Annotated in this window: 67 protein-coding genes and 11 pseudogenes; 43 read left to right on the forward strand and 35 right to left on the reverse strand. The window is 67.7% G+C overall.

Translation table 11 applies throughout. The annotated features are described in order from the left end of the window. A partial coding sequence (locus tag ACFYYJ_RS37525) for a transposase (RefSeq protein WP_389138930.1) occupies positions 1-546 on the forward strand: 546 nt, incomplete at its 5' end. 162 nt (positions 547-708) lie between these two features. Here ACFYYJ_RS37525 and ACFYYJ_RS37530 read toward each other — a convergent pair. After that, positions 709-1,443 (reverse strand): annotated as a pseudogene (locus ACFYYJ_RS37530) (transposase). A gap of 77 nt (positions 1,444-1,520) precedes the next feature. On the opposite strand from ACFYYJ_RS37530, the gene ACFYYJ_RS37535 reads away from it, so the two are divergent. Further along, positions 1,521-2,093: a hypothetical protein gene (locus ACFYYJ_RS37535; RefSeq protein WP_389138933.1), complete on the forward strand. Its 573-nt coding sequence runs from the start codon at positions 1,521-1,523 to the stop codon at positions 2,091-2,093. A 27-nt stretch (positions 2,094-2,120) separates the two neighbouring features. On the opposite strand, the gene ACFYYJ_RS37540 is transcribed toward ACFYYJ_RS37535, so the two are convergent. Next, positions 2,121-3,362, reverse strand: coding sequence for an IS110 family transposase (locus tag ACFYYJ_RS37540; protein ID WP_389138935.1), 1,242 nt, complete (start codon positions 3,360-3,362; stop codon positions 2,121-2,123). A gap of 1,523 nt (positions 3,363-4,885) precedes the next feature. On the opposite strand from ACFYYJ_RS37540, the gene ACFYYJ_RS37545 reads away from it, so the two are divergent. Further along, positions 4,886-5,305, forward strand: a complete 420-nt coding sequence (locus tag ACFYYJ_RS37545; protein WP_389138937.1) for a hypothetical protein — start codon at positions 4,886-4,888, stop codon at positions 5,303-5,305. Positions 5,306-6,797: 1,492 nt separating this feature from the next. Here the strand turns inward: ACFYYJ_RS37545 and ACFYYJ_RS37550 are convergent. Next, positions 6,798-7,268 carry a Clp protease N-terminal domain-containing protein gene (locus tag ACFYYJ_RS37550; protein WP_389138939.1) on the reverse strand — a complete coding sequence of 157 codons (471 nt, stop codon included), beginning with the start codon at positions 7,266-7,268 and terminating at the stop codon, positions 6,798-6,800. 354 nt (positions 7,269-7,622) lie between these two features. Between ACFYYJ_RS37550 and ACFYYJ_RS37555 the strand changes: the two genes are divergently transcribed. The 5 genes and pseudogenes from ACFYYJ_RS37555 to ACFYYJ_RS37575 all read left to right on the forward strand — a co-directional run. Continuing rightward, positions 7,623-9,188 (forward strand): FAD-dependent monooxygenase, encoded by a 1,566-nt coding sequence (locus tag ACFYYJ_RS37555; protein ID WP_389138941.1) that lies wholly within the window; start codon positions 7,623-7,625, stop codon positions 9,186-9,188. 431 nt (positions 9,189-9,619) lie between these two features. Continuing rightward, positions 9,620-9,997, forward strand: a pseudogene (locus ACFYYJ_RS37560) (transposase); the annotation flags it as partial. Positions 9,998-10,090: 93 nt separating this feature from the next. Next, on the forward strand, positions 10,091-10,516 hold the full coding sequence (locus tag ACFYYJ_RS37565) for a TfuA-like protein (protein ID WP_389138943.1): 426 nt from the start codon (positions 10,091-10,093) through the stop codon (positions 10,514-10,516). 382 nt (positions 10,517-10,898) lie between these two features. Continuing rightward, positions 10,899-11,021 (forward strand): annotated as a pseudogene (locus ACFYYJ_RS37570) (plasmid stabilization protein); the annotation flags it as partial. A gap of 13 nt (positions 11,022-11,034) precedes the next feature. Beyond that, positions 11,035-11,214 (forward strand): annotated as a pseudogene (locus ACFYYJ_RS37575) (SAM-dependent methyltransferase); the annotation flags it as partial. A gap of 351 nt (positions 11,215-11,565) precedes the next feature. On the opposite strand, the gene ACFYYJ_RS37580 reads toward ACFYYJ_RS37575, so the two are convergent. Further along, complete coding sequence (locus ACFYYJ_RS37580; RefSeq protein WP_389138945.1) at positions 11,566-11,952, reverse strand: hypothetical protein; 387 nt, start codon at positions 11,950-11,952, stop codon at positions 11,566-11,568. A gap of 397 nt (positions 11,953-12,349) precedes the next feature. On the opposite strand from ACFYYJ_RS37580, the gene ACFYYJ_RS37585 reads away from it, so the two are divergent. Next, on the forward strand, positions 12,350-12,940 hold the full coding sequence (locus ACFYYJ_RS37585; protein WP_389138947.1) for a hypothetical protein: 591 nt from the start codon (positions 12,350-12,352) through the stop codon (positions 12,938-12,940). A gap of 73 nt (positions 12,941-13,013) precedes the next feature. On the opposite strand, the pseudogene ACFYYJ_RS37590 reads toward ACFYYJ_RS37585, so the two are convergent. Together ACFYYJ_RS37590 and ACFYYJ_RS37595 are read right to left on the reverse strand one after the other, a co-directional pair. Then, a pseudogene (locus tag ACFYYJ_RS37590) lies at positions 13,014-13,178 on the reverse strand (transposase); the annotation flags it as partial. Positions 13,179-13,425: 247 nt separating this feature from the next. Next, on the reverse strand, positions 13,426-13,824 hold the full coding sequence (locus ACFYYJ_RS37595; RefSeq protein ID WP_389138949.1) for a hypothetical protein: 399 nt from the start codon (positions 13,822-13,824) through the stop codon (positions 13,426-13,428). A gap of 248 nt (positions 13,825-14,072) precedes the next feature. Here ACFYYJ_RS37595 and ACFYYJ_RS37600 point away from each other — a divergent pair, with 248 nt between their 5' ends. The 4 genes from ACFYYJ_RS37600 to ACFYYJ_RS37615 all read left to right on the forward strand — a co-directional run bounded on the left by ACFYYJ_RS37600 (position 14,073) and on the right by ACFYYJ_RS37615 (position 18,265). Continuing rightward, positions 14,073-15,578 (forward strand): S1 RNA-binding domain-containing protein, encoded by a 1,506-nt coding sequence (locus tag ACFYYJ_RS37600; RefSeq protein ID WP_389138951.1) that lies wholly within the window; start codon positions 14,073-14,075, stop codon positions 15,576-15,578. 347 nt (positions 15,579-15,925) lie between these two features. Beyond that, the gene (locus tag ACFYYJ_RS37605; protein ID WP_389138953.1) at positions 15,926-16,438 is read left to right on the forward strand and encodes a hypothetical protein; all 513 of its coding nucleotides are present in this window, start codon (positions 15,926-15,928) and stop codon (positions 16,436-16,438) included. Positions 16,439-16,440: 2 nt separating this feature from the next. After that, a complete protein-coding gene (locus tag ACFYYJ_RS37610; protein WP_389138955.1) occupies positions 16,441-16,791 on the forward strand; it encodes a hypothetical protein in 351 nt (116 codons plus the stop codon). Positions 16,792-17,254: 463 nt separating this feature from the next. After that, a complete protein-coding gene (locus ACFYYJ_RS37615; protein ID WP_389138957.1) occupies positions 17,255-18,265 on the forward strand; it encodes a hypothetical protein in 1,011 nt (336 codons plus the stop codon). Between the two features lie 223 nt (positions 18,266-18,488). Here ACFYYJ_RS37615 and ACFYYJ_RS37620 read toward each other — a convergent pair whose 3' ends face one another. From ACFYYJ_RS37620 to ACFYYJ_RS37635, 4 genes and pseudogenes are all read right to left on the reverse strand, one after another. Beyond that, positions 18,489-19,379: a serine/threonine-protein kinase gene (locus ACFYYJ_RS37620; protein ID WP_389139062.1), complete on the reverse strand. Its 891-nt coding sequence runs from the start codon at positions 19,377-19,379 to the stop codon at positions 18,489-18,491. A gap of 36 nt (positions 19,380-19,415) precedes the next feature. Further along, a pseudogene (locus tag ACFYYJ_RS37625) lies at positions 19,416-20,117 on the reverse strand (SPFH domain-containing protein); the annotation flags it as partial. 368 nt (positions 20,118-20,485) lie between these two features. After that, positions 20,486-21,244: a hypothetical protein gene (locus ACFYYJ_RS37630; RefSeq protein ID WP_389138959.1), complete on the reverse strand. Its 759-nt coding sequence runs from the start codon at positions 21,242-21,244 to the stop codon at positions 20,486-20,488. 13 nt (positions 21,245-21,257) lie between these two features. After that, positions 21,258-24,332: pseudogene (locus ACFYYJ_RS37635) on the reverse strand (RHS repeat-associated core domain-containing protein); the annotation flags it as partial. Between the two features lie 204 nt (positions 24,333-24,536). On the opposite strand from ACFYYJ_RS37635, the gene ACFYYJ_RS37640 reads away from it, so the two are divergent. The 4 genes from ACFYYJ_RS37640 to ACFYYJ_RS37655 all read left to right on the forward strand — a co-directional run bounded on the left by ACFYYJ_RS37640 (position 24,537) and on the right by ACFYYJ_RS37655 (position 27,512). Beyond that, positions 24,537-24,923, forward strand: a complete 387-nt coding sequence (locus ACFYYJ_RS37640; RefSeq protein ID WP_389138961.1) for a hypothetical protein — start codon at positions 24,537-24,539, stop codon at positions 24,921-24,923. A 39-nt stretch (positions 24,924-24,962) separates the two neighbouring features. Then, positions 24,963-26,105 (forward strand): hypothetical protein, encoded by a 1,143-nt coding sequence (locus ACFYYJ_RS37645; protein ID WP_389138963.1) that lies wholly within the window; start codon positions 24,963-24,965, stop codon positions 26,103-26,105. A 684-nt stretch (positions 26,106-26,789) separates the two neighbouring features. After that, complete coding sequence (locus ACFYYJ_RS37650; RefSeq protein ID WP_389138966.1) at positions 26,790-27,221, forward strand: hypothetical protein; 432 nt, start codon at positions 26,790-26,792, stop codon at positions 27,219-27,221. Positions 27,222-27,314: 93 nt separating this feature from the next. Beyond that, complete coding sequence (locus tag ACFYYJ_RS37655; RefSeq protein WP_389138968.1) at positions 27,315-27,512, forward strand: transposase; 198 nt, start codon at positions 27,315-27,317, stop codon at positions 27,510-27,512. A gap of 61 nt (positions 27,513-27,573) precedes the next feature. On the opposite strand, the gene ACFYYJ_RS37660 is transcribed toward ACFYYJ_RS37655, so the two are convergent. Next, complete coding sequence (locus ACFYYJ_RS37660) at positions 27,574-27,777, reverse strand: hypothetical protein (protein WP_389138970.1); 204 nt, start codon at positions 27,775-27,777, stop codon at positions 27,574-27,576. 708 nt (positions 27,778-28,485) lie between these two features. On the opposite strand from ACFYYJ_RS37660, the gene ACFYYJ_RS37665 reads away from it, so the two are divergent. From ACFYYJ_RS37665 to ACFYYJ_RS37675, 3 genes are all read left to right on the forward strand, one after another. Then, on the forward strand, positions 28,486-29,001 hold the full coding sequence (locus ACFYYJ_RS37665; protein ID WP_389138972.1) for a hypothetical protein: 516 nt from the start codon (positions 28,486-28,488) through the stop codon (positions 28,999-29,001). 203 nt (positions 29,002-29,204) lie between these two features. After that, positions 29,205-29,507, forward strand: a complete 303-nt coding sequence (locus ACFYYJ_RS37670) for a hypothetical protein (protein WP_389138974.1) — start codon at positions 29,205-29,207, stop codon at positions 29,505-29,507. A 626-nt stretch (positions 29,508-30,133) separates the two neighbouring features. Beyond that, entirely contained in the window at positions 30,134-31,423 is a 1,290-nt protein-coding gene (locus ACFYYJ_RS37675) for a hypothetical protein (RefSeq protein WP_389138976.1), read from the forward strand. Positions 31,424-31,714: 291 nt separating this feature from the next. Here the strand turns inward: ACFYYJ_RS37675 and ACFYYJ_RS37680 are convergent. Continuing rightward, positions 31,715-31,925, reverse strand: a pseudogene (locus ACFYYJ_RS37680) (XRE family transcriptional regulator); the annotation flags it as partial. A 219-nt stretch (positions 31,926-32,144) separates the two neighbouring features. Further along, the gene (locus ACFYYJ_RS37685) at positions 32,145-32,939 is read right to left on the reverse strand and encodes a hypothetical protein (protein WP_389138978.1); all 795 of its coding nucleotides are present in this window, start codon (positions 32,937-32,939) and stop codon (positions 32,145-32,147) included. 220 nt (positions 32,940-33,159) lie between these two features. Here ACFYYJ_RS37685 and ACFYYJ_RS37690 point away from each other — a divergent pair, with 220 nt between their 5' ends. Beyond that, entirely contained in the window at positions 33,160-33,684 is a 525-nt protein-coding gene (locus ACFYYJ_RS37690; protein ID WP_389138980.1) for a MepB family protein, read from the forward strand. Between the two features lie 1,498 nt (positions 33,685-35,182). On the opposite strand, the gene ACFYYJ_RS37695 is transcribed toward ACFYYJ_RS37690, so the two are convergent. Beyond that, positions 35,183-35,989, reverse strand: coding sequence for a beta-propeller fold lactonase family protein (locus tag ACFYYJ_RS37695; RefSeq protein WP_389139064.1), 807 nt, complete (start codon positions 35,987-35,989; stop codon positions 35,183-35,185). Between the two features lie 51 nt (positions 35,990-36,040). Here ACFYYJ_RS37695 and ACFYYJ_RS37700 point away from each other — a divergent pair, with 51 nt between their 5' ends. From ACFYYJ_RS37700 to ACFYYJ_RS37725, 6 genes are all read left to right on the forward strand, one after another. Continuing rightward, entirely contained in the window at positions 36,041-36,442 is a 402-nt protein-coding gene (locus ACFYYJ_RS37700; RefSeq protein WP_389138982.1) for a hypothetical protein, read from the forward strand. Positions 36,443-36,449: 7 nt separating this feature from the next. Beyond that, positions 36,450-36,935 carry a hypothetical protein gene (locus ACFYYJ_RS37705; RefSeq protein ID WP_389138984.1) on the forward strand — a complete coding sequence of 162 codons (486 nt, stop codon included), beginning with the start codon at positions 36,450-36,452 and terminating at the stop codon, positions 36,933-36,935. Positions 36,936-37,273: 338 nt separating this feature from the next. Further along, the gene (locus ACFYYJ_RS37710) at positions 37,274-37,483 is read left to right on the forward strand and encodes a hypothetical protein (RefSeq protein WP_364860615.1); all 210 of its coding nucleotides are present in this window, start codon (positions 37,274-37,276) and stop codon (positions 37,481-37,483) included. Positions 37,484-37,559: 76 nt separating this feature from the next. Further along, entirely contained in the window at positions 37,560-38,237 is a 678-nt protein-coding gene (locus tag ACFYYJ_RS37715; protein WP_389138986.1) for a restriction endonuclease, read from the forward strand. A gap of 877 nt (positions 38,238-39,114) precedes the next feature. Then, entirely contained in the window at positions 39,115-39,858 is a 744-nt protein-coding gene (locus ACFYYJ_RS37720; protein ID WP_389138988.1) for a hypothetical protein, read from the forward strand. A gap of 411 nt (positions 39,859-40,269) precedes the next feature. Beyond that, positions 40,270-40,842: a hypothetical protein gene (locus ACFYYJ_RS37725; protein ID WP_389138990.1), complete on the forward strand. Its 573-nt coding sequence runs from the start codon at positions 40,270-40,272 to the stop codon at positions 40,840-40,842. Positions 40,843-40,881: 39 nt separating this feature from the next. Here the strand turns inward: ACFYYJ_RS37725 and ACFYYJ_RS37730 are convergent, their stop codons facing one another. The 7 genes from ACFYYJ_RS37730 to ACFYYJ_RS37760 form a co-directional block, all read right to left on the reverse strand. Further along, entirely contained in the window at positions 40,882-41,289 is a 408-nt protein-coding gene (locus ACFYYJ_RS37730) for a DUF6262 family protein (protein ID WP_389138992.1), read from the reverse strand. Next, the gene (locus ACFYYJ_RS37735; protein WP_389138994.1) at positions 41,286-43,436 is read right to left on the reverse strand and encodes a tyrosine-type recombinase/integrase; all 2,151 of its coding nucleotides are present in this window, start codon (positions 43,434-43,436) and stop codon (positions 41,286-41,288) included. The genes ACFYYJ_RS37730 and ACFYYJ_RS37735 overlap by 4 nt, the downstream gene beginning before the upstream one ends. A 244-nt stretch (positions 43,437-43,680) precedes the next feature. Beyond that, positions 43,681-44,205 carry a hypothetical protein gene (locus ACFYYJ_RS37740; RefSeq protein ID WP_389138996.1) on the reverse strand — a complete coding sequence of 175 codons (525 nt, stop codon included), beginning with the start codon at positions 44,203-44,205 and terminating at the stop codon, positions 43,681-43,683. Positions 44,206-44,214: 9 nt separating this feature from the next. Continuing rightward, positions 44,215-46,653 (reverse strand): site-specific integrase, encoded by a 2,439-nt coding sequence (locus ACFYYJ_RS37745; protein WP_389138998.1) that lies wholly within the window; start codon positions 46,651-46,653, stop codon positions 44,215-44,217. Then, entirely contained in the window at positions 46,650-46,991 is a 342-nt protein-coding gene (locus ACFYYJ_RS37750; RefSeq protein ID WP_389139000.1) for a helix-turn-helix domain-containing protein, read from the reverse strand. Before ACFYYJ_RS37750 ends, ACFYYJ_RS37745 begins: the two co-directional genes overlap by 4 nt. Then, positions 46,991-48,112 (reverse strand): tyrosine-type recombinase/integrase, encoded by a 1,122-nt coding sequence (locus tag ACFYYJ_RS37755; RefSeq protein ID WP_389139002.1) that lies wholly within the window; start codon positions 48,110-48,112, stop codon positions 46,991-46,993. Before ACFYYJ_RS37755 ends, ACFYYJ_RS37750 begins: the two co-directional genes overlap by 1 nt. Positions 48,113-48,176: 64 nt before the next feature. After that, on the reverse strand, positions 48,177-49,364 hold the full coding sequence (locus tag ACFYYJ_RS37760; protein WP_389139004.1) for a tyrosine-type recombinase/integrase: 1,188 nt from the start codon (positions 49,362-49,364) through the stop codon (positions 48,177-48,179). Positions 49,365-49,498: 134 nt separating this feature from the next. Between ACFYYJ_RS37760 and ACFYYJ_RS37765 the strand changes: the two are divergent. Continuing rightward, positions 49,499-49,816, forward strand: a pseudogene (locus tag ACFYYJ_RS37765) (HNH endonuclease family protein); the annotation flags it as partial. Between the two features lie 273 nt (positions 49,817-50,089). Here ACFYYJ_RS37765 and ACFYYJ_RS37770 read toward each other — a convergent pair. After that, positions 50,090-51,451: a phospholipase A2 gene (locus ACFYYJ_RS37770; RefSeq protein ID WP_389139007.1), complete on the reverse strand. Its 1,362-nt coding sequence runs from the start codon at positions 51,449-51,451 to the stop codon at positions 50,090-50,092. A 69-nt stretch (positions 51,452-51,520) separates the two neighbouring features. Then, positions 51,521-52,429 carry a hypothetical protein gene (locus ACFYYJ_RS37775; protein ID WP_389139009.1) on the reverse strand — a complete coding sequence of 303 codons (909 nt, stop codon included), beginning with the start codon at positions 52,427-52,429 and terminating at the stop codon, positions 51,521-51,523. Between the two features lie 190 nt (positions 52,430-52,619). Between ACFYYJ_RS37775 and ACFYYJ_RS37780 the strand changes: the two genes are divergently transcribed. Beyond that, a complete protein-coding gene (locus ACFYYJ_RS37780; RefSeq protein ID WP_389139011.1) occupies positions 52,620-53,843 on the forward strand; it encodes a hypothetical protein in 1,224 nt (407 codons plus the stop codon). A 133-nt stretch (positions 53,844-53,976) separates the two neighbouring features. Next, complete coding sequence (locus ACFYYJ_RS37785; protein WP_389139013.1) at positions 53,977-54,561, forward strand: hypothetical protein; 585 nt, start codon at positions 53,977-53,979, stop codon at positions 54,559-54,561. 798 nt (positions 54,562-55,359) lie between these two features. Here the strand turns inward: ACFYYJ_RS37785 and ACFYYJ_RS37790 are convergent. The 4 genes from ACFYYJ_RS37790 to ACFYYJ_RS37805 form a co-directional block, all read right to left on the reverse strand. Then, a complete protein-coding gene (locus tag ACFYYJ_RS37790) occupies positions 55,360-55,899 on the reverse strand; it encodes a hypothetical protein (protein ID WP_389139015.1) in 540 nt (179 codons plus the stop codon). Continuing rightward, positions 55,892-56,572, reverse strand: a complete 681-nt coding sequence (locus tag ACFYYJ_RS37795) for a DNA/RNA non-specific endonuclease (protein ID WP_389139017.1) — start codon at positions 56,570-56,572, stop codon at positions 55,892-55,894. Before ACFYYJ_RS37795 ends, ACFYYJ_RS37790 begins: the two co-directional genes overlap by 8 nt. Positions 56,573-56,693: 121 nt before the next feature. Next, positions 56,694-66,335: a LamG-like jellyroll fold domain-containing protein gene (locus tag ACFYYJ_RS37800; protein WP_389139019.1), complete on the reverse strand. Its 9,642-nt coding sequence runs from the start codon at positions 66,333-66,335 to the stop codon at positions 56,694-56,696. A 500-nt stretch (positions 66,336-66,835) separates the two neighbouring features. Further along, complete coding sequence (locus tag ACFYYJ_RS37805) at positions 66,836-66,997, reverse strand: hypothetical protein (protein WP_389139021.1); 162 nt, start codon at positions 66,995-66,997, stop codon at positions 66,836-66,838. A 103-nt stretch (positions 66,998-67,100) separates the two neighbouring features. Between ACFYYJ_RS37805 and mobF the strand changes: the two genes are divergently transcribed. From mobF to ACFYYJ_RS37825, 4 genes are all read left to right on the forward strand, one after another. Beyond that, complete coding sequence (gene mobF, locus ACFYYJ_RS37810) at positions 67,101-69,062, forward strand: MobF family relaxase (RefSeq protein WP_389139023.1); 1,962 nt, start codon at positions 67,101-67,103, stop codon at positions 69,060-69,062. A gap of 776 nt (positions 69,063-69,838) precedes the next feature. Then, on the forward strand, positions 69,839-70,276 hold the full coding sequence (locus tag ACFYYJ_RS37815) for a hypothetical protein (RefSeq protein WP_389139025.1): 438 nt from the start codon (positions 69,839-69,841) through the stop codon (positions 70,274-70,276). 93 nt (positions 70,277-70,369) lie between these two features. Further along, positions 70,370-70,519 (forward strand): hypothetical protein, encoded by a 150-nt coding sequence (locus ACFYYJ_RS37820; protein WP_389139027.1) that lies wholly within the window; start codon positions 70,370-70,372, stop codon positions 70,517-70,519. Positions 70,520-70,588: 69 nt separating this feature from the next. Continuing rightward, entirely contained in the window at positions 70,589-70,999 is a 411-nt protein-coding gene (locus ACFYYJ_RS37825) for a hypothetical protein (protein ID WP_389139029.1), read from the forward strand. A gap of 13 nt (positions 71,000-71,012) precedes the next feature. On the opposite strand, the gene ACFYYJ_RS37830 is transcribed toward ACFYYJ_RS37825, so the two are convergent. Then, positions 71,013-72,119 carry an IS630 family transposase gene (locus ACFYYJ_RS37830; RefSeq protein WP_389139031.1) on the reverse strand — a complete coding sequence of 369 codons (1,107 nt, stop codon included), beginning with the start codon at positions 72,117-72,119 and terminating at the stop codon, positions 71,013-71,015. 107 nt (positions 72,120-72,226) lie between these two features. Here ACFYYJ_RS37830 and ACFYYJ_RS37835 point away from each other — a divergent pair, with 107 nt between their 5' ends. Next, a complete protein-coding gene (locus tag ACFYYJ_RS37835; RefSeq protein ID WP_389139033.1) occupies positions 72,227-73,168 on the forward strand; it encodes a hypothetical protein in 942 nt (313 codons plus the stop codon). A gap of 99 nt (positions 73,169-73,267) precedes the next feature. Here the strand turns inward: ACFYYJ_RS37835 and ACFYYJ_RS37840 are convergent, their stop codons facing one another. The 3 genes from ACFYYJ_RS37840 to ACFYYJ_RS37850 all read right to left on the reverse strand — a co-directional run bounded on the left by ACFYYJ_RS37840 (position 73,268) and on the right by ACFYYJ_RS37850 (position 75,365). Continuing rightward, on the reverse strand, positions 73,268-73,414 hold the full coding sequence (locus ACFYYJ_RS37840; RefSeq protein ID WP_389139035.1) for a hypothetical protein: 147 nt from the start codon (positions 73,412-73,414) through the stop codon (positions 73,268-73,270). A 224-nt stretch (positions 73,415-73,638) separates the two neighbouring features. Beyond that, positions 73,639-74,460, reverse strand: coding sequence for a DEAD/DEAH box helicase family protein (locus tag ACFYYJ_RS37845; RefSeq protein WP_389139037.1), 822 nt, complete (start codon positions 74,458-74,460; stop codon positions 73,639-73,641). Then, positions 74,457-75,365 carry a hypothetical protein gene (locus tag ACFYYJ_RS37850; protein WP_389139040.1) on the reverse strand — a complete coding sequence of 303 codons (909 nt, stop codon included), beginning with the start codon at positions 75,363-75,365 and terminating at the stop codon, positions 74,457-74,459. Before ACFYYJ_RS37850 ends, ACFYYJ_RS37845 begins: the two co-directional genes overlap by 4 nt. Before the next feature lie 86 nt (positions 75,366-75,451). On the opposite strand from ACFYYJ_RS37850, the gene ACFYYJ_RS37855 reads away from it, so the two are divergent. Both ACFYYJ_RS37855 and ACFYYJ_RS37860 read left to right on the forward strand, forming a co-directional pair. Beyond that, positions 75,452-75,928 carry a hypothetical protein gene (locus tag ACFYYJ_RS37855; protein ID WP_389139042.1) on the forward strand — a complete coding sequence of 159 codons (477 nt, stop codon included), beginning with the start codon at positions 75,452-75,454 and terminating at the stop codon, positions 75,926-75,928. Then, positions 75,888-76,214 (forward strand): hypothetical protein, encoded by a 327-nt coding sequence (locus ACFYYJ_RS37860; RefSeq protein ID WP_389139044.1) that lies wholly within the window; start codon positions 75,888-75,890, stop codon positions 76,212-76,214. Before ACFYYJ_RS37855 ends, ACFYYJ_RS37860 begins: the two co-directional genes overlap by 41 nt. 78 nt (positions 76,215-76,292) lie before the next feature. Here the strand turns inward: ACFYYJ_RS37860 and ACFYYJ_RS37865 are convergent, their stop codons facing one another. After that, positions 76,293-76,796 carry a hypothetical protein gene (locus tag ACFYYJ_RS37865; RefSeq protein WP_389139046.1) on the reverse strand — a complete coding sequence of 168 codons (504 nt, stop codon included), beginning with the start codon at positions 76,794-76,796 and terminating at the stop codon, positions 76,293-76,295. A 198-nt stretch (positions 76,797-76,994) separates the two neighbouring features. On the opposite strand from ACFYYJ_RS37865, the gene ACFYYJ_RS37870 reads away from it, so the two are divergent. Further along, on the forward strand, positions 76,995-77,465 hold the full coding sequence (locus tag ACFYYJ_RS37870) for a hypothetical protein (protein WP_389139048.1): 471 nt from the start codon (positions 76,995-76,997) through the stop codon (positions 77,463-77,465). Between the two features lie 40 nt (positions 77,466-77,505). Here ACFYYJ_RS37870 and ACFYYJ_RS37875 read toward each other — a convergent pair whose 3' ends face one another. Then, positions 77,506-77,679: a hypothetical protein gene (locus ACFYYJ_RS37875; RefSeq protein ID WP_389139050.1), complete on the reverse strand. Its 174-nt coding sequence runs from the start codon at positions 77,677-77,679 to the stop codon at positions 77,506-77,508. A gap of 272 nt (positions 77,680-77,951) precedes the next feature. On the opposite strand from ACFYYJ_RS37875, the gene ACFYYJ_RS37880 reads away from it, so the two are divergent. Continuing rightward, positions 77,952-79,136, forward strand: a complete 1,185-nt coding sequence (locus ACFYYJ_RS37880; protein ID WP_389139052.1) for a hypothetical protein — start codon at positions 77,952-77,954, stop codon at positions 79,134-79,136. A gap of 89 nt (positions 79,137-79,225) precedes the next feature. On the opposite strand, the gene ACFYYJ_RS37885 is transcribed toward ACFYYJ_RS37880, so the two are convergent. Continuing rightward, positions 79,226-80,149, reverse strand: a complete 924-nt coding sequence (locus ACFYYJ_RS37885) for a GntR family transcriptional regulator (RefSeq protein WP_389139054.1) — start codon at positions 80,147-80,149, stop codon at positions 79,226-79,228. 128 nt (positions 80,150-80,277) lie between these two features. Here ACFYYJ_RS37885 and ACFYYJ_RS37890 point away from each other — a divergent pair, with 128 nt between their 5' ends. The 4 genes and pseudogenes from ACFYYJ_RS37890 to ACFYYJ_RS37905 all read left to right on the forward strand — a co-directional run bounded on the left by ACFYYJ_RS37890 (position 80,278) and on the right by ACFYYJ_RS37905 (position 84,659). Continuing rightward, on the forward strand, positions 80,278-81,456 hold the full coding sequence (locus ACFYYJ_RS37890; RefSeq protein WP_389139056.1) for an FAD-dependent monooxygenase: 1,179 nt from the start codon (positions 80,278-80,280) through the stop codon (positions 81,454-81,456). A 573-nt stretch (positions 81,457-82,029) separates the two neighbouring features. Then, on the forward strand, positions 82,030-83,148 hold the full coding sequence (locus ACFYYJ_RS37895) for a DUF6192 family protein (RefSeq protein WP_389139058.1): 1,119 nt from the start codon (positions 82,030-82,032) through the stop codon (positions 83,146-83,148). A 4-nt stretch (positions 83,149-83,152) separates the two neighbouring features. Further along, a pseudogene (locus ACFYYJ_RS37900) lies at positions 83,153-83,583 on the forward strand (RacP protein). A 58-nt stretch (positions 83,584-83,641) separates the two neighbouring features. After that, positions 83,642-84,659: pseudogene (locus tag ACFYYJ_RS37905) on the forward strand (IS5 family transposase). On the opposite strand, the gene ACFYYJ_RS37910 reads toward ACFYYJ_RS37905, so the two are convergent. After that, positions 84,581-84,892, reverse strand: coding sequence for a hypothetical protein (locus ACFYYJ_RS37910; protein ID WP_389139060.1), 312 nt, complete (start codon positions 84,890-84,892; stop codon positions 84,581-84,583). The pseudogene ACFYYJ_RS37905 and the gene ACFYYJ_RS37910 overlap by 79 nt on opposite strands. Between the last annotated feature and the right edge of the window lie 285 nt (positions 84,893-85,177).

Genomic DNA, 85,177 nt, shown 5'->3' on the forward strand with positions numbered 1-85,177 from the left:
GCTCCAACCCAGTCCTCCAACTCTCTGCTACCCCTGAACCGTAGACGGGGACGTTCATCCGTACACACCTGGGGAGCCGAGGTTGTACGCCGACAGCAGGGCACCCGCGGCCAGCTGAAATCCCGCTTCGCCTCTGTCCGCGTCCGGCCCGCAGGCAAGGCCGTCGAACGTCCGATCAAAGCTGCAGCCTCGTCCGAACAGGGCTGGTGGGACGGGGTCCTGCCCGATTGCTGGCTGCTGATTGAGTGGCCGGACGGCGCTGAAGCCCCCACCGACTACTGGCTCTCCAGCCTCCCGGCCGACACCCCGATCACCGAACTGGTCCGTCTGGCCAAGGTCCGCTGGCGCATCGAGCACGACTACCGAGAACTCAAGCACGGCCTCGGCCTGGACCACTTCGAGGGACGGTCCTGGCCGGGCTGGCACCACCACGTCACCCTCGTGACCGCAGCCCAGGCCTTCCTCACCGAACAGCGACTGATCCCAAGAGTCCCAGAACTGGCCTCGCTCTCTACCAGACCCTCGACGCCCTCCAGGACATCCTGAGGTGCTGGACCGGCGTCTGCACGACCTGCCGGCAGCCCCTCTCCAGCAAGCCCCACTCCATCCCAAGATCAAGAACAACCTAACGGAGTCCTAGTAAGGGTTGTCCCGTAAATGATCTTCTCGTCGCCTCGGGCATGGCGAACCGTCGTGCGGGCCGCTTGCCTATCCGGCGAGGGCGAGGTTGTGCATCCGGGTGATGCCGAGCATGGCGTGGTGGACGTCGTCGCCCTTGAGGCGGCAGTCGCGGAGGATCTTCCAGGTCTTCATGCGGGCAAAGACGTGCTCGACGCGTGCCCGGACCTGCTTGTGGCACCGGTTGTGTTCCTCCTTCCAGTCCGGGAGTTGGGCCTGCCCTTTCGCCTTTCGGTGCGGGATGACCAGTCCGGTGCCCTGGTAGCCGCCGTCGGCGATCGCGGTGGTGTTGCCGACGGCGGCCTTGGCGCCGGACTCCTCCCAGCCGCGGGAGTCGTGCCGGTTGCCCGGCAGATGCCGGCCGACCAGGACGACGAGACGGGTGTCCGCGTCGATGACGACCTGGTGGGCGGTGGAGTACCGATAGTTCTTTGACTGCTCCGCCACGGAGTGGTCGCGGGTGGGAACCAGCGTGCCGTCCACGATGAGCACGGTGCCCTTGGCGAACCGCTTGCGTGGCTGGAGCGCGAGCATCGGCCCGAGATGGTCGATGATCCGGTCCGCCGCCGACTTCGAGACCCCGAACAGCGGGGCGAGCTGCCGCATCGTGAGGTTCGTGCGCCAGTACGCCGCCACCAGCAGTGCCCGGTCCTCCAGGGGAAGACATCACGGCCGGCCCTTGCGGACCCCGTCCGCACCCTCGCGCCGCAGAATCGTCACGAGGTCGCCGAAGGCATGTGGGCTCAGCCCGGTGAACGGCGCTATCCAGACACCTCAGGGTCCTAACTCGTCAAACCGCGCTCCTCAGCCCGCTGTGTAGCCTGTCGATCTGTTCGAACGGGATGAGGGTGGACGTGGGGACACTGGTGGAGGGAACCGTCGCGGAGGCGCTTCGTGACGGGCACGACGAAGTGGTCCGCCTGTATGTCGCTGCCTGTGCCGAACGCATGGTGCCGCTGTTCGTGGGCCTGCGGGCGGGTGTACCAGGGCGGGAAGCTGACCTGGACCTCTGTGCGGAGTCCGTTCGCGAACTTTGGCATGCCGACCGTCCACTCGCCGACGTTGCCGAGCGCGTGTGCCAGCTGGAGCGGTTCCCGGAGCTTCAGCCGAACGAGGAGGGGATCACCGATGTCGCCGACACCTACGCCTTCTTCGCTGCGCTCTGCTTGAGGTATGCTATGTTGGCCCACAGCTCGGGAAACGCTGACACCGCGGTGTCCTGCGGCCATGCGGCGCTTACCGCCATGGGCATGCTCGACCAGAACGTTCCAGGGGCGCGCTTCCTGGCCGAGGAACAACGGCTCCAGTCTCTCTCGATATGCGGTGACCGCTCAGGTCTGTGGGACGCGAGCGTCGTTGCAGGGCGGGAGAGGTTCCGTGCCGTGTCGGGACGTCTGACCCGCGAGGCATGCTGATCGCTGCCGGTGAGATCCGGCCTCTGCTTAGGCGGCCAGGGTGCCCGCTTCATCGGGCGGAGCTGGGAAAGCAAGTGCCTCGTCAAAGCGCTCGTCCTGCTGGAGGCAGTGGTAGAGCTGGCCGATCATGCGATTTAAGAGGTTGCGCTGGGCGGAGGCGTGCCAGTCTGCGTGGTTGTCGCGACGTCGCCGGTAGTGGGCCTTGGCACCCGGCGAGGCTGTGATCGCGGAGAACGCCCAGAGGTATCCGGCATGGTTGAGGCGGTTGTTTTTCACCCAGCGTCGGGTGACGCTGGACTTCTTGCCAGACGCCCGGGTGATAGGCGATGCGCCGGCGTAGGCCTTCAAGCCGCGGGCGTCGGCGAACCGCTGTCGGTCGTCCCCAATCTCGGCAAGTACCCGGGCGCCGAGCTGGGTGCCGAGGCCGGGGAAGCTGAGGATGATCTCAGCGTCCGGGTGCTGCGGGAATGCCTCTTCGACCGCCTCAGCGAGGCTGTCAGCGGCGGTGCAGGCGGCCTCCAGCTGAATCAGGAGAGCAAGCATCTGCTTACCGAGTGCGTCCTCGACCAGCTGCGGCTGGCGGGCCCATGCGGCTCGGAAGACCTTGCGGAACCGCTCGGTGTCGGCGGCGATGCCTCGCTGACGACCGGCCCGTTTGAGCGCCGTCTGTAACTGTGTGCGCGTGAGACGAGCGGCCATGGCCGGCGTCGGGGCCAGCTTGAGGAGCTGGTGGGCCTCGGGTCGGCAGAGCCCGTTCTTCCAGGATTCGACGGCCGTGAGAGCGGCCGGGTAGTACTCGCGCAGCAGGGAGCGGAACTGGTTGGCGATCTGCTGGCGGTTCCAGGTCGCGTCCTGCTGAGCGCGGGCGAGGACGGCGACGGCGCGGGCCAGATCGCTGTCCTGCGGAAGCGGCCGGTGAGCGTGCATGTCGGTCCGCAGCACGTTGGCCAGGACCAGAGCGTCGCCCGGGTCGGACTTCTTGCGCGAGACGGAATGCCGGTCTCGGTAGCGCGCCGCGGCCATCGGGTTGATCGCGAACACCGGTCGTTTGCCGGTCCGCGGAACCGAGACCAGCAGGCCTCGGGATGTCTCGATCGCGACCGGGATCGGGGCCTCCTCCGTGTCGCCGTACTCAGCGAGCAGATCCAGCAAGATCTTGTAGCCAGCGGCGTCATCGGTGATATGGAGCTTGGCCACCAACTGCCCGCTGTCGTCGACCAGGGCGACGTCGTGCGTCTTCTCCGCCCAGTCGATGCCGCAGTAGATCAAGATCTTCCCCTCTCCTGTGCTCGGGTGTTCGTACTGGTCACGAGCTCATGCGGAACCACGCAGCGACCTAATCCAAGGACTCGACACGATGGTCGGTCCGCCACCTCAGCAGCTGTTCGTGGCACCAGCTCACTGCATGGGCCCCGGTCTGCGTTGGAGCTGAAGCGGCTCGGGCATCACGAGGGGTCACCATGCAGCGGGCTCGCACCACAGACGCTAACGAGTGGTCAAGCGGGCAGTGACGATGGTGGCAGTCACGAGAGCGTCGGACGTCACCGCTCTGGATATAGGGATCAAGTCCCAGGACGATTCAAGGCCTCAGCCCGACACTCACGTGACCGCCACCGTGACCGCCCTGGTTGGTCGAACAGCCAGGACGGACGCCTCTCGGGGCTGTCGCTAACACCGGATTAGGACGGCTCCGACGCCGTGATCACACCAGCCACACCAAGGTCATGTCAGCGCGCAGTGGCTGTTCGTTGAGTCGGCCGTTTCACTGCACCCCTCACCGCATGGCCCTGCTGGCGAGCGGAGTTGGGGGGTGGGGTCACGGATACTAAATCCAGTCCCGGGCGGGATGCCGGGGACCTTCCCACCCACCCCCCATGGTCGCGAGTCCCCTACGATCTCCGTCCGACCCATCACGCCGCACCGTATCCCGAGCCACTGACAACACGGCCGTCCAGGGTGAGAGCCATGAGGGGCCCTACGGTTCAGCCGACCCAGCAACATAGCCGCATACCCCATGACCAGCACTTACGGGACAACACTTAGGCATCATCCGAGGTGAAGCCCTTCGTAGCCGCCGGTCGGACGCCGGACTTTTTGCATCGAAGTTGCCCATCCAGGCCGCATGGCGGGGCTCAGCCACATTTCCGGCGGTGGCCCAGTGCACAGGCGTGGTCCTGCGGCTGGGCAGGTGGAGCAGTGCGGCTGCGTGTGGCGGGCGGGGGTGGTGGGATCGGCGGGCGAGGGATCCCTTTGGCTGTGACGAGTCGGCGCTTCTGGCGTGTTCCGGAGCGGCTGCCGACCGGGTGGCGGCGGCCCGTGCTGTTGCGGCGCGAGCCGCCGATGCGGGGGATCTGGTGGCGGGTCGGCGCGGGTTCGTCGGGGCAGCGTGTCACGTCCTTGCCGACACGTCCGGCAGTTCGTTCTCTCTTGCCCCGACCACATGGGCTCGGCACCCTGGCAGGCCGGGAGTTCGTCAAAGAAGGCGCCCGTGAAGTCAGCCGCCACCAGGACCATGGGCCGTTCCCGTCTCGCGTCGGGCACGCCGTTCCGGCACATCCGCAGGCCCCTTCCCGTCGGCGCCTGCCCGGCCGCCCGCCGGTCATGCCCTGAGCAGCGGCATCAGGGCCCGGCAGAAGTACGCCGAGCCGTAGTTCTGCGGGTGGAATTGCCTGGGACCGCGCACTGACACCGTGATCGACTGTCGCCTGCCGCAGGGGCGCCCTACCGCCCCGGCGGCCGGAAGGAAGCGCGTCCGTGCCCGAACGGGACGGTCGCACGCACGAAGGAGAGACATGCTGGTCCGCAAGTTCAAGGCGGCCGCGGTCGCGGCCACTGCGGTCGCGAGCGTCGCGGTGATGGCCACACCGGCCCAGGCGGGGGCGGCCTACTGCTCGTACGGAGGCGGCGTCTACCTCTGCGAATACTCGCCGACCACCCGCGTACTGCCCAACGGCACGAAGCAGGACTTCGTCGTCGGCACCGACCGCGCGGTGTGGACCCGCTGGACGGACTCCGACGGGGACTGGTCGCGGTGGATGTCCATGGGCGGCAAGGCGTACAGCAAGGTGTACACCTACGACTACGACACCAGCGACCCCTGGTCCTTCCGAATGTTCTACTACGACCAGCAGACGGAGTACTGGGGCCGCAACCGCGACCACGACGGCAACTGGTCCGGGTGGATCCACTACGACACCCCGCTCAACGGCTGACCACCACGAGCCGGCCGCATGACCCCAGGGGCCCGGCCGGAGCTTCCCCGTCCCCGCCCGGCTCAACGACGGGCGAGGGGGCGTGTCATGCCCAGTCGACGCCATGTTGGCATTGAGGGTAACCCGGTGCGGTTGCTATGGGCCGGGCGAGTGCGCATCAACGCGGGGGAAATCCTCCCCGCACTCTGGGACGACGCCACATCCGGCGCCTCGACGGTCCGGCCGTACATCGCGATGACGGGGCGCCGCCATGGCAACGCCCCGTCAGTTCTTGCGGATCTCTCCGGCGTCATTCGCCAGCTGACGACCTCTGGCTGATCGCTCGGCGGCGACCTTGTTCTACTTCAACCCTGAGGTCGTAGTAGGCGCGCACAGACCTGCGCGCTTCGCGCAAGATGCTTGGCGCCTTCTTGAAGATCAAGAAGAGGATTCCGAGAGCAGTAGCGGCGACAGCCGCCCAACCCGAGACGTTCATGTTGGCCCGAGAACCTTCCTGCTTCGGTCGGGCCAGATGCGGGGCGCGCTCGGCCCGACCACACGTGTGGTCGAAACCAGAGCCGCCCGACGGCAACCAACTAAAGGTCGCGCGAATCTGAGAGGTGAAGAGAACTTTCCGATTCGTCTGCCAATTTCCCGGCCCGCGGATTGGACGTCGGATCCTGCCCCGCGGGTGCAAGGGGCGTTGCCGCCCTCGCCAAGAAGGGCCGACGTTGGCCCTTCCCGGACGCAAGCTAGCACCATGCTTCGATCGAACGCCAACGACTCAGGTCAGCGGCCTGCAACTGCACCTGAAAAGGAGGTGACATGGCCGGACGAGGCCCCGCCCCGAAGGACCCAGCCAAGCGGCGCCGGTGCAACACGGGAAGCCTGAGACGGTCGGCTGAAAGTAGCCATCCAGAGGGTTCCTGGATGAGCGATTGGGCGCATTACGAAGGCAGCTGGGGCCGAGGCCGATTCGTAGACGGCCCGGTAGGAGCCGGGCACGGGGTCTGTCAGCCCTCGTTCTCGCGCGGCCGCGGTGTCTGGGCAGGCCAAGCGGCGATGCAGACCAGAAGCCGTTACATGCAGGTTGCTACGGCTTGCGAACGGCCACCGAAACGGCACTGACGTTGCGCACGCACCCCAGGAAGCTCCGTGAGGTCAGACACCGGAGCGGACGGGTTTCTGCTGCGACTCCAGGAGTCGAGCGCGGCACTCCTGGCAGAGGGGTTTCTCTGGGGGTGCAGCCGTTGTGTACGTAGAGCCGGCGGTCGTCGCAGCTCAGCGCCGGTAGGAGCGAGGCTAGGCGGTACGACAGGTGTGGCGGTATCGCCAGTTGGAGTGTTGACGATGGAGTGTGGGCGTTGACTGGGCGATGAGAGCACTGACGTGCGCGGGTCGCGTAGATCGCACCGGGCGCGAGGGGGCTCGTCGGCCGCTGAGGCCGATGCCTGAGGCGAACCCCGATGCTTCGCCCCCGGTCTCCGACGCGCTCTCAGTGGCAGGCGGGGTCTCAGGCGCTCGTCTGCGTGATGCGTTCACGGACGGCCGCACGGTCGATGCCGAGCTGCTCGATCAGCTCTGCCGCGGGATCCGGCCGCTCGCAGTCAAGGATCGCGAGCAGTAGGTGTTCCGGGGTGATGCGCCGGCTGCCGGCCTTCTTCACCTCGGCGAGGGCTCGCGGGAGGACCGAGCGGGCACCGGAGGTGAAGGGGGTGCGCTTGCGTGAGGCGGGGATCGGCGGGCGGTCGACGCCCTGGATGTCGATGCCGATTGAGGCCAGTGCGGCCTGGTCCAGGGCGTCGAGGGCCATATGTGCGGCTTCGAGGTCGGTGCCGAGGGATCGGACGGCGACCGAGCCGGGCTCGTGGAGGATCCCCAGGAGGAGGTGCTCGGTGCCGATGCGGCGATCGCCGCGCAGCCGGGCTTCTTCCAGAGCGCGGGTGACCACCGTGCGGGCGCCTGCTGCGAATTGTTCGAACACTGTCGTCTCACTTCCCGTGTTTGGCGTGTGCGGATTGTCGTGACACGCCGAGGGCGTCCCCGATCTGTTCCCAGGACCATCCCTGCTGCCTGGCGCGGGCCACCGCTGCCGTTTCGACCTGCTCGGCAAGTCGGTGCAGGGCGCCCACCGCCCGTAGCCCAACGGCGGGGTCGTGTGACCTGAGGCGCTCTGCGAGATCTCCCGTTTCCATGCCTGTCAGTTTGGGTTGACACCCACACGCCTGTCAATCCAGACTGACAGGCATCCGCTTGTCAGTCCAGGCTGACAGGACTGCGGACGAGACGTGGTGCTGCCGTGCGCCGCTCCCCGTGAACTCACCAGAGGAGATCTGTGATGACTGCTGACGTCGTGATCGTCGGCGGGGGCCCGAACGGGCTTCTGCTGGCCTGCGAGCTGCGCCTGGCGGGTGTGCGTCCGATGGTGTTGGAGCGGCTGCCCGAGCGCAGTGCGCTTTCCAAGGCCAACGGTCTCGTCGGACGGGTCGTCCAAGCGCTGGATCTCCGCGGCCTGTACACGCGGCTCGCCGATCGTGTGGGCCCTCCGGAGCCGTCGCCCTTCTACCAGTTCAGCGGCATTCCGCTGGACCTGCGCGGGCTTCACGGCAACCCGATGCACGTTCTGCAGGTGCCGCAGGCGCGCATCGAGCAGGTACTCGACGAGCGGGCCCGAGAGCTCGGCGTCGAGATCCGTCGCGGTCATGAGGTGACCGCGCTGGACCAGGACGACGATGCCGTGACCCTTGACGTCCATGGCCCCGAAGGCGCCTACCGGATGCGCACCCGCTACCTGGTCGGAGCCGACGGCGGGCACAGTCTGGTGCGCAAGCAGGCCGGCATCGCCTTCCCCGGCACCACTGACGAGACCTTCGTCTCCCGCGCGGGACATGCCGTCATCCCAGACGCACTGCTGGCTCCCGGGACGGGCGAACTCGATCTGCCCGGCCTGGGCATGCGCCTTCGGCCGTACGCCCACAACCGCCTGCCCGCTGGCGTGTTCTCGTTCGCGATGATGCCCCCAGGCTCGGGCGTCCACCTCGTCGCGGTCTTCGAGTGGGACCGGCCGCCCGTCGACGAGAACACCCCGATGACCTTCGACGAACTCCAGGACAGCGTGCGCCGTGTCCTCGGCACAGACCTCCCGATGCACCTGCCCGCCGCCCCAGGACCTCACCTCCTCCGCCGGGTCACCGGTATCAACTCACGGCAGGCCGAGACCTACCGTGCCGGCCGCGTCCTCCTGCTGGGCGACGCCGCGCACGTGCACTCCGCGGTCGGCGGGCCTGGACTGAACCTGGGCATGCAGGACGCGATGAATCTCGGCTGGAAGCTCGCTGCCGAGGTCCAAGGCTGGGCACCACCGGGCCTGCTGGACACCTACGAGACCGAGCGGGCACCCGCCAGCCGGCGAGTCCTCATGCAGACCCGCACACAGATGGCCCTGATGCGTCCGGGCGACGACATCACCGCCACGCGTGACCTGATCGCTGAACTGCTCGACGACGAGAGCAACCGCCGCCGCGTCGCAGCGCTCCTGGCCGGAACCGACATCGGGTACGACATGGGCCACGACGCCTCGCACCCGCTGCTCGGGCAATGGCTTCCCGACCTTCAGACGCTCATCGCCGCCGATCGGACACCGATCACCGAACGGCTACAGGCTGCCCGCCCAGTGCTTGTGGACTACAGCGAGGACTCCGCAATAGCCGCCACCGCTGCGGGATGGAAAGACCGGGTCGACGTCGTCGCCGTCCGGCCCGGCGACGCGTCTCTCCCGACCTCTGCCGTCCTCATCCGCCCTGACGGATACATCGCCTGGGCCGCAGCCACCGACTCGCAAGAACAGCCAGCACACCATGGCTTGCGCGAGGCGCTGACCACCTGGTTCGGCGCGGCACGCTGAACCAGGACCGACAAACAGATCCGCCGAGTTCGACCTACTCGGCCTGCGCAGGTCACCGAGCGGAAGCCACTGCTGCGCATCGGAGTCGGCCCATCCGAAGCTGGGGCTAGCCGGAGGAAGAAGGGCAACACGGAACGCCATCATGGGCTGCCAAAAATCCTGACAGCAACACCGATTTTCCGTCCCGCTCCGGTCTCGAAGCCAGTGACCAGGTCACCGCCCGGGCGAAGTCCACGAACGTGTTCGTTGACGTCGTCTGCCCCTCAGCCCTGCTGGTTGAGGGCGCGTGTCAAGTCTCGGTTGGCGGCTCGAGCTGCGTCGAGTTCGGCCTGTCGTTTCTCCAGAGCGTGGGCCAGCTCGATGTTGCTTTGTTCGAGCCGGGTGATGCGGTTGTTGAGCTCGGCGACACCAGAAGGCGGTCGCTGGGCGCTTTGAGGGTGCCCCGGACCGGCGCCGGGCGCCCCCGCCGCAAGCCCGACGCGGTCATCGCGGACAAGGCGTACTCGTCCCGGGCGATCCGCCAGGTCCTGCGCAGGAGGGGCATCCGGGCGGTGATCCCGGAGCGGGTGGACCAGAAGGCCAACCGGCTGCGGCGCGGACAGGCCGGCGGCAGACCGCCGGCCTTCGACCGTGAGCTCTACAAGGCCCGCAACGTGGTCGAACGCTGCTTCGGCCGCCTGAAGCAGTTCCGTGCGATCGCCACCCGCTTCGACAAACTCGCCGCCCGCTACAAGGCCGGAGTCCACCTCGCCGCACTCATCCTCTGGCTCCGCGAACCTCTCCAAGATCCTTTGTCAGACAGAACCTAGCCCCCGCCCGAGGCGGCGACCACCAAGGGGCTCGGGGCGAGCATTCGCCCCGAGCCCCTCATTCATTCAACTCCGACTCCCTTGGAGGCAGTCGTGATCCATGTCTTCACCGGTCCCACGCTGGCACCCTCGGAGGTCGCCCTCGGCACCCCACAGCTGCGGGTTCTGCCACCTGCGCGGCACGGAGATCTTGACGACCCCGCGATCGAGACCGGTCACACGGTCGTCCTCATCGATGGGGTGTACCACCAGGCCCCCGCACTGCGACACAAGGAGATCCGTGCCGCGATCGCGCAGGGTGTGCGGGTCATCGGCGCCCTGCGGGCAGCGGAATTACACGGCCACGGGATGATCGGGCCGGGCCGGATCTATGGTGCCTACCGGCGTGGTGCGCTGACCGGGGACGACGAGGTCGCCGTGGGACAGGCCCCTGACGGCGACCTGCACGCGCACACCTGGCCACTGGTGAACATCCGCCACATCCTCCAATCCGCCGAGCGTGAGTCGCAGCGATCTTGATCTGGACGCGCCTTCGGGAAACCGAAGACGCTCGCTCGCCAGAGGAGTCCTGACTCAGGACCCGGACGAGGCGTCGACTGCCCTCACCCGGCAGTCCGAGCACCTTCCGGACCTCTTCGCGACGAACAGATGCCGATAGACCGTCACCTGGCTCCGAGGGATGCCACAGAGCGTCGCCTCATCCGTCAGGGCGTGCTCCAGGGCCGAGCCACCTGTCTCCAGGCATGCCGCGAAGCTCGTCGGCGCGAGCCCGAACGTGAACCTGAAGGACCGGAGGCGGTGACCAAGCTGCGGCATGGCCACCACCCTCGCACGTGGCCCGGTCAGCGTGAAGTCAAAGAGACAGGCCCTAGCTAGGTGCGGGCTCCGGAAGACGTCCGATATGGGTCGGGGCATGTCGGAGGGGCGTGCGAAGGAGATGACTTCCCGGACGGTGAACAAGGAGCGTGCGCGTTCGGGGGAGAGTAAGACGGCGAGCCGCAGTTCCACGCAGGGTAAGTCGGCCTAGCAGCGGGGCGGTGGACGCCTACGAGGCGGCCTGCTGGGGATCGCTGGCCTCATGGGCCCTGGACCACCCGCAGGACCCTGCCTCCGCGCAGGTGCTGGAGGCTGCCACCGACGCACGTTCGCAGTGGCTGCACGGGCACCGGGACAGCTTCGGCTTCGTCTGCCTGGTGCTGCGCCGCGCCTCGGAGTGATCGCGTAGGCCACGGACAAGCCCCGGCAACCAAGACGTCCCCCGGACCCACCGCCCCGCGATGTCCGGCCACCGCCCCGCGGCGGCCGGAAGGCGAAGAACAGATGCAACCGCCGTTCGTACCCGTGTGGTGTCGACGACCCGGACAGGCGCCGCGCCGCTACCCCGAAGCCGTCGGCAGCCGACCGCCTCGCGCTCGCTGGGCAAGCCCAAAGAGAGCTTGGGCACGGCGCGCCAGGTGTCGCCAGCGATCGCCTGGCCGGAGCCAGTCCCCGAGACTCTGGGCTTCGCAGGTTCCGGCGGTCCGCCGGAAGCGACGAGTCCATGCCGGCCGTCTTCCTCGGAGGGGTGATCAACCGCTCGTCCAGCCATGCTCCCTGTGCGCAGCGTGGGCCTCTTCCTCGCCAAGCCAATCGAGTCTGAACTGCCGGCCTCGCAGACGGAAGGTCCCTGCTGCCCAATCAGCGAGCTCCTCGTCGAGGTCCTCCGTCAAGACGATCCCGTCGTCGAATTCGGCCAACTGCTGTGCTGGGCCAACGTGAGCCAGCGCCCACTCGGGAAGCTCCTTGGGATTCACCCACCGCCTTCGCCAGAAGGGCCCTTCCCTCCACCACCAGGTGGTGACCCGGATGACGAGCAGGCCGATCTGTTCGTCGCCATCCATGAGACGAGCAGCCGCATGGCGATACGGGTCAAGTCGGGCGTCGGTCGGCGGCTCCGGCCGCTCACGTCTGAGCACACCCCTCATTTTCGTTGCCCCGCCACCACGGGTTCAAGAATCCCAGCGCCGGCGCCGCGCGGCATGCCCTTGCACCTTGCGGCGGTTGTGGGCAGTGCAGCAGCCCGGAAATCGACGAACCCCCGGGGGCCTCCGCCCGGGGGTCGTCTTGCCATGTCTCTCCGGAGCTGGGAACGCGCAGGCACGGGCAGGATGACAGTCATTCAGGCCCCGCCGAATGCGCCACGCGGGGCCGTGGTCGACGGCAACCGCGGTCATCCCAGGTGGGGGTGGCTGAGCACGCAGCTGGCCGGGATGGACGATCCGATGCTCAAAAGTGGGGCACTGGACGTCGCAGCGTCTGCGGGGCGCAGGGCCGGGCTCAGGATCGCTGGGACTGGTGACTACGCTCTGCGGCATGACGGGATCAACAACGGTGATTGCCCAGTGCAGGGCCTCGCTCGGGGAGGCGCCGCGCCGCTTCTCCTGGTTCGACAAGTTCAGATACCTGCGCATACCCAGGTCCGACTGGGTAGAGCGTGAGGATCCGCTGGCGGAGATCTTGAAGGCCCAGGACGTGCTGCTGGCCGAGGGCCGCCTGGTCTGGGGCGCCATCGTGCAAGCGAACACCGATCTGTTCGTACGCGGCTGGCACGACCTCCCGGCTGCCGTGATCTACAGCCCCGACACCGCAGTGTTCGACGACAGCCCTGACCTGCTTCTCGACATCGCGCGGAAGCTGTACCGATTGAAGGGGACCCGGCAGCAAGATCCGGAACTCGCCGCGTTCTCGCGCATGCTCGCCAGCGAGATGGACCGGGAGATGCGGTTGGAAGTCCCCCGGCGGCTCACCGGCAGTGCCGCCGTCTACTGCACCGACATCATCGTTGCCCGCAGGCATCTCCCAGGCCGGGCACTGAGCGAGTCGATCTTCCCTCTGCTCATCGCTCCGGAACACACCTCGATGACGATGATGCTGCCGAGCCGCTTCTGGCCGACGTCCACCTGACGACACAATCAAGATCGGGGTGTGGCCGCTCCTGAGCATCGAAGCCGTCCATCGGGGCCACCCATCGCGCTCCCCAGGTCACCTCGTCGCCCAGAGCCAGAACGTCGGTGAGGAGTTCGAGGAGTTTGGGCTCGTCGTTGGCGACGCGCCGTGACAGCAGCCGGCGGCCGCTCTCGTCGATCGCGACGCAGTGGTGGTGGGTCTTGCCTGCGTCGATGCCGGCCCAGATCGCGGCCATGTGGTGCCTCCGTGCGGTGGGGTTTGCTGGTGCCTCCCGACGGACGACCTCGCTGTCGATTCCCTACAGAGCGATCATTCGCAATTCCTAATTGGCAGCCGAGTCGTCGTGGGGCGTCGGGCGGCCAATCAATGGAAGCCACAATCGGCAGAACCTTGAAAACCACACCCGACGCCCCTGGGTGGGCCAACCATACGAAGGGCTCGCCCGGTCCCGCAGACAACGTAGGGAACCTTGACCGCCCAGGTCAGCCCGTATGCGGACCATTGGAGGGGTCCTCACCGCCCGGCCGCTCCGGGCTTTCAGGGTCGTTCGGGGCGAACTGCTCGGAGATGTTGTTCCACATGAAGTTGTCCTGCCAGTCCGGCGCCGCACCGGCCCAGCCGAGCAGAGCCCCGAGGACCTTCTCCTGGGAGATCGTCTGCGTCTGGAAGTGCAGCTCGGGCACGCCGTCCCGGTATTCGAGCTGGAAGGTGTTGTTCTCGCGGAGCAAGACCTGGATGTACCAGCTTCCGGGCCGTTCCGCGTCCAGCCGCTCCAAGACCAGGTGAGAGTTCCCGCGTTGCAGGTCGGCCAGCATCTTCCCGATGGCCGGCTTGGAGGACCCCTTCACTGCGTGGCCGCGTTCGTTGGTCGCAATCAGCATGACCCGATCATTCGGTAAGGTTCTGACACCGCTCAGCGGGGCCCTGACCTCGTCAGTCAAGGTTTGAGAGCACGGACACCGTGCACTCGACCTGTCCAGTGACCACTGGACTTGTCGTGGGTGTGTATGCCACTTGGCGAGCAGAGCGTGCCCGGCAGGGGCGACCTGGGCTGTTCCTCCGAAAACCTGACCTTGGACTCGGCAGCGGAACCTACGCTGGGACCCCCTTCAGACCACCCAGGAGCAGCGTGCCGCCGTTCGTCTACCAGATCACCAAGTACGACCCCGCCCACCGTGACGCCCGTGGTTACTACACCGGTGCCGAGGACACGGTCAGTGACCACGGGCCGGTCGAGGAGGCTTACTTGGTGGCGATCGCCGCCTTCGCGGAGGCGGCGGGCATTGACCAGCTGGAGATTCGCGAGCCACAGCTCGGAGGCTTCGTCCACTTCGGCCTGGAGCCACCGGTAGACGGCTACGGCCTGGTCGGCCTGTTCCCGGCCGGCCAGGCCGGGTTCCACGACGGCGCTCTGGTGCCGATTGCCGTCGGCCTGGAACTCGTCCGGGCCATGCTCCGCGACAACGGCGCCTGGTGCCGACTGGAGGCAGGGGAAGCGTTCGCTGTACACGTCGGCTGGGACCAGTACCTCTACATCGGCAGCGACCAGCCCTGCGAAACCGCACTGGCCCGCACTCGCGCGCTCGGCCTGTTCCCGGAACGCCTGGACGCATCGCCGTACGACTTCGCCCCCGACGACCCCGCGTACGTGCAGCGGCCCGCCGACGCCGACTTCTGGGCCCGCGCGCGCTGGACCGTCAGTAACCACCGCGCGGTGTTCCTGGAGGAGGTCTTCGCCGACAACGCCTCCCGGTGGCACCGCCTGACCCGAGACAACATCGAGACGGTTCGCTCCCAGCTGGCCCCACGCGCGCGGCTGGCGATCCGGCCGGACCTGCTCACCGACGTCGACACGGCCGTGGCCGCTCTGCCCGACGAAGGCCTCGTGGAGATCGTCCGGGAGGACGAGGACGGGAAGATCACGAGCGCGGTCGTCGATGAGACCCAGTTCGAGGCACTGACCTCCCAGCTAGCCGGCGCGCGTGCCGCCGGCGTCGTGTCCATGTACGCCGGTGAAGATCTCCCGCTGTTCACCGCCGTGCTGCCCGACAGCGACGGCGTGCTGCGCGCTCGCTGGCAGACCGAGCCGACGCCCAGCGACCGGGACTGGGCGTTCCTGAAGTCCCTTCGGCGCGGCCAGATCGTCACGGGCACAGTGACGGTCATCGCCGGCTTTGGCGTCACCTTCGTGGACATCGGCGGCTTCACCGCGATGATCAACATCCCGGAGTTGTCCTGGCGCCCGTTCGATTACCCGTCCGAGGTCGTCAGCGTCGGCCAGGAGGTCACAGCCGAGGTCCTCGACGTCGACATGGTCCGGGAACGGGTACCACTGTCGCTCCGAGCAGTGCAGGAAGACCCCTGGCCGCAGGTAGCGCAGAGGATCGGCGAGGTGGTCACCGGGCCGGTCACCAAGATCGTGCCGTTCGGCGTCTTCGTCCGCATAGAGGACCGAAACGACGGCTTCCAGGGGCTCGTACGCACCCACGAGCTGGATGAATCGTGCGGAGACGTCGTTGAGGTCGGCGACATCCTCACTGTGAAGATCATCGACGTCGACGTTACGCGCCGTCGTATCGTCCTGTCACATGTCCGGGCTCTTACCTCGGCTGCAGAAGGTCAGCCGCGTGACTGACGACGCTCAGAATCCGGTGCAGGCCGAGTTGAGCCTGATCACGTAGAGCTACTTGTCACTTCGCGGCAGCCTCGGGAGTAGTACAGGGCCGTGTCGGCTGCTTCCCGGAACGACCGCCACCAGGCGTCGAGCGCCTCATGGATCTCCTCCTCCCACTCGGCGGGCAGTTCGGGCGGTCGCGCGGAAAGGGTTTGCCACTGGGGCGCACGGCGACGATGATCCCCTCGTGACGACCAGAAAGGGCCATGCCTTCTAGCCCCGCATCCCTCTCCACCGCTCGTGCACCGCCGACCGCCGCTCACCGCAGCGCCCTAACGCCGTGACCGCCCGCCCAGGAGAGCCCGCCCGTGCGCAAGACTGCCCTTGTTCCCTACGCTCACCTACCCCGAGCTCACCACGACCACCACGTCCTGACCAGTACCGTCGACGTATTCGGTGTCGCCCACTGGCTGCTCGCCGAACACGTTCCGCAGCCCGGCAGGGATGCCCGGGTCTTCGACGCCCCGGTCGTGTCCGTCCATCCGGACGGCGCCGTCGAACTCACCGAGCTGCGCGCCGTCCGGGCCCGCTGGCCGCATCTGGACCGCCTGCCCGACGGCGGATTCGTCGTCGCTGCGTCTCGCGCCCGTCGGTACGAGGACGGGAACCAGGTCCAGCTCTTCGACGGACTCGGCCAGGAGACCTCGTCCTTCTCCGTCGGAGACGCCATTGAGCACCTGCTCGTGGACGAGGCCGGCCACATCTGGGTGGGGCACTTCGACGAGAACCCGTCCGGAATCCGCCGCTGGAGCACCACAGGCCACCCCATGTGGACGTCGGACAGTGCCGACATCCCGGTCTCTTCGACTGCTACGCCCTGAACGTGTCGGGCACCACCGCCTGGGCCTGCACCTACACCGACTTCCCGCTCGCTGAGATACGCCCCAACCGACGCGAACAGCCCGTGAGGGTCTGGACGAACCAGATACGGGGCGCCAAGGCAGTGGCTGTCCACGGAGATCAGGTGGCCTTCTACGGCGGCTACAGCGAAGAGCAGGACCGACTCGCTCACGGCAAGCTCACCGAATCGTCGGTCGAGCCAACGGACGTCGGCCTGCTCACCCTCCCTCATGGCACCGCCCAGGGCCGCCGACGGGTCATCGGCCGCGGAAGCAGGATCTACGTCCAGGCCGAGCCGTTCACATCGTGGGGCATGCTCGACCTCAGCAGCTGATACCCGACGCTGGCGGGGCACATCAGCGAGGGGCAGATGGTCTTCGACCGGTTAATCGAAATCTCCGATGCGCAGGTGCCCGGCGCTCCTGTGCTGCGCTGAGTCCTCGACGCCGCAGCGGGGCCACGTCCGAGGCACCGTTCCGCTGGTCGACACGAGCAGGCGGGCCAGCTTGCGCCCGGCGTCACCGTCGGGCCGAATCTGTGCATCGGAGTTGTCCATCCGGGCCAGGTACAGCGCTCAGTCACAGTTGTGACTGTGCGCGATAGTTGGCGCTTGAGCACGCTAGGTGGCGGCTATGCGCGATATATGGCCCGCGCGTAAGCGGCACAGGCGCGCTGAGCGGGGGGTTTCTGGGTTTGCGATGGTCTGCGGCATGCGGCGCCCTCACTGCCAGGTGGTTTCACGTCGTCCGAATCGCGCATGATCGAGCCTCTGTGGATTGACGGTGGGATGGTGTGGTGTGGGGGACTGGCGGACCGATCCGACGTTCGCGATGTGTCGGGCGCTGACGGAAGGGGCGGATCTGGCCTCGTTCGCGGGAGGCCCGTTCGACATCCGGGCTGTCGTGGCGACCATCCGGCCCGGGACCTTCGACGGAGCCGTCCTCGACGACCTTCCCTGGGGAAACTTCCCTCACGGGGAGAACGCCCGGGAGGCCGTTCGCCTGCTGCGCACCGGAGACGGGTCGGCACGTAACGCGATGGATGTGCTGATCGGCATGTGCGCCGACGACAGCCGGGCCGCCGCCGTTCTCGCCGTCCCATTCCTGATCCGGATCGCCAACGACCCCCACCATCGAAACCGCGCCGACGCCCTCGGCGGTCTCGCCGCCCCGGCCCGCGCCCGTTACCTCGGTGTCGCCTCCCGCGACGAACTCCTCCTTCACCGCTCCGGCCACCAGCGCGACGGATACGACGACTACGGCGTCGAGGTGACCGGCTACCCTGCGGGCTGGTCGGTGGCCGCCGCCCGAGCTGCGATCACCGCCGGAGCCCCCTTGCTCCTGCCTCTCCTCGACGACTCCGACCCGGCCATGCGCATCGACGCCTCCTACGCTCTCGCCACCGCGGCCGACCCCGGGCATACGGTCCGAAGCGCCTTCGCCACCCGGTTCGCTAAGGAGCAGGACCTCATGGTCCGGGCCGCCTTGGTTCTCGCCACCGCAGAGACCACACGTGCCCACCCGCACCAGCCGGACACCGCGTGGATCCGCGAGCTGTGGCAAGACCGGACCATGGCCCCCGAAGTCCGCTTGACTGCCGCGATCGGCTGGCTCTGCCTCACCGACGAACCCGCTCCCGATGCCCTGCACACCACCGTCGACGCCCTGGCCACCGAAGAACGCGCCCGTGCCATGGACGTCCTGCCCTGGATGGCCGCCGCCGGACGCGGTGAGCCGGGGCTCCTGCGCTGCGTCCGCCGCATGCTCCACCCGGAAGAGCCCGAACCGTCCGACGACCCCTGGACCTGACAGCCCTGAGCGACGAGCGGCCGGCCCTCGACCACGCCGCCCGCGCACCTGCCCGCGTTCTGTGCATCGCAGTTGTCCGTCGGAGCCAACTAACACGCACGGTCACAGCGCGATTGTGACTGAGCGCTTCAGGTGGCGAGCTACGCCAACCGAAGCGCTCAGCGTGGAGGCACTGCTTCAACACCCTGGTGAGGGGGCGCCAACATCGAGTTCTCCATGCCGACTAGCTAGTCCGGGGGGCGGCCGTGACGGTGGAGGCCCGGTGTAGGCCGACCAGCGTGCGTACGGCAGGGGGAAGCCAGTCCGCCGGATCCAGTTCGTCGGCAGCGTCGATCCTGCGCAGGATCTCCGTCGGGGACGGCCTGCGCGCCGGGTCCTGACTGAGGCAGGCGATCGCCACGGCCGCGAGGTCGGCGGGCAGCAGCCGCGCCGCGCCTTCGGGCACCGTGCCGTGGGAGCCTCCGGCCGCGCCCCCCGCGTGGCACAGCACCATGCCGAACGCGTAGGTGTCGACGGCGGTGGTCAGGGGCCCGCCCGTCAGTTGCTCAGGCGCCAGGAAGCCCCGGGTGCCGATGACGAAGTCGGTACGCGTGAGTGCGGTCGCGTCCGTGCCCCGCGCGATACCGAAGTCGATCACGCGGGGGCCCTCGGCTGCGATGAGGATATTGCCCGGCTTGAGGTCCCGGTGGACGATGCCGCAAGCGTGGATGGCCTCCAGGGCCTCGGCGACGCCGAGGGCCAGCGCCCGCAGCGTGGGCGCTGGCAGCGGGCCGTGGAGCTCAAGCACCTGCTGGAGGGAGGGGCCCGGGACGTACTCCGTGACGAGCCATGGCCGCGCGTCGTCGGGGCCCGCGTCGACCACCGGTGCGGTGTGGAACCCGCTGACCCGCCGCGCTGCGTCGACCTCCCGGGCGAAACGGCGGCGGAACGTTGGATCACCGACGAGTTCCTCCCGTACGACCTTCACGGCGACCTGTCGGGCCCCGGGGGATCGGCCGAGATAGACGGTGCCCATGCCGCCCTGGCCGAGGCGGGCCGTCAGCCGGTAGCGGCCCACCTGGCGCGGGTCGTCCGCGCGCAGCGGCTCGTGGGTGAGCGGCACCGGCTCACGCATCGGCCTCGGAGTCGCCGGGACGGGTGTGAGGGCCGCGATCTGCCGGGCGTCGTCCGCCTCGGCGAGCCGGTGGATGCTCGCTGCCTTTGCCTCGGCCTCCGCCCGGATGATCGCGGCTTGCTTCTCGCCCTCGGCGCGCAGGATTTCGGACTGGCGGACACCTTCGGCCTGGAGGATCGCGGCGCGCTTGTCGCGGTCGGCGCGCATCTGCTTCTCCATCGAGTCCTGGATGGAGGTGGGCGGCTCGATGGCCTTGAGCTCGACGCGGTTGACGCGGATGCCCCACTTGCCGGTGGCCTCGTCGAGAACTCCGCGCAGGGCGGCGTTGATCTCCTCGCGGGAGGTGAGGGTCCGTTCCAGGTCCATGCCGCCGATGATGTTGCGGAGCGTGGTGACGGTGAGCTGCTCGATGGCCTGGATGTAGCTGGCCACTTCGTACGTGGCGGCCCGGGCGTCGGTCACCTGGTAATAGACGACCGTGTCGATGTTGACGACCAGGTTGTCCTGGGTGATCACCGGCTGCGGCGCGAACGGCACGACCTGCTCGCGGAGGTCGATCCGGTTCCGGACCCGGTCGAAGGGCGGGAACACCAGACTGACTCCGGGCACTAGCACGCGGGCGAACCGCCCGTAGCGCTCCACGACGACGGCCGACCCCTCGCGGACGGTCCGCACGCAGAGGGCGCCTAGGCCCACCAGCAAGAACAGGCCCACCAACGACAGTTGCACGACGCCCACAGCCCAAGCCCCCTCGGCCTCAGCACCCCCGAACGCTCAGTCTTTCAGAACTGCCCCGTGTGGCACAGACGTTGGGGACTCAAGAGGGCAGCGAGCCCCCGATCCCAAGCGCGGCGCGGCCACGCCGGAGGACATCGACCGGGCCCGCGACCTGTTTACGGAACACCTGCACCGCATCTGAGGACGGCGCGCCCGTACGGCAAGCAGCGGAAGGCCTGCCGCTCCTTGCCACGCCTCGGGGAACGGTGGCGTGCGGCGGGGGCAGCCCGGACAGCGTTCGTCACTATTGCGCAACCAACCCCTGTCGAACGTCGGCTGCATAGCCGCTCCTGCCTCGTCACCCCGCGCTCCAGGAAGCTACCGGGCCGTCATCCACCCACGTAGTCCTCGATCAGTCTGCCGATGAGCGAGAGCAGGGCGTCGGCACGGTGTCGGTCCTCACGCTGATCGCACAGGGCCTCGTAGACGGAACGCAGCCGGGCCAGGGCAGACGGGACCCCGTTTCTCACCTCATCGAGCAACTGAGTGGTGACCAAGTCCATGCACTCGGTGAACAGGCGCTGAGTGGCCGAGGCAGGAGGAGCCGGGTCCGTGGGGGCGAAACCTGAGGTCAGGTACCTCGCGGGATCCGTGAGGCTCCAACCGACCACAGCGCCATGCTGGACCAAGAGCGCAAAGTCGGGGGCAATGCCGACGCGGGCCTCCAGCGACTCGTCGAGGACATCAAGGTCTTGCAGGCAGGTCAGCACGGCGTCGCCGGGGCCGCGGCAGAGCTCCGTGGTCACGCCCAGGCGGAAGTCCCGGGTCTCGTCCGCGCGGAGACCACCCGGACGGACAAGAGGTGCGCTGGGAACGCGTGCAGCATCCTCGGCGTCGGCTGCCTCGTAAGGCAATCGGAACGCGGCGCCGAGCAGATTTCGATCGGCCGGATTGAACCTCAGCTCGTCGGGAGCGTCCCACAGCCATTCCTGGCTACCGAACGTCTCCACGAGGAAGCGCTGCCATTCGGGCACGTTTGCGTACTCCGCAATGCGCACACACTGATCCGTGAAGTCGAAGCGCGGGGTGCTGCCCAGTGGGTCGCCCGTCACCGTCGCGGTCCAGTCGCCGTCGAAGGTGAGTCTCATAGTGAATGCCGCCTCATCGAATCCGCACTGCGGGAGCCAAGTAGCCGTTCTTCGCCGGAATCCTGCCGTTCACCACGTCTGTATGGGTAACCGGCCCACCGGGGTCGGCAGGTGAGCCGCCGAGCGCCGTCGCGCCGGACTCTCCCCTTACACCGGATGGGCCGTATGCTGTGATCGCGTTGCCTGTACCGACGCCGCCACCCTCCGCCACCACGATGTCCTCGCCCTGGCGGAAGATCAGCCTTCCACTGCCCGCTGTTGAGTGGTATACAGCGTCCGGGCTCTTAAGGATCTCCAGGCCCCGCTCGTTGCTGAAGCCGTGCGTCGAATCCGCGCGGTAGTTGGCCGCCTTGTTCATCCGGTCGCCCTGGGCTCTCTTGACCACTGCGTCCGCAGTCTCGATGGCCCTTTCTCTGGCCTGCTGGGCCTTCTGCTCCTTCGTGTACTTGGGCATCAGGCCCAGCGGGTCGCACCCGCCGTGCGGGTTGTCCACGTATGAGAGGGGGTTGGGAGCGGGAGCCAGGCCGAGAGGGTCTGGGGAAGTGTAGCGGCCGGTCTCCGGGTCGTAGTGGCGGAAGTAGTTGTAGTGAAGGCCGGTCTCGGGGTCGTAGTACTGGCCGGGGAAACGAAGCGGGGTGTAGGTGCTGCTGTCGCGGGCCCAGGCGGTGGTGCCCCACAGCGTGGCCCGGGCGCGCCAGGCGATGTCGCCGGACTCGTCGATCAGTTCTGTTGGAGTGCCGACGAGGTCGGTGGCGATGGCGAAGAATCGGCGGTCGATCTCCTCCTGGCCTGGGCCGGGCGTGAGGATGCGCTCAATCTGGGCCAAGGGAACGTCGGAACGATGGTCCCAGGTGAGTGCGACCGTGTGCGGGAGATCCGGCTGGTGGCTGGTTTGTTCGCAGAGGGTCAGGCCGTCCCAGGTGAAGCGGCCCTCCTCCACCACGGTCTCGCCGTCGGCCGCCATGCGTTGCTTCGCGGTACGGCGGCCGAGGGGATCGTAGCGGTACCTCCACCGCGTTCCGTCGGGGGTGGTGACTGAGGTAAGGCGATTCTCCGTGTCCCACCCGTAGTGCCAGGTATCCGGCTTGCGGGAGAGCCAGGCCTTCTGCCTCAAGACGATCCGGCCGAGGGCGTCGTGCTCGAATCGAACACCACCTTCGCGGGTGAGGGCAGTGCCGGTATAGGTACGCGGTCCGATGGCCTCGCCGCCAGGGTGGCCGGATGGCCAGGACGCCGATGTCTGATTGCCCGCGGTGTCGTAGGCGTAGCGCTCCGTCCAGCCGTGGGCATGTACGGCGGTGACCCGGCCAGCCGGGTCAAGGTCGAAGGCGCGGGTGCCTGAGAGTCGGTCCGCAACGGATGTGAGATGGCCGTCGGCGCGGTAGGTGTAGGCGCGGCTGTTGACAGCGCTCCCACCGGCGGTGATCTGCTGCTCGGAGAGCCGTCCTGCCTCGTCCCAGGCGGAGGCCACGGTGACCATGCCGTCGAAAATGCGTGCAAGCTCCCTGCCGGCAGCATCGTGGGTGAAGTCGACACGGTGGTGGCCGGTGGTCAGACGGTTCGCCGCTCCGTCTGCGCCGTAGTCGTAGGTAGTGACGTGGCCGGTGGGGTGGTGCGGCGCGTGCGGCGGCCGAGAGGGTCATAGGCGTAGGTGAGGGGACGGCCATCCACCAACTCGGCCATCACCTTTCCCCGGCGGTCGTACTGGTAACGGAGTTGGCCATCCGGCCCGATTGCCGCCAGCAGGCGTCCGGCTGCGTCGTACGCATACGTGGTCACCCGACCGTCGACGTCCTTGGCAATCGCCTGGCCCAGCATGTCGCGCTCGAACGAGATGGTTCCACCGAGCGCGTCCACGCGGGCGGCCAGCCGCCCTGCAACGTCAAGCCGATAGGTGAGGGTGCAGCCGTCGAAGTTGGTCTCGGAGACAATGTTGTCGGCGGCGTCGTACTCGTAAGACCAATTCAGGCCTTCCGGATTGGTGACGCGGGTAAGGCGCAGGTTGGTGTCATGCTCGAACTCGTGGCGCGCGCCGTCGGGGCCGGTGCGGGACACTGGCAGGTCGAAGCGGGTGTACTCGAAGCGGGTGACCCCACCGGAGGCGTCTGTACAGGTGAGAAGGTTGCCCTCGCCGTCGTAGGTCCACGACTCCATGGCGCCGTCGGGACCGGTGCGCCGGGCGAGTTGCCCGTCGGCGTGCCACACCAGGCGCGTGACGGCGCCCGTTGGGTCCGTGATGCGGACCGGCCTGCCGAGGGCGTCCCGCTCCGTGCGGGTGATGGCTCCGGCCGGGTCGACAACCTCCGGGCAATCCCGCTGCGTTGCACACCACGCTGGTCGTGGCCCCTGCCGCGTCGGTGAGCGAGGTGAGCCGGCCAGCGTCGTCGTACGTGTAGCGGGTGGTGAAGCCGGCCGCGTCGGTGACGGCAGTGCGGTTGCCGTGCTCGTCGTACTCGTGGAGCATCAGCGAGCCGTCCGCCCCGAAGGCCTCTACTGGCAGGCCGAATCGGCCGCGCACAGTTCGCAGTTCGCTGCCGTCGGGGCGGACGGCACGAATCACCCGGCCTTCCTCGTCGTAGCAGAAGGAGGTGGTGAGACCCAGCGCGTCATTGCGCCTCAGAAGGTTGCCTCGCGCGTCGTGGGTGAAGCGGGTGGTATTGCCGAGGGGGTCGGTGACGGCCAAGAGGCGGCAGCGGTGGTCGAACAGGTGGTGGGTCGCGTGTCCGTCTTCGGTGGTGAGCGTGGTGGTGTGGAGTCCCGTTTCCGGGTGCGGCTCGGAGTACGTCAGGGCGATTTGAATGTGGCCGGCCTCGCCGCCCTCTGCCACGACGCGGTCGCGTTCGTCGTAGGTGTAGTCGTAGCGGCTTCCGTTGGAGTCGATCCAGGCGGTGACGCGGCGGCGCTCGCCGTAGACAAAGGAAGTGATGGCGCCTGACGGCTTGGTGACCGTGGTGAGGTTGTCAGCCTCATATCCGTAGCTCATCAAGGGCAGGTCAGCGCCGCCGTTGGGAGCACCGGACAAGGACAGGCCAGTGACCAGACCGTTGACCACGGACAGTTTTAGGTAGTGGCCCGCCGAGTGCACCAGACCCGAAGAGCGCATGTGCGACATCGAGGGAGATGCAGCCACCGCCATCACTTCCCTTGTCGCAGGCCGAGGCGCGCACGTACCCCACCCCATAAGGGAATCGCTGGCCTGGCTCCTCGCCCCCAGTTCGCCAGAAGCCGCTTCCTCTTGCATTCCATCAGGCAGGAACTCCCCGCCAGCGAGCGCCCCGAAGAAGACCAGAAAATGGACCAGTCCGCATTCCTAAACCACGTCTACCTATCTGTCGTCAACCGGTGGCTTGTGCGCCACGACGAGAACGGCCGGCAGAAGGAACGCTTCAACCCCATCCTCGCCATCATCAACAACTCCTCCACGCACTGGAGGTACTACCGGCCACGTGACAAGGGGCTGATCATCTCCGACAATCTGCTGTGCTTCTCCGGCGTAGCCCCTGGCTACACCCCCGAAGTGCCCCCCGCGCTCCTCGATCACGGAGTGGGAGCCCCGATGTACAAGATGCGCCGCGCCACGGTGCCCCTCGATCCCGGCCTCGGCCTAGTCATCTCCCTCGGGCGGCGGGATCTCGGTGTTTTGGGAAGCATGGCGGCCGTGGCCGACATGCGCCTCTAAGATGATCAACTGATCATCGCTCGACGGGGGAGAAGAATTGTGAGATTTGCCTGGCAGGACACACCGGGGCAGGTTCGGGACGCGGCCACCTTCATAGGTCTGCCGAACCCCGTGCTGTGGTCCGGGCCCCCGGTCCGGGAGGGTGACCTCGCCGGCTGGATGGGCGAGGTCAAGTACTTCACCCGGATCGAGATCGACTCCGTCATCACCCTGCACAGCCGCTCCGGCACCCCCTTCGAGCTGTACGGGCGGGGCGGCGACTTCCTCAATCCGGTGCGGATGGCGCGCTACGTGCCCTGCGTGATCGAGGCGGAGAACGCCGAGGAGAACCCGAAGGTCCTCGCTCTCGCGCGCACCGCGTGGCGGGAGCACGTTGACGCCGTCGTGCAGCGCTTCGGCGCTCCCGTCCGCGTCGCGGAGGACGACGACGAGGTCCTGGAGGCGATTTGGCGCCTGGCCGGCGACGAAGGCCCGGACCTGCGCCTGTGGTTGAACGCCACGCAGGTCCTGGTCCCCGACAGCCCGCTGTACACCCGCCTGCCCGGCCGCGCGCTGATTCGCCTCGACGCGCACGCCCCGCAGGACATGGCCGGCGTGACGCCCCGCCCGGTCGACGAGGCCAACGACGTGCCGGAATGGATCCCGGACTGGTATCAGAAGCACGCGGTCGATCTGGCGCGGGCCGAGTACGAGGCGTTCGAGGACGAGGACCGGGTCGTTGACCGGGTTCGGCACGCGCTCGGCGGCGCCGTCGCCGGCGGCGGATCCGTCCTCGACCTCCTCGGGACCCTCGTCGACACGCCCTTCGAGGTCCGGCCGGAGACCGACTCGTATAGCTCGCAGCACGTGTTCCGGCACCCCGACGCCCCCCAAGGCCGACTGCCCGCCCTCCACGTGGCGCACGTGATCAGCGTCCTGGCCAACCACGAGCAGGCGGGATCCGCCCGCACCGCGCAGTCGGTGGAGCCGGGCCTGACCCTCCACCACCTCGACCTGTTCGATCCCCGGGTGCAGAACTCCCTCGGCGTCACCGGCCGGGAGGCCTGCGGGGTGTGGCGACTTACCCGCGCCGGGTTCGAGAAGTCGATCGCCGGTAAGGCGTACATGATCACCCCGGCGGACGTGCTGGAACGCCTGCGCGCCGGAGCGCTCGCCGCCGGGACCCCCGAGGAGGGTGACTAGCCGTCAGAATGACGGTATGACGAGTCATGGCGGTAGGACGGTCCAGGCGTGGCGGGCGCTGGGCGGCGGAAACGGTCGGGCATTGCGCTACCGGGGGGCGGGCGGTCTGGAGGCCCGCTGAGGATCAGGTAGGTGTACCCATCGCAATCGAGAAGCACGTTCTGGCCAGCCTCGTCTGCCTCTCCGCCAGGGATGAACCCTATCTGATGCAGGGGCGTGTGGTCACCGGCCGCGGGCGGTGACCCGCCGGGTGCGGGGGAAGCGTCCGTTCTCGCCGTCCAGCGCACCGCTGCCGACTACGCCAGACGTCCTCCCAACCGGCGCCGAGGTCATTGTCCGACGCGGCGCGGGACGAGCCGTTTGCGGCGATGGGAAGCGATCGCGACAGGACTCTGCTCTCGTCCCATATCAGCTCAGGGGCGCGCGCCACCGAGCTGCTGGGCGTCCGAAGGACCGACATTTGACTGGCCCGGTCAGCGCCTGTGGGTCGCGTCGAAGGGCACGGGCGTGAAGCGGGTGGCGCCGCTGTCGCCGGACGCCTTGCTGTGGCCGGCCCGCTACGTAGCCGGCCAACGACCTGGGGAGCGGCTGGTCTCAGGCGAACTCCGCGTGACGAGGGAGGCTTGACGGCTCCCGGTCCCAAACCGTTTGCCTTCGGTGCCCGGCGCGGTGTGCCATGTGGGCATGAGCAGAATGGCGCAGGTCATCGTGTTGGCGCGGCACGAGGACGAGGTGATGGAGCCGCTGACGCGGCCGGACGAGGCTCGCACCTGGCAGGGCTGCTTCGTACAGATCCCCTGGTTCGTAGGAGGCTGGCACATCGAGTTCGAGAAGGCGCATCGGCGCCGCGGGGTGCTCAAGGACCTGGAGTCCCTGCCCTGGAACGAGCCCGACTGCGTGCAGGTCATGCTGCACGACCAGGACGACGACCTGTTCGGTCTGTGGATGTTCCGCGACGGAGTCCTCGTCGAGGTGGGCATCCCCGGCACCCAGCGAGTTCACACCGCTGCGCCGCTGTGGGACGTGGACCCTGGCTTCCTGGTCCGGACGGGTCTCGGCAGGGGAGAGGACCGGCACTCACCGGAGCGCGTACAAGACCCGCGGTTGTGCTGGTGACCCGGCGGGGCCGGACAAATACTGAAGTCGCCGCTTGCCGGTCCTGCCCGGCACCGGACCGGTTTCGTCCGGCGCCGGGCAGGACCGGCTGGGATGGGACCACAGCCGGACCAGGGCTTCACCGCCTTCCTCCAGAACGACTGGGACGCCGTCGTCAACGGCCTCACACTGAACTGGAGCTCCGGCGCCGTCGAAGGCCAGGTCACACGGATCAAGCTGATCAAACGCCGGTCCTACGGCCGAGCTTCCTTCGCTCTCCTGCGGACCCTCGTCCTTGCTGAGCCACCGTGACCGTCGGATCGGGCATGTTCATCGACTCTGTTGATGCTCATTCGGGTGCAGGGGCGGTGAGTCACTTCGCTGCCCGTCCCGCCGACGCTTGGTCAAGACGCAGCAGTTCTTCGGCGGAACAACCGGAATCGAGGTCCTCTACGAGGCAGAGATTGATTCCTTGCCCATCCCGTCGGACCTGTGCCGACAAAAGACACGAGTCTTTCGGATCGTCGATGCGCAGGGAGACGGTGTCGCCGCTGTTGAACGCGTCGTCCGCGAACATGGAACCAGCGTCGTTCGGAAGGCTGTAGAAGTTCCAGTGCCCGGCTACCGTGTCGGGGCACGATGTGCCCCCCAGCATCGCGCTGTTCAGGCTTTCCCCCGTCATGCTGCGGTCTGCCCGTAGACGAAGACGAGCGCCACCCGGACTACTCCACTCGCCCCTAAGCGCCGACTGATCAACGGGGGTCGCCTCTCCACCCGCATCGGCGCAAGCAACGCAGGCCCAGGCCAACGCGGCGACCAGTGCCGACCACCGTCTCGCTGCAGTGCTCATCTACATCCCCACATCATGCCCCGACTGAACGCGTTCAGAATAGAAGGCGGGTTCGGACGCCCTCACGGCGGGAGGTGGCCAGCACAGGATCAGCGACAGAGTCCGTCCATCCGTACTTGTCTGGGTACGCCGACCCGCATGCCGACACCGTCACGAAATATCCGCCACAGCCCATTTCAAAGAGCGTCATCATCGTCCGCCTCGGGTGCGTCGCCCCCGTGGCCTCGGCCGAGGTCGACTACGGCCGCGCCCACGGCGGCGTGACCACCGTCCCCCTCTACGGCGCCCGGGATATCGCCCTGTTGGACGTCACCCGCCCCTCGGTGGACTGGCGGGCGGTGCGAGACCCGGCCGGGCCGCCGTTCCCCGGTCGCGTGGCTGCTCGCGAACGACAAGATCGTCATTCCCGCCGGGGCAGGGGCGGGCTCGCTGCTGGTGCGCGGCACCGGTGGCGCCACGGGCCGGTTCCGGCTGGCTGCCCCGTGGCTGGGCCTCGCCGACGACATCGAGGGCACCGACCAGCTGTCGGGCTGGGTCGCCGACGACATGGAAGCCGACGCCCTGGCCGCCCTGGCCGCCCTGGCCGCGGGTCCGGTCGGGGCCACGCTGACCCGGCTCACCGCGCCCGGCGCGGGCCCCCTCGCGGTGCTCGGCGACGTCCGGGTGACCGACCGGTTCCGGTCCGGATCCGGGGCCTTGCGCATCACGCTGGAATGGCCGGCCCGCCTGCGCGGCACCACCTCGCCAAGTGGCGGCGGGGTGGTCCGCCACGGCGTCCCACAGGCGAGGACCGGCGAGGACTGCGTGTGCGAGCGGCACGACTGCGGCGGCCTGGATCCGGTCCTGTGGTGCGCCGAGCACGGGGACGAGATCGCCCCGGTGCTGGACTGGCACGCGGGCGGCGGCCTGCGCTGCGCGCAGCTCGCGCGCGGCAGGGCGGCGAGCGCGTAGGGGCTCGGTCGGGTGCGAGCGGTCCCGGCGCACCCTCGGGTGCGCCGGGGGTGGGCGTGGTGCTGTCTGGCTCCCAACTGCCTGGGATGGCATGGCGGGCCGGGCGAACATCCCCGGTCTACCAAGAGTGACAGAGTAGTGACGTTCAGTTCGTGCAAGGATCGGCGCTGGTTGGCAGGGTGCCGACCAGTGAGGAGACAGACGTGGCCAACAAGCAGGAACCCACCGAGGTCCCCGGCCTGACCGTGATCCCGGCAGAAGACCTCAAGCCCGCAGACATCGGCGTGCTGAGCGTGCGCTACGTGGACGGCGCCGCTCAGCTCGTCGTCAGCGGCGGGATTGCGCTTCCGGCTCATCTTCCGGTGGTCGACGCCGGGGGCGCCGTCGTGGCGGCCTACCTTCCGGTCGGCCCTGCGGCGGCCGCCCGGATCGGCGGCGGTCAGGGGGCCGAGACCAAGGGTCTGATCATGCAGGGGGACGGGAACTGCGTCCTCTACGCCAAATGATGGCGTGGCGGTCTGGCACAACAACCCTGGTGGCCCCCACAGGTGATGAGGATCTTTGAAGTTCCCCACCCGCGCTCAACTCGTTCCCCAGACCTGCTCTTGTTCACCAGGCCGCGCCAGCTGCTTGGGTCGAAGCCGGTGAGGGGGCCGAACGAGTGCTCCCACGCATCCGTATGAGTGGGGAGGGCGGCGGGGTGGTGGGCGCGCGGTTCAGATATGACTGACGCTGCGTCAGGGTGGGCAAGGGCTGGCGCGTCCGCGTCGCGGGCCGCCCGTCGTGCGCCTGCGCCGTGACACTCCTCGTTCCCTAAAGGTGCCCATTGAAGAGATCCCTGGTGGGGGCGCTTACTCTCGCCGCATCCGTGACCGCTCTCGCTGTTCAGGCCCCCTCGCATGCGGACGACTTCCCCTCCGCCTCGTCCGCCCACAAGACATCCCAGGCCGCTCACCACCGCGAACGGCTCGGAAACAGCCACACGACCTCATCCCCGAACGCCCCGACCCCGTCTCCTTGCAGAGCCGAAGAGAGCCCGACAGGGAATCAGCAGGTCAACTGCAGACGCGCCGATTCAGGTACGCCGTTCGACCAGAGCGAGCCCACAGTTGTTGCCCATCGAAACAAGGTGGTGGCGGCGTTCAACGAGAACGCCGGTGGAATCAACATCGGATACTCGGTGTCCCACGACGGCGGCCGGACGTGGGTCGACATGGGCAATCTTCCGCGATCCCCGGATGTGCAGCCTGACGCCGACCCACGCCTCGCCATCGATCCGGCGGGCAACATCTGGCTCACCGCCCTCGCGGATTCGGACTCGGGGATCGTCAAGCTCGCCCTGTACGAGATGCCGGCGGGCAGCGACACGTTCCGCCTCGTCTCGTTGCCGGCGGTCGGGTCGGCACCGGGCTATCAATTCGAACCCGACAGGGAACGGCTCGCCATCGCCCGCGACGGCGACGGCCGCACGCACTTCTACGTCACTTACACGCAGTACCAGGGCTCTCCCGGAGCGATTCGGGGGCCGGTCGTCCTGGCCGACTCCACCGATGCGAAGCACTGGCGCCACACGACGCTGACCGAGCCGGACCTGTGTGAACCACACTCCCCTGCCGCGGCGCCGATCGCCAAGGGGAACAGGCTCTACGTGTTCTTCCACGACCTCGACAAGGCCGCCTGCGCGCACGACCCCGATGTGGATCCCACGGTGACCGGCGGCCGGGAGGAAGTCGTCACGGTCGACGTCGAGACGGCCCGCATCCTGCGCCGGACCGTGATCGCCCCGATCCACGGAGTCGGTGAGCGCGTGGACTTGGACTGCTTCGGCCAGCAGGTGATCTCGACCGCGTCAGGCCTCGCGGGGCGCACCTCCTCCGGCTCCGATCCCACACTCGGGCCCGACGGCGTGCTCTACGTCGTATGGCCCGACCGGCCGGGCGGCTTGGGAGGCGGCTTCGACAACGCCACCAGGATCTACCTCAGCCACTCCAGGGACGGCGCGTCGTGGTCGGCGCCGAAGGTGATCAGTGGCCCGCTGTCGACGACCCACATGGCCGACCGCTTCCATCCCGCCCTGACGTCCGACGCCCACGGGTTGCACGCGATCTGGTACGAGCGGGTTCCCGACCCGGCCGGCGGACCCGACCTGATCCGCACCGACAAGGCCGATCTCACCCTCGCAGGCCGGAAGACCGGGCCCACGATCCGCAACCGCGAGCGACCGCTGTCGACCGTCCCCTGGCAGTTCCTGCCCAAGGCCCAGAGCCATTGCTACGCCGGCGACTACATCCAGGTGACCAGCAACGGCCACAGGGCCATCGCGGTCTGGGGCGACCTGCGAAACACCGTCCGACTGCCAGACGGAACGGTTGCCCACGACCCCGACGTCTTCTCGGACAGCTGGGTGACCAGGGAGCACTAGAGGAGATCCGCTATCCGAGACGGTGCCCTTGAAGGCGAGGTCCGGCGTCAGAAGGGCTCGCGATTGTTGTGGGGCCGACACCTTGGTCGGCCCCACAACGGCAGGCAGCGGACCCATGGTCGAACCCGCAACCAACTGGCGACGAAAGGCAGCCCCGGGGTTTTTCAACGAGTCTCATCACAGGTACGGCACCTGAGTCGCGACTATTCGGAACGACGGGAGATAGGGCCTGCAAGGGCCCCGCGTTCTTCAGCAGGCCGACCGACCAGGGGCTCACTCGACGCTGGCTGGTCAGGCGCGGATCTCCTCTAGGAGCATGCGCAGGGTCAGGCTGTGCTTCCCGGGCGGGAGGGGCGTCTATCGCGGCGGTGGCGTGCGCGACGCCGCCGGCCTTGTCGCCGGAGCGGGCGAGCATGAGCCCGCGGTGGAGTTCGAGGTGGGTGGCGAAGCGGGGCAGGCTCGGAGGGAGTTCGGCGAGGGCCTGGTCCTGTGCGTCGGTGGCGGCTGCCCCTGCCCGGGGGTCTCGGACTCCTCACCAGCAGCGGGGGCCTGGGAGGCGAGGGTGGCCGTCACGAAGGTGCGTGCCAGGTCTTGGACCTCCACAGGCGGCGGCCGGACATGAGGCCACGGTCAGGTGCCCGCGGCTCGGACCGTGGCGGCCGTCGAGCGCGCGTGAGTCGGCGCTGTGGATGCCGTTGACGGCAGGGCTCGGTCAGTCGCTTCACCCGTAGTTCATGAACCAGTGAGTGTCGAAAAATCGGGCCATCGTGAACGGGTGATGCGGATCTATGAGGATGCGGCAGACGAACTCGGCGGCTTGGCAGTCGAAGGCGACGTCCTCACCGTCGAAGGAGCGGACCACGACAGGCCAATGGTCGGGGTCGCCGCCGTCGGCCCTCCAGCAATACAGGTTCTCGTGCTCCGTGCCGGCCCAGATGAGCAGGTCGTCCTCCCTGAGACTCGTCCACGGCTCCTGGTTCAGGTCCAGGAATCCGTCGAAGGCGCCCTTGCCGAACGTCTCGACCATGCGCTTGTAGTCGCTCGGCAGCGCGGTGCCCAGGCGAGATTCCATCTCCGTCCAGTCCATGTCCGGTCGCTGGTCGGACTGTGTCCAGCCGGTGATCAGTCTGAGCCGCTCCATCCAGTCGATGTCCTCGTCCTCGTCCGGAGCGACCCCCAGGAGTTTGGGCACCTTTCTGGGAGCGGATACCAGCACCGACCGCTCGGTCCCCTCGGCGTCCCACGCCGTCCCCGTGCCAACCCACTGATCCCCGTACGCCCACGCCCGTAGCATCACGGCTCGGTCCTCGAAGGGGAGGATGAGAGCCGCGCCCCTGGAATCGTCGACCGTCGGATCGGTGAAACCATCGAGGACAAGGGTGCGCGGGGCGCCATACCTGTCTTCGAGTAGGTCGGTCAGGTACTGCAGGTCCAGATCGCCGGGCAGGTACATGTAGCTGTTCCCGGGGCCGAGTCGGGCCAGTAGATCGTTGACGTCCGCTTGCGTGAGCTCCATGGCGGACAGTGAAGCGCACCGCACTGACAATGCGGCCCATCAAGCTTTCGAATGTTTCCTGCCAGCGGGCAGGGTCCGGGTCCACGCCGTGACCTGCGGCCATCACCTGATTTTCTGTTTTCACGCAACGATGATCAACGGTGGCCGTACCCGTTCCCACAGCGACCCTGCCAGCAAGATCACGATCTACAGATGGAGTACTAGATGGCAAGATGACGACATGGTGACGAATCAGCTGTGGACCGGGCTTCACGGTGACCTGCTGGCGGCGAAGGCGCTGGTATACGACCCGAGCGGTTTCACCTGCTCTGTGCCGGTGCCCGAACCGGAGAGTGCCGAGTACGGGGCTTGCGCGTACACGCTCGATGGCCGCACGGTTCGGTTCCGCGTGGCCAAGACCACCCCGACGAAGGTGGGCCAGTTCGTCACCGTGTGGCAGCGGTCCGAGCAGGGGCCGATCCGGCCCTTCGACGCGGACGACGGGGTGGACCTCTTCGTCGTCAGCAGCCGCGATGACGACGGCTTCGGACAGTTCGTGTTCCCGCGCGAGGTGTTGTGCGAGCGCGACATCGTCTCCCGCAACGGCTCCGGAGGCAAGCGCGGATTCCGTGTTTATCCGCCGTGGGTGACCACGACCAGCCGGCAGGCACACGGCACCCAGGCATGGCAGGTGAACTACTTCTTCGCCCTCGGCCAGGAGGGGCCTGCCGACCTGGCGTCCGCCCACGCCCTCTACCACCCATAGGCGCCGCCGCGCCATGTCGTCCGGCTATCAGACGAACGGGGCGAAGAGGGAGATGAGATGTCGGGAAGGGGAGCGGCCGCAGGCTGGTAGGTGAGGCAGGTGGGTGGCCAGGGCGCGCGGGAGCAGTCGCGGGGCGTGCATCCGGGAGATGCCCAGACGGTCGGCGAGAGCCGACTGGATCAGCTCCTCGGCTCCTCGGTGAACCGTAGATGGAGGATCCCCTCGTCGGCGCGGAAAGGTCATGGCGTTCTCCTCAGGTGTCGGGCTCGGGTCGGCGGAGCCGCAGAAGCTGGTCGTCGTGGGCGACGGACGGCAGGGGGCATTGGTCGGGCGGTAGCTGGGCCCGCACGGCAGCGGACAGCGGCGCGCTGTCGGACTCTCAGCGGTACTTGTCACCAGATTCGCGAGCTTGTTGTCACCAACGCCGATTTCGCAGCCCAGTTGTCACCAGGCCCGGCGGAGGCACAAGCCGGTGGCCTGGAGTATCGGCCTTGCTCTTGTTTAGGCTCCGGCGAAGCCCTCCGGCCGGAGGCCAGAGCAGGCGCCAGGCATATTCGGAGAAGTAGGAGAGAGCGGCAGGGAGCAGTGTCCTGCTTCGGGGCCGGCAGTGAAGAGGCGCGGCTCCTGCTGTGCCCGGTGAGGGCCAGGCAGTGTTGGCGCCGGGTTCGAGCATGCCTCGTAGTCGCGGATTACCTCGGCTTCGGCCTCGTGAACATGACGGATCCGTACCCCGGCATCGGATGGAGCCGGGACTGTGGCGCCGCGCTGGGGGCCGGCCCAGCGGTGTAGAGGGCGACCGGTTCACCACTTTCATCGACCACTACGATCCCAGCAGGAATCGCCGTCCCGCCTGCCACCGTCAGCTTCGGGATGTCCTTCTCGTAGGACAACGACAACAGCGCGAGCTCAGGCTCTGGCCCGGGCCCGTCGGCCGATGCCTGGGCCCTGCTCTCGTGCAGTTCGCCGGCCATCTCCATGCTCCGCTCCGCAGGCAACAACTGATCTCCTCCAGAGGAACTCATCTGCCGCTATCCCGTCAGCCCCCAATGGGGTGAAGCCCGCAAGACCAACGGGCTACAGACGCGGTAATCCCCCTGACTTGCCGCTGGTTAGTGCAGCTCGGCGAGGCACTGCGTGCTGTGCACCGGCTCGCTGGACGCGTAGCAGTTGCGGAAGCTGTCGCATGATCAGCATGTGGTGGAGGCACGCCCTTGGCCGCTGCTGGCCGCCGGCATGCAGCAGTTCGGGGAGAGCGACGGCCCGGCAGCGGTCGCCGATCGTCCGGCCCGCCTGAAGAACGGCGACTCCTGGCGAGCGGGCCCGCCCGGCGAGTTTGCCCGCCGCCTGCTGCCGGCCAGCCACAAAGCCACCACACCCCCAGACGAACTCCTGACGGCCGCGCCCCGGGTCTTGGGCGGCGCGACCCGCTCCACCGCCCAGGGCGCGGCCCCCCGGCGCTGGTCGTCCGGTGACCGGCCTCCGGTTGGTGCGGGGCGGGTCAGGTGCAGTTGATGAGGAGTGCGGTGGTGGCGGTGCAGGTGCGTGATGCGCCGTCGTTGGCGGGGTTGGGGTCGGTGGGGGTGCTGGTGATACGGGTGGCGGTGACGGTGTAGGGGGTGTTGAGGCTGAGGCTGGCGATGGGCAGGGAGAGGTGGTGGGTGGTGGCACCTGGGGCGAGGCCGGTGGTGGTGCAGGTGGCCTTGCTGCTCGTGAGGGTGCAGTCGGGGCTGGTGGCCCCCGTGGGGATGGGCAGGTCCACGCCGGTGGTGGCGGAGGCGAGGGTGCCAGGTCCGTGGTTGGTGAGGGTCACGGCGTAGTCGATGCGGCCGTTGAGCAGATCGGGGTGGGGCGTGGCGGTCAGTTCCACGCCGAGGTCGGCGGTGGGGCGCTGGGCGATCGCGATGTCGACGGGGGTCTTGCCCACGGGGATGCCGCTGGTGGTGCGGGTGGTGGTGTCGATCACGGAGACGGTGGCGGAGTTGCCGTTGGCCGTGTAGACGTGGCCGCCGTCCGGGGTGACGGCCACGCCGCGGGGGGTGTTTCCGGAGGAGGTGGTCGCGGTCACGGTGTTCGTCGCGGTGTCGATCGCGGCGACGGTGGCGCCCTGGCCTCGGGAGACGTAGACACGCTTACCGTCGGGGGACGCGGCGACGTCGTACGGGCCGTCGGTGAGGGGGATGCCGGCGGACACGGTGCTGGTGGCCGCGTTGATCACGGCGACGGAGTTGGAGTAGGGGCGGGTGACGTAGGCGCGGCTGCCGTCGGGGGTGAAGGCGACGCTCTGGGGGAATCCGCTGACGTTGATGGTGGCGGAGACCCGGACAGTCTGACCTTCGGGGACGGGAGCAGGCTGGCTATGCTACTGGCTGCCACCGATACCGCCGCAGAGGCAAGGGCCGAAGTGCTGGGCCTGTGGAATTCCACAAGGACCCAGTTCGACGATCTGGCGTCATATTCCATTGGGCCACTAAAGGGAATGGAATTCGCGAAGAAATTGCTGCGAGACTTGAAAAGTTTGGTGACCGAACTCAAGGACCTGAATTCGATGAAGGTCATCCTTGGGTCGTTCAAGATCACCGGTAGAGTCACGGCCGCATCGGACGAGGGGATCCAGGTGACCTTCACGGTGAGGGAGGGCATGAACTTCTCGTCCTTCATGCACCTTTTCACGGCCTATGGGGCGACCGCCGAGAAGGTTGCTGAAACGTACGACAAGGGCGGCATGGGGGGGTACGGCACGATGGCCGAGAAAAAATAATCGTCTCATGGCGAGAGACACTGAGGTTCTGATGGACGTACGAAGAAATCACCATGGGCGGATCGGCGTCGCAACTGTTGTCCTCTGGCTCATGGCCCTCGTGGCGGCAGTATCGGGCTGCGGGCTGACCGATGGCCCTCCTCAGCTTGCAGATGTCACCGAGGTTCAGCGCCCGGAGTTGATCGGCGCGTGGAGCGACGCTCAGGATGGCGGCGTCACGCTGAACGATGACGGGACGTTCAGTGCAACAAAGTTGAAGGGGAAGCCTGTCGAGGGCGCCGGTGTCAAGATGCTGGGCGAAGACCTCATGGAGGGCTCCGGTAAGTGGGAGTCCAGCGACGCTGGTTCTGGTCCTCGAGTCGACCTCATGTTCAGTGGAGGAGGAGCGCTTGCCTTTCGGGTGAAGGCACAAGATGGTGCGAAGGTCCTGACCAACCGGATCGGTGACGGCGGGACTTCTGTACTCAAAAAGAAGTCCGCTCCAAAATCGTAGAGGGGCGGCAGCGTGAGGCCCGGAAGGCTTGGCGGTCTCCCGGGCCTCACGCCACGAATCCGGCGTCGCGGCAGCCAGCCCGGGAGTCGGTGGAACGCGCCATGTTCATACCCGAGGACCGGCGCCCGGCGAGCGGGGCGCGGCAGCGGGCAGTGCGCGCGCCGATCCCGAACGCGTGCACGAGACCGGCCGCGCCGTATCCAGCCAAGCCCGATGGCTTTGTGCCATTCGTCGGCAACCCACCTCCGAAATCACCAACGCGCCGCTACACAAGAAGGCTGGGGTGGCGTGATGCCGTTCCCCGGTGATGGCCGATCGTTGGGGGAGGGCTGAACGGGTTGCTGACCATCAACGTGGCCGTGCTGCTCGCAGTCATCGTCTTCTTCCGGTTGCGGCGCCGCACGCAGGCCCGCAGCCGGAACGAGGAGAGGAACACTGCCGTCATCATCCTGGCGCTGGGCGTTCTTCTTGCTCCTACCCCGGTCGGCCAGGGAATCCTGGACATCCTGGGGCAGCTGGCGAGCGGCGTCACGCAGGCCAGCCGATGAGCCCCCGCACACGCACGGGCCGGACGGCGCCCGCCGGCTCACACAGCAGACCACCGATCCGGGACGCGGGGGAGTGATGGCGGCACGTCGACGGCGCCTGACGAAGAAGACCCGCAAGAAACTGCAGGTCTGGGGTGCGGTGGCGGCGGCCGTCGCAGTGGCGTGGGTCGCGGCGAACTGGTCGACGGTGTGGCCCGTCCTGGTCGCCGTACTCGCCGCGGCCGTACTCGGCTCAGTTGGCTGGGTGCTCCTGCGGGCGCACCGCCGCGCGGTCGGCCAGGACCGCGCGTGGCGGGCACAGGAGGAGGCCCGGGCGCGCGAGTTGTCCATAGCCCAGGTCGACGGCTTGACCTGGCAGGAATTCGAGACCTACATCGCCGAGCTGTGCCGGCGTGACGGCTGCACAAAGGTCGTCGTCAGCGGCAAGAGCGGCGACCTGGGGGCGGACGTCGTCGGCTACCTGGCCGACGGCCGCAAGCTGGTTATCCAGTGCAAGAAGTACGCGCCGCACCGGAGCGTGCCCTCGCAGGACATGCAGAAGTTCGTCGGTACCGCCCGCCCCGAGCACGGCGCGGACGTCGCCCTGTTCGTCACCACCTGCCACGCGTTCACGAAGGACGCGCTGGGCTTGGCGCTGCGCCAGGACATCGTGGCCCTGCACCGCGACCTGCTGGGCTCCTGGGTCAAGGGCGCTCATCTAGAGAGCCTGATCCCGCTCAACGGCAGTGGCGGCGGCGCCAGGCGGCGCTCCTGACGGGCCGCTGCTGACCCGGGAGACTGCCTTGGACAGCTACCGCCGCGCGCTCGCTGCGCACCGCCAAGCTGCGGCGACCAAGGCCGCTGAGCTGCGCCGGGCCGTGCGCATCTAACACGGGGAGAGGTCCGTTGCGGCTTGTGCGGAGTGGCGTTTCTCCGGTGAATTCCCGCGCCCGCCCGGGTGACCCGGCCCGTGGTGCGATCCCCGAGCTCCGGCTCGAACGGCTACAACCCGGGCGTGATCAAGAACCTGTCGCAGCGCGGTCTGCCCGCGCTCGCCCTGTCCATGCTGCCCCTGCTCGCCACCGCCGTGCCGGCCCATGCCGTTGACGGTACGGAGGGTTTCACCTCTTCTTTCACCGCCTCCGCCGTACGTGAGTCAGCCTCGCTCTTCGAGGGGATCGATCGGATCCCCATCGCCCCGGAGTCCCGAGAGGGCTACGTGCGCACCGCGTTCAAGCACCGCCGGTGCGATCGCCGACGACGGCTGCAACACGCGCGCCGAGGCCATCCTCGAAGAAGCAGTCGAGCAGCCCGAGGTCGCGCCGGGCTGCAAGCTCACCGGAGGCAGGTGGTTCTCCCCCTACGACAACACCTGGGTCACCGCGGCCTCCGGCCTCGACGTTGACCACCTGGTATCCGCACCTGCGACGGTCCGAAGAGGCTTTTAGGCAGGTCACAGTGTCAGCGACATGCCGCTGACGGTTGCGGACGGGTTGTGTGGACGGTCACGTAATTCCCCAGCGCTGCCATCCCGTCGTTCCGGAGGGGCATCCGGGGACCAGCGTGCCTGAAGGCGGCCCGAACTACCGCCCTCAGCGGAGACCACACGAATTCACATGACAGTTGCGAGCCGGCTCCGCGATCATTGCGCGATGACCATGGGACCGGACCTTCTCAGCCTGAGTATCGTGTGCCCACCGCCAGGCAAGGGCGGCATAGAGGTCCGCCCGATCGTCAATGGCCGGGATTTCCTGGCCAGCGTGTCCTTCCCCGGCAAGGTGGGTGGCCTCCGGTACCTGGGAGTAGGCCCCCGGTATCTGCTGGGCAGTGCCGGGCCGCTGCATGCCGCGGTGACGCCCCACGCGGTTCGTCTCGCCTGGTCCGGGTGTGGCGTGGAGGAGTGCTGTGGCGCCCTGTACACGACGGTCAGGCGCGACGGAGATCATGTCGTCTGGGCCGACTGGCGCGACCTGGCCCATCAACACTTCGACCTGCCGGAGCTTCGCTTCGCCGCAGACCAGTACGAGGCCGAGGTCTTGCGAGCCGGAGAGGACCGCAGTTGGGAGTGGCTGGCAGGAGTGGTCGCGCGGCTGCTCGAGGCAGGGCTGAGGGAACGCGGGGACTGGCTCGCCAGGTGGGAGTGCGAGTTGGAAGACGTCTGGGCCTCCCGCACCACGGAACCTGATCGGATCAGCGTCCTCCTGAGGCATCCCCCAAACCGGGCCGATACAGATCTGCCCTGGGCACAGTTCCTGATGACCCTCCCGATCTCCGCAGACGCCCCGTCCCTCCAGGCCGAGCACCTTGAAGCGGTACTGACCGCAGGCGACCCCCGTGCCACCGCCGAGCTCTGCGGAGGTTACAACCCTGAGCAACTGGGCTACCCGTGGCCGTAGTCAACCGACCCACTGCTCATGAGAGCGGTAGGGAGAGGCGGGGTTGGGGCCCTCCCTTACCGTTGGGCATCCATTCGCAACCGCCATCCCCATGGGGAGCCTGACCGTAGGGGTGGGGAATTACGTGACGCTGATCGTGTAGATCGTGGGGAAAGCATGACCGCTGACAGTTGATGGGGCGGCCCTCTGGCCCATGTGTTGAGCTCCGCGATAGGGTGCCGATCTTGCTGAAGTTTGCTGCCTCTGGAAATGAAGTACAGGATGCACATCCTGGACAATCCCTCCGAGCTGTCGGAGCGTGCTCAGGATCTCCTCCGTCGTACAGGCCGACGTGAGAGTCCAGTCAGGTTCGAAGTCCCGATAGAGATGTGGCGGGTGCACGACCGCGCTGGCCATCTCGTCCCGGCTCCCATGGAACTCATCATCCGATGCGAGGGCTTCGAGCAGAGGTTCGGTGGCCTGCGCTACCAGGTGCGGCACAGCTGGACTCTGGACGGGGAGCGATACGAGACGGCCTACAGCTGGGAGTACGACCATTTCGGCGTGAGAACACGGGCCTGGCAGGATCCCGCGCGAGGCGGCTGGTATTTCGAGTGGATCGGAGAGCGCGTGTCGAAGCCGTGCCGGGACCTGATGCATACAGATGGAAGTGTCGGCACCGACGTGAACGGCAGCAGCCCGTACCTCCCCGTCGCCCCCTCGATCACCCACCTGATCGAGTCCCATGCCCTCACCGATGCCGTCTCCGTTTGGCGGCCCTGGCCTGCCGGCGGTTCCGCGGCTGCCTCGGCCGCCGAGGTTCTCGACGGACTCGTCCACGTACCGGAAGCTTCGTGGAAAAGCTCGCGATGGCGGCTGTCTGAGTCAGTCGCGGTCTTCGACAGCGAGAGCTGGGACCGCGAGAATCCGAGTCGTCGTGTGCGCATCTGGTCGCGGGACGAGGTCGGCCACCGTCAGGTCCAGGAGGCTTTCGAAAGTCGGTGAGCGGGATCTCAGCATCTCGGGATGTGGATGTCCAACGGCTCAGTCGGTTTCGTAACGGGCCAGGCGTCTGCGCAGAAGGAGGTTCTCGCCGTGGGCAACTTCCAGGGCCTTCCGGAGTTTCGCTACTTCTTCCTGATGGACTCTCTTGTCCTGGGCGAGGCGTGCGGCCAGTGCCCGCACCGCAGATGAGGTGGACGAGGCGGTGGTCGGCTCCAAGACGGAGCCGCCGGGGCCTCCACCTTTCGCGCGGTGACGCTCGACCAGCGCGCGTAGTGCCGGGTGCCGGTAGAGGAAGTCCGTACTCACACCTGCGGCGCGAGCAACCGCGGTGAAGTTGGTCTGCTTGCCGTTCTTAACGAGGCAGGAGAGCGCGGCACGAGCCCGCTCCTCCGCTCCCTCACTACGAGATCTCGTTGCCATTCGCAGGTGCTCCGGCAAGCCGGTCATGAAACTGACTCCCCACGCTCGACATCGGTCTGGTCGATGCGGTCGGACGTGCCCGCACCCCGCACGGCTCGAAGCCGACCGTCGTCGTGGACGCCCACATGGTCGAGGGCGACGAGAACCTTCGTGAGGGCGCGAGTCTCGGCGAGACGTCCCGCTAGCCAGATGTTGTCCTCGCCCATCGGCTCGCCGTGGCGAGTGGTGAACTGTGTCTGGCGGCGGGTGATCAGGGCTTCGGTCTGGGCGAGCTGGTGCTGGAGTTCGTCGTGGTGGCTGGCGTCGGTGACGAATTTGTCGCAGGTCAGACAAGCGTTCCCCTTGGAACAGACCTGCTTCGGCGGCAGCATGCACCACCCGTTTGGCAGCACCCGGTCGGCTCGCTGGTCCAGGTGCAGAAGGTCGTAGAGGTCACTCGGGTCGAGCCCTGCGGTCCTGCCGTCGGCGGTGACCTTCTTGTAGCGCAGAAACTCGCGCTCGGCTGTCACTGAGAGAGTCTTGGCATAGTGCATGGTCATGGCCGGTGTGAGGTGCCCGAGGTAGCGCATTACGACGTGAATCGGCACGCCCGCGTTGATCAGGTCGGTCGCGCGGGTGTGCCGGAAGGTGTGGGTCTTGGAGATCTGGACCGGTCGCCCGAGACTGTCGGTGATGGCCAGTGTCCGGGTCAGATCGCCGAGCCGATGGTGAAAGGTGGCCGCGGCATACGGTCGCAGTCCGAGCCGGTTGTTGCGGGTCTGCAGGAACAGGTAGCGCGGGTTCGTGCCATCCGGTGTTCCCCGGGTGGTGAGGAAGGAACGCACCCACTGCTGCTGGATCCGGATGATGTCGACGATCTCCTGGTCCACGGGGATAGTCGGAGGACCTCCGCCTTCAATCTTCGTTTCCTGGTAGGAGAGGCGGGTAACGAAGCCGTCCGGCTCGCCACCGCCCTGATCCTTCACCTGTACAAGGGGCAGGAGCGGTTCGAAGTCCATCATCAGGACTTCGTTCATCCGCCGGCCGGTACGGATCAGCAGCATGAGGGCGTGGAACGCCTGCCGGTCGTCCAACCCGCCTTCGGCCTTGGGAGCAGCCAGCGTGCCGGAGCCTGCCGCGATCTGGCTGATGACCTCGTCCTCGAGCGCCATGTCGTCCGAGAGCTGGTTGGTCAGCCTTGGCTTGTCGTCCAGCCGGAACAGCACCGTGTGGTGCAGACCCAGCCGGGACCAGCGCGGCTCACCGAGCACCCTGACCGCTTCAGCTCGGTTGTCGTGCATCCAGCGGTAGAACTGCTCCATGGTTACCAGCGGTCCACGGCGGCTGTTCTTTGCGAGCCTGCTGCCCTTGTTCGGCCCGGTGAGGGCCGTGTGGCTGTTGAGCGCGTCGACCAGACCGAGCAGCCACGGCCGCAGTTCCTCTGGGGAGTCGACGAGCTGCGGGCCGGCGCATCCGGCCTGTTGGATGTACCAATGGAGCCAGTTGAGGTGATCGAGTCGGCTCTTCACCGATGACCACACGTAGTGCCCTGTCGAGAGCTGGACGGACAGCCACCATTTCGCGGCCTCGCGGAACCAGTCCGTCGTCAGCTGACTGAAGTTGACCACGCGCCGGCCCTCGGGCTCGTGCTCGCGCTGTGGGATTCGTCGGTCCAGACTCGGGTTCCACAGGTTCAGCCGCCACCATTCGCCGTCGTGGTAGGCGTAAGCCAGCCGATCCTGGAGGTGCTTGACGCTGTGCAGCACCAGCGTAGGCAGGTGCGCGTTGGCGGACGGTGTCGTTCGCATCACCGCGTGCCGTACCTCTCGCTCCCACTCCTCGTGGGACAGGGCGGTCAGTGAGCGCGCCTTGCGCGCTGCCGAGCCACCGTCCTCGACGGCCAGTACCAATCCTCGTCGGAGTTCTTGGAAACGCGTGGGGTTGATGCTGTAACCGTCTGCCACCTGGCGGTCGATGCACCACGCGAGCTCGTACATCATCGGGTCGGGGAGACCTCGAAGGCTGATCGCCTGGCTGGACCAGCCACGCTCGCGGTTGAACGTCTGAACGGTGAACGCCTGCCGGTAGGCATCGGGCATGTTGGTCGAGTCGAAGTGGTCCTGACGATGCTCCGCGGGAAGGCAATCCCAGAGCTGCCGAGCCCTCTCCTCGCTGAAGAGCTCAGCGATCGGCATCCGCGGATCACGTTTCTCCTGTCGATTGCGGACGCGAGCGCGCGGTGAGGGCAGAGCCGACCCTGCAGTGGTTGGGAGCGACGCCTGTTCAGTGCTCATTCCGGCTCCCCCATGACTGCGTGATTCTTTTCCAGTCGGCGCACGCCCGGAGCTCCGCGTCCTCGGTCACATGTAATGGTGACGTCGGATATTGAAACTGTCCGAATGCCGGGCTGTGGGAGGGCATGGTCTGGGCCAGGGCACGTCAGCGATGCTCGGGTGGCAACTCTGTGTCTGCGAAGTCGGCGACGGCCTGCTGAAGCTGTTCGAGGAAGTCGACGAAGCTGGGGGCAATCGGTTCGAAGGCGTCGAACCAAGACGCGGTGGTGGACCGATGGACGGTCCCGCTCGGGTCGACGGCAAGGAGGTTGCCTCCGCCGTCGCTTCCGAACACGATTCCGACCGCGTCGTCTGCAACGTGCACGGCGCCGTACTCGGCGAGGTCGTTGAGCACGTGGTCGGGTGAGTGGATGAAGTGCCCGTTGTCGATGTCGGGCAGGGCTGCCTCGGAGATCGTGTCGTAGAACGCGATCAAGGTGGGTGCGGCTGCGGGGTGCTCCTTGAACCGTGAGGCTGCTGATCGGCTGGCGGCATTTGCCAGGATGATCTCGTTGTCGCCAGGCGGGTAACCGTGGGTGTCCTCGAAAGAGCTGAGCACACGCTGAAGCGACTTGGTGATCTGGTGCTGCCAGACGACGAGCCAGTCCGCGTCGAGCGAGGGAGCCTGCATCTGGATCTCCTATTCCGTGGCTTCTGCCGGCTTTGAGGTTCGGTTGCTGGGGCGTCGGCTGACTTCGGCGGCGTAGGTTGCCCAGTCGCCGGCGGAGAGCCGTTGCCAGGCGACGGCGACGTCGGTGTGGATGCCGAGGGTGCGGGCGAGGATCGCGGCGGGGATCTCGGTGGCGAGCTGGAAGAGAGCGGTGCTGCGAGCCTGGTTGGGCCGGATCCCGAGCTGGTTCACGCGCTGGGTCAGCTGCGTGGTGCTGATCGGACGTCCGGGCTGGCCGCCGGGGAAGAGCCATGGAGACGGAGCCAGGGCGCCGATGGTCGCGTGCCCCTTGCGGTTCGCGGCGACGGTGCGGGCCAGCTGGGCGATGGGCTCGGGCAGCTGAACGGGTGCATTACCGAGGTGGAGCCGTACCTCTTGAGCGCCCACCTCGACGTCCTCGATGGTCAGTCGGTGGATCGCCGATGGCCCTTGTGCGTAGAGGAGGAGAAGCAGTCCTGCGAGACGGTCTTCGGGCTTGAGGATGTCGTCGTGCAGGAGCCGGCGTGCGACGTTCCACCGGTGCTCGTCATCAAGTGGCTGGGTGGGACCGTGCCAGCGGACAGCGGGGACGTGGACGGTGGTGAGCTTGTTGGCACGAGCCCAGCGGACGAAGTGCCCGGCTGTGTGGCGGTAGGTCGCGGAGTCGTCGGTGAGCCACTGGTCGAGGTTGGCCTGTCGGCACGTCGCCAAGGCGAGGTCGTGAGCATGAAGCCAGGTAAGGAAGGCGACGGCCGCATGGGTGCGTTGACGCGCGGATGCGAACTGCTGCGGAGTCAGGCGGCGGCCGTGGCTGCGTCGGCGTAGTCGACGGACCAGGTGCCATATCGCGTACTGGTGCAGGACCTTGCGCTGTTCGGGGTCTTGCTGTGATGCGAGAAGGCCAGTGAGGAAACGTTCGAGGCGGACCATGTACTCGTCCCGCTCGGGCAGGGCACCGACACCGACGAGGACTTGGCGGAGGTGGGCGAGGGGCGGGCTGTCGGGCAGCTCGTCGAGGGCCTCGTGAGTCAGGGCTCGTCTGCCGGCCGCGAGGTCGGCCAGGACCGGAGACACGAACGGCTTGTTCAGCCACCGGTTGGCGGTGAGTGGGTGCTCGGTGGTGGCGATGTTGTTCCGCAGGGCTTCGAGACCGGGGTGGAGGGCACCGGAGGGAGGGCCTAGGAGCTCGTTGAGGCGCCGGTTGATGAGACAACGAGCGCACTGACCGGGGTGCGGGTAATCGGGCTCGCTGCAGGTGGGGCAGGTGTGCCAGACCTCAGGTGCGGTGCAGCCCAGGCAAAGGGGCTGGTCGAGAGTGCCGGAGACGACCGCCGCGACGCCGCCGCAGGCCGAGCACGGCGCGGAGTGACGCTGGCAGTCCAGACACCATGGCCGACCCGTAGTCCGAGAGGTGCCACAGGGTTTCTCCGCGTCGCAGATGCTGCAAGTCGCGGTGGGCAAGGAGGGGCAGCCTTGGCAGAGCGGGCCGTCCGGTGTGCGGGTGTTCACGACCCTTCGTCGGCCGCAGTTTATGCAGATCTCCAGGTTTGCCGGGTCGCTGACCAGGCAGTTCGGACACACTGGCCGGCCTTGGTCGTCGCGGGTGGCGGGCTCTCGGCGGGCTCCGCATCCTGAGCACTCCTCGATGCGGGAGTGGGAGATGCACATGCGGCAGACCCGCTTTCCGTCCAGAGGCTTGTCGATGCGTACGACTCTGTGGCAGCCGGGGCAGGACGGCCGGACGATTCCGGCGATGCCGGCCTCGTGCAGCAGGTCGATCAGCTTGAGGATCGCGCGGTGGGGTGCGAGGTGACCTTCGCCGGCCAGCAGGGCTGGGTGGGATTCCAGGGCCCAGGCAAGTTTCCTCTGGTGGGAGGGACGAGGTGCCGATCGACGGACCGCCTCGGAGACCGTCTCCAGTTCGGCCTGCGGATCCAGTTGAGCGATCAGGGCGCAGATCACTGCGATGGGGTCGCGTCCGTCGTCGTCCGGGCACTTGCCGCATCGCGGCCGCCCGGTCCGGTCGCGTGAAGCGACCGTGCGGGTGTTTCCGCAGGCAGCACATGGCTCGGGCTGTGGCCGCCCGCAGTTCCAGCAGTACCAGTCCTGGCCGCGGCGCTGGAGCGTTCGTATCTGCCTGCCGCATTCGGCGCAACACGGCGGCGAGACCGTCTGTGCCCCGGCCTCACGCAGGGCGATGAGCAGGTCGCCGACGGCCCTGGGCGCCGGCGAGCGACCGTCGTTCAGCACGCGAGGATGCTCAGTGAGATGTGCCGCGAGGAGGCGTGACTTCGAGCGTCCGCCCGCGACGCTGGCGACCACGGCACGGATCCGGTCCGGCTCCAGCTGATGTTCGATGGCCGCGACCAGGTCCGCAATGAGCCCGATCGGGTCGGAGACTGCCCGCTCGGGGTGCCCGGGTGCGGTCACGGCCGCTCGAAACCGCTGATGCGGGCTCGCTTGGGTCGCAGGTCACCGACGCCTGCCTCGGCACCGACAGCCTTCTTTGTTCGGGTAGCGGTTCCGGCACCCGCCGCGGCGGTCGGCTCGATGAGGTCGTCCATGGTGCAGTCGAGGATGTCGAGCAGGGCCATGAGGATCTTCAGACTGAGCCGCTCGGGGCGCTCGACGACGAGCCGGTAGACCTGGCTGGACGACAGGGTGATACCCCGTTCGTCCAGTAGCGGGATGAGGTCGGTGGTGGAGAAGAGCCCTCGATCGGCCATGACCTTGCGCAAGTGCCAGTGGTAGTCGAGCTTCGCGGCCATCAGCGGTCCTTGTCTGCGGGGAACGGGGCGAGCGCGGGCGCAAGTGCCCTGTGGAGCATGGTGTTCATGAAGTCGTCGCTGACGTGGGTGTAGATAGCGGTGGAGCTGTCATTCTCGTGACCGACCTGCTGCTGGAGAAACCGGCGGTCAACCCCGTCCTCTGTGAGGTGGGTGACGTAGGAGTGGCGAGCGGAGTGGACAGTCAGCGCCTTCGGGAGCTTCAGCGCGTCGCGGTAGGCGACGAACCGGGCGTTGATCTCCGCCGGCTTGACCCGGCCGCCCCGCTCGGTCACCCACAAGGCGGGGTGATCCTCGCAGCCGAACCGCGGCCGTACGTTCTCCACGTAGTCGGCGACCGCCTCCACCGCCCAGTCCATCACCGACAGCACGTTTCGACGGCGCGGCGGCTGCCCCTTCTTCGCCTTGCCGTAGCGGACGTTGAGGGTGCCGTACCGGCCGAACTGCGGTGCCTTCGCGTTCCGCCCGAAGTCGACCACATCCAGCTTCGATGTCTCCGTCCGGCGCAGACCCCACCCATAGATGACCTTGAAGAGGGTGGCATCGCGGTAGGCGGCGAGGGCTCCCTTGCGCTTGGCCCGTACCGCTCGATCGACCTGGTCATCGGCGTAGTCGAGGAAGCGTTGGATCTCCTCACGGGTGAACGGCCTCGCCTCGGGGCGCCCCTCGTAGTCGTTGAGATGGGCGATGGTGTTCCACTCGTGGCAGATGGCCACGGGGTGAGTGCCGAAGGCGTCCTCGCAGGCCGCCGACCAGCCGTAGCGGCCGTCGATCAAGAACTCGCTGAACAGGCGCAGGCTGCCCTGATAGCTGCGGATCGTGGACGGCGCGAGGTGCTTCTCGCTGGTCAGCCAAAGTGACCACTCGTCCACGTGGCCGGGCGTCCAGGCCCACGGGTATTCGTTGGTGTGGTCCAGAAACCGCCGTACGAGTCGTTCGCGGGCGGTGACCGTGTCCTCACGGAGCCCGCGAGCGGCTTGTTGGGCCCGCCAGCCCCGCACCATGGCTTCGACCATCGCGTCCTGCGGACGCAGCTGGGCCACCCCGGAGACCAGTTCCAGGTGAGCTGCCCCCGCCAGATCGGGGCGTCGCTGTAGACCCACTTTCACCCTCCCCTTTAGAGGGCAAATCCTGCATCAGATGGGATCTGATCGCCAAACTCCCAGCTCAAGCCGCTAAGTTGCAGGAGGGTAGAGATCTCGTCGGACCCTGCCCTGACCTCGCGACCTGCAACTTCCCGCCCGTCTGATGCAATTCCTGAGGGTTGGCGTAGGTGTTGATCGTGGTCTGGATATCGGCGTGCCCGAGCCTGCGGCTGACGACGTGGTCGGGAACTCCTGCCAGCAACAGGGCTGTCGCGTGCGTGTGCCGGAACCAGTGGGGAGTCATTCCCTCCGGCAGGCCGAGGCGCCGTTTCATCACACCGAGGTGCTTGTAGACGCTCTCGGGGCGGAGCGGTGCGAAGCGTCGACCACGGTGGAGGTTGCAGAAGATGTAGGCGCCATCCCAGTCATCCAGCACCATGTCAGCCCCTGCCTCACACAGGGCCCATACCCAGTCGCCGTAGAGTCGGTCCAGCTCGGACCCGATGAAGACACGGCGGTAGCCGCTCTTGGCGCGCAGGCCGTGCGGGTGGTCCTCCCGGTGGACGATCTCGACCTGGGCGGTCGTCCCCGTCCCGGTCTTCCAGTCGCGATGCTGTAGTCCGAGTGCCTCGCCGAGTCGCAGACCGGTCTCTTCCAAGAGCGTCCACAGCAGGCGGTACCGCAGCTCGCCCGACCATGTCGCATCCGTGTCGTGCCACGAAGCCTCGGCCTGCCGAAGTGCCGCCATCTGACGAGGGAGAAGGACCGGCACTGGCTTCGCCCTCACCCGGATCCGCACCGCGCTCGACCGCCGCCCATGCTTGCGCGCCACGTGCTCAAGAAACGGCAGGTAGCGGCCCGGCCGGGACCGCACCGTCTCGTACAGACGGCCGGCCACCTCCACACCTCGTGCGGCCTGATAGCGGTAGAAGCTCATCACCGAACGGACCCGGGCGGCCACCGTCGAATCGGGCGTCCGATCCTGGGCTCGGAGCTGGACGATGTCCTCCGCCACACTCCTGCGGCGCAACTGCCCCACAAACGTCCCGAGATCCGTCGCGCCGACCGCATCCCATTCCTGCGCGCGGCCTTCGAGGAACGACCACCACAGGGCAAGCCCTCGTGCGTAGCTCTTGACTGTGTTCGGCGACGCCTCAGTGGACCGCAGGTACTCCAGGTACTGCTCGATCGGGCCTACGACGGCGAAGTCCCTCGCCAGCACCGTCCATGTCACCCCCTCCGCCGTGGCCACTCGCTGCGTCGTCGCCAAGCCTCTCTCCCACTACGTCATCGCTGTCAGCGGCATGAGCCGCTGCACGGGATAACGCACCGCTCACAGCAAGGAAACGGCCCGAGCCTTGCCTGTCGGCGATGTCAGCGGCAGCTTCGTCAAGGTACAAATAACACCTGGTCCCGCTCGCCGAAAGCTGGGACTCCGGAGCCTCCGCGTGGACGGCGAAGCGTCGCGAGGCCTACGCCAACGACCTCGCAACGCCCACCTCACTGATCGCGGTCACCGCGAAGTCCAACCGTGCCAAGGCCGACAAGGACCCGGCCGATTGGATGCCTCCGGCCGCTGAGTATGCCTGCACGTACGTGACGGGCTGGGTCGAGACCAAGCTCCGCTGGGGCCTGGCCGCCGACGACCGCGAGCGCGAAGCGCTGCTCGGTCTGGCGGAAGACTGCCCCGGCGCAACCGTCTCCTACGAGCTCGCGCCGTAGCTGGTACAGGCTCAAGCGTCGGCGTCGGCAACACCGCTGGCGAGGGCCTGCTCGCCGGGTTCCGGTCTGAGATCCCCGTCCCTTATGACGCTGCCTGCGTCAGGTATCGAGCCTCGGGAGCAGTGGTCTGCACGCCCTGAGCGGCGGACGAGTCCCCCGGAGACGTCACGCGCCGGGTACCTGGTCCCTAGGGGTCCAGGAGCGCCGGGAAAGAACGCCTGCTGCCCGGTCCGCTGGGTGCGGGCCGGGCAGATCACCGGGACGGAGCGGCGGTCAGTCCAGCTGTGAAGCCAGCGCCACGACCTCGTAGTACGCCACGGCGGTGTCCTCACACAGCTGCTTGACGACGGGGGCGCGGTCCTTGCAGGTGTCGAGCATGTCGTCCTGGAGGATCTTGTCGATGTGCTTCTGGCCGTCGGAGTTGTTCTGGAAGGCGTTCTCTCCGTACATGTCGCGGTAGTTCCGGGACAGGAAGTCGTGCCGGGCGCAGGCCGGCTTGAAGTCGAACTCCTGGAAGGGGACGTCACGGGAGTAGTTGCAGTAGTTCGTGGACCACCGGAACTCGTAGGGGTCGGGTACGCCACCGACGTGCTCGTCGCGGGCGGTGGTCCAGGCCTTGCGGCTGTCGTCACCGAGCTGGTTCAGGTTCGTGAAGCGGGCGCCCTTCTCCTCGGGGGACGGGGCGGGCCCGAAGGCCGGTGCTCCGATGGTGGCCCACTTGTCGTTGGCGCCGTTGCCGTCGTACTTGTGGACGGAGTGCTTGTCGAGAGCGAGGCGGTAGAGGTGGTTGCCGCTGGTGGCGAAGTCGGCCGCCTTGCCGCTGATGCGGGTCCACTTGTAGGGGTGGCCGTTGTACTTGTAGAGCTCCTCCGTGCCGAGCGTGGTCTTGTAAAGGGTGGTGCCGGCGAAGATGTCCTTCGCGGAGTCGCCGACGGGGTTCCAGACGTTCTTCTTCTTGTCGTACTCGACGACGGTCTTGTGGTCGGGGGTCAGGCCGTAGAGGTTGTTGTCCGTGACGGCGAAGGTGGCGCCTTCTCCGCCGACCTGGGTCCATGTGCCGTCGTACCTGAAGATCCTCTTGTCGTCGGGGTTGGTGGCGTAGAGCGCGTCGTCGGGACCGGCGTAGAGGTTCTCCGCCGGCCCGCCGACCTTGTCCCACATGTCACCCCGGCCGCTGTACTTCCAGACCCCGGAGTGGTCCGGGCTGATGCCGTAGAGGTTCTTGGAGGTGGCGGCGAAGGCGGCGCCGGGGCCGCCGATGCGGGTCCACTGGTAGGGATCGCCGCCGTACAGCGTGATGTCGCCGGTGCCCTGTTCGATCGCGTAGACCTTGCCGCCGCCCGCGTAGAGCTTCTGCGCGGCGTCCTTGACCTTCCGCCAGTTGTTCTGGTGGACCGACCACTCGTAGACGCCCTGGTGGTTGGCGGCAAGGGCGAAGACGGAGTCTCCGGCTGCGACGATGTCTTCCATGGCCACGGCGGTCGGGCCGGTCCGCGGCTTGGCGGGTGCTGCGTTGGCGGCGACGCCGAGGGCGATGACGCCGATCAGGAGCAGGCACAGCATGCGGATGCCGCTGTGGACCCTGCTGAAGAGGGCGGCGGCCCGTTGCGTGGCCTGCCGGCCGTTTCGGGACATGACGGAGTGCATGGTGATCCCTTTCCGGGACGTTCGTCGGGATGGAAACCGGTTGCGGTGGGGCGCCGTTCAGAAGCCGAAGAGCCAGGCCCAGAAGGAGATCCGGGCGGTGGGTGCGCAGCCTGCGCCGGGCGGAGGGACTGTGGTGTCCGGCCGGGCGGCGGTGATGGCGGGGCTGGGCACGGTGCCGGCCGGCGGCTTCGTGGCGGAGGGCGCGGGCGTGGTCGGAGCGGTCGTGCTCGCCTTCGGGCTCGGCGCCGCGGTGGTGCTCGGCTTCGGCTTCGCCTTGGGCTTGATTGGTGTGGTGGCCGGAGCGGAGGGCGCGGCGGTTGCGGCCGGTGCGGGCTCTGCGGGTGCGGTGGGCTTGGCCGGGCTCGGCGCAGGAGCCTGGGTGGTGGTGAGTTTCTTGTAGCGCAGGGGGATGTAGGCGGTGCGGGGGTGGCCGGCGAGTTCGCTGTCGTGGATGTTGGCGCTGGTCTTGTGGGCCGGTAGGTTTCCGCCGCTTTCGCTGTAGTAGAAGAAGTCGCCCTTGGCCTTGTCGGTCCAGCCGCCGAACAGCACGACGTGCTGGTCGGGGTAGTCGAGGGCGTCGCCGGCTTCGAGCTGGTCGAAGCCCGTGAGCCGGTTGGCGACGGAGGGCAGGGACCAAGTGGTGTGGCTGTCCCTCAGCTGCCAGGCCATGGAGACGAAGCCGGAGCAGTCCTGCCGGTAGGAGCCGCCGGTCACCTCGTCCTTCCACCACCGCTTCTGGCTGTAGGGGACGGCTTCCTTCACCCAGTCCTTGGCGCGGGCGATGATCTGCTCGCGGGTGACCGGCCCGCCCGGGGCCGCGCCGTTGCCGATGGTGCCGGTCGACGAGGGCTTCTCGTAATGGGGCGTGCTGCTGGCCTGGGCGGGGATGACGGTCAGGCCGACGGCCAAGGCCAGGCCGGCCAGGGCTGCTAAGGCCTTGGGCCGGCGGATGAACGGTCGGTTCACGGGGGTCCCTTCGCCGTGCTGGATTCCGCCAGGCCTGGTCGGCGGAAGCGGTGGAACACCACGCTGGAACCTGATCTGATTGTCCGTTCGGGCGCGATCACATCAGTGCAGGTCAGAGCTGCTGCGAAGAGCGAACATCCGCGAACTTGTGCGAACGTCCGCGAACATGCGGGCCACTGAAAGGGGAGAAGTGAACCGACCAGGGCGCCTGCCGGGGCCGTTAAAGGGCCGCACCGCCGAGGCCAACGCACTCGCGCAGTTCCTGCGGGACCTCACGTCCGAGTACACGGTCAGCCGACTCGAGGAGCGCTACGGCCTGAGCCGGAGCGTGTGGAGCGAGTACCGCTCCGGCCAGAAGATCATTCCGCTCCCGCGGCTCAACCAGATCATCGAGGACCGCTTCGCCCGCGACCCACGCACCAGGGGACACAAGCTCCAGGAAGCACGCCGGCTGCACACTGCCGCCACGTCGGCCCCCAGCCAGTTCCCGCCCCCGGACACGACCAACCCAGCGAACCGTCCGGCGGGAGCGGTCCACGCCCCCGCACCCTCGCCGGACCACACCATCGGCGCTCCCGGTGCTGTTCCGGAGCCGGCCGAAATCCGAGGCGAACCCGCCGCGTTGTCCGCGGACCCGGACACCCCTCCCGACGCCGAGCCCGTGGCCCCCGGCGATGCGCCCGCGGCGTCACCGCAACCCGGCCCACTGCTCTCATCGCCCCGGCCCGCAGGACCTGCCCCGGGCCCGAAGCCGCGGACCGACCGGCTCAGGCGCTGGAGGACACCCGCACAATGGGCGGCACTGGCAGTCCTGGCCGTGGTACTCGTCATCGCCAACCAGTCCGACCGATCGAAGGGCCAGTCCGACACGTCACCACCCGACGCGTCCAGCCCCAGCCGTCCTCCACAATCCGCCGGACCGGAGCCCCTCTCCACCGGCCCGGCACCCGGCAAGAATCAGCCCGAGCCCGGAACATCATCGGATCCGGCAACGCCCACCGCCGGCGCGCCTGAGTACGCAGTCACCATCGAGAAACCTGCCGACGCCCCGATTCCCCGCTGCATCGACATCTCCGGCCAGGGGCAACCCGCCCAAGGACACCAACTGTGGATCGGCATGCGCGTCGACAAGGAATTCTTCATCCTCAGACCGGTGAGCCAGGACAGCACGGCCGGTGCGGGCCGCTGGAGCGCCAAGTCCGTGACCGTGGGCTCCGAAGAGGGAGCCAGCGCCGACTACGCCATCGCCGTACTGGACGTCACGCCCGACCTGTCCACCACCCTGACCCGCCTCACGGTCGACGGCCAGCCCGACAACCTCTGGCGCATCGCGTTCCCCTCCTACCCCGCCGGAACGGTCATCAAGGTGGAGAGAACGCTCCATCGGAACGCCACCGAGCAGGCCAGCTGCTAAGGCCGCCCGGCGGTCGCGCCCGTACCGCTTTCGGTGGATCCCGGGGTACCAACGCCCGAGCCCCGGCAGTCTGGAGGTCGCGGACCGGTCCGCTCGACCGGCCCAGCCATGCACCGCGGGAAGGGGTGGATCGTTGGACAGGGTGTTGGAGGCGTTGGGTGCCGCGCACGAGGGCTCGGTGGGGGTGCTGCTGGACGACGGCAGCGAGCCGGGGCCGGTGTACTTCGACGTGGGCAGCGGTTCGCACATGCCGTCGTCGACCGAGTGGCACTGCTACGACGGCTGGCACGGTCGGCCCCGAGCCGCGCTCCTGCGGGGCGGCTGCTCCTGCGGCTGGCGGGGCGCGGCCGAGTACCCGCTCGACTGGACCGCCCCGCCTGGCGACCAGCCGCTGTATGAGGCGGATGTCGACCTGTCGGGGCCGATCGCGGACTACGAGGCCCACGTGTCATTGATCCGGGATACGGCAGTACCGCTCCCCGCGGAGCTCACCGGTCTCCTCAGCGACCTCGTCCGCGTCCTCGATGGCCTGGCTGTCGGCGAGCCGCTGGTCGCGCTGAAGGCCCTTGCTGACCTGCGGTACGTCGTCGCCCAGACTGGGCAGGACGCCGTGTACGAACTCGCCGCCCGGGAGGTGCCGCTGAAAGAGGTGGCGATTGCCCTCGGTACGAGCGAGGCCGCCGGCCGCAGCTACCTCAACGATTACCACCACGCCTGACCCCAGCCTGACGGGCATCGCTCACACCTCATCCGCCCCAGGCCCAGGCCAGAAAGCGACGGGTATGCGCAGGCCGAGGGCGACAGCCGCGCGTCGGCACCCCGCGCACACGGCAGCCAACTCTGCCCGCACATCCGTCCCCGGCCGCCAGGTGAAGCTCGGTCCGCGCGGTCGCTCCATCACCAGGAAGAACCGTGATCTCGGCGGCATCCGCAACCGCACCGACCAACTGCGCCATCTCTGCCGGCCCGAACACCGACCGGTGCACATGAACGCCGAGCATCCGGGGCCCCACTCTTCGAGGGCACCCCGGATGTCCTGGCACAACCCGTCGACACCCGCGCGGGGGCCTTCAGGCGCGATACCGGCACTCATCTCCCCATGGTCACCACCACCGCCGACAACTCGGCTTGGAGGACGTCGAAGGCCACGGAGAAGGCGGGGTACGGGCGACGGGGATAGCTGTTGAGCCGTCGTACCGGGCGGCCCGTCGGCGGCTGCCCTTAGCTTCTCGCCCTCAGCCGGCACGACGCGATGGGCCGGCTGAGGACCGTCGGGTCGAAGCGGAGTCGGCCAGGAGCCCGAGAGGCAGACGACCACCAGAGCCTAGAAACTGAAACGCGGCCCCCTCCTCGGAGGAGGCCGCCTTTCAGGGTACTGAAGCAGCGCACCCTGAGCCGCGCGCCTCAGCGATTCTGAATCCGTCGGCAAGAAACCCGGCCCCGGAGAATCCGCCGGGCAAAGTGAACGCCCTCCATCAATATCGGGAGACTTGGCTTTATCTCCGCGACTGAGTCATTAATTGCCGTCCAGATCCTCCCAGACCTGTTCCCAAATCGGCCAACCGCGGGGAATGTATCTTTTCTTCAGTACTCCTGCAAGGAATCCAGTGAATCCGCCATCGATTACCTCAATCTCGGGGCATTGCCGGTAGGCCACTGCAACATCCCAGTCACCCGGAGCCCCCGAAGGGACGAGTAGGCACACATCTCCGTCCCAGTCATGATAGGCCCAAGGGATTACCAGATTCCGATTGTCGAGAATTTGCTGCGGCACTTCATCCAGGAACTGCAGCCCGTCCAGAAAAATTTCCCGCTGCTCTTGGATGAATTCAACCAAACGTCGTTCCCCGTCGAGGCGGGGAACAAAGAGGTGATCGAAAAGGATGGCACCCCCGTAACAGTCCACGAATGCGCGGAAATCTGATGGGACCGGCGTTCCGGCGACGGCGACAATCTCACGCCAGGCGGCTTCTTCAGCGGGGCACCCCCTTCGGGGGCCGCCCATCAGCTGATGCAGGAACGAAGGGACCAGCTCGGCGCTCGGGTTCTCACTCATACTTCTCCATCAAGCAGACAGCATCTTCCCTGTAAGGCAAATTCGGGATGTGGCAATCCACGTTCATCCCGCGATTGCCCTTTGCGACTATGTGAATATAGTCGGGGATTGGTGAATTCGCATCTCCATAAACGGCGGTGGTGTACTTCTTGACCGACTGCCCACCCTTGATTTGCTTGGCGATTGCATTCTCGATGTTGCTCATCACTGGAGAATTTGCCGCTTGATACAACGGGACCAAGTTCCTCAAGTCGCTACCTGAGCCTCCGAATTGGCAGCCGGCAAGGTGTCCGCGAGCTCGATTTCCCTTCGGGAGCTGCGTGTAACCAGGCGGATCCACGGGAGCCAATTTTCGCTCGCAGTCATATTTCCATATTGTCTTGGTTCCACCTTGCATTGACTCGGTTCCACCTTCATGGAATTCGATCGCCCCCACCGCTCGACATCCATCTTTCCCCTCGCGGAAACGCTCTCGAGGCAGATAGGTGATGTTCCCTCCCGCGTTGTATCCCACGCCATCATCGCATTTCTCGGGGTCATCTGAGTCTCCACCCTTGTCGCGAGCCTCGTCGGGGGAGAGGGATTCCTGCGTAGCACCCAGAAGAAGGAGGAGTTGATCCCTGCTTACATCCATGGCCCACCCGATGCCAAACGGATCCCAGTGATCGCTCAAGGCAGCCATATTAGCCTTGAGCTCAAGCGGAGTGGCCGGGTTGTTGGGGTTCTGCGGGGGCGGGGGCGGGGGCGGTGTAATCGGTCCTGCTGGCGGAGGCGGGGTGCAGCGGTATCGGCACTTAGGCGGGCCTCCCCGGGTTCTGGTGTTCCCCCCCCGGGTAGATCCTGGTACCGCTGGGAGGGGTTGCGCTGGGCGCTGCGCTGGGGGCCGAACCGGTGCCGCACATCCAGTGGTTACATGCCCCGGCACCTTGGCCGAAGATGCTCGGGCCGGTTGCCCCGGTGGGCTGGTACGGGGTGAAGGTGCCCATGGTGCGGTAGAGACCGGCGAGCCGAAGCCACCCGGGAAGTCCCCGCGACCAGGAAAAGTATCCGGTTCGGCCTCCGCTCCAGGTTCCCCGCGTGACCCGTTCGCGCTCCATGACGTCGGTGTCCTTGTGCCCGGTGGGGTCGATGCGGTTGAGGGGGCTGCCGGTTGCGTAGGTGTAGCGGTTGGCGTTGAGGGCGGATTGAGTGGGGTCGAGTTGCCAGGTGTCGCGGCTGGTGAAGCTGCCGATGCTGGGCTGGTACCAGCGGGCGGCCATGTTGATTTCGCCGCTGGTGGGGTCGGTCCAGCCGGACTGGTAGCCGAGGTTGGGGTTGGTTCCGTTGGTGGCGGTGGTCTTGCCGAAGGGGTCGTAGGCGCGTGAGCCGGCGACGGTGGTGCCGTCGGGGGCCAGGCTGGCGACGAGGTCGGTGTGCTGGTCGGTGACGGTGAGGCGTGCGGTGCCGGTCTGGCCGGTTACTGCGGTGGAGAGGAGGCCTCCGCCCGGGCTTCGGGCGTAGGTGGTGGTGCTGTCGGTCACCAGGTTGTTGGAGCCGCCGTCGTAGGTGAAGGCGGAGCCGTTGTGGCTCAGGACGCGGTCGAGGCTGTCGTAGGTGAAGGTGCTGGTGCCGTTGGTGATGGTGCGTTCGAAAGCATCGGTCTGGATGGTGCGGGTGGTGCCGCCGCTAGCGGTTTCGGTGATGGTCTTCTCGGTGCCGCGGGCGCTGTAGGCGTAGGTTTCGGTGCCCCATGTTTCGAGGCGGTTACGGGAGTCGTAGGTTCCTGTGGTGTTGCCGCGCTTGGTGAGGTTGCCAGCCTTGTCCCATTCATAGGGGGTGTTGGCGGTGCCGTCGTTCCAGGCTGTCATGCGGCCGGCGAGGTCGTAGGCGTAAGTGTTGGCGGCCGCGCCGGTGGTGCCGGTGGTTGTCTTCTTCACGAGCCGGTCGGCGAGGTCGTACTCGTAGGCCTGGCCTTGGACGTCGCCCCCTGCGGTGCGAGTGACGGCATCGTTGGTAAGGCGGCCGAGACTGTCATAGGTGTAGGCGCGCTGGGCACCAACGGTGAACGTCCCGCTGGTGACCTCGCGTGCGTACTTGTCCAGGGTGACGCGGCCTGAAGCGTCCAGTGTTTTCCAGGTTTCCGTCCCGGTCAGCGGATCGGTGTTGCCTTCCAGGTGGCCGGCAGGGTTGTACCAGAAGTAGGCGGTTCCCGCAGCGTCCGTGCGGACGGTCATCTGTCCGTCCGCGTTGTACTTGTAGGTGGACTTGCCCGCAGGTCCGTCGGTGGAGAGCAGTTGGCCTCGGTCGTTGTAGGTGTACGTGTTGTCGGCCAGGATGCCGTCCGTGCCGGAGGCGGTCATGCGTCCGGCGAGGTCGTAGGAAAGGGTGCGGGGGCGGGTCGCCACCGTGGTGCCGGAGCCGGTCTCGTTGGTCAGGCGGCCCAGAGCGTCGTAGGTGCGCTGGCGCTTGACGTTGCCGGGCAGGAGTTCAGCAATCGCCTGGCCGGCGGCGTCGTAGGCGGTGGTCCAGGTGCGGACGTCAGGATTCCAGTGCTGGGTGGTCGCCGGTTCGATGGTTGATTCCGGCAGGCCCCAAGAAGTGAAGGTGTAGTACGTGGCCTTGCCTCGACCGTCGGTCAGACGGGTGCGGTTGCCCGCTGCGTCGTAGCCGAAGGTGGTGGTGATGGAGTCGGTGGCGGTGACCGGATCGATCTGCTTGGTCATCCGACCGAGCGCGTCGTAGGTGTACGTGCGGCGTGCCCCGGTGGCTGAGATGGAGGCTGTCACGTTGCCGTCGGCGTCGTACTCGGAGGAGACCGACCGCAGTGCCGTGGTACCTGTGCCGTAGTCGCTGATGGTGGTCGGCTGGCCGAGAACGTCGTACGCAGTGGTGGTCTTGCGGCCGGTCTGGTCAGTGGTCTCGGTGGTGCGGCCCAGCCCGTCGTGAGCCGACCTGGCGATGCCGCCCGCCGGGTCGGTGACGGTCAGGACCTCGCCGACGGTGTTGTACGTGGCAGTGGTCTTGAGCCCGGAGGGTGTGGTGGACGCAGTCTGGTTGCTCGCGTCGTCCCAGGTGTAGCGGGAGACGAGGTTTTGGAGGGTGGGCTTGCGCTCGATGGTGGTTGCGGTGAGCTTGCGGCCGAGCTGGTCGTAGGTGGATTCGGTGCGTGCGCCGGTCGGGTCGGTCTCCGAGAGGGGAAGGCCGGTCGGCGTCCAGGTGTAGGTGCTGACGCCGCCACCGGAGAGGGCTGTCGTGGTGCCGTTGAAGGTGGTGGCTCCCGGAGCCTGCAGGCCTGCGGCACCGGCGAGTGCCGGGTCCGTCTTGCGGATCAGGTTGCCCAGCTGGTCATAGTCAAAGTACGTGGCACGGCCGAGCGGATCGGTTCGGGAGGTAGAACGGCCGAGCTGGTCGTACGTGGTCCGGGCGACGGCGGTGATCTTCGTGCCGCCGGGCGGGGTGTAGTCGGGCAGGGTAACCGCGACGGGCCGTCCCAGCTTGTCGGTTTCTGTCCGCGTGACCATGCCGCGAGCGTCGCGTGTCTCGGTGGCTTCGGAGAACGTGTTGTAGCCGGTGAGGGTCTTGGGGGTGACAGCGCTTGCAGCAGCACCGTTCTCTTCGGCCTGGACCTGGGGGGCGGTCGTCTCGACGAGGCGGCCGAGGGCGTCGTAGCGGTTGGTCGTGGTGTTGCCGCGCGGGCTGACCTGGGTCAGGGCCAGCCCACGCTGGTCGAAGGTGGCCGAGGTGGTGCGGGTTGCGGTTCCGTCGGTAATCGTCGACTTCTTGAGATTGCCAGCCGTGTCGTAGTCGTTGGTGGTGGCCAGCTTCTTGCCCGAGGCGTCGATGGACTCGGTCGACTCTGTGACCCGGTTGTCAGCGTCGTAGGCCGTGGTCGTGATCCGGTTGAGCCCGTTGGGGTCGAGCACGGACCGTGTGGTGCGCCCGGTGGCGTCCACCGTGCTGGTGACCGTTGTGCGGCCGCCGCCCGTCGTCTGGCTGGTCAAGTAGCCCGCGCCGTCGTACTGGTTGTCCTCCAGCACAATGTCGCGCTTGGATCCGTCAGCCTGGGTGACAGCCTTGGCCGTCGTCTTGGCCTTCAGACCGTCGTCGAAGTAGGTGAAGTCCGTCGTGGCACCCATCGGGTCCGTGGTGGAGGCAAGGCGGCCCGCCGGGTCGTAGGCGTTGGACGTCACGACGAGGTCACGCGTCTGGCCGGACGGGTCGCCTGTCCAGTTCTTCAGAACCTTCTCGGCAAGCTGGCCGCGCGATGTGTACCCGTAGGTGACGACATTGCCTGCCGGGTCTGTCTCTCGGTTGATCCGGCCGAGTGCGTCATACCCGTAGGTGGCTTCGTTGCCAGCAGCATCGGTGCGGCTCTCGTTGAGGCCGTGGACGTCGTATCGGTAGGTCGTCGTACGTGTTACGTCGCCGCCTGTCATGTCCTGTGTGGACTCGGTGAGCAGAAGGTTGTCGGCGTCGTAGGTGCGGCTGATCTTCCCGGTGTGGGTTGTGCCAGTTACTTCATTCGTGACACCTGGGCCCGTTTCGGAGGTGATGTTGGACATGGCGTCGTAGGTGTAGGTCGTGGTGACGCCTGCCGGCTGGCTGTCGGAAGTCTGCGTTTCGGTCAGCTTTCGGCCGAGGCCGTCGTAGGTGTAGGTGGTTGCCAGCCCGGAGGGGGCCGTCGACTTGGCGACGTCACCCGACGCGAAGTACGCGTATGAGGTGGTCGCACTGCCTGCGGTCTTCTTCGTCGCGACCAGGCCTGCGGGGGTGGTGCCGCCGCCGACGGCAGGCTCGGCGCCCGTCGTGTAGGTGGTGGTCTCGGTTCGGCCATCGGCGAGCGTGGTGCCAGCGGTCAAGCCGAGCGCGGTGTACGAGGTCGTGGTCTTGTAGCGGTTGTCGGCTGCCCCGCTGGAGCGTGCGTCGCGTACGGCTGTGGGCTTTCCGTTGCGGGGGTCCAGGGGGTCGGCGGCGTTGTAGTGGTACTCGGCGAACGAGGTCCAGCAGGAGTCGGTGTCACGGCACTTCGTCGTCGAGACGGTGTTGCCGCGCTCGTCATGACCAGTGACGGTTGCGTGGCCGTTCGGGTTGGTGACCGTGTGGAGGAACCCACCCGTGTCGTACGTGTAGGTCGTGATGCCGCCGTCCGCGTTCGTCGAAGCGGCGCGTCGCTGGCCGCGTACGGCGTCGTAGGTGCTGCTGGTCTTGTTACCCAGCGGATCGGTGACGGTTACGGTCGCGGCGAGTGAAGAGACCGAGGCTCGGGTGCCGGCGTTGTAGTGGCGGGCAACCTGGTCGCTGGTGAGGGTGCGCGGGTAGACGGCGACTTCGTCGATCTGGCCGGTGAAGTAGTTGACGCCGTTGCCGGGCGAGGCGGGCCAGTACTGAGTGAAGCCGGCCCCGATGTAGGTGGTTTTGTTGGCGGAGTGGTTGACGGGCACGTTGGTTGCCTGGGCGACCTGGGTGCCGTCGAGGTACAGGGTCTGGGTTCCGGCTTGGGCGGTGATGACGGCATGGTGCCACTTGTTGTCCGTCACTGTGTTGGGTGACGTGTTGCCGGCGCCGTTCCCTGAGTAGTACTGGCCGTGGAGCTTGTTGTCGGAGCCGATGTAGAGCACAGGTGTGTAGCTGGTACCCGGGTCGGGTATGGCCTTGTCCTGGTCGCTGAGGAGGACACCGGGTTTGGTGGTCTTGAACCAGAGTTCGGCCGAGAGGTCGGTGTTGGGGATCTTCGCACCGGGGAGCTGAGCGTATCCGTCGCCCTTGAACTCGACACCGGGGCGGTCGGTGGCACCGAAGGTGCCGGCGGTGCCCAGGGTTGCCTTGGTGTACGTGCCGTTTCCGCTGGTGACGGTGATCTTGTTGCGGGCGCTGGTTCCGCTGGTCTCGTCGAGCTGGAAGTAGCCGGCCGGGGCGTCGGCCATGATCGCGCCCTGGTACTGGTCCCCGTTGCCGGTGACCAGGCGGGTGCGGGCCTTGTAGTGGTCAGTGACGGTGGCTGCGTCGAGTTCCTTGCTGTAGAACGCGGCTTCGTCGAGTTGGCCGGAGAAGTAGCGCGTTCCTCGCGGTTGGTCGTCCCACTCCGGGCTGGAGTAGCCCGCGCCGAGATATGCCTGTACGACTGTCTCGGGCTTGACGGCACCGGCCTGGAAGCCGACCTTGGCACCGTCCAGGTACATCGTCTGCCCGGCGGCACCACCGGTGAGCACCACGTGGTGCCATTGGTTGTCCGTCACCGGTGCGCTGCTGATGATCGAGGTGCCCTTGGCTCCCCGCCACAGTTCACCGCGGAGCTTTCCGGCGGAGTCAATGAGAAGGCTGGGGTTCCACGCGGTGGGTGTTGCACCGAGGTCGACGTTCTGCAGTCCGACCAGCACGCCGTTGGGCTTGTCGGTGCGGAACCACATCTCGACAGCGAGCGTGGTTGCACCTCCGATGGTCTCGGCGGGGACGTCGACGGCGCCCTTGGTGCCGTCGAGTGTGACCGAGCCGTCGTCGCCGTCGAGGAACGTGCCGACTCCGCCGAGGCTGACACCGTCGTGGTACGAACCGTTGCCACCGGTGGATATCTCATCGGCCGCGGCCGCGCCACTGCTGTCGCCCAGCCGCCAGTAGTTGACCGGCGTGCTCGCCTGCACCGCACTCGCGTAGGCCTGAGAGCCCGAGGAGTATCGCGGCGCGGAGATCTGCCAGGTGCCACCGGACTCGTCGGTGACCTGGGTTACGCGTTCGGTGTTGTCGTCGTAGACGACCTGGGCACCGATGCGGCCCGAGGGCAGGGTGGACTTTGTCAGCTTGGACGTTCCGGTTCGTGCGTCGTAGTGCGCGCGAACGGCTCCCGCGTCCAGAGCCCGGTGGTAGACGGCGACGTCGTCCATGACGCCGTTGAAGTAGCGAACTCCCTGGGTGGCGTTGCCGTCCCATCCCGCGCTGGAGTAGCCGGCGCCGAGGTAGGTGAACGTCTTTGCGGCGTGGTCCACGGTCCCGGTGCGAGAGCCGACGCTCTGGCCGTCGAGGTAGAGGGTCTCCTTGGTCCCGCTGCTGGTGAGTACGGCGTGGTGCCATGTCCCGTCGGTGACGACGGCGCTCGAGGCGATCGGGTCCTTCCATTCCCCGGCCAGCTCAAAGCTGCCGCGGAGCTTCCCCGCGGTATCGATGACCAGGGCCGGGTTCCACATGTTCGGCTTGCCGTCAGTGATCCGCTTGTCCTGGAACCCGACGAGCACGCCGGGCTTGGACGTCTTGAACCACAGCTCGACCGTGAGGATCTTCGAAGGGGACAGAGTTGCCTCGGGGAGCTCCACGAGGGAGGTCGTGCCGTTGAACGACGCGGCCTTGTTACCCGTCCCCGTCAGGGCACCTGCGCTGCCGAGCGCAACATCGCGGTAGCGGCCTGCGTTCATGCCGGTTCGCGAGGCGGCCTCGCTCGCCGCGTTCGAACCTTCGCTCTCGTTCAGTCGCCAATAGGAGACCGGACTGGCGTCCAGCACGGTGCTGCGGTACTGCGAACCAGCGGTGTACTCATAGACCGAGCATGCGGTCGTCGAGGTCGGCGGGCACACCTTGGCCAGTCGGCCGTTGCTGTACGTGTACGTCCAGGTGAGGGCCGGGGATCCCGACCCGACTGCGTCGGTGGTGACCGAGCTGACGCGGCCGACACTCCAGGTGAAGGTCAGGGCGCGCTTGGACAGCGCGTCCGTGGCCTTCGTCAGCAGACCGCCCGTGTAGGTGAGGAGCTGCTCCCGGCCGGAGCCGTCTGCGATCTTCGTCAGCAGGCCGTTGGTGTCGAAGGTGTACAGAGTGGCGCTGGCGTCACGCAGAGTCCAGCCACCGCCAGCGACGGCGGCCAGGACTCCCATCGAGCCCGAGGGAGCGCTGTAGGTGCCGTCGCTGTTGCGGCCGAAGCGAGCCTGGCTGCCGTTGGCGAGGGTGATGACGATGTTCCCGTCGGCCTCCGCGGTGGCCCGCATATCCCAGCGCGTCGCCCAACCGGCGCCGAAGGCGTTGCCCTTGCGGGGATCCTGGGAGTTGTAGGTGCGGGTAACGGCGAGTTCAGGGCCTACGACCGGCACGGCGGCGTCGGTGTCGGCGGTCGCGTAGTTGCCCGCGCGCTCACCGAAGCTGCGGCCGCTGTCGGCGCCGCCAAGATGCGAGGTGATCGCAGGCTGCGGCACCTGGGTCGTCAGCAGCGACGGCTGCGGCTGGGCCGAGTCAGACTGGCCGTCGTTGGCATACGCGTACCAGGCATACGTCTTGGACCACGTCAGCCAGCCGCTCGGCACTGCCCAGCTCTGGGAAGGACCTGCGGTGGACTGGCGGCAGTTCTTACGGGTTTCGGTGCCCTCGACCTCGCACACTTCGAACTTGTACGTCAGGGCGTTGTTGGGGAAGAAGTCCTTGTCCGTGGCAGCAGCCCACAGCGTCGGGGTCAGACCGTCGCTGACGGCGCCGCTCGCCGGGGCGAGACCCGTGAGCTGCGGCGGGATGTTGACTGCCTCAAAGCGCACGGCTGCGCTGGGGACACCTGCTGCCTGGAAGGAACTGACGCCGAAGTCGTCCATCGTCCACGCGAGCGTGTACGTTGCCGGCGCCAACGGGGCGACTGTCGCATCGAGTGTCACAGAGCCGCCCGGCGGTACGTCCTGCGGCATGTTCGTCCAGCGGATCTTGCTCCAGTAGTCACCGCCAACGAGGTTGTTGTTGGCGTCATACAGGTCGTACCGGAGCTTGATGTTTCCGCCTGCGGGCCAGGTCGCCTGCCCCTTGTTGGTGACGGTGACCTTGAACTTGCCCTCCGAGGTCGCGGTCATAGGAGTCACGAAGCCACCAAGCTGGTAGGTCGCCCCGTACTTGGTCCACGTCACATTGAGGCTGGGCTTGCCCGACCCGCCGTTCGCCTCATTGCTGTCGGAGTGGAACTGCTTCCAGCTGTTGGAGTCCGAGGTGGACGCCTTCACGGCCAGGCCGTAGTTCGCCTTGCGGCCATGCGTCCAATCATCGACCAGTTGCCGGCCTGAGTCGCCCAGCGGAATCGTGTCCCAGGCCGGTGCGCAGTTCCAGTTGGTCGCGCCAGCGGGCCTCCAGCCGTGAGCGAACGACTTCGAGCCCAGTGCCGGACCCGTCGCAGGCCCGGGCATCGTCGTGGTCGAGCTCTCCGACCAGTTCGAGGTGATCTCGTGAACGGTGACCGGCCTCGCGCTGCAGGAGTATGACCAGGAGTTCCACAGACTCAGGTCGGCCGCGATGACCCACGCGTTGCTCAGGCTGCTGTTGACGTTGTCGAAGCGGAGGAAAGACGCAGCCTGGTGGCCACCTCCGTCATACGTGCCAACCTTCAGGAGGTCGCTGCTGGCGTTGTTCGTGCTGTAGGGCGATTCGACGTAGGTGCCCGAGTTTGCCCGGACACCCGCTGCCTCGACCGGAGGGTCCACCCGCACCGGGTAGACGCGTTCGGGGGCTGCCAGCCACTGGGCATCGAGGGTAACCACGAGGACCTGGCGTCCGCCTTCGTTGACGAGGGAGTAGGTAACCCCGCCGGAGATCGCTCCCTCATTGGACCGCTCACCGCGGTTGGAATCCTCCATCCAGCCGGTGGGCATCCAGCTGCGCTGGACGCCGTCCTGGTCGAGGAAGACGACGTTGCCCTGCGGGTCCAGCTTCGCCGTGAGACCGGTCAGCGACAGAGGGAAGCGCCACTGACCCGGGGCGCTCTTGTCCTTGAGAATCAGCGTCTCTTTGACGGATTCAGCACCCGCCACGAGCTCAACGTCAGTGAACGGACGCACGTCCGGGTAAAGGATCGTGCTTCCATCGACCTTGCCCTGGGAATGTGCAGCTCCCTCGATGCCATACCCGATGGAGTACTTGCCCTCCACACCGAGACGGACCAGGGGATCGCCATCCGCGTACTCGGCGAAGAACAGCGGATCCTCCGTCGACCGCGGCTCCCACCCAGAACTGGACGCACTCATCGCCCAGGCACCCTTAGGCCGTGCGAGTGAAGTATCGACTGCCTTCCAACTCCCTTCACGCGAAAGGAAATTGACCTGCTCGTCGTAATACTGCGTTGTGTAGGTGCCGTCCCCGTTTCGGAACGTACGGGAGCGCTGCTCACGCTTGTCGAGCTGCTCAGCACTGCGCTTCGAGTCGAACCCGACCGCCCCAGCCGGCTTGGGCGCTTCCACAGGCTTCACCTGCGGAATTTGCGGTCGCTGCTCAGTCTTCAGGCTGACGGGGGCCACGCCCGCAGCGGGCATCAGCTCGCCAGGCGCCCTCTGCGCTCCACGGCGGCCACCTTCGGCGTCGGCGTTTGTGGCGTCTCCCGAGGCTCCATGCCCACGCCCGCGAGCCGAACCCCAGGTCTGTGCCGGGCGCTCTCCGGCACCCGGAACCTTTTTGGCCATGACCCACTGATTGACCGCCAACGCGGTCTGCTCCGTGCTGGCAAGGACAGCCATGACGAAAGCGATTACAACAACGAATGGACGCGCGATGCGCACGAAAAGCCCCCACCCAAGCGATCAAGAGGGGCTAGTTCTATTCGGTGATCAGGGCCTGAAACAAGGCCGCCTGACAGGCCGTGAGCCAGCGAGGCACGGTCGCGGCACGGATAAATCCAAAAAAATCAAGATTAACTTACCTGTCATTCGACACTCCGAGTCGACAAAATGAGATATATGTCACGCCCCATGCGGGAACCATCTCCTCTGTCCGGCCTAGCTGATTTGTCGTCCCATGGCACTCGACTGCAGTTGAGATGGCCCATGACCTGATGCGCAAAGCCGAGAAACGAGCAGACCGTGGGGGCCGCGCTCGCACAGACGGCAGCGATGCGGATCACGCCAAGGACGATGGGCAACCAACACAAGTCCGCCGGCTCGGACCACGAGGAGGCCCACGAGGACACCACGGTGTAGAACGTGGTGCCGTCGTCGCTGGGCACGGTTGTGACCGTCGGCTACCGGGGGATCACCACGCAATGGAGGCCCGTAGAAAGGGGTGGCGGCGGATTGCTGCCTCCGACGAGCAGGGCCAGGAGCACGGCGATCGCTTCGTTGCGCAGGACCCGGGCTGCCTGCGCAAGCTTGACCGGGTCCGGGGTCGGCAGAGACAGAGCCACACACTCGGGGTCTGTGCCCGTACGGATGGGCACGGCCGCGCACACGGTCCCCAGGGACTGCTCGGCCTTTTCTTGCAGGTCATGGCCGTGTGACGTGGTCTCCATGACAGTGGATATCAAGATCATCCGGGCCGGTCAGATGTACCGCTACTACCTGCGCCAGACCGTCGTCGGCGACGGCCGCCGCCCGGCGCGCACGTCGTTGCGCGAGGCCCAGGAGCAAGCCGGTGTCCCCGTCGGGCGATGGATGGGCCGCGGCCTGGCCGTGCTCGGACTCGAGCCGGGTGAGGAGGTCACCGAGGCGGAGCTGCGGAACCTCTTTGGCGAGCGTGGCCGGCACCCGTACGCGGACCGGATCGAGGCCGACCTGCTCGCCAAGGGTGAGTCCCCGAAGAAGGCGTTCAGGGCCGGCGCCCTCGGACGCCGGGTGATGGTCACCGGTGTCGACCTCGTCTTCCGGCCGCAGCCGACCATTTACCTCCTGTGGGCGCTGGGGGATGAGGAGACCCGGCAAGTGATCGAGGCCGCGGACGAGAGAGCGATCGAGCGGGTACTGGAGTGGATCGAGGACGAGGTCGCGGTGATCCGGTACGGCAAGGACGGCATCTACCGGGTACGGCTGCCCGGCGGTCTGGTCGCCGCCCGCTTCCGCCACTACGAGGCACGCTCCGGGATGCCCTTGCTCCATGACCATCTGCTGCTGTCGGTGAAGGGGCAGCGCCTGGACGGGAAGTGGAACTCGATCCACACCACGGCCCTGCACGAGAACACCGTCGCCGCCTCCGCGCTCTACAACGAGCTCGTGGCCGCGGAGGTCTGCGCGGAGCTGGGGCTGGCGACCGAGCCGCGCATCGTCACGCCGGGGCGCCGGCCGGTGATGGAGATTGCGGGAGTGCCGCACGAGCTGATCCGCTGGACCTCCCGGCGCAGCGACCAGATCGCCGCCTGCCTCGCCGAGTTGGAGCACGAGTACGTCACCGCTGTCGACGACGACGGCGAGCTGAAGTTCCTGCCCGTGGTCTCCGAACGGGCCCGCGCCAAGATGAACGCGATGGCGGCCCGCAAGACCCGCCCACCCAAGCAGAAGACGCTGCCGCTCGCCCAGCTGCGCGCGTGGTGGAAGAGCAGCGCGATCCTCACATCCGGTGTGCACGTCGATGTCATCACCTCCCTCCTCGAGTACGCCCGCGCCACGGCGGCCGCCATCCGGGCTCGGGTCGCCGCCGTGGTCGACATCGCCCTGGCGGCCGTCGACGTCGCCGCGACGGTGTTCGTGATGAACGATGGCGGCCGCTTCCACCGCCGGCACCTGCTCGCCGAAGCCCGACGCCACCTCGCCCTCGTCCTACGCGGCGGCCGCCGTGAGCCGGGCCTGGACGACCAAATCGTGGCAGCCGCAATCTCCACCCACTGCCTGGACATCAGCGAGCCGACAACCACGATCGGCCTACTGAAGGACTACCGCCTCTACACCGCCCGGTGGGCTTTGTCCGACCTCCCCGCCCGGCCCCGCACACCCGACCTCGTGCCCGACCCGGACCGGCAGCCACCGACTGATCCCGGCGAGCCAGCCGACGTCCGGGCCGCGGGCCAGGACGCGGGGGAGTGGGAGATCCCCCGTATCCCACTGCAGTACGAGCGCGCCGTCCTCGCCGGTGTGGTGGTCCGCGAGAAGCTGCGCACCACCACCGCCACCGTCGTTCGGGGCCGCGCGTACGACATCGTCGCGCACCAACAGGCGGCGATGCCCGAGCAACTGCTCCCGCCCGCAGCCGCCGACCCCGAACACGGCGACCAGGAGCCGGAGGCCGGACCCCGGGAGGCGATCGACATGACGGCGCTGCGGGCCCTGCGGAAGTCCCGCACGGACGTGGAAGCACTCGACCTCACGGCCGACCGGCTGCGCCACCTCCAGGACGCGTTCGCCAAGGTCGGCGACGACTCCCGCGTCCGCGCGGACCGCCACACCGCACAGACCGACACCGGCGCGGTGCACCCAGACGATCAGCAGGCGCACCGCCCTCAGGAGCCCGGACCGCACCGCGGCCGGGAAGCCGGCCACTGAGCGGACCCGATGGTGCGCACCCGGTGCAGTCGCGCGCAACGACGATGTCGTCCACTCCACCGAGTGGAGCCCACCCGGCCGGGAGTGGCCGCCACCGTGTTCTCGACCAGCTCGACCGAGTGGAGCCCACCGAGTGGAACCCACTGGGTGGAGTGGGCGACATCGACGGGGCGATGCCGCACCTCGACCGGGTGCGTTTCTCCTTGACCTCGGCTCAGGTCAATGAGAAATGTGGCGCCTTCACCCGGCCCACTCCACCGCACCGAGTCCATCCGGTGCGCACCACTGAGCCTCCGCCAACTTGAATTCGCAGGTCAAAGGGCTGCTGTGACCGGCTCTTGATCCACTCACGCTGGCCGTGGGCGGGAGTCTGCGGCGTAGACCGTTTGTCAGCGGTTGACTTCGAGGTCCGTCAGGACGAGTCAGGCGCGCAGGAGGTGCGTGGCGCGGGCGGGGTCGGTGCGGAGTTTGGTGAGGGACCGCCAGTTCTCGAGGTGGGCGAAACCATGTTCGACCGATGCCACCAATGAGCTCGGGATACCGTCTCATTGGGCATCAGTCCGCACCCAGGGGGAGTAATGAGTCATCGCTCAGGCTGTGTACTCGGTATGGCTGTCGCCGCGTTAATCGGCCTAGTCGGGTGTGGCAGCGGTAAGCCCTTCGATGGCCCTGCGCCCGAGTCCCGCTCGTCTGCCGTACCTGTGTACGTTGCCGCGTATCGTGCCGGATACATCGCGGGCAAGGCCGTCTATGACTCCTCGGGCAAGGGAGCGGCCGTGCGCGAGACCGTATGGGGCGGCTGTACGCGCCGGGCTCTACAGGCGGGCAGCGCTGCCGAGATGGATCGTGGTTCCTGGGTGCGAGGTTGCCTCACCGGCGTCGCCAACGCCCCTGAGCAGTTACCCAACGCCACCGTGACCAAGCGGACCACGGATGCAGAAGTGCTGGAGCGTTTCCGAGCGTGGGCTCGCACCAAGGGTGAGGCACAGCAGGTCGACCACGTCCGCATGCTGGCCATAGTCCAATTGACGGAGCACGACTATGACGTCGAGTTGAGCACGGACTACACAGCAGGGTCCGGAGAGCCTGGATCTGAGTCCCTTGCCCAGAGTTTCGTCGAGTGGTGGGACGGCGATCATGGCCGGGACGGTACCGCCAGGAACGTTCTGGTCCTTGGGGCAGATGGAAAGAGGCTGACCGCACAGCGCATCTGAGGAGCGTCAATGGCCCCGTAGTGCTGGCTCTTCGAAAGCGCCGAAGAGCCGGTTCCTGTGCGCTGTACCCGGTCGGCCTCCGCCATCCTGTGCATGCTGGATCCCGAATTGTTGGAACGAATAGCCGCGCGCCGTGCAGAACTGGACGAGCTCGAAGAACAGCTGGCCGACCAGCTGGCGGAGGCTCGGGCCGAGCGGGACGACCTCGCCGTCGCCGAACGGGTCCTTCAGCAGGTGAGCTAGTGCTGTGACCGCGAACCTTCGCCGGGTTGAGACCTTCCGTCGGTGGTGGGGTGGGCGGATGATCGGGTGATGGGCAGCGAGTTGGATCTGCCGGACGAGTTCCGGTCCGAGGTTGACGTAGCGTTCTCGTTTCTGCTTGAAGAGGCGGGTTTCGCGGGTCCGGAGACGACGGAGCACGGCCTGCTGTTCCGCGGTCCTGGGTTGGACGTGGACGTGTGGCTGTTCGACGGCCGAGAGCCCCAGGTCGCGACGGGAGTAGCCGCCGTCGGACCAGATGGCATCAGGGGACGGAGGGCTTGGCTGGACGAGCTCTATGTTGCTGCCGGATGTGGGCCCGCTCAGGACGTTCCTGGCTCGGCTCCGACCCGGCGGTCGACCATCAAGCGGGTTCATCAGCACGCCACTGCATTGCGTCGCCTCATGACGGGGCTGTCGGCTCCCGAACTCAGTCAGTTGATCATCCGCTTCGCTGGGTCGTGATGAGAAGGTGATGTCAGGCAGCTTCGACGCAGGGACGTCTGCCCCAGCGGATGCCTTTCTCGCTGCGGATGCGGGCGCGTTCGCGTCGTTGGGCGGCGAGGACGTCGGGGTGGCGGGCGTTCTTGTTTCGCCAGCGCAGGTATGCGTGCAGGGCTCGGGTCTGGACGGTGTGGTTGCGGTGGTGGGAGTTGGCGAGGGCGAACTGCCGTAGCGGTCCGAAGTGGGCTTCGATGAGGTTGGCCCAGGATGCGTAGGTCGGGGTGAAGCACAGCTCGACCTTGTTCCTGGCCGCCCACCGCTTCATCCGCCAGTTTGTGTGGGCGGAGAGGTTGTCGAGGATCACGTAGATCGGGGCGCCATCCGGGCGAGCGGCCCGGATCGTTCTCAAGGCCGCCCAGGTGTAGTCGATGCCCTTGCGGCGCCGATTGACGCCCCACATCTGGTCGTCACCGACCGAGTAGCAGCCGTGGAAGTAGGTGATTCCGTGGGTGCGGCGGTAGGTGGCCGGCAGCCGGTCAGGGCGGCTGCGCTCGGCCCAGCAGGAGCCGGCGGTGGGCCGGATACCGAGTGGGCCGAACTCGACGAAAGCGAAAGTGCGGTCGGGCCGCTCGTTCATCGCGTGATCGATGCGGGCGAGCTTGGCGTCGAAGTCCGGGTCCGGGGAATCCTTCCAGGTCTTCGTGCGCTGGAAGGTGATCCCGCGGCGGGCCAGTAAGCAGCGCAGGGCCTCGCGGCCGATCCGGACGGGCCGGGCGATATTGCGTCGCAGGTGATCGGCGAGCTTGCGGATCGACCAGCGGGTGAAGGGTTTGCCCAGTGCGGTGGGGCGGGCGGTGGCCGTCGCCACGACGAAGTCTTCGTCGTCACGGTTGAGCAGGCGGGGACGGCCTCCCGCCCAGCGAGGGTCCAGGCATGCAAGCCCGATCTCGTTGAAGTTGTGGATCACGTCGCGGACGGTGTCCTCGTTCGCCTGGACCAGACGCGCGATGACCGGGACCGTGCTGCCGCCCGCCGAGGCCAGCAGCATCATCGCCCGCCGAAACCGGACCGAGCTGGTACTGCCCCGCCGCACGATCTGCTGCAGCCGCTGTCCCTCCGGTTGGTGGCGGCAGGGGCGCATGGACAGGTAGAAGGGCTGCTGTCATGACCGCCGGATAATCGGGACAAGGTGTCGGACCCGCGTGGTACGACTGCTCTCAAGCAGAGTACGAGCAGAGGCGGCCAGCAGTGGGGCGACAAGAAGAAGCGATCCGCGTAGCAGACGAACTCCTGGCCGACATCGAGCTCAAGCGTCTGAAGGCATCCGAGGTCGTCCTGAAGGCGAGCCGGCTCGCCCGGCTGGTCGGCCACACCGAGCTGACGGAGTTCCTCGGGTTCGAGCGCAACGGGTACCCGGCTGCTGGCGCGCCTCAGGCGTGGATCGAGCGAGCGGGCCGCTGGTCGGACAATGAGAAGAAGACCTTCCATATTTCTTCGATTGCGAAGGTGGAGGCCATGGTCGAGTCCAGTCGGCAGGCCATCGACGCCATGCGCGGCGGGGGTAACTACTCAGGCGACAACGCTCTACTTGCGTCGCGCGGCCACGACGAGCGGATCCTTGCTTCCTCAGTCGCTGTCAGTAAGTGGACAGGCATCTGCGGGCAAGTCACCGCGACTGTCTACGACATGGTTGCCGAGATCTACCACGAGCTCCTGTTCAGCGAGCTCCAGGCGAGTCTGTTCGCGGACACGCAGGAAAAGGTCGATGGGTCATTGGCGGCGGCGAGCGGGAGCGCGCTCGACAAGATGGAACGTGTCTCTGACCGTCTTCGGGACGGTGACCCGGAATCCGTCAGCCAGGCCCTCACCACCTGCCGCCGGCTTATCGACTCCTGCGCGGACTACGTGTTCCCAGCCCGAGAGGAGCTGTACGCGATCGGGGCCGAGGCCACCCTGAAAGTCGGTCCTCAGCAGGTACTGAATCGGCTCCAAGCCCACACCCACGCCTGCGGTGCGTCCAAGAGCCGACGGGACCGGCTGCGCCGGACACTGTCCGATCTTTACGACCGGTGCTCTGCAGGAACTCACGCCGAGGTCACCATCGACGAAGCCCGCTTCGTCTTCCTGCAGACCTACATAGCCCTCGGCGAGATCCTGACCCTGAGTGCGTCCGAGGACAGCGAGTCCTGACACTGCCGTGGGCTGCATGAGGTCACCCTCGGCCTGACGACAGCGGGGCCGGACAGGATCACATCCTGCCCAGCCCCGCTGCTCGTTTCTGGCTACTTCCTAGCGAAGGTGGATGCGCGGTCCCCGCGCGAACTCGAGGTCGTCCAGCAGGGCAGTCTCCAGCTCATTCTCTCCCTGGCCGCGCAGACCGAACGGGTTGGTCTCCATCCGCTCTAGGAGGATCAGGGTGTCGAGCTGCCCGGCCACGTGGCTAATCCCAGGGCTTCAGCGCGGCAGGACTCAGGTACTTGCGTCTCGTCCTGGCGGGCACGGCTCCTTCACCCCATAGGGCCGGGAGCCGGGCCCCGGACAGCAGGGGGCGGGAGAAAAGATCCCGAGCACGACGAAGGCCCGGACCCCTGGTCCGGGCCTTGCGCTGTCGAAGTCTTCTAGCGGGTCGAACGCCAGTAAGGGAGTCGGCGACCTACCGTCTACTTGCGCCCTCCCCGGGAGCGGATAGCGACCCAGTCCGGGTCGCGTACGGGCGCCGGCGCCCGCGTCTCCGTGGCCGGGGCGCATGATGCGCCAGCCGGTGCGCGGCGTGGACCAGGACGACGACAGCCTGCCGCCCGGCACCACCCCGGACCCACGCCGGTGTAGCACCGGCTGCCGAACGGGCCGTCGGGGTCTTCGTCCATGCTCGCGACCAGCTCGCCCGGCGAGCTGGCCTCGTCATCGTCTCCGAGCTGCCACATCCGGGGCGTGGCCGTCATGTACAGCCGGCGCAGAGCCGGGATACGGGTGTTGTTGTGGATGACCGCCCACGGCTTCCCGATCCGGCCCGATGTCCGGTGCGCCTCGTCGACCACGATCAGGTCCCAGGCCGCGAGCCCAGCCTGGTGCGCCCTCTCGAGCGTGCCCAGCCCGAGGGAGGCGTACGTGGCGTATACGGTGACCTGCTCCAGACCCCGGGTCCACTCCACCAGCTCGTCCACGTCCGTGGTGTTGGGGAAGGAGATCTCCTCGCCCCGCAGCGAGGACACCCCGATCACCGGGCCCCGGCGGCCGCCCTCGCGCCACGCGGCCTCGGTCTGGGCGAGCAGGTCCAGCGAGGGCACCAGCACCAGTACCCGGCCCGCGCGGAGCTCCTCCGCGCTGCGGACCGCCACTCTCGTCTTCCCGGACCCGGTCGCCATGATCACCTGTGTGCGCAGTCCCTGCTCGGGGATGGCGGAGGTGCGGGGCGGTGTGTCCAGGGCACGCAGGACGGCGTCGACGGCCTCCCGCTGATGCGGGTACAGGGACTGGGTCATGCCGTGCCCCCATCGGCCTCTCGTCGAGTGCCGGGAGCCGGCTGCTCTGCAGCGGCTTTGCGGCGTCGGCGGTGTTCGCGTTGGGCTTGGGCGCGGGCGCATTCGCGGGTGCAGTATTTGATGCCGCTGGTGCGGTTCTGGCCGTATTCGGAGCGGCCGCGCTGGCGGACGAAGGGGCGTCGGCAGGTCTCGTTCGCGCATTCGCGGATGGTGGCGTCTTCGGCGAGGTGGTTGTACAGCTGGAGGAACGCCACGGCCAGGAGGGTGGGGTAGCGGTCGTCGAGGCTGCCGATACCGATGCTGAACCGCTTAAGGGCCGAGTTGAGGGTGCTGCTGAGGTCGCTGATCTTCAGGGCCAGCAGTTCTTCGCGCATCTGATCCAGGTCGCGGGGCCAGAGCGCCTTTCGGTCGCTGTTGGCGGCCTGCCACCGGGCGAGTCCTTCAGGAGCGGCCTCCGCGGCGACGAGGGCGTCCAGCCCGCCTTCGCGGCGCAGGGCCATCCATGTGGTGATGGCTTCCTGCGCGTGGGCGACGTACAGCTGTGCGAGCTCGCCGTGGAGGGCGAATGGGCCGCGTTGGGGGTGGAGGTCCTCTGCCAGGGCGGTGTAGTGGTCGTGTTCCTCCACGTCCAGGCTCAACGATCCGACGTCGCCGCCCAGGTGCCCGTAGGCGCGCATCATGGCGGCCACCGCGTGGAGGTCGGACGGGTCGAGTTCCATGAACTCGCGCAGGTAGAAGTCTTCGGGCAGCGCCACGGTGCCGTCGCCGGGGGAGCGGAGCTGCGGGGTCCACACGATCCAGTCGCCGTCCACGCACGCGTCGGCGAGGGGGCACAGATCCGGTGGAGGGACGGGAGTACCCGGCCAGAGCGTGGGACGAAAGCGTTGGTCAACGTATTCCGTCATGCGCGGCATCATAGCCACGCACGAGGGAATACGAAAAGAAGGCAGTTCGTATCACGCATGCGGAACTCGTCGGAGGGGAAACCAATGTGACACCGTGGCAGGACCGCAAGACCGTGGGGGACAGGCACGAACTGAGGGTCGCCACCGCGCTGCGCACCAGAGGCTGGACCGTCCACCCCTGCGGACAAGGCACCTACCCGCCGGCTGTTCGCGAAGCACTGCGCCGTACCCGATCGGCTCTGAGGCAGTTCCCGGACCTCATCGCCGCCCGCGGTACCGAAATCGTCACCATCGACGCCAAAGACCGTATGCCCAGCACCAACACCAGCCGCTACGCGATCAGCGTCAGCACAGTCAACGCCGGCCTGCAGTACACGGCCATCCACGCCCCCACCCCCCTGTATTACGTCTTCGGCGACCTGAAAGTCCTCACCCCCGCAGAAGTCCTCCACTACACCGACCATGCCCTGCGCCACTCAAGCGGCGCCTACCACCTCGTCAGCACCCGCCATGCCCACAGTTTTGACGGAGTCTTCGGCTGCGCTGTGGCTCGAGCGGCCTGAGACCCGTGCGGAGGCGGAGCGCCTGGAGGCGGTGCAGGCCGCGGCGCAAGAACTGGCGGACCGCGCGGGTGCGGACGTGGCGGCGGCCGAGGACGATGCGCGGGCTGCGGGGGAGCGGCTGGAGACGGCGCGTGCGGCGGGTACGGACGCGGCTGCCCGCCTGAAGAAGGCGGGGCGGGCAGCTGTGAAGGTACGGGCGAGGGCCCGCACGATGATCCTGCGCAACGGCGCGGTCTGCGTCGCGGAGCGGACGGTCCGTGTATACCGCCCCCACACGGCGCGCTGACCCCAGCCCCCGGTTCGGCGTGCTGAGGAGGCCCCGGACGGCGATCCTTTGCCGCCGTCCGGGAAGCGTCCGCCCCGATCAGGGGGTCTCCAGGACCTCGATCACGAAGGGCTGTTCGTTGTTGGTTTGGTTCTTGTCGTCGGCGCTGCGCACCGTGACGGAGCCGCCTTCCAGCCTGCCGATGGGAACGGTGCGGTCGAGCTCGACCGGGACCTCGGCGGTCACCGTCTCCCACACGGCGAGCCCGGCCGGGAAGACGCAGCGCACCTGGCGGCCGCTGGCGAGCATGACGCAGCCTTCCGGGAAGAACGGCTCCTTGGCTGTGGCCCCTTCCGGCAGGGTGATCGTCACGGTGAACGGCGAGACCGTCTGCTCCGGGCCGGGGTTGGCGATGAAGCCGAGCACCGTCGTGGTGCCTCCGGGTACGGCGGCGTCCGGGGCGACCCGGACCACCATCAGGTCGGAGTTCGACACCGCGGCTGCTTCAGCGGTGGTCGTCGGCACAATGGCGGCCAGCAAGGCCGCGCCAGCCACCAGCGCCCGGCGGCGGACACTGGAGCGGCGGACGATGTTGCGGGTCATTCCGGTTCACCTCTGCTCGGGTGCGGGGGCGCCTCGTTGATCAGCCCCCGGATGATCAACGACCGCCACCACGGCAAGGGTGCGAGCCCGACCACCCACAAGCCCAGGCCCCCGGCGACGAATTCCCGGCGCGGTCTGCCCTGATCGCGTTTTCGTCCCGGCGGGGACGCAGGGCGCGGTGTGTGGTCGTGGGCGCCGGTGGAGACCGTCGACCCCGAGGCGGTGCGGGCCGCGCTGTGGGGTCCGATCGGGGCGGAGGTGGCGGCGGACCGGCTGAGGGAGATGCTGGGGGTCCCGTTGCCGGCGATGCGGCCGAGGGTGACGGCGGCGGCGATCGGTCATTCGGTCCGAGCCGGCCTGCTGGTCTACCTCGGCGGCGAGGTGGATTTCCCCCAGGCGGATCCGGAGCAGGTGGCGGCGCTGGCCCGCCGCCGGGACCTGCCCGCGCTCCTGGACCAGCACATCCCCTTGGGTCCGGACCAGGCGGCGGGATCCGATGCACCTCGCTTGCACGGTCACGTGTGGATGCGCGTGTCTCGGACCGAGTCTGATCTGCGGGGAACAGACCGTGGTGGCTGGCCCGTTGAGCCGTGGCCCTATCTGATGAGCAGGCGTCAGGCCGCAGAGCGACTCCCCGAATGCGCACCTGCTGACTGGTTACGCATTTGAAAGAGCCCCCGCCGTGTGCGGGGGTTCTATGGACCTGGGCCTACCAGCCGTGTCGCCTGTTCCAGTTCGAGACGGACATCGCGTAGAGGACATTGCCGATGCCGGCGGTGAAGAGGAACAGGACGATGTGGACGCCGACGCTCTGGCTTTTGCGGTACCCGCGGCCTCCGTAGGCCACTGCAGACGCAGAGGCCGCGGCAGACGAACTGGTCACGTTGTTGATCACGATCGGCGGCGGCGCATAGCCCGGGTAAGGCTGTTAGGGCTGCTGGCCGGGATGGTGGCCGTGCGGCGGCTGGTGGCCCTGGGGCGGGTAAGGGGTGCTCATGGTCGAGGTCCTTCGCATTCAGGTCGCGCCAGGGGAGAACGGTACCCGAAGGCGAAGCTAAAGCATGTCTTCTTGGCAAAACGTGCCTTGCTTGTCAGAGGTTCGTCAGCCCAGACCAGGCTGCCCGCCGGCTCTTCCGAAGGACCGATTGGAGCCAGGTGGTCAGGCTCGGTTTCGTCTCCCCGGTGGACACGGTGACCATCGACTACAAGCATCACGGCGGCATCACCGACTCCACCCGGGATCTCGCCCTGTTGGACGTGGTCCGGCCGTGGTTGGACTGGCGGGCGGTGGGCGAGACCCGTCCCGGCCGTCGCTCCCTGCTTACCGGCCTTGCCCCGCCGGTGAGCTCGGACGCGGACCGGGTGCTGCGCGCGGAGGTGGACCGGGTGCTGCGCGCGGAGGTGGCTCGGATGGCACGGGTGGGGCGAGCGGCGGTGGTCAACTGGCGGCGCCGCCACCCCAACTTCCCCGCCGCGACCGCCGGGACCGAGGTGCATCCGGAGTCCGAGCGGGCCGATGTCGTCGCGTGGCTGCTCGCCCACGACAAGATCAGCCTTCCCGCCGGGGCGGGGGCGGCCTCGCTGCTGGTGCGCGGCACGGCAGGCGCGACGGGCCGGTTCCGGCTGGATGCCCCGTGGCTGGGCCTCGCCGACGACGTCGAGGGCACCGACCGGTTGTCGGGTTGGGTCGTCGACGACGCGGACGCCGACGCCCTGGCCGCTCTGGCGGCCGGGGAGTTCGGGGCCACGCTGACCCGGCTGACCGCACCGGGCGCGGGCCCCCTCGCGGTGCTCGGGGACGTGCGGGTGAGCGACCGGTTTCGGTCCGGGTCCGGGGCCTTGCGGATCACGCTGGAATGGCCGGCCCGCCTGGGCGGTACCGCCTCGCCGACCGGCACCGGTGGTGTGGTCCGCCACGGCGTCCCGCAGGCGAGGGTCGGCGAGGAGTGCGTGTGCGCGCGGCACGACTGCGGCGGCCTGGACCCGGTCCTGTGGTGCGACGAGCACGGCGACGAGGTCACCCCCCCTGCTGGAGTGGCACGCGGGCGGAGGCCTGCGCTGCGCGCAGCTCGCCCGCGACAGGGCGGCAAGCGCGTAGCGGCTGGGGGCCGTGAGTGGCCCCGGCGCACCCTTGGGTGTGCCGGGGCGCCGGGTCAGGCCCGGATCTCGTTGACCAGCATCCGCAGGGTCAGGCTGTGCTTCTCGGGGGGCAGGGCGTCCATTGAGGTTTCATCCTGCACAGTGAACCTCTCATCCATACAGCGCCGTGTCCGCCGCTTTGACGACTGCCCGAGCGCACCGGACCGACGGGTGTCCCACGCCGACCGTGGCGCAGGCTGATGCCAGGCCGGTCGGCGCGGCGGCGAACCAGGGCAGCCTTGCGGAGGTGGCTGCCCGGGCCGCAGAGGTCCTGCAGCTGGGCAGCGGGGTCAGTTCGGTGGTGTGGTGATGCGGGTGGCGAGTCCGTCGAGCAGGGTGGTGAGGCCGTGGTGGAGGAGGGATTCGGGGGAGAGGGCGGAGTCCGTTCTCGCCGCGGCGAATGCCGGGAAGGCTCCGCCTTCCACGAGCGCCGCGAGCCGTGTCTCCTGGGCGTGCATCCACTCCTGCCCGGTGACGCCGCTGGTGCGGGCCGCGTCGGACTCCGGTTCGAGGTCGACGGCGTGGCCGCGGACGTATCCGAAGAGGGTGACGGCGGCGTGCATCCGGGTGTCGTCGTCCAGGCCGAGTCCGTCCAGGGCGGCGAGGGCCCAGTCGATGTGGCGGATGCCGTTGGGGATCAGCAGGGGCCGGTTGAGGTTCATGGCTCCGGCCAGCCAGGGGTGGGTCCGGTAGAGCTGCCATTGCAGGGCCGCCGAGAGTTCCAGCCGTTCCCGCCAGTACGGCGGCGGCCGCTCGGGCAGAGTCGGTTCCCCGAACACGGCGTCGGCCATCAGCACCACCAGCTGCTCCCTGGAGCTGACATGCCGGTACAGGGACATCGCCGAGACCCCGAGCTCCGCCCCGAGCCGGCGCATGGTCAGGGCTGCGAGTCCCTCCGCGTCCGCGATGGCGACCGCCGCGCGAACGATGCGGGCGCGCTGCGCGGTGTCGTCCTCGGCGGCGGGGCGCCGGCCCGGTCCGCCGGCCGCGGGCCGGGCCGCGACCACGGTCCCGACGCCCGGCACGGCCCGCACCAGCCCTTCCTGTCCGAGTAGGGCCAGGACCTTGCTCGCGGTGGCCATGGCGACCCCCCACCGCTGGGTGATGGCCCGAGTCGAGGGCACCCGGTCCCCGGGCCGCAGTTCCCCGCGCTCGATGCGCCCGCGCAGCTCGGCCGCGATCCGCGCGTACGGCGCCTGCGTCCGCTCCGTCATCCCACCCTCCTTGGTGCACTAGTACGGACGAACCATAGTGCACTAGCTCGGTTTACTCAATTCCCCTGTTCCATCAAGCATTTTCCGTCTGTACGTTGTACGCATCACCCCGAGAGAGGACAGGGAAAATGAACGAGCACAAGACCCAGACCAAGAACCAGACCGTGCTGATCTCCGGCGGCAGCGTCGCGGGCCCCGCCCTCGCGTACTGGCTGCACCGCCACGGCTTCACCCCCACGATCGTCGAGCGAGCCCCCCAACTGCGCGACGGCGGCTACGCGGTCGACTTCCGCGGAGAGGCCCTCGACGTCCTGGACCGCATGGGCCTCCTGCAGCAGATCGAGGCGCTGGACACCGAGATGGGCGACGCGGCCCTGGTGGACGCCGACGGCCGCCAGTACGCCACCCTCCCCGCCGCGATATTCGCCGGGGACCTGGAGGTCCTCAAGGGCGACCTGACCCGCATGCTCTACGAGGCCACCCGCGATAACGTCGAGTACGTCTTCGGCGACTCCATCGCCACGCTGGACCAGGACGAGAACGGCGTGCTCGTCACCTTCGAGCACGGCGCGCCCCGCCGCTTCGACTTGGTCGTCGGAGCCGACGGCCTCCACTCCCGCACCCGCGCCCTGGCCTTCGGCCCCGAGGAGCAGTACGTCTGCCACCTCGGCATCTACACGGCGATCTTCAACCTGGACAACTACCTCGGCCTGAAGAACACCGGCCACCTCTACGCCGTCCCCGGCAAGGCCGCCAACATCTTCACGGCCCGCGACAACACCGAGGCCCGCGCGGCCTTCCACTTCGCCGCCGCCCACCTGGAATACGACCGCCGCGACCCCGCCTCGCACAAGCGGATCATCGCCGAGCGGTTCGTCGGCGAGGGCTGGGAAGTACCGCGTCTGCTGCAGGAGATGGACACCGCGCAGGAATTCTTCTTCGACTCCAACGCCCAGGTCGAGATGGACACCTGGTCCGCCGGCCGCGTCGTCCTCCTCGGTGACGCGGGCTACTGCGCCGGCCCCACCTCGGGCCGCGGCACCTCCCAGGCACTGATCGGGGCTTACCTCCTCGCCGGCGAACTCGCCACCCGCGAAGGCGACCACACGGCCGCCTTCGCCGCGTACGAGGAGCAGATGCGCCCCTACGTGGCCGAACACCAGGTGCTGGGCCGAGAGGGCGCCGAGCGGTTCTTCCTGCCCGCCCCCACCCAGGAGATCCTCGACATGCTGGCCGCGAACGCCCCCGAGAACACCCGCATTGAACCGGTCCGCCTCCCCGACTACACCCCTGCCACCGCCGCCTGACGGGCGACGGCGCATGGAAACTGTCGCTGGTCAGTGAAACTGAGTGCCTGATCCATATCCCTGATTTCGTGGTGTTCGGGGCCGTAGCCTGTAGTGGTGTCCGAGGGTTCCGGGCGGCCCGGAGGGCGGGTGTGTGGAGGCTGCGGTGACCGGTTGAGGCCGGCCGCGCGGCCGGACGCCGTGTTCTGCTCGACGCCATGCCGCGCCAGGTCATGGCGGCGGGCCCGTCGCTTGCGGCGCCGGGTGATAGCGGAGTTGAACGGGGCGGGTCGGGTGACCTGTCCCGAGTGCGGGTCGCCCTGGGTGGCTGGCGTGGACCGGCGTTCGGACGCCGTCTACTGCTCGCGTCGGTGCGTCACGAGGGCCTGGCGGTCGCGGAACGAATCGTTCGGAGAACGGTCACAGTGACCACTGCGCGAACGCATCCGAATCGGACTTCCGATCAGATTTAGGTTTCTTCCAGTCACCCGTTGTGATCTTCGGCAGGTGGGTTCGACTCTCGGTCACAACAGCGGGCCGCGTCTTGCCAAGGCCGAGGGGCCGTGCCCCGGCCCGTTCAGGGTGGTGAGAACCATGCCCGAGAAGATCGAGAGTGCCGACAAAGTCGGCAGCGTCAGCGCCCACCGTTACGAGCAGATCGTCACGGAACTGCGCAAAATCGTGGAAGCCCAGACCCGGGGTCAGTTCGCGATCGGCGACTACGCCTTGGAGATCGAGCCCATGCGAGAGCAGGGCCCCCAGGACAGGGGCGAGGAGTTGTTCACGGTCAAGGACTCGCTGTTCCGCCTGGCCGAGGACATCGGCTTGTCCTACTCAGCCGTGAACGGAGCCCGCTGGGTCGCTTCGCGATGGCCCGAACAGCACCGGCAGGCCCACGTGTCCTTCACCGTCCACCGAATCCTGGCGGCCATCTCGAACGAGGAGGAGCGGTTCACCGCGATCCTCACCCCACCAGGAGGCAAGGCCCGGTGGACCCCCGACGACGCATCACGGAGGGTCGGCCGCCAGGTCGAAAGGCCGATCACCCCGCAGGAGAAGGTCAGCGCGATCCACACCCTCGCGAGGGACGAGGCAGTCGCCGCGGTCATCACGGGTGACCTGCTGCGACGTCCGTCCGTGGTCGCCCAGGTCCGCCAGGAGGACCGGATCAGCGCGGCCCACGTGCTGGTCGAGGACGAACAGATCGCCGCGGCCGTCACCGGCGATCTGCTCAAGCGGCCCACCGTCGTCGCGCAGGTCCGGCAGGAGGACCGGGTCCGGGCAGTCGAGGAACTGACCCGCGACGAGAGTGTCGCCGCGACGGTGACCACGGGCCTGTTGCGGCGGCCGGACGTCGCCTTCCAGGCCATGTCGGACGACACCGCCCGCCACCAGGTCAACCATGCTCAGGTCGAACGGGGCCGGCAGGCCCGTGAGAACTTCGATCGCACGAGCCCGGTCGCACCGGTGGTCAAGCGGATCGACCGGTCGGTGGAGTTCCTGGACCTGGTCACCGCCTGCCACGTGTTCGTCGCTGCCTCCGGCCGCGTCGTCCCGGGAATGCGGGACCGGCAGCTCAGCAGCGCCGAGAGGGCCATCATCCGGGAGAACTGCGCGCGCGTGCGGGCGACGCTCGACTGGATCGAGACAGCCGTGGACACCGGGAAGGTCGACGTCGACGGCGAACTGGCCCGCCTGCTGCAGGGCGAGTAGTGGGATGCCGCGCGCGTCACAGCGCCGGTCCCCCGCGGCCCAGCGGCATGCAGACACCCTCCGGTTCGTGCTCTTCGAGGCACGGCCTGCCGGTCTGGCCTTCAATCAGCTGGTCAGGTCCAGCGAACTCTCACCCCATCAAGCCCGCGCGGGCCTGGCCTGCCTGCGCGACACCATCGCCGAACGGGAATGGCCGCCCCTGATCTGGACGAAGGCGGACGGCTACAAGTTCTGCTCCGACCCCGTGGAGCTTCAGGCCTACGAGGTCGAGGTCATCCGCGAGAAGCTCACCGAGATCCGCCGGTTCATCACCGGCGTCGTCGCCCCGCACGCAGCCCTGCAGCCCAAGGGCCGCTGGATCAGGGGCACCTGAACACCCAGCTCAACTCCGTCGAGTCCACCCTCGATGTGATCGCCGACTTCATCGACGCATGATGCCGGTGGGGGCCGGCCGCGAAGCGGCCGGCCCCCACCCCCATGAAGGGAGGGGCCGTTGGCCCGGCACCGCTGCTACCCCTCGGACACCTACGACGACGAGTGGGCGCTGATCGAACCGCTCCTGCCAATCCCGGCCTGCCAGACCCTTCGCGGCGGGCGGCCGGAGAAGCACCCGCGGCGCGAGATCGTGGACGCAATTCGGTACGTCGTCGACACCGGCTGCAAATGGAGGGCCCTGCCCAAGGACTATCCGCCATGGCGAACCTGCTACAACGCCATGGCCCGCTGGGCCGCCGCCGGGGTGATCGGACAGATCCGAGACCAGCTCCGCAAACGCGTCCGCCGAGACATGGGCCGCTCACCTGGAGCGGTCGCCACCATCATCGACTCCCAGTCCGTCAAGGCCGCCGAGACCGTCGGCAAAGACTCTCGCGGCTACGACGCAGCGAAGAAAATCAACGGCAGGAAGCGGCACCTGGTGGTCGACACCAAAGGCCTGCCGCTGTTCGTCATGGTCACCCCGGCCGACATGACCGACCGCGACGCGGCCAAGGAAGTCCTGTTCAGGCTGAGGCTCATGCACCCCGAGATCACGATCGTCTGGGCCGACTCCGCCTACGCCGGACAGCTCGTCGACTGGGCAAAGAAGTACCTGAACCTGACGTTGAAGACCGTCAGCCGGCCGAAGAACGCGGTCGGGTTCGTCGTCCTGCCCCGCCGCTGGGTGGTCGAGCGGTCGCTGGCCTGGGTCATGCACGCCCGCAGACACGCCCGCGACTACGAACGCCTCATCCAGCATTCGGAGTCGCTGATCACCTGGGCCGCGATCACCCTCATGACCAGGCGAATCACCCGCCGACAATCCCGCCGGGCCAGCCAGCCGCCCTCCCTCGAACACACACGAGACTGACCGCGCTCACACTCGCGACCGCGAACTCCACTCCAGCACTTCTGCCATACCCGGATCGGGAGCCAGGTGCCGAGCACTTCGGGCTCAGAACCCGTCGCCCCATCCGAAGGTGACGTTGTACGCGCGCTGGAGTGCGTGCCGGCCATGGTCCCCGTCGGCGTAGGCCCACGCGAGGGCTGCGGAGAACCAGAGCAGAAAGACTCCGCTGACGATGCCCAGAGCGACCAGCTTGCCGTACCAGCTGAGGAGGACCAGGGCGATAGTCACGATTGCCGCGCCGAGGTGAGCTCCCCGAGAGTCGAGCGACGCAGCCTTGCGCGCCTCTCTGCCTTCGGCCCGTTCTGCGGCGAAGCGCTCCTCACGAACAGACTGCGGTTCGTTCTCGTCGAAGTACATCTCATCCCCCCGACCTTGACGCTACATGGACCCGGACCACGTCGGCAGAGGAGCACCGCGAGATGTGACTGGGCAGTCCAGTTGGCACCGCCCGCCAGATCGAGCGCTCAGCCTGACGCACCCTCCAGCGGAAGGTGGTCTCGGTGGTACTGCGAGTCCAGCCACTCCTCCTTCACGAAGAGCGGACGGGTAAGAGGTCGTTTCTTTTGGCTGTCAGTGCGGTGTGAGAGCCTCCGGGCATGAGCTACGACCTGGCCGTGTGGGAAGGTGAGCGGCCGGCGAACG

The organism is Streptomyces sp. NPDC002467, assembly GCF_042889825.1.
Lineage (GTDB): Bacteria > Actinomycetota > Actinomycetes > Streptomycetales > Streptomycetaceae > Streptomyces.

Coding starts and splice junctions, on each gene's coding strand:
- ACFYYJ_RS37685 (WP_389138978.1), bottom strand. CDS start 32,939: ATGGAGCTCACGCAAGCGGACGTCAACGATCTACTGGCCCGACTCGGC.
- ACFYYJ_RS37655 (WP_389138968.1), top strand. CDS start 27,315: ATGGGACCACAGCCGGACCAGGGCTTCACCGCCTTCCTCCAGAACGAC.
- ACFYYJ_RS37690 (WP_389138980.1), top strand. CDS start 33,160: ATGGTGACGAATCAGCTGTGGACCGGGCTTCACGGTGACCTGCTGGCG.
- ACFYYJ_RS37730 (WP_389138992.1), bottom strand. CDS start 41,289: ATGACCGGCTTGCCGGAGCACCTGCGAATGGCAACGAGATCTCGTAGT.
- ACFYYJ_RS37640 (WP_389138961.1), top strand. CDS start 24,537: ATGGACCAGTCCGCATTCCTAAACCACGTCTACCTATCTGTCGTCAAC.
- ACFYYJ_RS37825 (WP_389139029.1), top strand. CDS start 70,589: ATGGGCAGCGAGTTGGATCTGCCGGACGAGTTCCGGTCCGAGGTTGAC.
- mobF (WP_389139023.1), top strand. CDS start 67,101: ATGACAGTGGATATCAAGATCATCCGGGCCGGTCAGATGTACCGCTAC.
- ACFYYJ_RS37595 (WP_389138949.1), bottom strand. CDS start 13,824: ATGCTGATTGCGACCAACGAACGCGGCCACGCAGTGAAGGGGTCCTCC.
- ACFYYJ_RS37660 (WP_389138970.1), bottom strand. CDS start 27,777: ATGTTCGCGGACGACGCGTTCAACAGCGGCGACACCGTCTCCCTGCGC.
- ACFYYJ_RS37820 (WP_389139027.1), top strand. CDS start 70,370: ATGCTGGATCCCGAATTGTTGGAACGAATAGCCGCGCGCCGTGCAGAA.
- ACFYYJ_RS37885 (WP_389139054.1), bottom strand. CDS start 80,149: ATGACGGAGCGGACGCAGGCGCCGTACGCGCGGATCGCGGCCGAGCTG.
- ACFYYJ_RS37850 (WP_389139040.1), bottom strand. CDS start 75,365: ATGACGGAATACGTTGACCAACGCTTTCGTCCCACGCTCTGGCCGGGT.
- ACFYYJ_RS37830 (WP_389139031.1), bottom strand. CDS start 72,119: ATGCGCCCCTGCCGCCACCAACCGGAGGGACAGCGGCTGCAGCAGATC.
- ACFYYJ_RS37895 (WP_389139058.1), top strand. CDS start 82,030: ATGCCCGAGAAGATCGAGAGTGCCGACAAAGTCGGCAGCGTCAGCGCC.
- ACFYYJ_RS37630 (WP_389138959.1), bottom strand. CDS start 21,244: ATGAGACTCACCTTCGACGGCGACTGGACCGCGACGGTGACGGGCGAC.
- ACFYYJ_RS37715 (WP_389138986.1), top strand. CDS start 37,560: ATGGCGGCACGTCGACGGCGCCTGACGAAGAAGACCCGCAAGAAACTG.
- ACFYYJ_RS37535 (WP_389138933.1), top strand. CDS start 1,521: ATGAGGGTGGACGTGGGGACACTGGTGGAGGGAACCGTCGCGGAGGCG.
- ACFYYJ_RS37545 (WP_389138937.1), top strand. CDS start 4,886: ATGCTGGTCCGCAAGTTCAAGGCGGCCGCGGTCGCGGCCACTGCGGTC.
- ACFYYJ_RS37555 (WP_389138941.1), top strand. CDS start 7,623: ATGACTGCTGACGTCGTGATCGTCGGCGGGGGCCCGAACGGGCTTCTG.
- ACFYYJ_RS37845 (WP_389139037.1), bottom strand. CDS start 74,460: ATGACCCAGTCCCTGTACCCGCATCAGCGGGAGGCCGTCGACGCCGTC.
- ACFYYJ_RS37725 (WP_389138990.1), top strand. CDS start 40,270: ATGGAACTCATCATCCGATGCGAGGGCTTCGAGCAGAGGTTCGGTGGC.
- ACFYYJ_RS37705 (WP_389138984.1), top strand. CDS start 36,450: ATGGCGAGAGACACTGAGGTTCTGATGGACGTACGAAGAAATCACCAT.
- ACFYYJ_RS37585 (WP_389138947.1), top strand. CDS start 12,350: ATGACGGGATCAACAACGGTGATTGCCCAGTGCAGGGCCTCGCTCGGG.
- ACFYYJ_RS37890 (WP_389139056.1), top strand. CDS start 80,278: ATGAACGAGCACAAGACCCAGACCAAGAACCAGACCGTGCTGATCTCC.
- ACFYYJ_RS37740 (WP_389138996.1), bottom strand. CDS start 44,205: ATGCAGGCTCCCTCGCTCGACGCGGACTGGCTCGTCGTCTGGCAGCAC.
- ACFYYJ_RS37750 (WP_389139000.1), bottom strand. CDS start 46,991: ATGGCCGCGAAGCTCGACTACCACTGGCACTTGCGCAAGGTCATGGCC.
- ACFYYJ_RS37650 (WP_389138966.1), top strand. CDS start 26,790: ATGAGCAGAATGGCGCAGGTCATCGTGTTGGCGCGGCACGAGGACGAG.
- ACFYYJ_RS37865 (WP_389139046.1), bottom strand. CDS start 76,796: ATGACCCGCAACATCGTCCGCCGCTCCAGTGTCCGCCGCCGGGCGCTG.
- ACFYYJ_RS37720 (WP_389138988.1), top strand. CDS start 39,115: ATGACCATGGGACCGGACCTTCTCAGCCTGAGTATCGTGTGCCCACCG.
- ACFYYJ_RS37735 (WP_389138994.1), bottom strand. CDS start 43,436: ATGCCGATCGCTGAGCTCTTCAGCGAGGAGAGGGCTCGGCAGCTCTGG.
- ACFYYJ_RS37790 (WP_389139015.1), bottom strand. CDS start 55,899: ATGAGTGAGAACCCGAGCGCCGAGCTGGTCCCTTCGTTCCTGCATCAG.
- ACFYYJ_RS37620 (WP_389139062.1), bottom strand. CDS start 19,379: ATGCGTGAGCCGGTGCCGCTCACCCACGAGCCGCTGCGCGCGGACGAC.
- ACFYYJ_RS37910 (WP_389139060.1), bottom strand. CDS start 84,892: ATGTACTTCGACGAGAACGAACCGCAGTCTGTTCGTGAGGAGCGCTTC.
- ACFYYJ_RS37770 (WP_389139007.1), bottom strand. CDS start 51,451: ATGTCCCGAAACGGCCGGCAGGCCACGCAACGGGCCGCCGCCCTCTTC.
- ACFYYJ_RS37700 (WP_389138982.1), top strand. CDS start 36,041: ATGCTACTGGCTGCCACCGATACCGCCGCAGAGGCAAGGGCCGAAGTG.
- ACFYYJ_RS37800 (WP_389139019.1), bottom strand. CDS start 66,335: ATGGCTGTCCTTGCCAGCACGGAGCAGACCGCGTTGGCGGTCAATCAG.